The sequence below is a fragment of the Salinibacterium sp. PAMC 21357 genome, assembly GCF_000247645.1.
Lineage (GTDB): Bacteria > Actinomycetota > Actinomycetes > Actinomycetales > Microbacteriaceae > Rhodoglobus.
Window position 1 is genome coordinate 345,128 of sequence record NZ_AHWA01000006.1, and the last position, 115,343, is coordinate 460,470.

A 115,343-nucleotide genomic window follows, 5' to 3' on the forward strand; every position below is an offset into this window, starting at 1 on the left:
AAGGCCACGAGAACCAGACCCCAGCCAGCGCCGGTGAGGTGCGAGTCGACCTCGTTGCGAAGCTCGCGACCGAGTCCGCGGGCTGCGCGCAGCATCCAGAAGATCATCCACGTGACGAATGCGGTGGCGATTATCGAAAGGATGCCGCCGATGAGTTCTTGAGCTTGAAACGAGAGTCCGTAGGTTCCGAAAGTGAGACTCGCGCCGAGTGCGAGCGAAATCGCGATGGCGAGCCCAATACCGAGCCAGATGCGAGGCAAGACATCGCGCCGATCAATCTTGCGAACATAGGCGATCAAGATGCCAACTACGAGGGCAGCTTCAAGGCCCTCACGAAGACCGATCAAAAAGTTGGCGAGCACTGGACTCTCTCGTAGAACCGAAAATGGGCAAGAACTGGAAAATGGGCAGGTTGGTAAGCCTAACCTAAGCAACTGTAAATGGGCTACCTGTGGTTATTCTGTCTACTGCAGAACAAATTGGGGAGGAACGGCCATGAAAGATCGCGCGCAGCGAGTGCTGATCATCGCGGCATACCCAGAAGATGAGGCCGCCGTCTTCGGTGCCACCATCGCCTCTCTCGTTCAGCGGGGCACCGAACTCATCGTGCTCACGTGCAGCAACTCGCCGAAGAACGACGAAGCGCACGCCGCCGTCCGCGACATCCTCGGAATCACCGCCCACCACGTTCTGCGTGAAGACGACGGCGCGCAGTTCACGACGCGCACGGCGCGCGACCTCGCGGCCGATCTTGTCGCTGCCATTACCTCTCTCAAGCCGGATGTCGTTGTCAGCTATGCCTCGAACGCCAGCGGCAGCAATTACGAGCAGCAAGCGCGGCTCGTGAGTGAGGCAACTGCTCATGCCACTGAGCTTGCGGGTATTCCCTTCTATACGACATCGTCGACACCGGTAGATCGGGGAGTTGCTGTCACCTCACCCACCGCAACGGCGTTCAAACGTCAGGCGATGGAAATTTACAGCACGCTACCTCCCGTGGGGGAGAGCGTGGCGACGCCGGTTGAGTATTTGCGTCGACTCCGTCGCCGCGAATTAGTAATCGGAGAACGCAATCGTTTCGAACGTATAGTGCTCGCCATCGTTGCGACCGCTGTTGGTGCGCTTGTCGGACTCGTATTGACCGCGGTGCACCAATCGGCAATCACCCTGTGGGGGGTGCGGGTGCCGTGGGGAATCATCGCGGCTGTCGCTCTCACGACCGCTCTCATTCTGGGCTTGCGGCTCATTTACGACACGAGAGTAGCGCCGGGATTTGCCTCGCTCGGCGTGCTCGCGATGTCAGCCCTATTGGCTACCGCGATGCCAGGGGGAACAATATTGATTCCCGGAAACGTATCGGGATACGTGTGGACTTTCGCCCCCGTGCTGATCATCTTGGTGGTCGTCGGCTGGCCACGGGTGAATCGTCAGGCTTCGACGTCGAGCCGCGATAACATTGAGTTGAACTCTCCCGTGAAAGGTGCGGATATCTCTTGACGTACATCATCGCCCAGCCGTGTGTCGACCTTAAGGATCGCGCGTGTGTCGACGAATGTCCCGTCGATTGCATTTACGAGGGCGACCGGATGCTCTACATCCAGCCCGATGAGTGCGTCGATTGCGGTGCCTGCGAACCGGTGTGCCCGGTTGAGGCCATTTACTACGAAGACGATACGCCAGACAAATGGGCGGATTACTACAAGGTAAATGTCGAATTCTTCGACCTCCTCGATGACAGTTCGCCCGGTGGGGCAGCGAAGGTTGGCGTGATTCACAAGGACCACCCCCTCGTCGCTGCACTCCCTGAGGGCGGCGGATCCTCCGACTGATGGCTCGCACACCGTTGGCGCTGCCGGACTTTCCGTGGGACGCTCTTGTTCCTTACGGCACCATCGCGCGCACGCATCCCGACGGTTTCGTTGACCTTTCGGTAGGATCGCCGGTTGACCCTACTCCTCAGATCATCCGGGAGACTCTCGCAGCGGCGACGGACGCTCATGCCTACCCCACAACGACAGGCACCGTGCAATTGCGCGAAGCCATCGTTGAGTGGTTTGACCGCCGCCGTGGTGTTCCCGGCCTCACCGTTAACAATGTGCTTCCGACGGTCGGATCAAAAGAGCTGGTAGCGCTGCTGCCATTGTTGCTGGGGCTCGGCAAGGGCGATGTGGTTGTGCATCCCTCCGTTGCTTACCCCACCTATGCCATCGGTGCGGCCCTGGTCGGCGCGACTGCTGTTGCCTCCGACGACCCTGCCGAATGGCCAGAGAATACCGCCCTCGTCTGGCTCAATAGCCCGGGCAACCCTGATGGTCGCGTGGCTGACGTTGATCAGCTTCGGGCTGCCGTTGCGCGTGCCCGCGAGCTTGGTGCGGTAATTGCCTCAGACGAGTGCTACGCCGAACTCAATTGGAATGGCCCCGACCCCACTCCCTCGATTCTTGATCCCGAGGTGATCGGCACCGATCGTTCCTCGGTGCTCGCCGTCTATTCGCTCAGTAAGCAGTCGAACCTTGCCGGTTACCGCGCTGCGTTTGTTGCCGGATGCTCGGCTCTTATCTCTGAGCTGCTGGCGGTGCGCAAGCACGCTGGGCTCATCGTGCCTGGCCCGGTTCAAGAGGCAATGGTGACCGCGCTTCGCGATGAAGCTCATGTAGCTCACCAGCGTGAGCTTTACCGAGCGAGACGAGCAAAGCTGCTTCCGGCGCTCACGCGAGCCGGGTTTTACGTTGATGACAGTGTCGCCGGGCTCTACTTGTGGGCGACCAAGAATGAAGATTCGTGGCAGACGGTGGGAGATCTTGCGCAGTCCGGCATCCTCGTGGTTCCGGGTTCGTTCTATGGCGAAGAGCCGGCTCGTCATGTGCGCATTGCGCTGACGGCAAGTGATTACACAATCGCGGATGCTGTTGCTCGCCTCGAATTGCTGTCTTAAGTGCACTAAATCGCCAAGGCCTTGTCGTTGACCTCTAAACACCGAACGGTTTGCTTGGCTGGTGTGACACTGGCCATTCAACCCTTGTAGGCTGTAGCGGTGAATGAAGCCCCTCAAGACCCAGAGAAGGCCACCCTCCACTTTCCGGGTGGTTCCGCCGAATTCCCGATAATCCGTGGAGTCGATGGTCACAACAGCATCGATATCTCGACCTTCATGAAGCAGACCGGCTACACGGCGCTTGATCAAGGTTTCGTGAACACTGCATCGACACGGAGTGCGATCACGTACATCGATGGCGATCGTGGCATTTTGCGATACCGCGGCTATGCGATCGAAGAGGTGGCAGCCAACTCCACGTACCTCGAGGTAGCGTGGCTGCTCATCTATGGAGAGATTCCTTCGAAGTCGCAGCTTGAGGAGTTCGACGAGAAGATTCGTCGCCACACCTTGCTGCACGAAGACCTCCGCCGCTTCTTTGACGCTCTGCCGCACAGCGCGCATCCGATGTCGGTCTTGTCCAGCGCAGTCTCAGCGCTGTCGACGTATTACGAAGACTCCCATGACGTGCGCGACCCCGAGCAGGTCGAGCTGTCGACTATCCGTCTGCTTGCTAAGTTGCCGGTGATTGCGGCGTATGCCCACAAGAAGTCGCTGGGCCAGGCGTTGCTCTACCCCGACAACTCTCTGAGCTTTGTCGACAACTTCTTGAAGCTCAACTTTGGCAACATGGCCGAAGAATTTGAGGTCAACCCTGTCGTGAGCAAGGCGCTTGATCGCTTGCTCATTTTGCACGAAGACCACGAGCAGAACGCATCCACCTCAACGGTGCGTCTCGTCGGATCGACCGAAGCCAATATTTTCGCGTCGATCTCCGCAGGCATCAACGCTCTCTATGGCCCGCTTCACGGTGGCGCCAATGAGGCTGTTCTCAAGATGCTCGGCGAGATTCAGCAGTCGGGCGAAGGCGTTCAAAAGTTCGTCGAACGCGTGAAGCGCAAAGAAGAAGGCGTTCGCCTGATGGGCTTCGGCCACCGCGTGTACAAGAGCTTTGACCCGCGTGCTCGACTGGTAAAAGAGAGTGCGGATGAGGTTCTCGCTGATCTCGGTGTGAGTGACCCGTTGCTCGACATCGCTCGCGAACTCGAAGAAGTTGCCCTCGCCGACGACTACTTCATCTCTCGCAAGCTCTACCCCAACGTGGACTTCTACACGGGCGTTATCTACAAGGCGATGAACTTCCCGCCGCGAATGTTCACTGTGTTGTTTGCGATCGGTCGACTTCCCGGCTGGATCGCCAACTGGCGCGAAATGAATGAAGACCCCAACACCAAGATTGGTCGCCCGCAGCAGCTGTACACGGGCCCCGAAACACGGAGTTGGCCTCAGCGCTAATCGCTTAGCGCGTGGCAGCCGCAGCGAACGATCGTGTGCGGCTCACTAACGAAGAACGGCCGGCATCCCTCGGGACGCCGGCCGTTCTGTTGTTTTGCGTAGGGGTTGTGCTGGCTACGCGTGCAGCGCGGTGTTGAGCACAACGCCGCTACCGCTGCGGGGAAGCACTTCGACTCCACCGCTCAGGGAATTGCGGCGGAACAGCAGCCCGTTCACTCCGCTGAGTTCCACAGCCTTCACGGTGCGCGGCGTAGCAGAACCATCGATGATCGTTACTTTCGTGCCAGCGGTCACATAAAGCCCGGCTTCGACAACAGAATCGTCACCGATCGCAATGCCGATTCCCGAGTTGGCACCGAGCAACGCGCGAGCACCGATCGAGACGCGTTCGGTTCCGCCACCGCTGAGGGTACCCATGATGGATGCTCCGCCACCGATATCAGCACCGTCACCCACTACGACACCCTGCGAGATGCGGCCCTCGACCATCGAGCTGCCGAGCGTGCCCGCGTTGAAGTTGACGAAGCCCTCGTGCATCACGGTGGTTCCGGGGGAGAGGTAGGCGCCGAGGCGCACTCGGGAGGCGTCGGCGATGCGAACGCGTTCGGGCACGACATAGTCGAGCATCCGAGGGAACTTGTCGATACCGGTAATGGCGATGCCAGCGCGTTGCAGCGAGACGCGAAGCTCGGCGTAGTCGCTGGGGTGCACGGCACCGGCGTTGGTCCAGACCACGATCGGAAGAGCGCCGAACAGGCCGTCGAGGTTGATGCTGTTGGGCTCGACGAGCAGATGGCTGAGCAGGTGCAGGCGCAGGTAGGCGTCTGCGGTGGACTGCGGTGCGGCATCCAGATCGATTTCGACGGTCACGAACTCGGTGGTCACCCGGCGGCGTTCGTCGGCGCCCAGATGCTGCTCGAGATCGGCGGGGGTGTAGTGCGGGTCGGTGCCCTCGGGGATGGATCCTAGGTGCGGGGCGGGGAACCACACGTCGAGTGTTGTTCCGTCGCCGGCGATTGTTGCGAGTCCGTATCCCCATGCTGTGCGCGAAGTCATGCATCAAGGTTACTTACACTGGGTGCATGCCAGTGACCGATCCGACCGTTCCCGTACTCGATTTAAGTGCTTCGAGCATCGACCTCACTCGCCAGTTGTGCGATATCGAGTCGGTCTCCGGCAACGAACAACGCATCGCGGATGCCGTTGAGACGGCGTTGAGCGCGTTCAGTCACCTTGAAGTGATTCGGGATGCGAATGCGGTTATTGCCCGCACAAGTGGGGGCAAAGTCCAGCGTGTGGTGATCGCCGGTCATCTCGACACTGTGCCCGTGAACGCGAATTTGCCAACCACCCTCGAAATGATCGATGGCGAAGAGCACCTGGTTGGCCGGGGCACTGTCGACATGAAGGGCGGCGTTGCCGTTGCGCTCAAGCTCGCGGGCGAACTCGTCGATCCCGCGGTTGATGTCACGTGGATCTTTTACGACCTCGAAGAGGTTGCTGCTGACCTCAACGGTTTGGGGCGAATCGCGCGTAATCGGCCCGACCTCATGGCGGGCGACTTCGCCATCATTGGAGAACCATCCAACTCAACGATCGAGGGCGGCTGCAACGGAACAGCCCGCATCGACATCCAGCTCACCGGCCTGCGAGCACACTCTGCCCGTGCGTGGATGGGGGAGAATGCGATTCACGCGGCAGCGCCCGTCTTGGCGATTCTGGCGGCGTACGAGCCGGAGCAGCGGGAAGTGGACGGACTGGTGTACCGCGAGGGCCTCAATGCCGTCGGCATCTCTGGCGGAGTCGCCGGCAATGTGATCCCGGATGCCGCCACCGTCACCGTGAACTTTCGTTTTGCCCCCGATCGCAGCACAGCGCAAGCGATTGAACACTTGCGCGAAGTTTTTGATGGCTATGAGTTCGAGGTCACCGACCTCGCGTCAGGAGCACGCCCCGGGCTTGATGCTCCTATCGCGCAACAGTTCATGAAGGCAGTCGGCGGTACTCCCGCCCCCAAATATGGCTGGACTGATGTCGCGCGCTTCTCCGAACTGGGAGTGCCCGCAGTCAACTACGGACCGGGCAACCCGCTGCGCGCACACGCTGACGATGAGCGCGTAGCAACCCGCGAGATTGCGGCCTGTGAGCAGGGGCTGAGGGCGTGGCTAACGGCTCGCTAGCCTCCACGGCTCGCCGCGCAACAACGGCGATTCTTGCCCCGGAGCGATGGTGGATGGCCGTCATCGGAATCTTCGTGGCCTCGAGGATTGTCACGACGTCAATTCTGTTGGCGTACGCATCCATTCAAGCCACCAATGCGTGGACGGGCCCGAAGCCTGACTACTTCTCGTTCGCGAAAATTTGGGATGGCCACTGGTACTACATCATCGCGCTCACGGGCTATCCGCGAGAACTGCCGCTCACAGATGCCGGTCACGTCTCCGAGAGTGCCTGGGCCTTTATGCCGGGGTATCCCGGAGTGGTGCGCGCCATCATGACGGTGACGACCCTCGACTACGCCTATGTGGCAGTGATGGTCTCGGTCGGCTTTTCGCTCGGTGCAGCGCTGCTGTTTTATCGGCTCCTGCATCTGGTGCTGCCCTCAACCACAGCCTTGTTCGCTGTCGCGATCTTTTGTTTCGCCCCGCTTTCGCCTATTTTGCAAGTGGCTTATGCGGAGTCGATGGCCCTGTTCTTGCTCATGTTGGCGCTGTATTGGCTTCTGAAACGTCAGTACTGGATGCTGTTGCCCGTCATCGCGGTGTTGTCGCTGACGAGGCCTAGCGGTCTTGCGCTCGCGCTCGCGCTCGGACTGCACGTGGTGTATCGCTGGTGGGTTCGTGACCGTGATGGGTTTCCGCGGCGGGAGGCCATTGCTGCGATCACGGTGACTGCTTTCAGCGTGCTGATGGGGTTCGCCTGGTTGTTGATCGCGGCAATCATGACCGGCTCGTTGACCGCCTACACCGATACCGAGCTGGCGTGGCGGGCACCCTACGTTGGCAATGTCGAACTTGTGCCGTTCACGGCGTGGTTTCAGGGTGCGGGTTTCTGGCAGACCCAGTGGGGTATCCCGCAGTGGCTGTTGTCGGCGCTGTTGGTTGCGGTGGTGTTGGGCTTCTTCGGCTTCTTGCTGAGCCGCCCCGCCCGCCGGCTTGGCGTTGACCTGCGCTTGTGGATGCTGAGTTACGCGCTGTACCTTTTGGCCGTTTTCTTTCCACAATCGAGCACGTTTCGGCTCTTGATGCCGATGTTCCCCCTTGCGGGAGCTCTAGCTCAGCCGAAGTCGCCAACCTATCGAATACTGCTGCTGCTCGCCTGCATTGCGGGGCAGTGGGGGTGGGTGCATATAGCTTGGTGGGTCGACAACTATGACTGGACTCCGCCGTAAACCGACAAGTTCTCCAGAGATGATCCGACAGAGTTTCAGTATCGGGGTTTTATGCGGGATAATGGAAGCAAGTACCAATGAAAGGGGACTAGCTATGGCAGCCATGAAGCCGAGGACCGGTGACGGGCCGATGGAGGCTGTCAAAGAGGGTCGACTCATTATCGTTCGAGTACCTCTCGAAGGCGGCGGTCGTCTCGTTGTTTCTGTAAACGACGACGAAGCAAAAGAACTGCACGACGCACTTGCGGGTGTTGTAGCCGCCGTTTAGGCGGGCTCCATCTTGCTGAGGTGAACTCGCGGAGTGTTCCGCAAACTTTCACCGTGCATCAAGTTTCAACGAAAGCGCCAACCGAATCTCGGGTGGCGCTTTCGTTCGTTAACGCGCTGAGTTCTGCTTGCCCATCCACACGGCAAGGTGTTCTGCCGTTGCGCCCGGGCCAGCGGCGATGCTCTCGGGCGTGCCGACAGCGACCACTTGGCCGCCAACATCGCCTCCACCCGGCCCTAAATCAATAACCCAGTCACTCGCCGTAATGGCGGCCTGATCGTGTTCGACAACGATGACAGTGTTGCCAGCATCCACGAGACGCTGCAACTGATCGAGCAGCAAGCGAATGTCGGCCGGGTGCAGCCCCGAGGTCGGCTCATCGAGCAGGTAGAGAGCGTGACCGCGGTGGGCGCGCTGCAACTCCGTGGCGAGCTTGATTCGTTGAGCTTCGCCACCACTAAGTTCGGTGGCAGGCTGACCGAGCTTGAGATAACCCAACCCCACGTCGCGAAGTGTCTCTAGGCTGCGGGAGGCAGTCGGCACATCAGTGAAAAACTCCGCCGCGGCATCCACGGTCATCGTGAGCACATCAGCGATCGACTTGTCGTGGTAGGTCACTTCGAGAGTTTCGGCGTTGTAGCGTGCGCCATGACAGGTGTGGCACGGGGCGTATGTGCCCGGCAGAAAGAGCAGCTCCACCGAAACGAATCCTTCACCCTGACAGGTCTCGCAGCGTCCACCTGCAACGTTGAACGAGAAGCGGCTGGCGGTGAACCCCCGCGCCGTGGCTTCGTCAGTGGCGGCAAACAACTTGCGCACGACATCGAACATTCCGGTGTAAGTAGCGAGGTTGGAACGCGGAGTGCGACCAATCGGGCGCTGATCGACAAGAACCAATCGATCGAACGATTCGACGCCCGCAACATCGTCAATCGAGATCTGAAGTTCTGTTTCATCGGGATCGTCCGGAGTCGTGCCGAGGTGCCGACGCACGACCTGCGCCAGTACCTGGGTAACGAGCGTTGACTTGCCTGACCCCGAGACGCCGGTGACTGCCGTCATCACTCCGAGAGGGAAATCGACGGAGACGTCGCGGAGGTTGTGCAGGGACGCTCCGGTGAGCCGCAGCCACGACTGAGGAGAGCGGAGCTCCCGCACGGGCGCTGCACGTTGAGGAAAGAGGTATTCGCCTGTGATTGATTCAGGAACCGCTTTCAGACCATCAACGGGACCCGAATACACGAGTTGCCCGCCTCCTTCGCCAGCGCCGGGGCCGATATCGATCACCCAATCTGCGCGACGGATGACATCAAGATCGTGCTCGACAACAAAAAGGGAATTGCCCGACGCTTTCAGACGGTCAAGAACATCGAGCAGGGGTTGAGCATCGGCCGGATGCAGCCCCGCGGAGGGTTCATCCAACACGTAAATAACGCCAAAGAGGCCGGAACGCAATTGGGTCGCGATACGTAAGCGTTGCGATTCGCCCGGGGAGAGCGTGGTGGAATTTCGGCCAAGACTCAGATACCCAAGCCCCAAATCGAGAAGCACATCGACGCGGGCGATCACGTCGTTTCCAATGCGACTAGCAACCTCGTTGCTCTCCGCTGGGTCGATGCCTTCCTGAAGTTCCACACTGTCGGGAGTAGTCGGGGTATCGATTCCGCGCCGTAAGCGAGTAGCCAATTCTGCGAACGGTACCGCGTTCATTTCGGCGATAGTGAGACCGGCGAAGGTCACGGAACCGGCGCCAGGCTGGAGTCCGCTGCCGTGGCAGTCTGGGCAATCCATGCTCTGCACGAAGCGCATGGCGCGCTCGCGCATCCGTTCGCTCTGAGACTGCGAAAGCACATTCATGATGTGCTTGCGGGCGCTCCAAAACTTGCCGTAATAGCCGAAGTCAATACGATCGCGCTCCGGTTTCACCAAGACCGATGGCTGCTCCTCGGTGTACAACAACCAGTCGCGATCAGCCTGACTCAATTGCTTCCACGGCTTCTCGATATCGATGCCGAGGCCGGTAACGATGCTGCGCAGGTTCGCGCCTTGCCACGCGCCGGGCCACGCAGCAATTGCGCCATCGCGGATACTCAAGGAGGTATCGGGGACCAAGAGAGCCTCGGTGACATCGTGCACTACGCCAAGACCGTGACACCGTGGGCAGGCGCCCGCAGCAGTGTTCGGCGAAAAAGCTTCGGCCGAGAGATGACCGACCCCCGGCGGATAAGTACCGGCACGGGAATACAACATGCGAAGCAAATTCGACAGCGTGGTAATCGTGCCCACTGTCGAGCGGGAGCTGGGGGAACCTCGGCGCTGTTGTAATGCAACGGCGGGAGGCAATCCGCTGATTTCGCCAACGTCGGGAGCACCAACCTGATTAAGGAGCCGACGGGCATACGGCGCTACCGATTCGAAATACCGTCGTTGAGCTTCTGCATAGAGCGTGCCAAAGGCCAGCGACGACTTTCCGGAACCCGAAACCCCGGTGAACACCACCAAGCTGTCACGGGGGATGTCCACATCGATGTTCTTGAGGTTGTGCTCGCGAGCACCCCGAACCTGTACCCAGCCTTGCGAATCGTTTAGTGTCATTGGTTTAACACTACGTACCGACTCTGAGAGCTAGCTAGTCACTGAGTTTCGTAAGTTGCAACAACCCGTCACCGACCGGGATGAGCGAACTGATGACTGCGTCGGATTGAGAAATCTCTTTGAGCAACGAGCGAAAATTGGACACCGTGGAATCCCGCTGCGCTGGATCAGCGACCCGATCGCGCCAGAGCGCATGAGCGACAGCAACGACCCCGCCGGGGCGAACCAACCGCAGACCATGCTCGACATATTCAATTACCGAGTGCGGATCGGCATCAATGAAGACCAAGTCGTAGCTTGATTCGTTCATGCGCGGCAGAACTTCAGCAGCTTTTCCGCCGATTTGACGAACACGGTTAGCGGGAATGTTCGCGTCATTGAAAACAGCGCGGGCAACCTGCTGGTGATCGAGCTCAGAGTCAATTGTGGTGAGGAGCGCCGTTGGGCTGCCGGCGAGCATCCACAATCCACTGATGCCTACACCCGTGCCGACTTCGATGATGCTCTTGGCGCCCGTTGCTGCAGCTAGCAGAGCAAGTTGCGCACCGACAGCGGGGGAAACAGCTTCAATACCGAGTTCGTTGGAGTGCACGCGAGCGGCCGCAATCTCTGGCGGCTCGACAACGAACTCCTCGGCGTACTTCCAGCTCAGATGTTTGTCTGACACTTTGCTCCTATTCACTGGCTCAACTGTAGACGCAGCAGGTGATGCCGCCGGTAAGCTAGCAGGGTGTCCTTTGGTCTGAGTTTCGACAAGCTGCTCGTCATTGGGCTTATTGCTGTCTTTTTGCTGGGCCCAGAGCGACTGCCGTACTACGCGTCGCAGCTCGCTCGTCTTGTTCGCTCCCTGAGGGACATGGCCAACGGCGCCAAAGATCGCATGCGTGAAGAGATGGGCCCCGACTTTGACGACATCGACTGGAAGAAACTCGACCCTCGTCAATATGACCCGCGCCGCATCATCCGTGACGCTCTGCTCGACGACGACACTCCGGCCGTAACAGTGCGCCCGCCACGGTCGACCGCCTATGCCGAGCGCCAGGCCGCTCTGGCGGAACGCCAGCGCGCGCTCACGGCCGGCGAAAAAGCTCCATTCGACAACGAAGCTACCTAGCTTCTTGCGCGCTGACCGCTAGCTCCTAGCAACTCGTGGAGCGTTGTTGGCATTTGTTCTCTAGCGCCGCCGCAACACCTTCAGCACGCTGAGCAGAGTAACCATGAGGCCAGCCATCACTGCGAACTCGGCACCAGTGCGCGGCAACTGCAGAATTCCATTCGACTGCGAGACGGTGCGCGACTGCACGAAACGCAAGATTCCCTCTGGCCCATTGCGGCGGCCGAGGCCCGAATGCTTCATGCCACCCATGGGGGCATCGACGCTGGAGAAGCTGCCACGGTAGCCCTCATTGATGTTGACGCTGCCCGCGTCGAGCCGATCGGCCAAGCGACGAGCGTGAGCGATCGATCCGCCGAAGATGGAGGCATTCAGCCCGAATTCGGTGTCGTTGGCGCGATCAATGGCTTCAGCATCGGTCGCCACTGTCGCAATGGCGACGACAGGGCCGAACGTTTCTTCGGCGTAACACTTCATGGAGTTAGTGACGTTAGTGAGCACAGTCGGCGCGAAGAAGTACGGGCCGAGATCTGGCCGGGCTACTCCGCCAGCGAGCACCGTAGCGCCTTTCTCGACGGCGTCGTCGACATGGGCCTGAACTCTCGCGAGCTGGGCTTCAGACGTCAGCGAGCCGACGTCGCCGGTGTAATCGAGCGCCGCGGTCTGGGTGAGAGCACCGACTCGAGCGGCGAACTCCCGCGTGAACTCTTCAGCGATTGACTCATGAACGTAGATGCGTTCGATAGAGACGCACAACTGGCCCATTGAGGCGAAGCAGGCGTAGACGGCATCCACTGCGGCCTTCGCTGGGTCAGCGTCGCCCAGCACGATGAGAGGGTTCTTGCCACCGAGTTCGAGCGAGGCGCCAATGAGGCGACCGGCGGCCCGTTCACCGACGCTAGTGCCGGTAGGGGTTGAGCCCGTGAAGCAGATGTAATCGCAACTGTCGACGACGGCATTGCCGATAACGCTGCCGGGGCCAGTGACGATGGGCCAGACCTCGGCCGGAACTCCCGCATCGATGTAGGCCTCGCGGGTGGCGAGCATTGCCAACGCCCCTTGATTGTCGATCTTCTGAATCACGGCGCTTCCGGCCGCCAGCGCTGGCACGACATCCATGGTGCCCAAGGCGATCGGGTAGTTCCACGGGGTGACGACGCCAATGAGTTGTTTAGGGCTATAGCTGACGCGAGTGGTCATGAGCAGGGGGATGCCGGCCCGGCGGCGCTTGGTCGCGAGAACCCGTTGCGCCGAAAGAGCGTAGTAGCGAGTGACCGATGCGGCCTGAAAGACTTCTTCGAAGGCTTGCCCGCGGGTTTTGCCCGATTCGGTTTGCAGCAGGTCGAGCAGCTCTTCGCGGCGCTCTAGCAGCAAGTCGTGGGCACGCAGCAGTACGCGGCGGCGATGGGCGAAACCAGCAGCTTTCCACGCGTGCTGGGCACGGCGGGCGGATGCTGCCGCATCCTGAACATCGTCAGCAGAGCTCACGGGCAACTTGTGCAGGGGGAGCCCGGTGAACGGTGCGATCACTGTGGCGGTGTCTGAGGTGCTGTTGCTCAATTGAGCGACGAGGGCATCACGACGGCGGGTTCCGACAAGTGCAGCAATAGTGTGTGGCGACATGCCACAACACTACGACCGGGCACCACAACTTCGGCTGTGCAAAGCGCTAGGCTCACGAAGATGACCACCGCAGCGCCGCGAGCTCTTACCCGAGGCTCCATCGCCACCTATGCCATTGGTTCGCTTGGCACCGGCGGTTTTGGTGCCCTGCCCGGCCTTGTGTTGGTGTACTACCTGACGGATACCCTCGGAATCGCGGCGCTCGCCGCGGGAATTCTGGTGACCGCCGCCAAGGTGTGGGACGTGATCATCGACCCCGTGATCGGTGCCCGCAGCGACCGCAGCTTGGCCCATCGGGGAACGCGACGACCGGCGATGCTCGTCGGTGCAATCCTGCTGCCGATTCTGTTTGTGGTGACATTCGCCGTGCCGGCCGGAATCGGCCCGCTCGCTTCGGGCATCTGGGTGTTCATCGCTTTCGTCGCGACGGCGACGGCGTTCAGCCTGTTCCAAGTGCCGTACATCGCGTTGCCCGCTGAACTCACCAGAAGCTATGACGAACGAACTCGCCTGCTTGCCGTGCGAGTGGTTGTGCTGACGGTCGCGATTTTGCTGTTCGGCGCCGGGGCACCCGAAATTCGTGATGCTTTTGCGGATGAACGGCTCGGGTACCTCGTTATGGCGGTTTCGGCCGCTGTACTCATGGGCGTCTCGCTCGTAATCTCCTCATTCTCGGCACCGACGGGCTCGATCGCAGTGGCCAAGTCAGTCTCGATTGTCGAAACGTATCGGGTGGGCGTAGCCGCGCTCAAACGCAGCCAGCCTTTCCGCGCCTTGCTCGTGACGTTTCTGTTGCAAGGTCTCGCCACAGGCGTCATGCTCGCCGGCGCTCAGTACGTTGCGACCTGGGTGCTCGGCACGGGCGTCGCCATCCTTTTCGTTTCTCTCATCGGGCCGGCGCTACTCTTCGCGCCAGTCTGGGCCGCGATTTCCCGTCGCATTGGCAAAGAGCGCGCTTTCGTGTGGGCCTCTGCTTGCTATGGCATCGGTGCCCTGCTGATCGTGCCGCAATTGTGGGCCCCCGGAGCCTGGATCTACGCTCCCGTGGCGCTCGCCGGAGCAGGGTACGCCGGAATGCAAGCGTTGCCGATGTCGATGCTTCCCGACGTGATCTCTCACGACTCCCGCCGCCACAAGATCGCCTCGGCCGGCACCTTCGGTGGAGTCTGGACCGCGGGCGAAACCACCGGCATGGCACTCGGTGCCACTGTGCTGACGACAGTGCTCGCGGTATCCGGCTATCTCGAATCGGTCGCCAACCAGACAGTGACGCAGCCTGATTCGGCAATCGCCGGAATAATCATCAGCTTCAGCATTGTTCCCGCTGTGATCATCGGCCTCTCGCTGCTGACCTTCAGGCGCTACCCGCTTCGCCGCCATGACATAGACGAAGCTGACAATGACACTCACCAGTCGAACGGCCCAACCACCGTTCAGAATGATCAGGAGACCCGATGAATTTTGACCACGAACCCGCCGACATCCTTGAGCGGCTCCATGGACTGCGCGAAGCGGATGCTCCCACTCACGGCGGGCGTGTGCTGTCGTATGTTTACGACTCCGGGCTAGCCGAACTCGACGAACTCGCCGCGCAAGCCATCCGTGCTGTTCAGCCCGTCAATGGGCTTGACCCGACCACGTTTACGTCGGTCGCCGTCATGGAACGTGAAGTACTGAGTTTCGCCCGTGACCTGCTCGGTGGTGACGAGGATGTCGTCGGTACCGTCACAACGGGTGGCACCGAGAGCTGTCTGCTGGCCGTCAAAACGGCACGCGATGTGTGGCGTGGTGCCGGCGCTTCGGCTCGCGCGGGCACGCCGCGATTGCTGGCGCCCGTGACGGTGCACGCTGCTTTTCAGAAAGCGGCACACTACTTTGGTCTCGAACTGGATCTCGTGCCGGTCGGGCCGGGCGGCGAGGTTGCTGCTAGCGATCTCATTGCGCGCATGGGGGACGATGTTGCTCTCGTGGTGGTGTCGGCTCCGAGCTATGCGCACGCCGCGATGGATCCCGTGGTCGAGGTTGCGGCGGCGGCAGCGGAACGCGGAATCGCGTGTCACGTTGATGCCTGCATCGGTGGCTGGGTTCTTCCTTTCTGGGAAGGCGTCGAGCCCTGGAACTTCACGGTGACGGGGGTAACGAGCATCAGCGCCGACCTGCACAAGTTCGGGTACTCGCCCAAGGGGGCGTCGGTGATTCTGCAGCGCGGTCGGGACCGTCAGCGTGCGCAGTATTTCGCGACGACCCGCTGGCCGGGCTACCCGATCGTGAACCCCACGATCCTTGGTTCGAAGTCGGCCGGGCCTCTGGCTGCCGCCTGGGCGATCATTCAGGCGTTGGGCACGAGTGGGCTTGCCGAGCTCTCCGAGTCGTGTGCGCGGTCCACTCAAGCTCTGCGCGACGTGATTGGCGAGATTGAGGGCCTGCGCGTTGTCGGCAACCCGGTCGGACCGTTGTTGGCCATCGCCTCCGATGAGTCCGTTGCCGCTGATCGCCGCGTCGACCCGCACCACTGGGCCGACCAGACTTGCGAACACGGCTTCTTGCTGCAATTGCAGCCGTCCTTGGTGCAGAGTGATGGAACGATGCTGCCTGCCACTACTCACCTCACCGTGACGCCCGTCACCGCAAACGTGCTCGAAGAGCTGAGCATTGCGCTGAGGGCAGCGGCTGACGAGGTTCGTGGTGTTCCCCCGGTTTCTGCCGAAGCGGTGCTCGCGACGTTGCCTGCTGAGGCGATTGCTGCGCTCGGCAACCCGGATGCTGCCCCTCTCGATTCTGCGACCGCATCGGGCCTACTCGGCGCGCTGGGTATCGGTGCCGGCGATCAGGGGCTACCCGACCGGATGGCGCCGCTATTGGCACTCATCGCTGCGATGCCAGCGCCGCTTACCGAACGCTTACTCATCGAGCTGCTCGCGCGCCTTATCGAGCCGACGGATTAGGACGCTACTGGGCGGTCGCTGGCCGTGTCAGCCAGACGTCGTGGTCGTCGTGGTCATAGGGAGTGAAACCGTGGCGTTGATACAGGCGCAGCGCGGCGCTTCCCTGAAGCACCATCAGGCGAAACGGGCGTCGGTCAGGTCGCGCCAATACTTCGGCGAGCACCCGAGTGCCGATTCCCTGCCCCTGCAGAGCGGCGGGCAGGTAAAAGTGTTCGATCCAGCGGGCATCCGGTTCATGGCGAACGCTGATAGAACCGACGTCCTTGCCGGCCACCTGAATGATCTGGGTGTTTTCGGGGGCGAAAGCGTCGCTCATCCACGTGCGTACTCGAACCGGATCGAAGAGTCCGTGGCGCTCGAGGTCAGCCCGAAGTTCAACCGTGCGCAGGTCTAGCAACCAGTCGAGATCCTGAGCTGTGCTGGCGCGTAACGAATATTCCACTTCGTGATTCTAAGGCGGGCGGATGCGCGGCGGCGCTAGACCGTGTGCTCGCGCTCGAAGCGGGTTGCTTCGTCGACGAGGGCTTTGACGATTGCCCGCACGGATGGCCGTTCGGCTCGGTCGGGTCGCAGCAATGCGGAAATCAATCGCGACGAAGGCACGCCCTTGAGAGGGCGGGTGATGAGACCGTTTTCGCGGTCACGGGTCGTGAAGCGCGGCAGAATCGCGATGCCATGGCCGGCCGCAACGACCGCTTCAACGATGCTGTTGTCTGTGAGGCGTTGGGCGACCTTCGCTGGGGCACCGTTAGCCGCTTCGATCCGTCGCAGGATGCGGTCAAATGGCAGACCGGATGGCACACCAATCCACGTTTCGTCGAGAAGGTCAGCGGGGGTGAGCGCCGACTTTCGGCCGAGCGGATGATCTTCGGGGAGCGCGACATCCAGTGACTCCCGCATGAGGGGAACAACCGCGAGCCCCCGTTCGGTCCAGGCGGGGAGAACGTGAGGGGAGTCTGAGACAACGACGTCGTAGTCTGCGGTGAGGTTGGCGACATCTTCGAGCACAGAGTCTTGGTCATTGCAGCTGAGGGTCAGCCCTGGTTGTCGATTGACGGCGCTGAAGAGCCCGGGCAGCAGCATTTCGCCGCCGGTGGGAAAAATGGTCATCGTAACGTCACCGCGAGGGGATTCGCGAAAGTCATTCCACAGCGCTTCGGCCTTTTCGATTGCGGTAGCCACATCAGCGGCGGTGAGGGCGAGCGCGCGGCCAGCAGACGTCAACACAATGCCCCGGCCAACGCGTTCGGTGAGGGGGATTCCTGCCTCGCGTTCGAGAATTTTGAGCTGCTGAGAGACGGCGGATGGGGTGCGCATCGTTGCCTTGGCTACTGCGGTAATGCTGCCGCGGTCAGAAAGCTCACGAAGCAACTCCAAGCGCCGAATATCCATGTAGTTATCCTACAAGGTTAGATAAGGAAGATCATCTTGTTCTAAATGGTTGAACGCGGCGAGACTATAGACATGAACTTCGAACTGATCATCATTGGGGCCCTGTCCGCAATCGGCATCATCGCCACCGTGCGTGCCGTAGCAACCGACGGATACCGTCGCATCCCCACCCGTCGCTACCACCAGATGCCGTAGCCAACCGCCAGCCGGTTTACGCAACACCACAGCAACTACTGCTGTGGTGTTTTTGCGTTAACGGCTGTCAGTGCGTTCCTGTGAGATGGTGGACGAATGAGCGATCGTCCCTTGTCGTTGAGCGCTGTGAAACGTGTGCAGGAGTCGATGATCGGCTGGCTGACAACTCTCCGCCCCGACGGCTCGCCGCACACCACGCCCGTCTGGTTCGTTTATTACTCTGGTCGCATTTGCGTTGCGAGTGGAGCGCGCAACGCAAAAGTCGGAAATATCAGGCATGATCCGCGGGTCAGTGTGGCTATCGAGGGCACTTCTGATGCGCCCATGGTCGCGCAAGGTACAGCGAATCTTGCAGCAGTGGCCGATGTATCCCTTGATGTCATAGATTCTTTTAGTCGAAAGTACAGCGGATGGGATGTTCGCGATTCATCGATGGATGGCGACCGTGTAGTCATCAGCATCGATATTTCTCGCTGGTTGTTGGCGGGATAACAAAAAGATGCAATAAATCGACGCGTCTTGCTCGCTGGACCAGCTGATGGATGAGGCCCTGCTGGTGGATTCAGCGCGCGCTAAGAATCTAAGTGGCTTTCGTCGTCCCACACGAGGATGTCGCCGGGCTGGCACTCCAGAACCCGGCAAATCGAATCCAGCGTGGAAAACCGCACGGCCCGGGCGCGACCATTCTTGAGTACCGCGACATTGGCGGGAGTAATCCCAATGGCCTCGGCAAATTCACCGACCGACATCCCTCGCTCGACAAGCAAACGGTCGATGAGGATGCGGATGGCCACTAGACAACCTCATCAAGCTCAGTGCGCATGAGCGCTGTTCGTCGCAGAAGTGACTTCAGTACGAGGAGAACGAAGAAGAGCGTGATCCCCACCAACACGCTCGCGATAATCATGATCGCCAACAGTGGCGGCCCTGGAATGAATGCCAGCGTTGCCCCCGTCGTAGTGGTGGCGGTGAGAACGCTGATCGAAAGCACGTTGACCAATCGCTGGGCGGCGGGGTTGAAGATGCGGTCTCGTCGAATGAAGCGGACCAGTACGGCTGTCGAAACGAGAATTACCTCGACGCAAAGGCCGACCGCCAAGGCGATTGTGAGTAGGGGAACTCGAAGACCTCGGAACTCTGGGTACTCCGTTGCCATTGACTCCGAGAATGGAATCAGTGCAGCGCAACTAACAAACACCAGCGCTGCGAGAAGCCCGAGCGCTACCCAAGTTGCTGTTGCTGCGACCAGCGACGGCTGTTGATGGGAAGTTTTCATATATCGATAATCGATGTTTATCTATCGAAAGTCAATATTTTTATCGCTTATCGAGCGCTGAGCCCCAGCTTGCGGCCAGCAACACTGCGCTTGTGCGACCGGAGAGTGGCGGCGAGAGCGTGAATGGCCTGGGCCGCCGGATCCTCGGGAGCCGCAATCACCACGGGAACCCCGAGATCGCCGCCCTCACGCAGGGCGATACTGAGCGGGATCGACGCCAACACCGAGACCGGTTCATCTGGCGTAGAAAGCTTGGCTGCGGCATCCGCCCCACCGCCCGAGCCAAAGATCTCGAGCACGCTGCCATCGGGCTGGGGGAGCCCGGCCATGTTTTCGATGACGCCGATCACGCGCTGACCGGTTTGGCGGGCGACGAGACCGCTGCGTTCCGCAACATCGGCCGCCGCGGACTGCGGGGTTGTGACGACAACGACATCGGAGTGTGGCAGTAACTGACCAAGCGAGATCGCAACATCGCCCGTGCCCGGCGGCAAGTCGAGCAGAAGCACATCAAGATCGCCAAAGAACACATCGGTCAAGAACTGCTGAATGGTGCGGTGCAGCATCGGCCCGCGCCACGACACAGCAGTATTCTCCTCGACAAACATGCCGATCGAAATAACCTTCACGTCATAGGCAATGGGCGGCATGATCATCTCGCCAACCTGAGTAGGTTTCGCCCCCTGCAAGCCAAGCAACCCCGGAATCGAGAAGCCGAACACATCAGCATCAATCACGCCAACCCGCAGACCGCTCTGGGCCAGCGAGACGGCCAAGTTGGCGGTAAGTGTTGATTTGCCGACGCCACCCTTGCCGCTCGTAACCGCGACAATCTGGGTCAACGAATCAGGCCCAAACTGCATCGTCTTGGGTCGCCCCTTGCGCAGTTTGTCGGTGAGAGCATCGCGTTGGGCACGCGACATAATCGCAACGTTTACCGTGACTGCAGTGATTCCGGGCACCCGCTCGGTCGCCTCGCGCACATCACGCTCGATTGAGGTGGCGGCCGGGCATCCGACAATCGTCAAAGTGAGGCCAACGGATGCTGCCCCGGCACCATCGACAACCACCCCAGAGATCATGTCGAGTTCCGTGACCGGGCGACGAATCTCGGGATCGATCACGGTCACCAGCGACGCCAGCACGGCAGCCTCTAGCGGAGTGGGCGCACGCGACTCATCGGCTACCGAAGCCGTCTCGAGCTCATCAGTCATGAAGACGCCGAGGTTTCATCGTCGGCCTCTGGGTCTTTCTCAAGCTCTTCGAGCAAGGCGCGAAGCTCCGCTCGGATGAAATCTTTGCTGGCCAGATCGGTCATCGCCAAGCGCAATGCAACAACTTCGCGAGCAAGGTATTCGGTGTCATTGAGGTTGCGTTCAGCACGCTGACGGTCCTGCTCAATTTGCACGCGGTCGCGGTCATCCTGACGGTTCTGCGCGAGCAGGATCATAGGTGCCGCGTAAGAAGCCTGCAGTGACAAAATCAGGGTGAGCAGCGTGAAGTTAGTAGAGCGCGGGTCAAACTGGGCGTCGAGGGGCGCGCTGGTGTTGTAAATAAGCCACACACCAACGAATGCCGAGAGTCCGACCAAAAACCACGGCGTGCCCATGCCGCGCGCAAAAGCTTCAGAGTAGCGGCCCATGCGGTCGCGACTCTGAAACATGCCAAAACCGCTGCGAAGACCTTTGGGAGTATCAAGACGCAGATCGTTGCGCTGTGATCGCTTAGCTGATGCCACGTGGTGACCTCCCTGCACGAATTTCTTTCTGCTGAACGATGGTTAGTGGTCGAGTCGAAGTGTCGTCAAAACTTGCCGACTCGTCGGTTGTACTTCGCCAATCATCGGGAAGAAGATGATCGAGCACGTCATCAATGGTCACCACCCCGAGCAGTCGGTGATTATCGTCAACTACCGGAACCGAAACGAGGTCGTAGCTGGCGAGGATGCGCGAAACTTCTGCCGCCGTTGTTGACGACCGTACCGGCTCGAGAGACTGGTCGATCAAAGCCCCGAGTCGTTCGTTTGGCGGGTAGCGCAGCATCCGCTGAAAATGCACCATCCCCAGAAGGCGACCGGTCGGTGGCTCATACGGCGGCAGGGTCACGCAAATAGCGGCCCCCAGTGCTGGTGCAAGGTCGTGACGACGGATGAGGGCAAGACCCTCAGCAACCGTTGCGTCAGCAGACACAATGATTGGCTCTGTCGTCATGAGCCCACCGGCAGTGTCGGAGTCATAACTGAGAAGAAAACGAACGTCTTCGGCCTCTTCTGGCTCCATGAGGTCAAGAAGAGTCTCGCCGCGCTCGGCGGTGAGATGGGCGATCAGGTCGGCTGCGTCATCCGGCTGCATCTGATCGAGCACGTCGGCAGCACGATCGTCGTCGAGCTTGTTGAGCAGATCAACCTGCTCTTTTTCGGGCATCTCTTCAAGCACGTCAGCGAGACGATCGTCAGAGAGCTCCTCGGCGACTTCCATCATGCGCTGTTCGGGGAGCTCAAGCATGGCGTTAGCGAGGTCAGCCGGTAGCAGATCAGAGAAGCTGGCAACGAGTTGAGTAGCGGACTGCGCTTCGCCCTTGTGGACGTTGTGCTTGATCTCATCCCACGCCGCGAAATCGGTCGGGCCCTTAGCGAAGAGAGGCGCACCGGCGGCTTTGGGGCGGCGCAAGAAGAGCTGATTTATCTCCCACTCGCCAATGTCGATCTCTTCGATCGCAACATCTTCGATCTGGGCTTCGCCGGAGCCATCACTCATACCAACGCGACGCCCCAGCAGCTCTGCCATGACTCGAATCTCACCACCGCGCTGCTCAAAGCGGCGCAAATTGAGGAGACCCGTGGTGATGATCTGGCCAGAGCCGATGCTCGTGACGCGACCAATGGAAAGAAAAACGTGACGCTTGCCGGGTACTTCAGCAACCATTCCGACAACGCGCGGGCTCGCATCAGCGCGCTCCACGACAAGCACATCGCGAACCTTGCCGACGCGGTCTCCATTGGGATCGAAGACCGAGCAGCCCACCAATCGGGCGACGAATACTCTTGAGTTGCTCACAACTAAAACCATACCCTTGCATGGGACAATGAACTGATGAGCAACTTCACTGGATTCTCCCGCCGTGCACGTCAACAATCGAGCGTGCCGCGCGGAGACGTGCTCGGCAGCTACGACAGCTATACCGACGCGCAGTCCGTAATTAACCAGCTCGCTAAAGCCGAATTCGATATTAAGAACATCGCCATAGTCGGCCGCGATCTCACGACAGTCGAAGTCGTTACGGCCCGACTGAGTTACGGCCGTGCTGCACTGGGGGGAGCAATCACCGGTGCCTGGCTCGGGTTGTTCTTCGGCCTCATCACCACGATCCTCGCGCCCGTCACGCCGCAACAGGTGGGAATCTTCTTTGCCGCTGTGCTGACCGGTGCAGGCATCGGAATGATCTTCGGCGTCGTCAACTACTCCATGATGCGCAAACGTCGTGACTATGCTGCGACGTCACAGCTCATAGCCGACCGCTACGAGATCATCATCTCGCCCGAACGCACCGCCAAAGCGCACAGCATCCTGGGAACAGCCGCTGCCGGGATGCGCGGGGTTCACGATGCGCCGCCAGTGCCCAGCGCGCCCGACGCATCGGACGCGCTTGGCAGCAAAGACTCTGACGACGCGGCGAAATAGCCCGTAATAGCTACGAGCGTGCGATCCACGCCTCGACAGCATCCGCCGTTCGGGGAATGTTCACCGACAGATTTTCGGCACCATCGTCAGTGACAAGGATGTCGTCTTCGATACGCACGCCGATACCGCGGTACTCCTCGGGAACGGTGATGTCGTCCGGCTGAAAGTACAGGCCGGGCTCAATTGTGAAGACCATGCCGGGCTCAAGCACGCCGTCAAGGTACATGTCGCGCCGAGCTGCCGCACAGTCGTGCACGTCAATGCCGAGGTGATGGCTGGTGCCGTGAACCATGTAGCGGCGGTGGTACTGGTTGTCCGGAAGTAGTGACTCTTCGGCGGAAACTGGCAGCACGCCCCACTCCGCCGTCTTCTCAGCGATCACGCGCATCGCTTCAGCGTGAACATCGCGGAACTTGATTCCGGGGCGCACAATCGCAAAAGCAGCATCCGCCGCTTCGAGCACCGCGTCATACACCCGACGCTGAATCTCAGTGAAGGTGCCGCTAATGGGCAATGTGCGCGTGATATCAGCGGTGTAATAGCTATCGAGCTCAATGCCCGCATCAATCAGGATGAGGTCGCCCGGGTTCACGGGGCCATCATTGCGGGTCCAGTGCAACACACACGCGTGAGGGCCAGAGGCGGCAATCGTGTCGTACCCGACAGTGTTGCCCTCGGCGCGAGCGCGACGGTTGAAGGTTCCCTCGACAAGGCGCTCGCCGCGGGCGTGCTCCACAATATTGGGAAGATCAGCAATGACATCGTTGAAGCCCAACTGAGTGGCATCAACGGCTGAACGCATCTCGGAAACCTCGAACGCATCCTTCACGAGACGCAACTCGCTGAGGTCGCGGCTGAGGTCTTTGTCGCCATCGTTCTCCAGGGACTCAGAATCGGCGGACAACAGGCGGCGACCATCAACCTGATCAGTGACATCGCGGTCACCATCACGAACGATAAACGTGTTGCCATCAACCAAGTCGAGAACCGCCTCGAAGTCGACGAGCGGGCGAGTCTCGAGTCCGAGATCGGTAGCCACATTGCTCAGTGAGGGGCGCGGACCTGTCCAGAATTCTCCGGCATCCGGGTTCGCATAAAACTCGCTCGTGTCCCGGCCAGCCGCAGGGCGGAAATAGAGGGTTGCCGTGTGGCCAGAAGCCGACGGCTCCATCACGAGCACACTGCCGGCAACAGCATCCGAACCCCACCCCGTGAGGTGAGCGAAGGTGGAGTGCGCGCGGAACGGGTAGTCGGTGTCGTTGGAACGCACCTTGGCGGCACCAGCGGGAACAATCAATCGCTTGCCGGTATGCAGCTGCGAGAGTCGTGCACGGCGGTCAGCAGCAAACGCTGCCTGATCACGCGGTACAACGTCGACGTCAACCCGCTCAGCCCATCCGGATGAGATGTAATCGGAGAAACCCGAAGACTGGGGAGTTGTTGAGCGATTTGTGGTCGCCCGGGGCGCGGGGGTAGCTGAATCTGCCATACCTCTAGTGTCGCCCCTAGAGGGGCAAAAGGCACTATTGGTTAGGTGAGAGAGTGGCCAGAATGGGGCGGTGGTCGCTGCCATTTCCATCGTGCGATTCGATAACTCGCATGCCAGTGACGGTCCAGTCGTTCGATGCCATCACATGGTCAATGGGGGCGCTCAACAGTGCCGGCAATTGTGTTGGCCAGGTTCCGAGAGCCGCATTGTCGGTCACGGAGGCGGCATCGAAGCAGCTGCCGAGAGCGAAATCGACGCCGTCGGTGAGCGAGGCGTAATGATCGAGAGTCGAGTTGAAGTCACCAGCCAAGATGACATTGCTCGCCCGACATTGTTCGGCAAGCCAATCGAGGTCACTGCGCCAGTTGGCCATCTCACCCTGAATCGGTGCGACAGCGTGCACGGCAACGAACGTGGGGCCGTCGCCATCCTGCGGCACCGCGATCAAGCTCGGCAGAGTCGACGTGGTACGGGTCGACTCATCAACATCGTATTCACCCAGATCGACGCTAATCAGAATGGTGGTTGAGCGGGACTTCGACACCTGGTCATAGGCGAGCGTGTGCACCCACATAGGGCGACCGCTCGCCGCCATCAAGGTGGCGACCTCAATGCCCATCTCGCGGGTGGTCTCGGGAAGAGTCACAACATCCGCATCATTGACGAGTGCCAAATCGGCAATGGTCGGAGCTCCTGGCGCATCGCCAAGAGTGTTCCAGGAGAGCACTGTGATGTCGCCCTCAGCTTTGGTTTCGAAACCGGGGCTACCGAAACCACGCGTGGCCAAAACTGCAAGAGTGAGCGCGCAAAAGACAAGAGCAATAACGGCAAGGGATGCTGTGAAACGGTGCAAGCGCGCCGACAGCAACGAAATCAAGGTCAGGCCAAGCACCGCCACAAAGGCCACAGCAGCCGCAAGGCCGCGCAACGACACAATCTGAGCGATTCCGGCCGTTTGCTCAAGAGAAAACAACTGTGGCCAAGCCGCGACGATAAGGACGGCGGCGATAGCGACAATAAAGATCGCTGCAAGGATGCGTTGGAACATAGCGCCCTGAGCCTAGAGCAATAGGCTTGCAGAATGCGCAACACACCGATCGACCTGCACACTCACAGTGCGGTGTCCGATGGCACCGAAACTCCCACCCTGCTGATTCGGTCTGCCAAACGAGCGGGGCTCGGCACTGTCGCGCTCACCGACCATGACTCAACCGCTGGGTGGCAAGAGGCGATCTCAGCGGCCAAAGTTTCTGGAATCAATGTGATTCCCGGCATGGAACTCAGCACAAACTATGGCCCAGCGAGCGTGCATGTGTTGGCCTACCTGTTTGATCCCCTGAACCGCACGATCGTCAGCGAGACTGCACGCATTCGGGATGGCCGACTGCGACGTGCCGAACGAATCGTCGAGAAGATTTCGCAAGATTATGACCTGACTTGGGATGACGTGCTCGCGGAATCCTCTGACGGTACGACCCTTGGTCGCCCGCACATCGCTGATGCACTCGTGCGCAAAGGTCACGTTGCCAACCGCAGCGCAGCGTTTGAGAGCATCCTGCACTGGCAGGGCGGCTATTACGAGAAATATTACGCCCCGAGCCCGCTCGAGGGAGTGAAGATGATCGTTGCCGCCGGGGGAGTGCCCGTGCTCGCGCATCCGGCCGCCCACGGAAAATACCGCCAACTCACCGGATCAGTGATCAAGTCACTCGCCGATGAAGGACTATTCGGGCTCGAAGTAAACCACCGCGACAACTCACCTGAGGGCCGCGAATTTTTGCTCGAACTCTGCGCCAAGTACGGCCTAGAAGCCACCGGCGCGAGCGATTATCACGGGATGGGCAAACCCAACCGCTTAGCCGAGAACACCACCGAGCCAGAAGTGCTCGAGAAGATCATTGCGCGAGCGACCGGTTCGAAACCATTCATCGTTGATGCCCCGCTGTAACGCCAAACCACACACCACAACCGCATAGCCGCATAACCGCACAGCCGACCGCGGCACCGAGAGATGCCAACGCCGCCAGTCACCCCATCGAGTAGGAGCCAGCATGACCACCAATGCCGAACAATGGGATGCCATCACCCCCGAACTTTTGCGCAGTCGCGGAAGTAATAAGTGGACCGCCCCTGAAGGTGACCTGCTGTGTGCCGGCGTTGCCGAAATGGACTTTGGTACCGCGCCCGCGGTGCTCGAAGAGTGGGCGTCGATCGCTCAACGACTCGAATTCGGGTACCCCGCTGAATCAGTCGCGCGGGAGATGAGCGCTGCGACGGCGAAATGGCACAACGAGCAGTACGGCTGGGCCGTTGACGCTGCAGATATTTTCCCGCTTGCAGACGTGCTCAAAGGGCTCGAGTTGGCGATCGTCGAATTCAGCAAACCTGGCGCAGCCGTCATCGTTCCCACTCCCGCTTACATGCCGTTCCTGATGTTGCCTAAGGCGTTTGGTCGCGACGTCATCGAGTCGCCCATGCTGCGCGGTGACGACGGCAGCTTCTCGCTCGACCTCGACGACATTGCTCGGCACTTCGCTGCGGGTGCCAACGTCTTTGTTCTCGCCAATCCCGGCAACCCCACCGGCAAGGTCTTCACGCGCGATGAGCTGTCGGCGCTCGCCGATGTTGCTGACGCTCATGGCGCCCGCATATTCAGCGATGAAATTCACGCCCCCCTCACACTTTTCGGAACCAAGCACGTGCCGTTGGCGAGTGTGTCGGATGCCGGAGCACGCGTCGCGGTCACCGCAACGAGTCCTTCGAAGGCGTTCAATCTGCCCGGGCTCAAGTGCGCTCAGATAATCCTCAGTAACGACGCCGACCGCACACTGTGGGAGACGATCGGCTGGATGGCGTCTCACGGTGCCAGCACCCCCGGAATGCGTCTCAACACCGCTGCCTACCTCGGTGGCGAGCCGTGGTTGGGCGAAGTGCGGGAGTACATCGAAGGCAACATCGAGTATGCGCGGGCGGCGCTCGCCGAACTGTTGCCAGAGGCACGCATGGCGCCGATGCAGGGAACCTACCTTGCGTGGGTTGACTTGCGCGCGTACTCGGATGAGCCAGAGCTCGCTGAGATGTTGGCGGAGAAGGCGGGCATCCGGGTCAATGGCGGTGTCGGTTATGGCGCTGTCGGTGCGGGCCACATCCGCATGAACCTGGCGACTTCGCGCCCCATTCTCAAGCGGATCATTGCGCAGCTCGCCTCCGCAATGACGACATAATTAGTACGGGTCAGCCGGTGTCGTTGAGCCAGGCGCTGAGTCCTCGGCACTGTTCGGGCGAGTCGGCCTTGGCGCACGCTCTGGGAACAGCGGACGTGGGACACTAATCGCATGAGCGTTGTCGAGAACTCAAAGCTGACCATTGTTGGAGCGGGCAGCGTAGGGGCCAGCGCCGCCTATGCCGCCCTGATCCGAGGGTCGGCTCGCCAGATTGCGCTCTACGACATCGCGACCAAGAAAGTGGATGCCGAAGTACTCGACCTCGCCCACGGCACCCAGTTCACGGGGTCGAGTCAGATTATGGGCGGAAGCGACATCTCCGTCGTGAAGGGCTCGCACGTTGTGGTGATCACGGCTGGCGCGAAGCAGAACCCTGGCCAGTCCCGCATCGAACTTGCTGATGTCAACGCCCGCATGATCCGTTCGATGATGCCGCAGCTCATGGAGGTCGCCCCCAACGCGATCTTTGTCATCGTGACGAATCCCTGCGACGTTCTCACGGTGCTCGCGCACGAGGAGTCGGGGCTTCCGCCCGAGCGTATTTTTGCGTCCGGCACCGTGCTCGACACCTCGCGACTGCGGTGGAAGCTTGCCGAGCGAGCCGGAGTATCGCCATCCAGTGTTCATGCGTCGATCATTGGCGAACACGGTGACTCAGAGTTTCCGCTGTGGTCACGCGCCACAATCGGTGGCGTTCCGATTCTGGAATGGCAACGCGACGGCCACCCCCGCATGACGGAAACCGAGCTCGACGACATCGCCGACGGCGTCCGAAACGCCGCCTATAAGGTCATCGAGGGCAAAGGCGCGACGAACTATGCGATCGGGTTGTCAACGGCCCACATCGTGGAAGCGATCCTCGGCGACAAGCACTCTGTCATGCCCGTTGCTCCCGTGCTCACTGACTTCCAAGGGCTCAGTGGCGTCGCACTTTCCGTGCCCTGCATCGTGAGTGCTTCGGGCGCAACCCCCATAAAGGAAACAACTTTTAGCGAAAAAGAGCTACGCCTGCTCACAGAATCTGCCGCAACGCTCCGCAGCGTAGCTGACTCGCTACGACCTTAAGCGGTCGTGGGTAACGAGATGGCCCCGAGCGGCTCGTGACGTGACGTGCTGAGTCTCTTCGACGCTGGCATCGACGATCGCCCGGCAATCCTCGATCGCTTCACGGAGCAGCGCTTCTAGTCGCTGGTTTGCTCCGGGGGTGCAGGCTTGGGCGATTCCCAGCACCGCGGTGCAGATGATGGATTCCGTTATTCGCTTGACGGCACGAGGGCGAGGCTCATTGTGATGCTCAGCGCTGAAATCTCGTGCCCACTGTTCGGCTGCTGGGGCTTGAGCCAGCGCTGACGCTACCGCGTCGGCCACAGTGGTGTCGGCACAAGGGTCGAGGGTGGCGAGTTGCGACTGTGTCGCGATGATGCCCACTGCAAGTGCCCGCTGACGGCCCTCGCTGACGATCGGCAGCGCCGCGGCAGCTGCGCGCAGTGCGATGCGGAGGTCCACGCGCTGATCGTCGCTGGTCATTCCGATCACGGCTGGGATGAGCTCTGCCAGCTGCGACCGGTCATCGTCTGAGGTGCAGTCATTGACGAGGCGCGCTAAGAGGGCGAGCGACGGATGGGTGCACGACGGATGATCGCTCCACTTTTCTCCGGCAAGGTACGACGCGAACTCCATAAAGCATCCGCCTTTTCGCGGGGTTCGGTGGCGCCCCGTGGAGAGAACAGGCATGAAGTCTGGGGGAAAGTCCTTCCGTTGCGCTGGCATTGATCTCCTCCTTGGCTACCGTGCGCTGAGGAACATTTTTTCTATTGTGCGCCTGTTTAGCCGATAAAACCAGTGCCTTCTCCATCAATAACTGGCCCCGATCGCCGCCGTCGATCGTTACATTTTCCTGAGTCACAACACGGCGCACTGTGTAAAATCAGCAAATGGTTGAGTCCAACGAAACCTCATCCGACACGACCCCCACACAAGGACCGTTGCCCGGTGGGATGACGACATTCCTGCAGATTCTCGTCAACACTGCAGTAGCAAATATCACGACAAGTTACTTGTGGTTCGCTCTGACATTCTGGGTGTATCTCGAGACGAGATCGGTGCTCGCGACCGGCATTATCGGCGGCGCCTACATGTTGTTGGTCGCAGCGTTCTCGATGGTCTTCGGAACCATCGTTGATCGACACCGTAAACACGTCGTCATGCTCTTTGCCGGCTTGGTCACCCTCGTGGCGTTCGGCATCGCCGGCACTATTTACGCGCTGTTCCCGGAGTCCATATTGCTCGACCTCGGTGGACCAATGTATTGGATCTTTGCCGGCATCATCCTCTTCGGTGCCGTCATCGAAAACATGCGCAACATTGCGCTCTCGACAACCGTGACTTTGCTGGTGCCCCAAGAGCGCCACGCCAACGCCAATGGCCTGGTCGGCACGGTTCAGGGGCTCTCATTTTTGGTAACGAGCGTCTTCAGCGGACTCTCGATTGGCCTGCTCGGGATGGGCTGGACTCTCGTTATTGCGATTGTGCTGTCTGCCGCCGCACTCATCCATCTCACGGTCTTGCGCATTCCGGAACAGAAACCGGAACCCGAAGAGGGCGGGCGCTCACCGCTCGTCGACCTGCGGGGGAGTATCACCGCAGTCCGTGCCGCTACCGGACTCTTTGCGCTATCATCTTCTCGACATTCAACAACCTCATCGGCGGTGTGTACATCGCACTAATGGACCCCTATGGGCTTGAGCTGTTTCCTGTAGAAGTCTGGGGAATCGTGCTCGGCGTATCGTCGAGCGGCTTCATCATTGGGGGACTACTGGTCGCCAAATTCGGGCTCGGCCGCAACCCCATCCGAACCATGCTGTTTCTGGTCGGACTAATGGGAGTTCTCGGAGCCATGTTCACGATCCGGGACTGGTGGTGGCTGTATGCCGGCGGAATCCTGCTCTACATGACCCTCGTGCCAGCGGTAGAAGCGGCGGAGCAAACCGTCATCCAGAAGATCGTGCCGTACCGCACGCAAGGCCGAGTGTTCGGATTCGCGCAAGCCTTCGAAGCGGCGGCGGCCCCGATCACGGCATTCGCTATTGCCCCCATTGCCCAATTTCTCATCATCCCCTACATGGACTCTCAGAACGGGCAGGATGCGTTTCGCTGGCTGCTCGGCGACGGTGCGGCACGCGGCATCGCGCTCGTCTTTCTCATCGCGGGATTGCTCATGGTCGTCGTGGCTATCGTGGCGTTCTCGACAAAGTCGTATCGGTTCCTCTCACAGCAATACGCCGGAACCACGGCGTCTGTTCCCGCGGCTGAGCCTGCGGAAAACAGCTGAGCGTTCGCACCAACGAAGAAAGCCCCGCACAAAGCGGGGCTTTCTTATGAAACTTTCAGATCGGGCGAACTAGACGCTCGGGGGTGCAGTTGGCGCACCGTCTCCGCCACGACGACGACGAGTGCGCTTGCGACGTGCCGGTGCGCCACCATCGTGGGTTCCGCCGCCCTCGGGGCGAACCTTGTCGTCAGACGAGCGTGCGCTGGCAACCGACCCACCGTCACCCTGCGAACCTGATTCGGATCCGGCGGAGCGTGTGCGATTGCGCGGAGGACGCGAAGATCCATCGCCGGAGCGCTGGGAGTCGCGGCCACGGCCGCCGCCCTGTGAGCTCGAACCGGAGCCTGAACGACCGGCTGAACCCGACCCGCTCGAGGCAGCCGTGCGAACGACAGGAGCGTGTGAACCAGGCAGACGACCCTTGGTTCCCTCCGGAATGTCGAGATCGGAGAAGAGGTGCGGGCTCGACGAGTACGTCTCGGTCGGCTCGGGGATGCCCATTTCGAGCGCCTTGTTGATGTGCGTCCACTTGAGCATGTCTGCCCAGTCCACGAACGTGACAGCAACACCGGTCTTGCCAGCGCGACCGGTTCGGCCTGCGCGGTGCAGGTAGGTGTCGTGGTCGTCGGGGATGGTGTGGTTGATCACGTGCGTAACGTCGTTGACGTCGATGCCTCGTGCCGCAACATCCGTCGCGATAAGAATGTCTTTCTTGCCCGCCTTGAACGCGGCCATGGCACGCTCACGCTGCTCTTGGTTGAGGTCACCGTGCACTGCGGCAGCGTTGAAGCCGCGGTCGTTCAACTCTTCAACAAGCTTGGCAGCAGCACGCTTGGTGCGCGTGAAGACAACAGTCTTGCCGCGACCCTCAGCCTGCAGGATGCGTGCGATGACCTCGTCTTTGTCGAGGTTGTGCGCGCGGTAAACGACGTGCTTGATGTTCTTCTGCGTCAGGCCCTCGTCGGGGTCGGTCGCGCGGATGTGGATGGGCTTGTTCATGAAGCGACGAGCGAGAGCCACAATCGGGCCGGGCATCGTTGCCGAGAACAGCATCGTGTGGCGAGTAGGAGGCGTCTGCGCGAACAGCTTCTCGATGTCGGAGAGGAAGCCGAGGTCGAGCATCTTGTCAGCCTCATCCAGAACCATCACCTTGATGTCCTTGAGCGAGAGCATGCGCTGGCTGGCCAAGTCGAGCAAGCGACCGGGCGTACCGACGATGACTTGAGCGCCAGCCTTAATCTGTTCGACCTGACCTTCGTACGCCTTGCCGCCGTAAATGGCGGCAACCTTGGTCGAGCGATTGGATGCCGCGAGCACGAGGTCTTCGGCGACCTGAACGCAGAGTTCGCGAGTAGGCACCACGATGAGGGCCTTCACGCCGGGCTCAGGATCGGTGCCCAGTGACTGCAGCACGGGAAGCCCGAAGCCGAGAGTCTTACCGGTACCGGTTTTAGCCTGACCGATGATGTCCTGGCCTGCGAGGCCCATAGGAATGGTTTGAGTTTGAATCGGGAACGGTTCGATGATGCCCTTGGTAGCAAGTGCATCGACCATGTCCTGATCGATATTGAGTTCTGAAAAAGTCACGTATGAAGCCCGTCTAGGTGCGAAGCGCCCTTTTTGACCTGGGGCGCGGGACCCCCTCCAGATTCGGGGGGATGCCCGAAGTTTAGCGGGTTGTGCTGGGGTGAGGCCGTGAATTGAGGCGGCGAGGCGAGTTGTAGAGAGCGCGAACTGCACAAACACGCCCTAAGCTGGCTCCGTGGTTAAGTGGTTTTCGCGCAAGCCAGGTCGCATCGAATTGCCTCGCCTTCGGTCACGATCTGACGCTTTGGCGACGGAGAAAGTAGCACTCGCCGAGTTCGCGCCCGACATTCTCGACTTTTTGGGCCGCGCCGCTTACGTGCAGCTCATGATCTTTGAGAACCTCTCGCGCGTTATTACCAACGCCCCAACCACGGCTGCCAAGACCGCAATCGGTCAAGCAGCCGAGTTGTCTCTGGGCAAGCATCGCGCTCTCGTCGCAGAGATTACGAAAGCTGGCGGCTCGCCGGCCGAAATAATGGACCCGTTTACTGAAGCCTTTGACGAATTTGAACGTATTGCTCGTGGCTCTGACTGGTACGAAGCGCTGATTACGGCCTACCTCAGCGCCGGATTCTTTGACGACTTCTACGCAAGACTCGCTAAAGGGCTCCCCGACGAATCTCATGCTCGCTTAGCCACGATCCTCTCCGGAGAATCCGGCGAGAAAGTGCTTGGCGAATTTCTCCAAGAGGCGATTGACGCCAACCCGCGACTCGATTCGCGACTTGCTATGTGGGGTCGTCGTCTGATGGGCGACATGATGCTCGTGGCGCGCTCGGCACTCGTCTTCCCCGATCACACCCGCTCAACAGAGGCACAGGTTGAGCCGGTATTCACCGAGCTAATCGCTGCCCACACGCGTCGCATGGACGCGCTCGGGCTCACCGCCTAATTAGCGGGCCAGAACCCCGCACTAAAAACGGGCGAGTCCACCAGTGAACGAATTTAGCTGCGGGCGAGCTCAACGAATGCACGGGCATCCGCAGCTTCACGGTGACGCGGCAGCAGTAGCGCTGTAGCGAGAGCGGCGCCGCCACCAGCAACAAGACTGGCAACCCAGATCCAGGTGCCATCGAAAGTGAGGCCGGCCCAGAGCAGAGCGACCCACACTGTTGCCGTTACCGCAGCACCGACAGCAGGCAAAAGTGCGCTGCCGTACATGCCGCGTGATGGCAACATGTAGCGCAAGATTGCGGCGATCGAAGCGGCGATGACCGTGACGAAAAGCAGTTCCACGTTAGGCCACGAATCCGACGCGGCGAGACTCTTCTTCACCGAGTCGACATAGGCGACAGCCGCGATCGGAACGATGTAAAGCTTGCCCTTGGCGTCGCGCAGGGTCACAAATTTGGCATCCGAGTTCAATGCTTCGGCGATGATCGATTCGACCTCGCTCGACGACTGTGCCGACTCGAAGTTGATTTCACGGGGGCTGTTGTTGATACCGATGCTTATGTCCACACGCCAAGATTACGACACAACCAGCAGCGGTGAATGTCCGTTCTCTGTCAGCGCATCCAGATAACGTTGATTCATGGTCACCTTGCCCCCGGGGCGCGCGGATATCTCGGCTCCCGAGCCGCACACTCTCGACGCTTCCCAACGCGCCGTCGTCTCGCTCAACGATGGCGTCAGCGCGATCGTGGTCGGTGCACCGGGCTCCGGCAAAACTGAAACTCTTGTCGAAGTAGTTGCCGAGCGAGTGCACGATCGCGGCTGGTCACCCGAGCAAATTGTGGTGCTATCGGCGACCCGCCAGAGTGCAACCGCTTTGCGTGATCGTCTGGCGGTCCGCCTCGATGTGCCGACCCTGGGGCCGATGGCGCGCACCGCCAACTCTCTCGCCTTCGAAGTGATTCGCGAGGCTGCCGCGGTGGCCGGCGATGGTGCACCCACGCTGCTCACCGGCGCCGAACAAGACCAGATCATCGCGGAGCTCCTGGCAGGCGAGATCGCGGACGGCGGTGGCGCACCCTGGCCGCCCCACCTCGATACCGAGGTTCGCCGCCTGCGCGGGTTCCGCACTGAGTTGCGCGATCTCATGATGCGCTGTGTCGAATTTGGAGTTACACCCCACGAACTCGCGCAGTTGGGCGAACGCACTGACCGGCCGGAATGGGTGGCGGCATCCGCCTTCATCTCGGTGTACGACGCAGTGAAGGCCAGCTACCGTGATCGACACTTCGATGCCAGCGAGTTGTTAGCTGAGGCTGCCGCGCTCATCGCAGAGGGGCACTACGCCGCAATTGATCGTTTGCGTTTGGTCATCGTGGATGACGCCCACGAACTCACTGAAGCCACAATTTCATTGCTGCGCGCGCTTGCCAGTCGCGGCATTACGATTATCGGGTTCGGCGACCCTGACCTCACAACAGGATCCTTCCGGGGCGCACAACCTGCGGTGCTCGCAGCGTGGGCCGGGAGGCTTCAGCTCGACAACTGCCAGACACTTTTTCTCTCGTCGGTGCATCGGCACAGCGCTGCGCTTCGGCACACCATCACAGAGTTGACTCAGCGCATCGGAGTTTCGGGGCTGCTCGAGCAGCGCAAGTCGCCAGCGGTCGCAACGGCGCCGTCGAGCATCCACAGTTATCAATTGGCGAGTCCCGCCGAAGAGGTTGCCTTCATCGCCCGTCACTTGCGCGAGAAGCACGTGCTTGAGTCAGTTCCGTGGTCGCGCATGGCCGTTATCGTGCGTACCGGCTCGTTGATTCCGTCGCTAGCACGCCAGCTGCGCACGCTCGAAGTGGTGACGAGCGTGTCGAGCGCCCGCAGTGCGGTGCGTGACGAGTTCAGCGTAAACGGGTTGATCGTATTGCTGGAGCTTGCGCTGGGTCGGCGAACGCTGGACGCGGCATCAGCGGTAGAGCTACTGAGTAGTTCCGTCGGTGGTTTTGATCCGGTCTCTCTGCGGCGGTTGAAAGCAGCGCTGCGTCATGAGGCGCTCGGCGCCGAAATTTTTGACCCCGCCGATGAACTTATTGCGCAGGCCCTCTCCGCGCCAGCAGGCTTCACGACCATCGAAACTCGGGTGGCCCGACAGGCTGCAGCGGTGGCCAAGAATCTGCGCGAAACGGCGGCGGCCGCTGATGCCGGTGACACTATCGAAGAACTGTTGTGGGGCACTTGGCAGCGCAGTGGGCTCGCGGATCGGTGGTTTACCCAAGCCCTCGGCTCTGGGGTGGTCGCCGAAGAAGCCAACCGGCACCTTGATGCTGTCGTTGCTTTGTTCTCGGCCGCGAAGCGTTTTGTGGAGCGCCGTCCGGATGCCCCGGCTAACGTTTTTCTCAATGACTGGCTCTCGGCCGATGTCGCAGAAGACACGCTTGCCGCACGCTCGATTGTTGACTCGGTGACCGTCGGAACGCCGGCATCCGTCATCGGCCAGGAGTTCGATGTTGTTGTCATCGCGGGGATGCAAGAAAACGTGTGGCCCAACCTGCGCGTGCGGGGTTCACTTTTGGGGGCACACGATCTGCCTCGCGTCTTGGCGGGGGAGAAGCTCGCGGTAGCCGACCGCCGCCGTGAGGTTTTGCATGACGAACTGCGCATGTTTACGCAGGCGGTATCGCGGGCAACAAGCGAAGTGATTGTCACCGCGGTCGAGGGCGACGACAACATGCCGTCTCCATTCTTGACGCTGATTCCTACCCCGGATGAGCCGATGCGGGCTCGACCACCGCTCAGCTTGAGGGGGCTCGTTGGTGTGCTGCGTCGTGAATTGACGACGACCACTAACCCGGCCGCCGCCGCGGCATCGCTCGCTCGCCTCGCACAGGAGGGTGTGCCCGGTGCCGATCCCAGTGCTTGGTACGGGCTGCGCGAGCCGAGCACGCTTGCGCCATTGGTCGATCTGAGCGATCCAGAAGCCGAAGTTCGCATTTCGCCGTCGCGCATGGAATCGTTCGAGAGCTGCCCACTTCATTGGGCCATCGACCAGTTGGGCGGATCGACCTCCAACGTTGCATCAAACCTGGGCACGCTCATTCACGAGGTTGCAGAAACGGCCACAGATTTCAGTGCAGATGCCCTCTACCGTGAGGTCGAAGAACGGTGGAGTGAAATGAGTTTCGAAGCCTCGTGGCAGTCAGAAGCCGAAAAGCTGCGAGCTCGCAAACTGACCGAACACTTGGCTACCTATTTGCGCGACTTCGAAGCAGACGGGGGAAAGCTCATCAGCAACGAGATGCAGTTCAAGCTGCCACTCGAGCAAGCGCTGCTCAGTGGAAAAATCGACCGCGTCGAAATGTATGGCGGAACAACCGCAGTGATCGTTGACCTCAAGACGGGCAAGAGCGAACCATCCACCGATAGCGCTGTGGCCGATCATCCACAACTCGCGGCGTACCAACTGGCATTCGCCGCGGGAGCCATCGAAGGCGTACCTGACGGGCTCGTCAACGGCGGCGCCAAGCTCGTCGTGCTCTCGCCGTCTGCCAAAACGCGTGACTACGTCGACCCGAAACAGGCCCCGATGACCGAGGAGCAACTCGAAGCCTTTCGACAAAGAGTGATAGACGACGCCACAGGTATGGCGTCAAACGTGTTCGTGGCTCGAGTGAGCAGCCACTGCACCGATCCGTGGAGCTTCGGCAATTGCCGCATTCACGTTGTACCGGCGGTGAGTGCACGATGATCTCCTCCGTCGATCTCGCCGGCCTCCTAGGCATTCACGCGCCGACAGCGCAGCAGCAAGTCGTCATCGAAGCACCCCTGTCTCCCGCCCTCGTAGTTGCTGGTGCCGGGAGCGGAAAAACTGACACGATGGCCAGCCGCGTGGTGTGGCTCGTGGCCAACAATCTCGCCACCCCTGACCAAATTTTGGGCCTCACCTTCACACGCAAGGCTGCCGGTTCGCTCAGCAAACGCGTCAGCGAGCGCATCGCGATCTTGCGTGAGGTGCAAAGCCGGCACCCAGAACGATTTGAGGCCACCCCCGAGACCTCGTCGATCGAGTTTGATCAACCCACCATCTCGACCTACAACTCGTTCGCCAGCGCGCTCTTCACCGAGAACGCTCTCCTCATCGGTCGCGAGCCAGAATCGACTCTGCTTAACGATCCGTCATCGTGGCAGTTGGCGCGCAAACTCGTAGTCGCAAGCACCGATGAACGCCTCATTGGGCTCGAAAAGTCAATCAATGCCCTCACCGAGGCAGTGCTGAATCTCAGTCACGCCCTGAGCGACAACGTGGCAAACGCCGACGATGTCGCCGCCTACGCCGAGCGTTTCACCCAACTCTCCGAACTGCCGTTCTCCGACAGCGCCCGCAAAAAGACCCCCTACGTTTCTGTCGTTGAAGCGGTGAACGAGGTCGGTTCACTCGCACCATTGCTCGCTCTTGCTGTGCAGTACGCGCAGCAAAAACGTCAGCAGGGTTTGCTCGAATTCAGTGACCAAGTTGCTCTTGCCCTCGAAGTGAGCGAACGCTCGGCCGACGTTGTTGAGCACTACCAAGATCGCTACCGCGTCGTGCTCCTCGACGAATATCAAGACACCAGCGTTGTGCAAACGCGCTACTTGCCCGGCTATTTAGCAATCATTCGGTGATGGCCGTTGGCGACCCCCATCAATCAATTTATGGATGGCGTGGGGCCAGCGCCGCCAACCTGGCTCGCTTCAGCCGCGACTTCACCGACAACGCCGATGCTCAATACTTTGCGCTCTCAACGAGTTGGCGCAACGCCACGAGCGTGCTCGATGCCGCAAACGTCATCGTCGAGCCGCTGAGCGCGCGCTCGCCCGTGCGGGTGGAATCACTGGATGCACGCCCGGCAGCCCCCGAAGGCACCATCGACTCCCACTATTTTGAGCACATTGACGACGAAGCTCGAGGCGTCGCCAAATGGTTTGCGCGAGCACTCGCGCCGCAGGCGTGGAATCACTACGACCCAGACCCCGAGGCTGCCGCACCTTCGCCGCCGACTGCCGCCATCCTGTTCCGCCGCCGTAGCGACATGGATCGGTTCGCCGCGGCGCTCGGTGCCGAAGACGTTCCGTACCACGTGCTAGGAATCGGCGGGCTCCTGTCCACCCCTGAAATTGTTGACCTCGTGAGCGCGCTCACCGTAATCCACGATCCCACGGCGGGGTCGGAGCTGATCCGCCTGCTGGCGGGCGCGCGCTGGTCGATAGGAACAAGCGATCTGCAGGCGCTCGCCGGACTGTCTCGCTGGCTGCTGAGCCGATCAGTGACACAACAAGAGCTGAGCGCAGAAATCCAACAGCACATGCGGGCGTCTGTTGCGGTGGACGATTCGGCATCCATTGTGGATGCTCTCGACTTTGTCGGCGAAGCACCAGCCACCCATTCGCAACTTCAGGGCTTTAGCGATGAAGGGGTCGCGCGGCTCAAAGCAGCGGCTAAACAGCTAGCATTTTTCCGGTCGCGGGCCGGGCTTGACCTTGGCGATCTCGTGCGGCTTCTTGAACAAGAACTCTTGCTCGATATTGAGGTTGTCGCCAGTCGCCCGCAAGCCCACGGAATGGCGAACCTCTACGCCTTCCATGACGAACTGGCCGGTTTTCTGGCCAGTGACGATCAGGCCAACCTGGGCAGCTTTCTATCCTGGCTTCGACGTGCAGTTCAGCAAGACATGATGGGCCCGCGCAGTGATGATGCAGAAGCGGGCACCGTGCAGTTGCTCACCATTCATGCCTCGAAGGGCTTGGAATGGGATCTCGTTGCCCTCCCGCGCCTGTCCGCCGGAGAAGTGCCAGCGACATCGCGAGAAGGAAAAGGGTGGATCGGTTTCGGCAAGCTGCCGTTCGCGTTCCGCGGAGACGCCGCGGAACTCCCCGAACTCGCGTGGGAGAGCGCGAGTTATCAGTCCGAGTTTGACGCTTCGCTCAAAGGATTCAAGGCGGCCCTTGCTGAGCGTCACCAGGCAGAAGAGCGTCGCCTTGGCTACGTTGCCATCACTCGTGCCCGCGATAATTTGCTGCTCACCGGATCGTTTTGGTCGAGTCGAAGCAAACCCCAAGCACCCAGCATCTTCTTGCAAGAGCTTGACGAGCGCGGTTTGATTCCTGAGTTGCCCACCGAACCGGAGAACGACGAAAACCCCACCTTTACCGATATCGTCGATCCGCTTTGGCCCTTTGATCCGCTCGGCAACCGCCGCACGAGCGTTGAGACTGCCGCCCAACTAGTGCGCACGGCCGACCCCGGAGCCGAAGGCCTGTGGTCTCACGAAATTGACCTGCTCGTGGCCGAGCGCAACCGGGCCGCCAGCGAAGCCCAACGCACACCACTGCCGCAACGAATTCCGGCCTCCCGGTTCAAGGACTACATTGCCGACCCCGAAGCTGTCGCCCTGTCGTTACGCCGACCGATGCCCGAAAAGCCCTACCGCGCAACGCGATTGGGAACGCAATTTCACGAATGGGTGGAAGCCCGTTTTGGCACTTCAGCATCCGCCGAAACGCTTGATGCTGTGTCGCTCGAGATCGATGGCGTCGATACCGATGGCGTTGCGGATGCCGAAAAGCTTGCCGAGCTGCAGGCCACATTCGAACGCTCAGCGTGGGCAACGCGAAAGCCGGTCGACGTAGAGATCGAGATTCACGTTCCCTTTGACGACCGTGTGGTGATTTGCAAGATCGATGCCGTGTATTCCGATGGAGACCGCTACGAGATTGTCGACTGGAAAACGGGCCGCGCCCCACAGGATGCCGTCGATCTTGAAGCTAAGCAGTTGCAGCTGGCGCTCTACCGTTTGGCGTATGCGCAGTGGAAAAATATCACCCCCGACAAGATCGATGCCGCGTTCTACTTTGTCGCCGAAGACACGGTGATTCGCCCCGAACACATCTTTAGCGAAAGCGAATTGCGCGAGGCCTGGGGCCGGTCGGTGGGAACAGCTCCGAGTTTTAGTGGCGGCACCGGCACCAGAACCAGCACTAACAGCGGCACCGGCAGCGTAAGCGAGCAGGTCAGTTAGAGCAGCGCGGGTCGGCTCAAAATTGCGGTGCTGAGCGCGTCGATGGGGTCCCGGGCTGCGAGCGGGTTGTCGAGTAGAACGAAGTCGACGTCGCCGAGCTCCGGCAACTCAAGAGTGGCAGGGAGCTGGGCGAGGTCGGCCGGAATAAGCGACTGCGGAAATACCGCGATGCCAATTCCGGCACGCACGGCGGCGAGAGCACCATTCACTTCTTTCACGTTGCAGGTAATTCGCCACGTGCGTCCGTTCGCCTCGAGGGCGCGCATTGCATAGGTGCGGCCCAAGCTGGGTGCTTGGTACACGATCAAGGGAACGGGCGCGCCTGGCTCTAGCGCGGTGCTTTTGTGGCCCATCCACACCATCCGGTCGCGGCGCACAAGACGCCCACCTTCCATGCCAGCGTCTTGCTTGACGAAGATCAGATCGAGTTGGCCGGCATGCAGGCGGCGCACGAGTGCTCCACTCTGACTGACCGTGAGCTCAAGATTGATTTGGGGGTATAACTGTCGAAAGTTGCGCAGAATGCCCGGCAGCTCGTTGAGTGCAAGATCATCGGCCGAGCCGAATCGCAACCGCCCCCGCATCGCGGAGCCCGTGAAGTACTTCATTGCCTGATCTTGTTCGGCCAAAATAGCGCGCGCAAAGCCGAGCATCGCTTCGCCGTTGTCGGTGAGTGATACGGCGCGAGTATCCCGCACGACGAGAATGCGGCCAGCGGCGGCCTCAAGTTTGCGAATGTGTTGGCTGATGGTCGGTTGGCTCAGCGTCAGCGTTCGGGCGGCGTCCGTAAAACTGAGAGTGTCGGCGAGAGCGACGAAAGATTTCAACAGCACCGGGTCGAACACAATCACCTCATTACGAAACGTAATCGAATTTATAGGCTCGATTATGCACTGGAATGACAGCGGAGACAATACGGTTATCTCTGTGGCTATGACATCTGAGACCTCTCCGGCAACTGTGCCTATCTCGGCTGTAATGTCTCGCCCCCTCTGGCGCGACACGTTTAGTTCGCTACGGCTGCACAACTACCGGCTCTATGTGATCGCTCAGTTCATTGCCTACACTGCCGCGTGGGTTCAACGTATTGCTGTCGACTGGCTAGTTCTGGAACTCACCGGCAACGTTGCGTTGGTGGGGCTCACCATCGCCATCCAGTTCACTCCCACCATCATTCTTGGCGCCTACGCTGGCGTCATTGCCGACCGTTTCGATAAGCGGGCCACACTCATGGTCGCTCAGTCGATCATCGGGGCGCTCAGTCTTGCTCTCGCCATCGTCACGATTATGGGAGTGGCGCAGCTCTGGCTTGTCTACCTGCTGGTCTTGCTCATGGGCATCATCCAAGTCTTCGACAACCCCGCGCGTGCTGTCTTTGTCAACGAACTCGTCGGGCCGCGCCACTTGCGCAACGCCATCAGCCTCAACGCCTCGATCTTTCATTCCGGAGCCTTCTTGGGGCCAGCACTGAGTGGTGCCCTCATCGTGGCCGCGGGTTCAGGGTGGGCCATTGGAATCAATGCCGTGGCGGTCGTCATCGGTGTCATCATCCTCGCGTCGATGCGCAAGAACGAGCTGTTGATCGCCCCACGCGCTCCAGAATCCAAGGGACAAATTCGCGAAGCGATGCGGTACATCCGCAACAAGCCCACACTATTTTGGACAATGGTGATGGTCTTCGTTGTTGCCGTCTTTGGAATGCCGATGCCGACACTTCTCGCGGCGATGGCCAACACCGTGTACGGAACCGGCGCCAGTGGTTACGGTCTCTACAATTCGTTGGCCGCGATTGGAGCACTGCTCGGAGCCCTCGCTTCAGCGCGCCGAGCAAGTCTGCGTCTGCGCACGATCATCTTTGGCGCGGTGCTCTACGGCTTGATGATGATGCTCGCCGGCATTGTGCCGATCTACGGGCTATTCCTGGGCGTACTCATCGGTATCGGACTCAGCCGCCTGCTGCTGATGACCGCCGCCGAAACGATGGTGCAGTTGTCATCGAACCTGGTGATTCGTGGTCGCGTGATGGCGTTCTGGGTGATGGTAATTCTCGGGGGCCAGGCCATCGGTGGCCCTTTGATGGGCACTATCGCCGAGCTGCTGGGTGCCAAGGTGGCATTCATCATCGCGGGCGGAGTGCCAGCCGCCGTCGCGATTGCAATTTCCGTCGTCTTGGCGCGATCAGGACGACTCACCGTTAAGGTGGCTCCGCGCCGCAAAGGACACTGGGTCGCGATTGTGCCGCGGCACCAGTCACGAGCCATTACCGAGCCGATCACCATCATCGATGCGGATGCCGCGCAAGCGCCAGTTCCGCGCAACAAATTGCGCAGGTTGCGGTCGACTCTCACACGCTCGGCGCGTGCCCGACGCACCGATCACGACGACTAGTGGCGACCGCACTCGCGAGGATCAGACGAACCCGCGTTAGATCCGCCCGCACTCTTCGCGGCAGTTAGACCGCGTGGTTGTTTTTGCGCAGCATGGCTTCGACCTCGTCGACCGCCATCGTGGGCATCGTGTTGGTGCTGATCGGGTTCATGACATCGTCACGGATATCGTCGAGCAGCGTCGTCAGCATTTCGACCGCATCGTCCACTACTTCGGTGCTGCGCACCTCGGTGCCGTGCAGCAACCACTTGGCGACGGAGAGCTCGGCATAGAACGTTGCGCGCTGCTTGAGTTGACGGTCGCCAGCTCCGCGGGCATCCGCGTACGCTCCAAAGGCTGAATCGATGATGGCGTCATTGCGGGGGCCGAGAAGCCACTGCAGATCTGTCGCCGGGTCGCCAACTTTGACGTCCTGCCACCCCAGTACACCGGTGACGACGTTATCGGCGGTCAAGAATGAGTCAGATACTAACGAGCCGTTGATGACGGTCGGTTGAAACTGCCAGAGTTTGGAGTCTTCAGTTGCTCCACGCCAGCGCTCGAGAAGCGCGGCGGGAACCAGCTTGGTGGATGCAGCCCTGTCGATGATCGAGATGCAGGCACGCAGGCTTTCGCCGGCGGTCTGCACGGGGAGCCCGGCATCCGCCACAAAGCTGGTGGGCAGGCTGTGGATCGCGGCAATGGCGCTACCGATCGATGCCGAGAGCGAGCCCGAGCCGGTGGTGTACGAACGCATCGGAATTTTGCTGCCGTAAACGAATTCATAAACGATGCCGCGCGTCTGACCAACCGGAACTTGACCGGCGTAGCTGGTGACGGCGAACGGCAGTCGGGTGCGCACGCCGGCGCTCAGCGCGCGCAGTGCTACGAGGTCTGCTGATTGCACGTTTTCTGCAGATGCGTTGCGGGGCACTCGAATAATCCAGTGCTTTCCGTCGCGCCCAGTGACGAGCGCGGAGTCGAAGTCGTTGCCGTTGCCGGTGCCGAACGGAGCGGCTGCGGCAACGTCGAGTCCCTCGACAGCAGAGGTCGCCAGCGCGGCTAGAGTGAGATGTGATCTGGCCATACCATTCAGGGTAGGTCGGTCTGGCGTGCATTTGCCGCACGCCACGCAGTTGGGACGGGGTCGATACATGTCACAGGCTTTTCTTTCGCGGCTGCCGCTGTCGCGATATGAGATAGATCGTGACCATCTTGCTCGAGAAGATCCTCGTCTTCTTGATCGGTTGTGGCGCGATTCCGCGACTCGAGTGTTGCCGATCTTTGCCGGTTCCGCATTGCTGGCAGCCGATGGTTCTTTGGCGCTGTTGCACCCGGATGCCATCGAACGTGGCCACACGAGCGTCTACCTCGGGCGTTCAATGTCGACGACGAGCCCCGAGCCCGTTGGCACTCCCATCGTCACCGTTGAGCTTGACGATGCCGGGCATTTTGCTGAAGCGAACTGGGGAAATCTGCGCAGCATTGCGACTCAGCTGAGTGATCGGGATGCTGGCCTCTTCACTGAGGCCTTGGCAATTCTCAACTGGCATTCCTCCCACCTCTTTTCCCCACGCACTGGCGAGCCGACCGTTGTCGAGAAGGCGGGCTGGGTTCGTCGAGATGTCGCCTCCAAGCTTGAAGTGTTTCCGCGTACCGACCCAGCGATCATTGTCGGAGTCACCGACCAAAACGATCGACTGCTGTTGGGCTCGAACGCACTGTGGGAATCCAACCGCTACTCGCTACTGGCGGGGTTCGTCGAACCGGGCGAGTCACTGGAGTCGGCCGTTCAGCGCGAAATTCTGGAAGAGTCCGGCGTTCCGGTAGTCGATCCCGTCTATCTTGGCAGCCAGCCGTGGCCCTTTCCGGCATCGCTCATGCTCGGATTCACCGCATCCGTCGCCCCCGGCTTCACCGGTTTGGGCACTCCCGATGGAACAGAAATTCTCGACCTGCGGTGGTTTAGCCGTGACGAACTCGCGGCCTCTCTGCATGAGATTCGTCTGCCAGGGCACTCGTCGATTGCCCGGGCGATTATCGAGCACTGGTACGGACAACCGATTGACGAACAACCGTGACGCTGGAGGCAAACGCCCTGCTCGACGCCCTCGATGAGGGCCAACGCCAGGCCGCCGAAGCATTACTCGGGCCGGTGTGCCTGCTGGCGGGTGCCGGAACGGGTAAGACGCGGGCGATTACTCACCGCATCGCCTACGGTGTAGCAACGGGCGTCTACCCGCCCAGCCGGGTGATGGCATTGACCTTCACCAATCGCGCCGCGGGCGAACTGCGCGGTCGACTGCGCACTCTCGGCGCAGAAGGAGTGGCCGCTCGAACCTTCCACGCTTCAGCGCTCTCTCAATTGAACGCATTCTGGCCGCAAACCATCGGCGGAACAATGCCGAGGCTGCTTGAGGGCAAAGCGCGCATGATTGCGCACGCCGCCGACACCGTAAAGCTCAAACTCGACACAGCGACGCTGCGGGATGTCGCGGCAGAGATTGAATGGCGCAAAACCTCCCGCATGTCGATCGAACAGTATGCGGATGCCGGCAGAACGGTGCCTGCTGCCCTCACTATCGATCGAATGGTGGCGTTGCAGACGGCGTATGAGGCAACTAAAGATGCCCGCCGCCAGATCGATTTCGAAGATGTGTTGTTGGCCGCCGCCGGAATGATTGAGGCTGAGCCGCGAATCGCGCAACAGGTGCGAGAGCAGTACCGCTTTTTTGTCGTTGATGAATATCAGGACGTCTCACCGCTTCAGCACGAGCTCTTGCGCTTATGGGTGGGGGAGCGGGACGACCTTTGTGTTGTCGGCGACGTCAGCCAGACCATTTACTCCTTCGCCGGCGCGAGCCCCGATTTCTTGTTGCGATTCGCTTCTCATCATGAGAACGCTGTTGTGTTGCGGCTGGAACGCAATTACCGCTCTACGCCAGAGATCGTGCACACCGCCAACAAGTTGATGGCCAATCAGCCCGGGGCGCTGACGTTGCAATCGGCAACGACCGAGCACTCCGCAATTCCCGCGGTTACCGCCTTTGACGACGACCAGTCCGAAGCTGCTGCGGTTGCCGAGGCAATCGCCGGTCAAATTGCGGCCGGAACAAGCCCGGAAGAGATCGCCGTGCTGTATCGCATCAACGCGCAGTCACAATCGATCGAAGCGGCACTGGCTGCTGCCGGAGTTCCCTTTTTGGTGCGCGGTGCTACGAGGTTCTTTGACCAGCGTGAGGTCAAGGAGGCAATCATGTTGCTGCGGGGAGCATCCATCACCACGGCCACCGAGCCCCTCTTCAAATCGGTCAGCGACGTGTTGCGGTCTATCGGATGGTCCCAAGAGCCTCCACAGAGCGCTGGTGCCGTTCGCGACCGCTGGGAATCCCTGAACGTGATCATGCGGTTGGCGGAGGTCGCCCCAGAAGAGATGACGCTTCGTGAGTTTGTGGCTGATCTTGTTGACCGTCAGAGCAGCAATAACGAGCCATTGCGGTCGGCGGTGAACCTCGCCACGTTGCATTCGGCCAAGGGCTTGGAATGGGACTGCGTGCATATCGTCGGGCTCAACGAAGGCCTATTGCCCATCAGCTACGCGCGCACGCCGGAAGCAATTGATGAAGAACGGCGATTGTTGTACGTCGGCATCACGCGTGCTCGACGCTCACTCGGGCTGTCGTGGTCGGCTAGCGCGCAAACAGGCCGGGGTGGGCGTCGTGCCCCCAGTCGCTTCCTGGACGATGTGCGCGATCGGACGCAACACTCGCAATAGCGGCCACTTGCTGGCAACCACACTCGGGATGCCGAAAGCGCAGACTTTCATCACGGCGACCAGTGGAGTGATCGATGCGCACCGACGACGTTGCATCGGCCGGAGTCTGATCGAAGACCGTGTAGCCAACGCGCCCCAAGCGGTGAAGTGCCATACGACTGGCCTCAGCGGCGGCCTCGGCGATCAAGACAGGGGATTCCGCAAGCGAGGTGCGGCCCATGAGCTGGGTCGCGATTGCTGGCCACGCTGCATCGGCATCGCGGCGGTGCAACTCGACGCAGAGTAGGCAGCCAGTAATTCCGGGAGTCACGACCGGGCCAATTTCGGCAGCGGAATCTGAGATCACTACCGGCATGTGGGGAACATCGCGGCGTAACCAGTGAGAGTGCACCGACGGGGCGATCACAAAATGTCCGACCAGAATCGCAAGATCGGGGTCGGGGTTCGCCAGCTCATCCGCGTGTTCAGCGACGCTAACGCTCACGCCACTTGCTGCGAGAACGCGGGCGATTGATTCGACGAGGGAACCGGCGCCGAGCACGGCAACGTGCGCGGTTGGTGCCTGTGGTGGTGTTGCAATGAGTACTCGAGCGAGCGCATCGAGCAGGTCATGACATTCGTCAGGATGCGACCGTGCCAGCATTTCGATTCCGCTGCGGCTGATGCCAGCAACGAGCCCAGCAAGAATTTTCTCTTGGACAGCGGTGACGTGGGGTAGCACAACGGCGGGCGGGTCGATGCCAAACTGGGCGCTTGTGGGGGAGCGCCACACCAAGGGTAGTCGGGGGTCTACGCGCAAGATCATGTGCCAATTCTGCACACTGTCCGATTGGTCAGTGCGAAGATTCCACAGGCCTCAAAAAGACCGCGCCACCTCCAGCGTGCGTGAGCGACCTAGGAGTTGTCGTCTTCGTGCGGGCGGTCACCCGATTCGTCGTTCAAGAGCGCGTCAATAGCCTGATCAACGTCATCAGGCGTGCTGCCGCCATCGCGAAGACGAGCCACGAGCGCTGCCGGGTCGTCGATATCGGCACCAGTAGGCATCAAATCGGGGTGCGACCACAGCGCATCACGCTGTTCTGCGCCCAGCTCATCGGTCACGTGTTGCCACATTGCTGCAGCCTCTCGGAGTCGCCGTGGTCGAAGCTCGAGACCAACGAGAGTGGCGAAAGCAGACTCCGCCGGCCCGCCCGAGGCCCGGCGGCGGCGAACTGTCTCGGCAATCGCGCCGCGTGCTGGCAGCCGTGTTGTCGCTGCCGCAGTAACTACGTCTACCCAGCCCTCAACAAGAGCAAGCACCGTCTCGAGGCGTTCGAGCGCGTGCTTCTGCTCTTCACTCTTCGGCGGAATAAGCGAGCCATTAGTCATGGCGTCGCGCAACTCTTCGGGGTTGCTGGGGTCAAAGCCGTTGGCAAGTTCAGCGATCGCATCTGAATCGATGTGGATGTCGTGGGCATAAGCAGTGATCGAGGTGAGCAACTGCAGGCGCAGCCACCGCGCGTGCCGGAATAGCCGGGCGTGCGCGAGCTCGCGCACGGCCAAGTAGAGGTGAATTTCTTCGTCAGGGATGTCGAGACCATTGCCAAACGCAAAGACGCTCTGGGGGATCAGCGCGGCTTGCTGCTCATCGAGCAGCGGAATGCCGATGTCGCCACCAGAGACAACCTCGCTAGAGAGCTGACCGACAACCTGGCCAAGCTGCATCGCGAACAGGGTGCCGCCGATGTTGCGCATGACCTTGCTCGCACCGCTGAGCATCTCGTCCATCTCTTCTGGGGCGTTCTGCTTGAGCACATCAGTGAGTGAGTTGGCGATTGAATTGGCTACCGGTTCTGCGAGCTGAGTCCAGATCGGCATCGTGATGGTTACCCACTCGCTGCGGCTGAGCAGCTTGGGCTCGACAGTCAATTCAGAGACGTCGGTGACTTCGTTGAGCCACAGAGAAGCAACGTGAAGGGCCTGCTCGAGTTTGGAGCGTTCAGCGGGCAAAGAGACGACCGTAGTTTGAGACGCAAGATTTTTGGCTTGCTCAAGGGCAATGTCCCAGTTGATGCCATCACCGCTCTTGCCGAGGGCATTCTGGAGTTGACTCAGCAGTTGTTGGATCATCGCCGGATCGTTGGGCAGCCCTGCGGCGGCAGCCAATTTCGAGGGGTCGATCTCTCCATCGCCGGAGAGGAACTCGCGCATCATGTCGCGGAACTCGTCTTCGGAATTATTGTCAGCGTTGTCAGCCATGGATTAACGCTAGCCGCTCGATGCCGTGCGCGGCTGAGTTTTGACCTAGGCTAGTAACTCTTACCGTGCGCCTGTGGCGAACACCGCTTCGACCCCGTAAGGATCTAGGTGGCCCTGTTTACTGATAATCGTCCCGAACCTTCATCGCGCCGCGCCCGAAGTGGCTGGCTGGGATGGCTGATTCTTAGTGTTGCCCTCGTTGGCACACTGCTGGCAACTCTTGTTCCCTCGCCGTACATCATCGAGCAACCGGGGCCTGTCTACGACACCCTGGGTGACGTCGAGATCGCCGGAGAGCTCGTTCCGCTCATCCAGATTCCGGTAGAAACTACCTTCCCCACTGAGGGTGCGCTCGACATGCTCACCGTGAACGTGCGGGGAAACCGTGAGTCACCACTGAGCTGGTTCGAGGTTGGTGCCGCGTTCTTCGACCGCAGTCGTGCGATTGTTCCGGTCGACGCCATTTACCCGATTGGTGTGACGGCCGAAGAGTCGGCTGAAGCTGGCCAGATTCAGATGAACAGCTCGCAGCAAGAAGCTATTGCTGCTGCGCTCTCTGACCTCGACTACGAATTTGATGCCACGCTCACCGTGGCCGAGACATCAGACGGCGGACCATCGGATGGCGTGCTGCTCGCCGGTGACATCATCCGTACCGTAAATGGCGAGGCCTTCGCTGACGTTGCTGGCCTTCGCGATGCGATCGCCGCCAATGGCACAAATGCCCCCGCCGCGATCGTTTTCGACCGTGACGGTGAAGAAATGACCGTTGAGATCACCCCAACCATGACCGAGGGCGATGACGCTATTGCCGTCGTGGGGATCGTAGTCGGCAGTGCGTACAACTTCCCGGTTGATGTAAAGATTCAGCTCGAAAATGTGGGCGGCCCCAGCGCCGGAATGATGTTTGCTCTCGGAATTATCGACAAGCTGACGCCCGGTGCCATCAACGGCGGCGAAGAAATTGCCGGAACCGGAACGATCACAGCAAGCGGCGATGTCGGACCTATCGGCGGCATCCAGCAGAAGATGTACGGTGCCCGCAATGCCGGAGCCAGTTTCTTCTTTGCCCCGATCGAGAATTGCGATGAGGTTACGGGAAATATTCCTAAGGGCCTCACCGTCTACGCAATCGACGACCTCAACGACGCTCTTGTCGCTCTCGCCAGCATTCGTGCCGGGTTGAGCGGCAACGGGCTGCCGTCGTGCGATGCCAGTTGAGCACAACGGGTTGAGCGTCGCCCGATTGACGCTGAGAGCGATCATCCGCCCACAGCGCATAAAAGACCTTTAAGCTACCGCTAGGCCCCCAATTTCAGGAGCAAAGTACTGTGTCGAGCCAAACCAAATCAGCCCCACCGAGCAAGACGAGGTCTGCGTTTACGATTACGGCGATAATTCTCGCCGTCATTGTCATCGCGTTCTTCTTGTTCTCTAATCTTTATGCCGACGTGCTCTGGTTTGACCAGGCCGGCTATCTCAATGTGCTCACCACTCAGTGGATAGCCAACGCCGTGATGTTCCTCATCGGGTTCGTTGCCATGGCAATTCCGGTGGGTGCCAGCCTGTTTATCGCGTTCCGCGCCCGCCCGATCTACGCCAAGCTCAACGCGCAGCTTGAGGGCTACCAGCAGGTTGTGGAGCCTCTCCGCAAGCTGGCCATGGTCGGTATCCCCGTTCTTCTGGGTATCTTCGGTGGTGTCTCGGCAGCCGGCAGCTGGCCCGTAGCGTTGCAGTGGCTCAACCGCAGCTCGTTCAACGAAGTGGACCCACAGTTCGGGCTCGACATCGGGTTCTTCTTTTATGAATTGCCCATGTACCACGGCATCGTGGGGTTCGCCTCTGCTGTACTGCTGGTCTCCTTCGTGGGCGCCATCGCCACGAGTTACCTCTACGGTGCGCTCAGCGTTCACGGGCGTGAAGTGCGTATCTCGCGTTCCGCTCGCGTGCAGCTGGCCGTTACTGCTGGGCTCTTCTTTGCGCTGCAGGCAGTAAGCATTTGGCTCGACCAGTACACGACGCTGTACTCGTCAAGCCAGGGCTTCTTGCAGACCGGTGCGAGCTACACCGAGGTCAATGCCACCATCCCCGGTCGCGCCATCTTGGCGGGCATCGCAGCGATCGTTGCCATCCTCTTCATCGTTACGGCCATCATCGGTCGCTGGCGTCTTCCCATGATCGGTACCGCTCTTCTGCTCGTCAGTGGTCTGGTCGTCGGAAACCTTTACCCCTGGGTCGTTCAGCGCTTCCAGGTAGACCCCAACGCGCGCACCTACGAGGCCGAATACATCGACCGAAGTATTGCGGCAACCCGAGACGCCTACGGTGTCGCGGATGTTGAAGAGATTCCATACAGCGCGACAACGGATGCTGAGTCTGGTGCGCTTCGTGAAGACGCAACAACAACTGCGAACATTCGAATTCTCGACCCGGCAATTGCCCCGCAGGCTTTCGCACAGCTTGAGCAGTTCAAGCAGTACTACCAGTTCGATAGCCACCTCGACGTTGACCGTTATGACATCGAGGGCGAAACCCAAGACACCGTCATTGCGGTTCGTGAGTTGAACCAATCTGGTCTCGGCGATTCGCAGTCCTGGTACAACAACGCGGTCGTCTACACCCACGGTTACGGCATTGTTGCTGCATTCGGTAATCAGCGTGCCGCCGACGGTCAGCCGGTGTTCTTGCAGTCGGGAATCCCGAGCACGGGCGAACTGGGCGACTTCGAACCTCGCGTCTACTTTGGTGAGAAGTCGCCGGAGTACTCCATCGTTGGTGGCCCAGAGGGTGCCGATGACATTGAGCTCGACTTCCCATCGGGTGGTGAAGACAGCAACCAGAACGCGACAACCACGTTCGACGGCAACGGCGGACCGGTGCTCGACAACATCTTCAAGAAGCTTGTCTACGCGATCAAGTTCCAGTCGGAGCAAATCTTCCTCTCGTCAGCGGTAACGGATGAGTCGCAGATTCTCTACGACCGGGAGCCTCTTGACCGCGTTGCGAAGGTAGCGCCGTACCTCACGGTTGATAGTGACGTTTATCCGGCTGTAGTTGACGGCCGCATCGTCTGGATCGTTGACGGCTACACCACGGGTGCTAACTATCCGTACTCGCAGGTTGAGCAGCTCTCCAGCGCGATTGCTGACACTTACACGCCGGCGCCGCAGTTTGCGCTCGACAACATCAACTACATCCGCAACTCGGTCAAGGCAACAGTTGATGCCTATGACGGTTCGGTGAAGCTGTATGCGTGGGACGACGAAGATCCTGTCCTGCAGACCTGGAACAAGATCTTCCCGAACACGTTGCTCCCGCAGAGCGACATGAGCGTTGAACTGCTCGATCACGTGCGCTACCCCTCTGACCTGTTCAAGGTGCAGCGCGAGATTTTGGGTTCGTTCCACATCACCAACGCTGGCTCGTTCTATTCGAGTGATGACCAGTGGGTCAGCCCAGAAGACCCGGTTTCGACAACCGGATCGCTTCAGCCGCCGTACTACCTCACCATGCAGGTACCTGGCACTACCGATCCCGCATTCACGATCTACTCGACCTTCATTCCGAAGGGAACAGCAGACGCCAGTCGAAGCGTTCTCACCGGATATCTGACGGCGAACTCTGACGCTGGTCCTGACTATGGCAAGCTCACTCTGTTGAATCTGCCCAAGAAGGACACAGTGCCCGGCCCCGGTCAGGTGCAGAACAGTTTCAATACCGACACTATTGTGGCGAATCAGCTAGCTCTGCTGCAGCGCGGTGAGACTGAGGTCAGGCTCGGTAACCTGCTGACTCTTCCTGTTGGTGGAGGTCTGCTCTACGTGCAGCCGGTCTATGTGCAGTCGACGAGTGGAACGCAGTATCCGCTGTTGCGCAAGGTGCTCGTATCGTTCGGTGATGAGATTGCGTTCGAGGACACCCTCGACCAGGCACTCGACTCGCTGTTCGGGGGAGACTCTGGTGCTGAGGCTGGCGACGGCGAAGTTCCGGTAGAGCCAGACGTTCCGGTTGACCCGGATGCTCCTGTCGACCCGGATGCTCCTGTCGAGACGGTCACGCCCGGCGAGAACCCGGAGCTTGACACCGCCCTTGCGGAGTACAAGGCAGCATTTGCCGACCGTCAAGCGGCCTATGCCGAGAACGATCTAGTGGCTGCTGCAGAAGCGGATGACCGCATGGTCGCGGCCATTCTCAAGGCAATCGCCGCCACCGAATAACCGTTTCGACTCAGCGGGCCCGCAGCACACTGTGAGCCCGCTGAGTTCGGTTTTCGCCGCCCTAAGCCTGTGTTAGGCTATAGATACGCCGCGGGGTGGAGCAGTTCGGTAGCTCGCTGGGCTCATAACCCAGAGGTCGCAGGTTCAAATCCTGTCCCCGCAACCACGTAATGTCGAAAGACAAATGTCGCAAGGCATCAAGATAGCCCGGATCTACGAAATGTAGATCCGGGCTATTTTTGTTGGTCTCGATGCATCTACGCAGAGTGGTCCACGGTCCATTGCCGCTGCGAGGAATGCTTGGTAACGTCACCGGGTATACGAGGTCGTCTACTTGGGTTGGGAGCTGAGCTACATTCCTGCTTACGAATATTCTTGTGCTGAACATGGCCATTTCGATAAACGAGCTCCCATGGGTGACATCCCCCAGACTGCATCGTGTCCGGACTGTTTCGGGGACGCGCCCCGTGTTTTCAGCTCCCCGCTTCTGAACCTTGGCGATTCTGGGGCCCGAAGGCTTATTGATGCCACCACAGCGACGGCCGACGCACCGCGCGTAGTGGGTTCACCACCTTCGGGGTCTCGTCGACCTCAACGCGTCACTTACGACCCTCGAGCGCAGAAACTACCGCGCGCCTAGAGAACTAGTACAGGAAGCGAGATCCAGATGAGTGCTGTCGGTTTGCTTTACGTTGGTGCGGTCCTATTTATTAACGGACTGGCACTGATGGGAATAGTCAAAGGAACGGGAGCTACTCCGCTCAATTGGTTCGTTGGATTCTTGCAAGTTCTCACCCCCACCTATCTCATCTTCACGGCCGGCGGCGACGCAGAAGTAATCTTCTCGGCGAGCGGGTTGTACCTCTTCGGCTTTACCTACCTGTACGTCGCAATGGGAAACACCTGGGGCCATGACCCGACGGGGCTGGGCTACTTTTCCCTCTTTGTCGCGATCATGGCGGTTGCCTACGCTGTGGCAAACCTCGTTTGGTTTGGCGACTACGCGTTCTTTGTGATCTGGCTCGAGTGGGCTGTGTTGTGGTTTCTGTTCTACCTCGTGCTCGGCAGGGGGATGAGCTCACTCACCTGGATTACCGGCGCCGTGGCCGCGGTGCAGGGCTGGATTACCGCCGCGATCCCGGCCTTCCTCTTGCTCACGGGAATTTGGCAACAGCTGGATGGCTTCATCGTGGCAGTCGCCCTGGCTGTCGTCTTTGTCGTTGCCATGGTGATCCTGCGGAGCAGGCAGCCAGCCCCAGTAAAGGAGGCGGCCCACTCGAACTCCTGAGCCATCCCGCGGTCATTCCGCGAGACCACATTCACGGTACATAAGAAAATCGCTTCACCTTCGAAAGGAATAACATGTCTGAGAATCTTTTTCCCTTAGATTCTGGAAAGCCCTTCACCGACCAGAAATTGGTCGGCCACAACCGATGGCATGGTGACATCCCGGCAGCCGTCACGGTCAAACCGGGGCAGATATTTCGAGCTGATTGCCGTGAATGGTTTGACGGGGCAATCGTGAACGATGACTCTGCGGAGGACATCGCCAATGCGCCGCTCGAGAGCGTCCATGTGCTGAGCGGACCATTCGCTATAGAAGGCGCCGAGCCCGGCGACCTACTGATCGTCGACATCCTCGACATTGGGCCGATCCCGAACGAGTCAGGTCCGCTTGCCGGTCAAGGCTGGGGGTACACCGGAATCTTCGCCAAGAACAACGGTGGAAGCTTCCTTGTTGATCAGTTTCCCGATGCCTACAAGGCAATTTGGGACTTCGAGGGTGGCTACGCGACCTCCCGTCACGTGCCGGAAGTTCGCTACCGCGGCATCACGCACCCCGGACTAATGGGAGTGGCGCCATCCACAGATTTGCTGGCAACCTGGAACTCTCGCGAGGCCGCCCTCATTGCGACCGACCCGCAGCGGGTTCCGCCACTCGCTCTTCCGCCGGAACCGCGTTCCGCAATTCTTGGTTCGCTTACGGGCGATGAGTTCGACCGGGTGAGCAATGAAGCCGCTCGTACAGCACCGCCGCGCGAGAACGGTGGAAACCAAGACATCAAGAACTTCACCAAAGGCACTCGCGTGTTCTACCCGGTCTTCGTAAAGGGCGCCAACCTCTCCTTTGGCGACCTGCACTTCAGCCAGGGCGATGGTGAGATCACGTTCTGCGGTGGTATCGAGATGGGCGGCTATCTGGAGCTCAAGGTCGACATCATCAAGGGTGGAATGGAAAAGTATGGGGTGTCGGAAAACGCGATCTTCCAGCCGGGAATCGAAGGCCCCCAATACAGCGAGTGGTTGGCGTTCAGCGGTACATCAGTCACCTTGGATGGTGAGCAGAAGTATCTCGACTCAGACCTTTCGTACCAGCGTGCTTGTCTACATGCGATCGACTATCTAACGAAGTTCGGCTACAGCCCGGAACAGGCCTACCTGCTTCTGGGATCCGCGCCCATTGAAGGTCGACTTTCTGGCGTTGTCGACATCCCGAACTCCTGCGCAACGGTCTACTTGCCGACCGCGATGTTCGACTTCGATATTCGCCCGTCGAAAGGTGGGCTGCATAAGATCAACTCCGGAATCGGCGCCCCGATGGTGCCTAATGGCTAGCTAACTCGATTCAACGACAGGGCGGACGCCACCAGCACAAGCTGGATGGTGCTCCGCCCTTGTTGTTTTACTCGTCGGGGAAGGGCTGGATGCGATCTCCGGTGTAGACCACCATGGAGTTGCCGCGGAGAAACCCGACGAGGGTCATGCCAAGCTCTGCTGCCAATTCGACCGCGAGCGAGGACGGTGCCGAAACGGCCGCGAGCACGGGAATCCCCGCCATCTGCGCTTTTTGAGTCAATTCAAAACTTGCCCGGCCAGAGACCATCAATACGGTGCCCCGCAGGGGGAGCAGGCCTTCCTTCGCCGCCCAGCCCACAACTTTGTCTACCGCATTGTGCCGACCGACATCCTCACGAAGAACGAGCAACCGGCCGGTGCTGCCATCAAAGAGTCCAGCGGCATGTAGTCCACCCGTCTTATCGAAAACGGCTTGCTCGGCGCGAAGTTTCTCCGGGAACGTGACCAATAGCTCTGGAGTGATGGTGATGGGGTCATCGGCCACCTCATAGGCGGACTGCGTGCGAACCATGTCAATGCTCGCTTTTCCGCAAACACCGCACGAGCTGGTGGTGTAAAAGTTTCGCTCGAGACTGGGATCGGGCGCAGGCACTCCTGGCGCGAGCGTGACATCCAGAACGTTGTAGGTGTTTTCATCGGCGACGGTGGCGTCGGCGCAATACCGTGCGGCCGCGAACTGATCACCTCGACTGATGACGCCCTCGGAAACGAGGAAGCCTGCTGCCAAGTCAAAGTCGTTGCCGGGGGTCCGCATGGTGACGGCTAAAGCGCGACCACCGACCCGAATCTCCAACGGTTCTTCGACAGCGAGAAAATCTTCTTTGATACTGGCGGGAGTGCCGACTGTAAGCCGAGTAACTCTGCGTCGAACCGTGATCCTGCTCATGGATTTAGGTTGTCAGGCCGCGCAGTCAACCGCAAGCGCCGCTGCAGCGATCCGTCGTCAGAGCCCACGCGATCAGCCGCTAGCGCACTCGAGTACGCAACTAGGTGCCCTAATAGTGACGTAGTGGGGCAGGATGGAAGAATGCGACGCTCAGCACCTCGAAAAGACATCGATGAGAACGACCTCACAGTTTCTTCGCCGAAGAAGTCTGCTGCGGGGCTTGAAGCTGTGGTTGTCGCGCTCGAGCGGGGAGTTGCCCAAGCGGGGGTTTCGCGAACGGTGAAGGCGCTGCTCACCCTCAACCAAGTCGACGGAACCGATTGCCCGGGTTGCGCCTGGCCAGAAACCATCACGGGAAAACGTAAGACCGCTGAATTTTGCGAGAACGGCGCCAAAGCAGTCGCCGAAGAAAACACCAAACGCACTGTAACTCCAGAATTCTGGGCCACCCACTCAATCGCTGAGCTTGCCGACAAAACCGAGTACTGGCTGGGCAATCAAGGGCGAATCACTGAGCCGGTAGTCATCCGCCCCGGCGAGACCCACTATTCGGCGATTTCGTGGACCGAAGCATTCGAGCTTGTCGGTGAACGGATTCGCGCGACCTCGCCAGACCGTTGCGTGTTCTACACCTCCGGGCGCACAGCGAATGAGACAGCGTTCCTCTACCAACTGTTTGTGCGCTCGCTCGGCACCAACAACTTGCCCGACTGCTCGAACATGTGCCACGAGTCATCCGGTGCAGCACTGAACTCAACGATTGGAACGGGAAAAGGCACCGTATCGCTCGAAGATATCGAAGCGGCCGAGCTAATCTTTGTCGTTGGCCAAAACCCCGGCACGAATCATCCGCGAATGTTGTCAGCGCTCAAGGAGTGCAAAGACAACGGCGGCACGATCGTGGCCGTGAACCCGCTGCCCGAGGCCGGACTTATGCGATTCAAAGATCCGCAGACCGTTGGCGGTTTGATCGGAGACGGCACCGCTCTGGCCGATCACTTTATGCAGATTAAAGTCGGCGGAGATCTTGCACTCTTTCAGGCACTCGGGCACCTACTGCTCGAGGCAGAAGCCGCCAATCCCGGTACCGTTCTTGACGAGGCCTTCATCGCCGAAGTCACCGACGGTATCGATGCCTACCGCGCTGCGCGCGCGACTCTCGACTGGGATGAGACGGCGAAAGCTACCGGCCTGACACGGGAACAAATCACCGAGGTCGCCGGGTTGCTCGCGGGATCGAAGGCAACGATTTTCTGCTGGGCTCTCGGCATTACCCAGCAGCCACACTCTGTCGACACGATCCGGGAGATCATCAACCTGCTGCTGTTGCAGGGAAACTTCGGCAAGCCAGGGGCGGGTGCTTGCCCCGTGCGCGGACACTCCAATGTGCAGGGCGATCGCACGATGGGTGTCTGGGAGCAGCCATTCGGCTGGATGCTCGATGGCCTCGAATCTGAGTTCGGAATCAACGCGCCAACCGAGCACGGCTACGATTCCGTGGAGACGGTCAACGCGTTCGCCGCCGGTGACATCGATGTGTTCGTGTCTATGGGAGGGAACTTTGCCCTCGCTAGTCCCGATACCGAGATCATCGAAGAGAGCATGAAGCGGGCAGGGTTGACCGTTCACGTTTCTACCAAGCCGAACCGCTCGCATGTAGTTCATGGACAAACATCGCTGATCTTGCCGACACTCGGGCGCACCGACATCGACGACAAGCATCCGGGCGGTCGACAGATTCTTTCCGTCGAGGATTCCATGTCGGTCGTGCGGTCCACTCAGGGGCGCCTGAAGCCGGTGTCAGACCACCTGCTTGCCGAGCCAGTGATCATTGCGCGCATGGCCGTCGCGACGCTGGGGGAGGACCACGCGGTCGATTGGAAGGCGATGGCGGATGACTATGACGTCATCCGTGACCATATTTCGCGCCTGATTCCCGGTTTCGAGGACTTCAACCGGCGCGTGCGCGACCGCAATGGTTTCGTTCTGCCGAGCGCGCCGCGTGACCGCCGAGCCTTCGTTACTGACATCGGGCGCGGCAAGTTCACCGTCAGCCCGCTCGAATATCTCACTCCACCACCCGGACATTTCACCCTGCAAACCATGCGCAGCCACGACCAGTACAACACCACGTCATACGGTGTTGATGACCGTTATCGCGGCATCAAGAACGGCCGCAGAGTCATCCTGATTCATCCCGACGACATCGCTGAAGCGGGCTTAGTCGATCGACAGCTAGTGGATGTCATCAGCACGTTCGCGGGAGCGGAACGCCGGGCCGATCGATTCCGATTGGTGGCATACCCCAGCGCGCGAGGCTGTGTTGCCGCGTACTTCCCCGAAGCGAATGCGTTAATGCACCGCGAACTATTGGCGCGCGAATCGAATACCCCCGGCTATAAGGCGATGGCGGTACGGTTCGAGGCACGCGACGAGGATGACCTAGAGAACTAGCGAGCTCGCTACCGGGAAGGCGCCGGAAGTCAGGTGCCCCGCTGTGGTGATATCAGTTGGACGGGCTCGTAGCCGCGGTGGAGGGATCAGACGCTGGCGTGCTCTCGGGGTCGGGAACAGGCTCGAGAAAGTCGAAAAGCTGCGGTAGCCGGCTGCCGCGCAAGGAGCTGGAGGCCGCAAGCCCGATGAGCACGCCGAGGGCGATAGCGATCATCGTTCCGATGGTAGTGACGAGGGTGGTGCCCGCTCCCGCGGAGCCCCCGAGGGCCTCAGTGACCCCGACAAGACCCAGACCGCCAGGGACAAGCAGCCAGAACGCGGGCAAGAAACTCACGATGGCCGGGGGCCCGCTGCGATGCCGGGCAACAAGTACTGCTACCGGGGTCATTGCGATCGCACCGATGAGGGCCGAGAGTACGCCGCCGAACAAGACGTCACCAATAACTTGGGCGCCGTAAGCAACATAAAGCACCAGCACAATCCAGGGAATAGAAGCCGGCCGCGCGCACTGATAGACGGTGATACCCAACCCGAAGACGGCGACGGCAATCCAGGGAGCAAATGGTCCGAGAGGTTCGCTGGCCACATTGAGATCGATAGTCGGAACTCCCACAAGCGCACCCGCAGACACAATGCCCACGGCGAGCAGTAGGAGTCGCATGGCGCCGGCGGCAGCGCGCGCTGAGCCTGACATTATGTGCCCCGTTGCCAACTCGATCACGGCAGTCGTCAAGAGACCACCCGGCAGCAAGATAACCAGTGGAGCCACCAACGAGGGCAGCACCCCGGAATCTGCCGACGCTCGGGCTACCAGGAGCACAATTAGTGATGAGCCGAGCGCGGCACCGACAATGACGAGCGCACTGTACCCAGAGGGAATGCGTTCGCCGAGCAACAGCAAAGTCCCGACGCCAGCGCCGAGCACGGCCGCTAACGCGACCCCCAACCACGAGGAGCCTAAGAGAACAGCGATTGCCGCTGAAGTGAGCGCATAAGCGAGCACCCGTTGGGTGGAGGAAAAAGGCATTGACAGCTCACTCACTTTGGCAAGCTGACGATTCACCCACGCACTCGAGCCAGAGCGAACCCGCCCTACTTTCACGACGCGGTCAATCACGTCGACGTGATGGAGTAGATACGACTGCCTTCCGGCAGACACCGCTCGGGTTTGGGTGGCGCCGTCATCATCCACCGAGACGAACAGAGCCGTGGGGAACACCACCACTTCAGCCGAAGGGAAACCATTCGCTGTGGCCACATCCTGCACGGCAGAACGAACCATGCTTACCGGGTAGCCGCTGTCGATCATCGCTTCGCCCACCTGCGCCAACGAATCGAGCACCACGCCAGCGGGAGTTGCGTGATCGCGTAACGGCATTGCCGGTGTGGGCACAGCCGTTGTCCTGGTGCGACGCCGAAGCACGAGCCAGAGCACCAGAAGACTGGCCGCAAGCACCGCAACGGCAATCACGAGCGAGGTGAGCGAACGTTCGACGTAGCGAAACTTGGTGGCGTAGCGGGAAGAGGGATTACTTCGCTGTCGTCCTCAACGAGCGGTTTTCGACCGGAGTGGGAGTGGCGCTCGGCGTCGGAGTGATCGTCTGACTGGGGATCGGGTCGGGAGAAGCCGGTGATGTCGGCGTGACCGTCGGGAGTGGAGCGGGAGTGGACGTCGCGGTCGGAGTTGGTGAGGTCGGCGCTGCGGTCTCGATGGGATCCGGGTCATCAATCGCCGTCACCGAAGTGGTGGTGGTAGCTCTCGCTGCCGGGGCCTCCGTCGCGCCAATAGTGTGCGGCTCAGCGAACGCGGGGGCAGAGATCCCGAATAGGCCTGCGGCGCAGCTGATGACGACGAGCAATCGAATGCTCAGGCCGCGCACCGCTTTCGTCATACTCGAGTGTCCCCTATCTCGAGTGAAGCGCGCACTCGCCATGCTGCACGCGAGAGTCAGGGCTTAAGGGTCTCGATTACGGGGAGTGGTCTTGCTGCCGAGGGAGCGTGTCTTAGTCGCGGAGGGCGTTCCCGGAGTGAGGTTGTGCGGTGGAGGGAAATGCGCCGGCGGCAGAGAGACGATCGAGTTTGAGCAGGATGAGCGCGCCGACGATCAGCACGGGGCCAATGAGGCGCGCGAGCTGGCCAAGAGAATCGACGGCCGCGGCGAGCGCCCCCACGAACTGCTGGGTCATCGGGAAGTCGATTGACTGTATAGCGAGGTAGAGCGCCGGAAGGAGAAAGTTGAACACGAGGAAGCTGATAAGCGTAAGGACGACTCCGGTCCAGAAAGCAACCTTGGGGCGAAGCAGCTGGTCGATCATCGGGGCTCCTGTATTTCGTGGGCGTAACAGTTTCAGGCTATCCCGTTGAGACTCTGGGGCATAGCAAAGTTGAATAATCCTAATGCCGGAGACGGGGGTTAGATTTGACCTATGACTCCGTTACAAGCGCGCATCATCTACGACTTGAACACCCAGCCCACAATCGACCCTGCCGAGCAGGTTCGCATGCGCATCGACTTCCTGAAGGAATACCTCAAGGCGTCGCACGCCAAGGGGCTCGTGTTGGGAATCAGCGGCGGGCAAGATTCTTCCCTCGCCGGTCGTCTCTGCCAGCTCGCAGTCGCGGAGCTGCGCGCCGAGGGTGCCGAGGCGCAGTTTGTGGCCGTCCGACTCCCGCACGGGGTGCAGCACGACGAGGACGATGCGCAATTGGCGCTCGACTTTATTGAGGCTGATCGCGAAGTGACCTTCAACATCCAGCGGGCCGTCGACGGCATTGCCGCGGAATTTGCGGATGCTCTGGGCGAGCCGATTACGGATTTTAACAAGGGCAACGTGAAAGCTCGCGAGCGCATGGTGGCGCAGTATGCGATTGCTGGGCAGCTCGGCTACCTGGTGGTCGGAACAGACCACGCGGCCGAAGCAGTCACCGGCTTCTTCACCAAGTTCGGTGATGGTGGTGCTGACGTGTTGCCGCTCACCGCGCTCACCAAGCGTCAGGGCAAGCAATTGCTTGTTGAACTCGGCGCTCCAGAGCGGCTGTATGAGAAAGTACCGACGGCTGACCTGCTCGACCACACGCCCGGCCAGGCCGACGAAACTAATCTCGGCGTGACGTACGAGCGCATCGATGACTACCTCGAGGGCCGCGACGTGCCTGCCGAGGTCGCGGTCGAGATCGAGACCAAGTACCTCAATTCTCGCCACAAGCGCACTGTGCCGGTGTCGATGTACGACGAGTGGTGGACCGAATAGCGGGAGCTTTTTCCGCACCCTCTAACTACACTGGATTTCATGGGGAAATCTCACAACGCTGCTGTGGCCGCTTCAGCTGGCACGGCTTTCGGTGTCCGGGTCGATTCTCTAGCCGTTCAGATCGATGACGTGCCGCTCCTGGAGTCGGTGTCGTTCGACATTCTGTCGGGCACCGCAGCAGCGATCACAGGTGCTAACGGTGCGGGCAAGACCACGCTGCTGCGGGTGCTCGCTGGTCTGATGCCGCCGACAGCGGGAAGCGCGCACGTCGGTGATCTGCCGGTGGATGAGCGAAGCCCGGCTTTTCGACGAATGGTGGCGGGTCATATCGGCCACACGTCGTTCGCTCGCGATCTAACGCTTGACGAGCAACTAACGATGGTCGGCGTCTCTTGGGGCGCGGAGGTGCCTACCGCTCGCGAGCGAGCTACTGCGCTGCTCGATGACTTCGGTCTCACTCGCCTGCGAACGCGCTTCGCCCACGAACTCTCATCAGGTCAAGCACAAATGTTCTCCTTGGCTCTCGCAATCGCACGGCCGTTCGACGTGCTGATGCTCGACGAGCCAGAACAGCGACTCGATAAGGAACGCCGAACCCAGGTCGCCCGCATCTTGAGAGGCCTCGTCGCTGAGGGCACGACGCTGCTCTTTGCTTCGCACAACGCGAAATTAATCGATGCTGTGAGCGACCGCACTGTTGCTTTGACACGCTCATAATGGCATCCAATTCCACGCTTCGGCGCTTGCGACGACTGCGCCGCGACCGGCAGGCACAGAGCGAGAGTGACCTCACGTACGTGATCTATGTGAGCGTGATGCTTCTGCTGATTGTCGGCGTACCCATTATTCGGACGGCAGTGCTTGGCTTGGCAACCCCCGACGTGTTGGCCTTGGTGGCCGGCCCAGCCGCACCGGCGGTACTTGCCGCGATTACTGGGTTGTTGTTTGCTGCGCTTGTCGTGCTCGGACGGACTCGAGGGCCAGCGCTGATGGATCCGTTCCGCAGTGTCGTCGTTGCAAGCAACCACTTGCCTCGTCGTCACACGCTGCGGCGACCGTTCCTTGTTTCGGCCTCTCAACTTGTGGTGGCACTCGCGGCGGTCGCGTTGATCCTTGCTTCTGCCCTCGCGGTGGCGGGCGCAGCGACGGCACTCTCCGTCATCGCGTTCGTGGCGGCGACCGTGCTGATCGGCATCTTTGCCTCGATCGCGTGGCTGCTGGGGCAGAGCGTGTCGACTCAGGCTTCACAACGAGTAGCTGCGGTGCTCGCAGTGGTGTCACTCGGCACGGCGGTGATTCCGGGCGGACTGGTCGCAACGCCGTGGGGCTGGATTGCGCTGCTCTATCCGAGCTCCGCGTTCGTGGCATGGCCTGCGCTTGGCGCGTTGGCCGCACTGGTGATCCTCGCCGCGTTCGCTATCCCGCGACTCTTGGATAGCATCCGCGGTCCTGAATTGACCGCTCAGGCGCAGCGCTGGAGCAGCGCTGCCACGTTCAGCGCGACCGCCGATCTAGCGGGAGCATTCGCGGAGTTTCGGAGTCTTCCGACCGTGGGGCGTCGTTGGAGAGCGGTGCAGAATGTACCGACGCCAGTAGTGATGTTCGTGCGCGACCTTGTTGGCTCGCTGCGTTCTCCCGAACGGCCCATCGTGGCGGCGCTGTCGTTGCTCGTCGCGGGGTTCCTGCTCGCAAGTACAAGCTCCGTGCCCGCGACGGTTGCGTGGGCACCGGCCCTACTCGGCGGAATTTTTGCGTTTCTCGCGCTTGGCGTGTGGAGCGACGGATTTCGCCACGCCTCCGATACCGCGGTCGGGGTGCCCCTTTACGGTTTCGGCGTAGTGAAAGAGTTCGCACTGCACGCAACGCTGCCAGCGGTGGGGGTGATCGTTTTCGTGGGCTCGGGAGCGCTAGCCGCGAGCGTTGCCGGTGCGTCGCTCCTGAGCGCCGCTGTGGCGGTCGCATTCGCGCTGTTTGTCATCACCGTTCGAATGATGAATGCCACGAAGGGTCAGATGCCGCTAGAACTCCTCGCCCCTATCCCTACCGCGGCAGGAGACCTCTCCGGCATGCTGATCGTGCTCTGGCAGGCTGACGCGTTGCTGCTCATCAGCGTAGCGAGCATCGTGTTGGCCTCGACTTGGCTCAGCGCACCGCTGCTCTTGGCAACGCTTCCCGTTGCCAGCACAATCGTGCTGTGGCTGGCGAGTCGAAACATTGCTGCCGCCCGCTGACAGACCGTGCCGTGCCCCGATTAGCTCGCTGAAATACGCGTCACATCCACCATCCATGCGTAGTTGAAGGCGCGCTCGCGCCAGGCGTCGTAGCGGCCGGAGACTCCGCCGTGGCCCGCCGCCATCTCGGTCTTGAGCAGTGCATCCGCCCCCACCTCGCGCAGCCGGGCAACCCATTTGGCTGGCTCGACGTAGAGCACGCGGGTGTCGTTGAGCGAGGTCACGGCGAGAATCGGCGGGTAGTGGGTGTCGTGCACATTCTCGAGCGGGGAGTACGACTTCATGTAGTAGTAGACCTCCTCATTGTGCAGGGGGTCACCCCACTCATCCCACTCGATAACAGTCAGCGGCAGCGAGGGGTCAAGGATCGAGGTGAGCGGGTCGACGAAGGGAACGACCGCGAGGATGCCCGAGAACAGTTGCGGGGCCAAGTTGGCGACGGCGCCCATGAGGAGGCCGCCAGCGCTTCCACCCTCAGCAACGAGTCGATCGCTGGAGGTCACGTCGTTGTCGATCAGGTGATGGGCGCACGCGACAAAGTCAGTGAAGGTGTTGCGCTTGTGAAGCTTTTTGCCGCCTTCGTACCAGGTGCGACCGAGTTCGCCACCACCGCGAACGTGGGCGACCGCGAAGACAATGCCGCGGTCGAGCAGGCTCAGGCGCCCGACAGCGAAGCCGGGATCGATGCTGATCTCGTAGGAGCCGTAGCCGTAAAGCACCGTCGGCGCCGGGGTACCTGGCACCACGAGATCATTGCGGTACACGAGGGAGATCGGAACGCGAGTACCGTCGGAGGCGGTGGCCCATTCCCGACGCTGGGTGTACAGCGCAGGCTCAAAGTGGCCAAGCACCGGCTGCTGTTTGCGCACGACCAGCTCATTGTCATCCACTAGATAGTCGTAGACGATCGTCGGCGTCACGAAACTGCCATAGCTGAGGCGGATGCTCGGCTGGTTCCACTCGGGGTTGGAGCTGAGGCCCACGGTGAAGAGTTCGTCGTCGAATTTCAGTTCGTGGGGAGTGTCTTCGTAGCGCCCGCCATGCTTCGGAACGATCGCAACCGCCACGCGGGTGAGACCCTCGCGGCGGTACTCGATCGCCACAAAATCCTTGAAGGCATCGACGCCCTCGAGGCGCACGGCTTCGTTGTGGGGGAGAATCACGCGGCGCTCGCCGAGAGGATCGGCCGCAGCAACACTCACGAGCTCGAAGTTGATCGCGTCCTTGTTGTGCACGATCAGCAGGCGATCCTGGGTGCCGACGATCACATGCTCAACGTCATACTCGACGCCCACCTCGCGCGGCCAGACAACCTCGAACTCACCGGTCGGATCGCTCGTGTCGAGCAAGCGCGTCTCGCTCGTCAGACGCGAACCCGCCTCGATCGCCAAATACTTGCCACTGCGTGAGCGACCAACGCCCACCCAGAAGCTCTCGTCGGGCTCATGAAAAACCTGCACGGCGGATGCCGCAGCGGTGCCCAGCTCGTAGCGCCAGACGGTATCGGGGCGCCACGCATCATCCACGGTCGTATAGAAGACGTGCTTGCCCGTGGCATCCAGGAGCGCGCCGCCCGCGGTGCCCGGAATTTCGTCGGCAAGGTCATCGGCGGCGCTGAAGCGGATGACGGCAGCGGCGGCATCTGCGGTGTCGCTCGAACTCGCCGCATCGCCGAGCTGGCGCACCCGCAGCGTGTACCGCTCATCGCCCTCGATGTCCACGCCATAGAGCAACAGCGTTCCATCGTCGCTGAGCGAGAATGAGCCCAAGCTGAAGAAGTCATGGCCCTCGGCTTCGACGTTGTCGTCGAGCAAGATCTGCTCGCCGGGAAGGGTCGTGGGTGCGGCGGCGGCCACGGCCACGGCAGCCGCGTCGGTGCGGTCCGCAGTAGCCTCAGCGTCACCAGCAACGGGCTCCACAATCGTCGGGGGAGTCCAGTCATCCTCTCCAGTGATCGGTGCGCGGCAGTGAATCGGATACTGCTTGCCCTCTTCGGTACGGCTGAAGTACCACCACTGGCCGCGACGAACCGGAACGCTCAGATCGGTTTCTTGCGTACGGCCCTTAATCTCTTCGAAGATCTGCTCTTGCAGCACGCTGAGGTGGCTCGTGCGGGCCGAGGTGTAGGCATTCTCGGCATGGAGGTGCGCGAGGGTATCGGGGCTCTCTTTGTCGCGCATCCACTCGTAATTGTCGACGTAGTGGTCGCCATGCTGGAGGCGTTCCGTGGGAACCTTTGCGGCTTCAGGTGGGGTGAGCATGACTTCAGCGTATGCCCGAACCCTGCACAGCAGAAGTGAGGCATCGCGATGAGATCGCCAATTCCTATAGCATCGTGAAGCAACCTCAACGATGGGAATTTCGGATGGCGAACGTTCAGCTCACGCCGAAGCGATCCGTCGCTGATCGCGGCGCGGTCAGCGCGAGGTCGAGCATCCGTTTTTTGGCGGTGGCGCTCATGGCAGTGCTCGTCACGACAGGCTTGAGCGCGTGCTTCCGACAAGCAAACGCGGCAACCCTTTGGCTCGGTGTGCAGAGCAGCGTCGAATCAGTCGAAACCGATCGGTACTTGAACGGCTTCACTTACAGCACACATCTCAAGGCAGTGATTAAGGAATCTGCGACCGATGAAGAGATTCAGAAGCTCATCGGGGATGCCTCAGAGTACGTGCTAAAGAATGGCCCCGACGGAAACTTTTCGATTTGGCTTTCGTACCGCGGCCTCAAACTAAGTCCTCGTGCGAACGATCCCGACTCTACTGTTGTGATCGACCGATGGAATGTTCTCAGAGTGGATCCGCGCATCCACGGTGGCACAATCTCGAACTCCCGCCCGTACGTAGTGGTTGATCGCACTGACCTTGCCGCTCTCGCACTCGAGAACTCTAGTGTCGACGATTCGCTGCGGGTGGTGGCCTACAGTGACGACAAGCATTCTTCCTTCACGCTCACAAGCTGCGGTGTGGACGAGACCCGCGCGGCATTCGCGCAGAGTGTTCTTGACGACGATGCAGTCATCGAAGCCACTATCGACTTCTGCTCCGAGGCAACCCTCGCAACGTCATCGCCCGAGGAGATGGTGGCGCTAGCGACTCGGGTGCGCCAACTGGCAACGCAGGCGGGTGAAGAGCAGCTTGCCATCGAAATCGAATCCGCCGCTGACGACACAGGTTTTGTTGACTCAAGCCTTCCGCTTGCTCAGTTTAACGATCCGATGCAAAGGCTTCTCACCCGCGTCTCCGAGCAGCCTTCGACGCTCGCCTCGCTTCACCTCAATGCCGACGGTGTCTTGCGAATCGGGGTCACCGGCGATTCTGCTCTGCAGGCGACTATCGCTTTAGTTCTGGCTGACCCCGATCTGGCTGCGGCCAGCAAGGTGGCATACGACGGACTGGTGCACGGCACGAAAGTGTATTTGGAGGCACGCACGCTTGACGAGGCCGAGCGAAGCCTTGAGCTTGCGGAGAAACTCGTCACGGTATCTGGCGTGGCTTCCGTTGCCCTAACGCCCTCCGGAATTAAGGCCAACATGACCGACGACGATCTCACTGAGGCCAACGGTCGCGCCGCGATCGACATCATTCTTGCGAGCGGTCAGTGGAACGGTCAATGGATCTCCATCGGCAACGGTCTCTACGGCTACGAAGCATTCACGGTCGCCGACAGAGTGCCCGTTGCGGCCGAAAGTGACCTGGTGAAGAGCCTCGGCACCTACTGGTTGGCCAGTGTTCCCACCAGCTAACGGTGCACAAGAGATCGGGCGAGTGCTACTCGAGAAAGCCGCGCAGTAGGAGCGCGGTGCCTGCGAGGTGCTCACTCATGGCTTGAGCGGCAGCATCCGGTCGCCCGGTCAGAATCGCGATCGCGATTTGTTCGTGCTGAGTATTGGAGTGCGCGATGTTGGGGCCGAGCGAGGGGATGCTGTCGAGCAACTCGTTGACGCGCATCCGCACATCAGCAATCAGCGGAGTGAGGGATGCCGAACCGGCGAGCTCACCCACCATGAGGTGAAAGCGTGAGTCGAGGCGCCGGTATTCCTCATCGCTCGCGTCGTTGGCGTTGCTCAAGCTTTGCCAGAGGAGTTCTCGTTCGCTGGGAGTGAGGGCACGACCCGCAGCGGCGCGTGCTCCGCCAACCTCAAGAATCTCGCGCAGGGTGAGAGTGTCTTCGATGAGTTCAGGAGTCAGTGGTCGCGACGGTGCCACTGAGCCGCCGGAAGGGGTTCCCGGAATGTGCGTCGGCAAAACGTCGCTGACGAAAGTGCCGCCGTAACGACCTCGGCGAGACACCAAATACCCGGCATCGCTGAGCGATGCGATGGCATCGCGAACGGTGTCCCTACTGACCGAGAGCATCGTGGCGAGTTCACGCTCGGCGGGCAAGCGTTCGCCGGGAGCGACGAGTCCCAGACGAACCGTCTGGAGGAGGCGCTGAACGGTCTCCTCGAAGGAGTTGCCCCCGCGCACCGGGCGCAGCAGCAACTCTCCGTGGAGACCGGCCGGCTCATCCATTACAGAGGCGTCGTGTAGGCCGAGCTGATGCCGCCATCGACGATGAAGGTCGACGCGGTGATGAACGAGGAGTCATCGCTGGCGAGGAAGGCAACCGCAGCGGCGAGCTCATCCGCTTCGGCAAAACGGCCCATCGGAATATGAACGAGGCGACGAGCGGCACGTTCAGGGTCTTTCGCAAAGAGCTCCTGAAGAAGCGGGGTGCTCGTGGGGCCGGGGCAGAGTGCATTGACTCGAATTCCCTCCCGGGCGAACTGCACGCCCAACTCACGGCTCATCGCCAACACGCCGCCTTTGGAAGCGGTGTACGAAATCTGGCTGGTCGCTGATCCCATGATAGCGACGAAGGAAGCCGTGTTGATGATCGAGCCCTTGCCCTGCTTGACCATGTGGCGAAGGGCGGCGCGGCAGCAGAGGTAGACCGACTTGAGGTTGACGTCTTGAACTTTTTCCCACGCGGGCAGCTCAGTGGTGACGATCGAGTCATCCTCGGGCGGCGAGATGCCGGCGTTGTTGAAGGCAATATCGACCGAGCCGTAGGTGCTGGCGGTGGTGTCGAAGAGTTCGTTTACCTGCGCTTCATCTGTCACGTTGACCTTGATGAAGTGGCCGCCGACAAGTTCGGCGGCGGCGAGACCGGTTGTTTCGTCCATGTCGGCGATGACGACGGTGGCGCCTTCAGCGGCGAACCGTCGCGCGGTGGCGAGGCCAATTCCGCTCGCGCCGCCAGTGATGACGGCGACTTTGCCGGCGAGACGTTGGGTGAGGTCGATCGGGGTGATGCTCATTCGATGCTCCTTGAGTGAAAAGGGTGGGGTTGTCAGTCGACGGCGATGAAAACGTTCTTGGTTTCGGTGAAGTTCAGCGGGGCATCGGGGCCAAGTTCGCGGCCGAGACCCGATTGCTTGAAACCGCCGAAGGGAGTGGAGTACCGCACCGACGAGTGCGAATTGACCGAGAGGTTGCCCGCCTCGATGGCGCGAGACACCCGAATAGCCCGGCTGCCATCGCGCGTCCAGATAGAGCCAGAGAGCCCGTACTCGGAGTCGTTGGCTAGCTGCACCGCATCCTTCTCATCATCGAACGGGAGTACGGTCACGACGGGCCCGAAGATCTCATCGGTCACGCAGCGGTCTTGGCGCGATTCGGGAGTGAGCACAGTGGGGGCGAACCAATAGCCCGGGCCATCCGGCGCCGTACCGCGGAACGCCACGGGAGCGTCGGCAGGCACATAGGACTGCACCGAAGCCAAGTGCTTCGCCGAAACGAGCGGCCCCATTTCTGTTGCTTCGTCAGCGGGGTCTCCCACCTTCACCCCCGCGACGGCGGGTTCAAGAAGCTCCATGAAGCGGTCGTAGGCGCTGCGTTCAACGAGGATGCGGCTGCGGGCGCAGCAGTCCTGGCCGGCATTCTCGAAGACTCCGTACGGTGCTGCAGCAGCCGCCTTTTCGAGGTCAGCATCGGCAAACACAACGTTGGCGCTTTTGCCACCGAGCTCCAAAGTAACCCGCTTCACTTGAGCCGCGCATCCGGCCATAATCTGCTTGCCGACCGCAGTTGACCCGGTGAACACCACCTTGCGCACCGTGGGGTTGGTCACGAAGCGCTCGCCGACAACAGAACCTTTGCCCGGCAGAACCTGAAAGAGCCCCTCGGGCAAGCCCGCTTCGAGCGCGAGTTCGCCGAGACGGATGCTCGTGAGCGGGGTCCACTCGGCGGGCTTCAGCACCACAGCGTTGCCCGCCGCCAGTGCTGGGGCGAATCCCCACGCCGCGATCGTCATCGGAAAGTTCCACGGCGTGATGACGCCCACAACGCCCAGTGGCTCATGAAAAGTGACGTTAATGCCGCCCGCGACCGGAATTTGCTGGCCGAACATCCGCTCCGGGGCAGCAGCGTAATAGTTGAGAACGTCGCGAACATGACCGGCTTCCCACCGGGCCTGGGAGATCGGATGACCGGAGTTGCTGACCTCGAGCGCAGCAAGATTTTCGAGGTCGCCGTCGACCGTCTGAGCAAAGCGGCGCAGCATCAGCGATTTGTCGGCGGGAGAGACGCGCGCCCAGGCTTTCTGGGCGACGGCGGCACGGGCGATTGCCTCATCGGTGGCTTCGATATCGAGAAGGTCGACAGTGCCGATCTCGGTCTCGTTGGTGGGATTGATGACGGTATAAGTGCTCACGCGAGAGCCTTTCGGTGGTTACGGGCTGCTTCGACGAGCCCTTCGAATAGTCGAATATCTTCGGGCGCTGCCTCGGGATGCCATTGCACGGCAACCGCGAAAGTGGCCGATGGCAGTTCGACGGCTTCGATCACGCCGTCGCTGGTGCGCGCCGTGACGACGAGCCCATCAGCGAGGCGGTCGATGGCTTGGTGGTGGTACACCGGAACGGTGAGGGGATCGGACCCATTACCGAGCATGTCGTTGATGAGCAGATCACCCTCGAGCTCGACAGGAAGATGGTTGAAGATTCCCCCACCGGCTTGATAGTTGGTGTGGCCAACGATGTCTGGCAGATGCTGGTGCAGGGTGCCGCCCAACCCAACGTTGAGCACTTGGGCTCCCCGACAAATGCCGAGAAATGGCAGGTCGGCATCCAGAGCTTGAGTGAGCAATTCTGCTTCCCACGCATCGCGGTCGAGCCGAGGCTCATCGGTGGTGGGGTGCGGTTCTTGGCCGTACCGCGCCGGGTTGAAATCCTTGCCGCCGGTGATGATCAGGCCGTCGAGACCGTGCAGCACCCGTTGAGCAATTTCTGGGCTGACGGGTTGGGGCGGAAGCAGCACCGCAATGCCGCCCGCTCGCGTGACAGCCTCGAAGTACGACTTCGGTAAGAATGCTGCCTGAACGTCCCAGACCCCGGTCTGGGACTGCTCGAGGTAGGTGGTCAGGCCGATAATGGGTCGATCAGAGACGCTCAAAACCGCGCACCTTTTCCCAGTCCGTTACTGCAGAGTCATACGCGGCGATTTCAATGGCGGCGTAGTTGAGGTAGTGGTCGACGACTTCATCGCCAAAGGCTTCGCGGGCAAAGCTGGACGCCGCAAAGAGCTCGGCCGATTCGCGCAGGGTTGCTGGCACGCGCGCGACATCGCTCGTGTAGGCGTTGCCCTCAAAAGCATCATCAAGCTCAAGCTCGTTGTCGATTCCGTACAGGCCCGCCGCGATGAGGGCGCTGACCGCCAAGTACTGATTGACATCGCCGCCGGGCACGCGGTTCTCGACCCGCATCCCGAGGCCCTGCCCCACTACGCGCAGCGCGCACGTGCGATTATCGAGGCCCCAAGCAAGCGCGGTGGGAGCAAAGCTGCCGGGAACGTAGCGCTTGTATGAATTGATGTTGGGGGCCGAGAAGAGGGTGAGTTCTCGCATCATCGCGAGCTGGCCCGCGATGAAGTGGCGGAACATTTTTGACATGCCGTGTTCGGCATCCTTGTCGGCGAAGACTGCGGTGCCATCAGTTCCCCGCAGGCTGATGTGGATGTGGCAGCTGCTGCCTTCTTTCTCGTTGTACTTAGCCATGAAGGTGAGGCTCTTGCCGTGCGCATCGGCGATTTCTTTCGCGCCGTTCTTATAGATGGAGTGGTTATCGCAGGTGTCGAGCGCTGAGGCGTAACGGAAGCCGATCTCTTGCTGGCCAGGGTTGCACTCGCCCTTAACGCCCTCGCAGTACATGCCGGCGCCATCCATTCCATTGCGGATGTCGCGGAGCAGGGGTTCCATGCGGGTGGACGCCAGCACGTTGTAGTCGATGTTGTAATCGGTAGCGGCAGAAAGCTCGCGATAGCCCTTCTTCCACGCCTCCCGATAGCTGTCGTCAAAGACAATGAATTCGAGTTCGGTGGCAACAAAGGTATCGAGGCCACGCTCTGCGAGCCGCTCGAGTTGGGCCTTCAGAATCTGACGCGGCGACGGCGCCACAGGCGTTTCGTCATGCCAGAGAAGGTCGGCGGTCACGAGAGCCGTCGCGATCAGCCAGGGCGCGCGGCGAAGCGTACCGAGGTCGGGCACCATGACCATGTCGCCGTACCCTCGCGACCAGCTCGACATGGCGTAGCCGTCGACCGTGTTCATATCGACGTCGACAGCGAGAAGATAGTTGCAGCATTCCGCTCCGTGAGCGGCGGCATCCTCGAGAAAGAGTCGTGCCGAAAGACGCTTGCCCACCAGTCGCCCCTGCATGTCAGTGAATGCGACGAGGACCGTGTCGATCGCGCCGGACGCGACGTCTTCGGTCAGTTCAGCCAACGTGAGGTTTCCGGAGTGGGCGGTCATAAACTTCTCCTCATTGAGCGAGTCAAATGGTGCACTTTCCAACCATTAGAACACACATAACGCGAGGATGGCGGCAAAATTATCGCGCTAACACGAGATATTTCTGTTGATTATGGGTAGTCAACAACCATTGATCGCCGTATAGTCATCGCAAGGATTCTCACAGAGTTGTGTGCCCGACCCGTCGTTGCACCAACCAGAGCGCAAAGGAAACAGGATGTCCAAAGACACACTGAACGTCTCCGGGGTGAAATACACCACGGCTGCTGCGGGGTATTTCGAGAAACGAACCCTCAAACGCACTGCGGGAATCTGGGGCCTCTGGGGCCTCGCCGTCGCCGCCGTTATCTCGGGAGACTTCTCTGGCTGGAACTTCGGCATCGGGTTCGCCGGATTCGGGGGAATGCTGATCGCCTTCGCACTTCTCATTTTCATGTACTACGGCATGATCTTCAGCATCGGTGAGATGGCATCCGCAATGCCGCACACCGGTGGCGCCTACTCCTTTGCCCGAGCAGCGATGGGCCCCTGGGGCGGCTTCGTTACGGGTCTCGCGGAGACCATCGAATACGTCGCCACCACGGCGGTCATCGTGTACTTCTCCGCCGGCTACGCCGACTTCATTACGAGTGAGCTATTGGGCTTCTCGCTACCGGCCCCAGTGTGGTGGCTCATCCTGTACATCGTGTTCATCGGGCTCAACTCGGCCGGCGCCGCAATCTCGTTCAAGTTCGCGATCATCGTGGCAATCGTCTCGATCACCATCCTTCTGGTGTTCTCGGTGATGGCAGCATTCTCCGGTCTCTTCAGCTGGGACAACCTGTTCAACATTGCTCCCGACCCTGGCCAATCGTCGTTCCTTCCTCATGGCATTGTTCCCATACTCTTCGCGCTTCCCTATGCGATGTGGTTCTTCTTGGGAATCGAAGAGTTGCCGCTCGCTTCAGAAGAAGCGCACAACCCGGTTCGCGACATCCCCAAGGCCGGATTGATCGCCCGCACGACACTGATCATCACGGGTCTTCTGGTGCTCTTCCTCAACACGGGAATCGTGGGTGCTTCGGAGATCTCCACGTCGGGGGAGCCGCTGCTCGATGGATTCCGTGCCATCGTCGGCGATCAGGCTGCCGCCGCTCTCGCGCTGTTCGCCCTCATTGGGCTCTTCGCCTCGCTGCAGGGAATCATGTTCGCCTATGGCCGCAACATGTATTCGCTGTCTCGCGCAGGCTACTACCCGAAATTCTTGTCGCTCACCGGTAAGCGTCAGACGCCTGCCGTTGCGCTGCTCGTGGGTGCCGTCATCGGGTACGTGGCGCTGGTTCTTGTTGATTCCCTCGGTGGCGCCGACGGCGTAGCGGGCGCCATTGTGCTGAACATTGCGGTGTGGGGGGCCGTCATCGCCTACGTGCTGCAGATGATCTCGTTCCTGATTCTGCGCAAGAAATACCCGAACGCAAACCGCCCCTACCGCAGCCCCTGGGGTGTGCCCGGAGCGATTATCGGCGGCGTACTATCGTTGGCGATTTTCTTCGGCTTCTTCATCAACGAGCCCGCCCGCCCGGCAATCGGCGCCATCGCTGTGGTCTACATCGTGATGCTCGCGATCTTCGGCCTCTACGGTCGCAAGCGCCTCGTGCTGTCGCCCGAGGAAGAGTACGCGATTTCAGGTGGCCTCCACGGGGATCCACAAAAGGACGGCTACGGCGGGGCGGTAGAAGACGAACTGCTCGCAACCGACGGCCGCGACGAACCGGGCCGCTAGCGCGTTCACGGCAGTTCAGGGGTTCCCACCGACCGCACTCCGCGGGCGGTGGGAACACTGCGTTAATCCCGTCACGATCCCCAGCGAGTGCGATCATGGAGCTACCTCAATGATCGGAGCCTCGGATGCCTCACCCCCTCGTCACCGCGAACGAACTAGACGCGCTGCTCACCGCCGCCGCAAGCGGGAAAGCGCCGGTTCGCGTGCTCGATGTGCGCTGGAGCCTGGGTGGCCCCGCCGGCCTCCCTCTTTATCACGAGGGCCACATTCCGAGTGCCGTGTATGTCGATCTCGACACCGAGCTGGCTCGTCATGGTGAGCCAGACGAGGGGCGGCATCCACTGCCCGCCGTCGAGGATTTTCAGGCCGCCGTGCGTCGCTGGGGAATCAACGAGGGCGACACCGTTGTCGTCTACGACGACGGGAACAGCCTCGCCGCGTGCCGCGCCTGGTGGCTGCTGCGCTACATGGGCGTCGCAAACGTTCAGGTGCTCGACGGGGCGCTTTCCGCCTGGAGGGCGGCCGGGCATCCGCTCGCTATCGGCGCCGACGACATGACCGCAATCGAGCCAGGCACGGTAATTATCAGTGCTGGCAATGAGCCCGTCTTGAGTGCGGATGACGCTGCCGCGCTCGCCGAAACCGGCGTGCTACTGGATGCGCGGGCGGGCGAGCGCTACCGCGGTGAGGTCGAGCCCATTGATCCGCGAGCCGGTCACATCCCCGGGGCCATCAGCGCGCCGACCTCGGGCAACCTCAGGGAGTCGGGGGAGTTCTTAGAGGCTGATGTCTTGCGCGACCGCTACGAAGCGCTCGGGGTGAGCGTCGATCGTGCGGTCGGCGTATATTGCGGTTCGGGAGTAACCGCCGCGCACGATGCGCTCGCGCTCACCGTCGCGGGCTTTCGCCCAGCACTCTTCCCCGGCTCGTGGTCGGCGTGGTCGAATCAGCCGGAGCGTTCGGTCGCCACCGGCGCGACTCCTTAGCCGTGGCATCCGCTCGAAACCACTAGCTAGGGGCTTTCTCTCCGCTTAACCACGAAGGGCCCCATTAACCACGAAGGGCCCCAACACCACCACAGTGTTGAGGCCCTTCGCTAGGAGAGGGATACGCGGGTCGCTAGGAGATAACGTCCTGAAGCAGTTCTTCGTTGAGGTCCTTGCGCACGAGCGACACAACGTAGCCGATCACGAAGGCGATGAACGGCGACAGCACGAGGAACCAGCCGAAGGCGTTGAGTCCGAAGGCAGTGACGGTCGGGTCGACATCGGCAGCGAGGGTGAGGTCACCGGCGAGCAGGCCGAAGCGTGACATCAGCAGGTACTCGGCGAGAACGAGACCAATGAAGGCCAGGATCGGCGCAATCATGGTGACGAAGATGTTCTCGGTTCCCTTGTTCTGCAGGAAGAAGCGGATGATCGCAACGCAGACGAGCGCTTCGATCAGCACGATCGCCACGACAGCCAGTCCACTGAACCAGAAGAACATGTTGCCGATGGGGTCGAGCTGGAATACTGCGAACAGCACGATGACAACACCGCTAATGATCGACACGATGATGGATGCGCGACCGGGGGCTCCGCGACCATTCACGGTTCCCACCGAGCTCGCCAGCACGCCACCGCGGCCAAGAGCGAAGAGGTAGCGGCTTGCCGCGTTCTGGAACGCGAGGAGCCCGGCGAACATGCTTGTGAGCACGAGGATGCTCATGAGCGTGGCAAGCCACGGTCCGACGTATTCGCTGGCGAGAGTGAAAAGTACCGCGGCTGGGTCTTCGAGACCGGCTGAGCGTTCGAGTGTCTGGTCGATCACGTTCGAGGCGCCCATGCCGGTGACGAGGGCGAAAGCGGTGAAGGCGAACAGCACGGTGATGAGGCCAACAGCGAGGTAGGTAGCGCGCGGTACGGCGCGCTTGGGGTTGATGCTTTCTTCGCCGTAGATGGCGGTTGCTTCGAAACCGATGAAGGATGCAAATGCAAACGCGAAGGCGATTCCAGCAGAACCGGCAAGGCCACCGGCGAGGATCAGGTCAGGGGAGAACGAAGCGCCCCAGTTGAGGCCTTCGGGGCCACCGTCGGCGAGGATCGCGACGGCCGCGATCACAAGAACGATGAGTTCGGCGATCATCAGCACACCGAGCACCTTGGCGCCGATGTCGACGCGCAACAGCGAGAGTGCGGTGACCGCGATCCAGGCGAGCAGAGTCCATGCCCACCAGGGGAGAAGACCAACCTGTACGGCCATAAGGCCACCGAAGAAGCCATAAATGGCGAGTTGGATGGTGAGGTAGGCAAGAACCGAAACGAACGAGGAGGCGATTCCAGCGTTACGCCCGAGGCCGCGGCCGACGTAGGCGAAGAACGCGCCGGTGTTGGTGACACGTTGGCTCATTGCGGCGTAGCCGACGCTGAACAGGAGAAGCACGATACCGGCGAACAAGTACGCGCCGGGGGCTGCTGCACCGTTACCGAGAACGATCGCCACGGGCACGGCGCCGGTCATTCCGAGAAGCGGCGCTGCTGCAGCCACGACAAAGAAGACGATTCCGATTACGCCGAGTCGCCCTTTGCGCAGGGTCCGATCGGAGCTTTCTTGGGTTTTTTGTTCATGCGCCATGGTGAAACTCCTCATTGAGTTCTGGTTCAATTCGTCCGTATCCGAACGAGTTGAGTTCCACAATGGCGAAGACAGGGTGTTCTAGTCAAGCGATTTCGGAAATTCATTCGGATACGAACCGTTTTGGGCTACACTCTGGCGCATGACCGAACTCAATGGATTCCTTCCTCCGCTCACTCCGCAAGGGTCAAGTTCGCTCGTGCCGAAGATGCCCTGGTACTACTCGGGAACGCTACTCACTGTCGAGTACTTGACCGATCCAGCCAACGTACGCGCGATCCTTCCTGACGATATTGACCTCGCTCCCGAACAACCTGGCGCCGTTGCCATTGTGTGGGCCGACTGGCAGTCCTGCAGCACCGGCGGCCTCGAACTGCTCGACCCCGTGCGTGCGCAGTACCTCGAAGCGTTTATGGTGGTGCGCTGCTCGCACAAGGGCATCGTTTACAGCCGCTGTGTCGCAATCTGGGTCAACAAAGACTTCGCCATCGGCCGTGGCTGGTTCCAGGGCTACCCGAAGAAGCTCGGCAACATTGCCGTTACGCGAGTCTTCAACACGGGCAAGGCCACCCCCAAGCTCGAGAACGGTGGCCAGTTCGGCGCATCCATCGCGGCCTACGACCACCGCCTCGCCTCGGCCGTTGTCACGCTGCGCGAGCCCGCTGAGAGCAACGGCTTCGTCAATGGCCACAAGATGCTGCACAGTCGCTTCATGCCCTCCATCAGCAAGGATGCCGGAATGTCGCTCGATCAGCTCATCACCATGGGCGGCACCGATGTTGAGATTGGCGAGACCTGGAAGGGCGATGCTGAGCTTCACCTCGAAGATTCGCAGTGGGATGAGCTGCACTCGATCCTGCCCGTGCAAGAGATTCTCGGCGGCTACTATCGCGAAATCGGTGTCACCTTCAACGGTGGCGAACTCGTAGAAGACCGCTCGCAAGCGATCTAAGTTCCCGAATCACACAGAAAAGCCCCGCCGAGAACTTCGGCGGGGCTTTTCTGCGCACTGACGGCTTCGCGACCCCATCGCCGAGTGGATTATTCCAGCGAGGCCTTTCGTCGTCTGAGAAGCTGTTCGCATGACGGCTGAGCGCCTGCGGGCAGTGTTGGTGACGGGGATGTCCGGCGTGGGTAAATCGACCGTGTTGGCTGCACTCAGTCAGCGTGGGATCGACACTGTCGATACCGACGAGGGAAACTGGATCGAGGATGTGGACGGTGAGCCCTTGTGGCGCATCCCACGCGTGACAGCGCTGCTCGACACGCAGCGCGATCGACCATTGGTTGTGCAGGGCACGGTGGCAAACCAGGGCCAGCTTTATCACCGCTTCGACGCCGTTGTTTTGCTCACCGCACCGCGGGCCGTAATCCTCGAGCGACTCCGAACCCGTACATCGAATGACTATGGAAAATCTCCTGCCGAGCGTTCTAAAGTCGAGCAGGAAATTCGCGACGTCGAACCCTTATTGCGAGCGCGAGCGACCCACGTGATTGACGCGTCGGCCGCGTTGGTGGATGTCGTCGCGGCTGTCGAACTGATCCTCCACGGAGATGACGACGTGTCAGCCGTCTATGCCAAGCACTGAATGAGATAACGCGATGCTGGTCACGAAACGTGTGTGCCCCTGGCCGCTGACATTTTGTTTACAGTCAACGCCAGAGGCATCCACGATCCTGCGCGGCTTAGTAGTCGGCGAAGTACTCGTCGATCTCCCACTGGCTCACGTCGCGGGTCGTCTTGTCTGAGACGGCATCTTCGTAGCGCATCACTTCGTCACGCTTGAGCACGGTGAAGACGTCGATGACGGTGCTGCCCATGGTGTCGCGCATTACGGTATCGGCGTCGAGGGCGTCGAGCGCGGCAGTGAGGGTCATGGGCAAGATGTCAGCCGATTCGTCTTCGTAGGCCCAGCCTTCGACTGCTGCGGGGGCAGTCAGCTTGCGCTTGATCCCGTCGAGACCAGCAGCCAGAGTGGATGCGATGAGCAGGTACGGGTTCGCCGCCGGGTCGCCGAGGCGAACCTCCAGTCGCGTGCCCGCGCCGCGCTCAGGCGGTACTCGCAGCATTGCGCTGCGGTTGTCGTGGCCCCAGTTGGCGCGGTAGGGAGCCAGAGTGTCTGGGCCGAGGCGCTTGTAGGCGTTCACGGTGGGGTTCGAGAGTGCTGCGAGTGAACCGGCGTGGGCGAGAATTCCGCCGATCATGTGGTTGGCGGTCTCTGAGAGCCCAGCACCACCATCCGACATGATGTTGTTTCCGTCTTTGTCGACCACGGAGAAGTGCAGGTGGAACCCGCTGCCGCCTTCGTCATCCCACGGCTTGCCCACGAAGAGGGCGTGCTTGCCCGTGCGGGCGACGATGTCGCGCACGGCGGTCTTGAACAGGAAGGTGCGGTCAGCGGCATCCAGTGCTTCGCTGTGCCACAGATTGATTTCGTATTGCGAGGGGCTGAATTCGTGGTTGCCGGCGAAGACACCGATGTCCATGCCGTCGAGCATGCGCATGAGGTTCAAGAATTGTCCGCCGGGGTCGACGTGTTCGCCGGTCGTGTAGACGCGGCCAGTGCGGCTGAGGCTGCGGCTCCAGCCGTTTTCTTCGTCGTAGTTGGCGATGTAGAACTCAAGTTCAGGCCCGACTGTTGGCGTGAGGCCGAGGGCAGCGTATTCGGCGATGACGTTCTGAAGCACCGAGCGGGGCGCAATTTCGCTGACGCTGTGGTCGGGATTGAAAGCATCACCGATTACGAGCGCAACGCCGGGCTCCCACGGCATCATCGTGAGCGTGTTGGGGTCGATCTGGGTGAGCAGGTCGGGGAGGCCGGATGACATGATGTCGTTGCCATCGAGCACTCCGCCGCCAGTCGTGGTGACCCACACGCCCTGGCAGAACAGGGGAGACTTGGTGCGGTGCAGTTGGCTGACGAGAAGATCCTTGGAGCGTGTGATCCCCAGTACGTCGGGAAAAATCAGGCGCAGAACATCGATCCCTTTGGCCTGCAAGTCTGCTTGAAGTGCTGTTATGTCGAGAGTCATTCTTCCTCCGGAAATAAATCGTTCGGCACTGAACGATTAGTGCGATACTAGGCCACACAGCGGTGTAGCTGTCCACTCCTCGCGAGAATTTACCTGAAAGGTATACAGATGAGAGCGCTTCTGGTGCAACATGATCACGTCACAGCCAGCGGCCCTGTCGGAGATCGACTGCGAGAACTGGGTTGTGAGATCGACGAGATCATGGTCGTTACCAAAGAAAACTTTGAGAACCCCAATGTGGATTTCGAGTTTCCGGATGCCTCGCAGTACGACCTCGTGATTCCGATGGGTGCCCCGTGGGGTGCGTGGGATGACGCGTGCATCGGCCGCTGGTTGGTTCCCGAACTGAAGTGGGTTCGCGCAATCATCGAGGCCGACATCCCGGTACTCGGTATTTGTTTTGGCGGCCAGCTGATTGCCCGCGCTCTTGGCGGCACTGTGGCGCGCGGTCAGAGAGCTGAAATCGGCTGGACGGCGATTCACAGCGACGACACCTCGCTAGTGTCGAATGGCCCTTGGTTCCAGTTTCACTACGACCAGTGGACGATGCCCGAGGGCGCCGTCGAGATTGCCCGCAACCCTGTTGCGCCGCAAGCGTTCACTTACGGTCGCAGCCTCGCCGTGCAATTTCACCCCGAGCTCAACGCCGCGATTCTCGAGGGTTGGCTCGACCAGGGTGGCATTGACGAAGTGATCGCCGATGGTCAGAACGCGGAGCTCATGCTCGCGCAAACACGGGCGGAAGAGGGCGTCGCGGGCCAGCGGACTGCGGCACTCGTGGATGCCTTCCTCGACCGGATCGCCAAGCTCGGCTAACGTGTTGTCGCCTATCGAGCACGACTCGAGAGTAGGCCTATTGCGCCTTCACGACGGTGAGCAGGATTGCAGAATCTTCGAGCGCATCCAGAGCATGAACCGTGGTCGGGATGGGGAGCAGGTCGCCAGGTTTGCCCTCCCACGATTCGTCGGCTGTGCGCAATGTGACGTGACCCACGAGCACCTGCAGGGTGGCTTCACCGGGGCTGGAGTGCTCAGCGAGGCCTTCACCGGCGCGCAGGGCCATCAAGGTTTGCCGCAATTGTGCGTCACGGCCGCCACACACAGTAACGGCACTTCGGCCGTTGTTAGACGCGAGAGCGCTCGCTAATTCTGTTGCCGCCAACTCGGTCAAAGAAACTGTCGTAGTCATCTGGTCACACCTTTCGTGCATTGGTCGGCCACACTGCGCCGTGAGGTAAAGCTACCGCAGGGGGCATCCACCGCGCGAAAAAGTGGCCACGCCCACGACAAGTGGTGGCGTTGAGGCACACTCAAGTAATCTTCAGAAAGCGTCTCACGAGGTTCGTGACGCGGGGGAGTGAAAAATATGGCGTCGACAGCTGATATGAGTGCACTCGACGTGCCGCTCGACGACGGAGAAATCCTGAACTTCGTTGAGAACCTTGACCACAGCTCGCTCCAGCCTGAAGGCACTCCAGAGCAACGTTTGCGTCTCAGTCGCTTTGCTGCAGCGAATGGCTTCGAGTTCGCTGCCCACGAGGGTGCTGTTGGCTACCCCGGCATGATTTTTGGTTTGGGATTCGATCGCGCCGTGTCGCAGCATCTTGTTCGCAGTGGTGAGCAATTTCTTGATATTGGCAACTACGAGTACACCGCCCGCGTGGGCGCAGATGCAGTCCGCTACCGGTACGGGTTCGTCGCCATCCATCTTGAGCGCAGAATGCCGCACTTGGTGCTTGATTCCAACACAAACAACTTTTTGGGGGCCTCGCAGTTGCCGGTCGGCTTTGCGAGCAAGCAACGGATTTCGCTCGAGGGAAACTTCGACGAATATTTCGCGATGTATTGCCCCAAGGGGTATGAGCCAGATGCGTTGTATGTCTTCACTCCTGACCTGATGGCGCTCATGATTGACGAAGCTGTCATCGCCGATGCCGAAGTTGTCGACGACTGGATGTTCCTCTACCGTTTCGGCGGTTTTGACCTGTCAGACCCTGCCACCATGGCGATGCTTTTTCGCATTATCGACACAGTCGGTGCAAAAATGTTGACCCGCACCGATAGGTATTCAGACTCACGGCTCGACCCCGCGGTACCGCTTGAGGGAGAGCCTGTCGGGTTGCCTGGCGCGTCACGAATGGCCGCCAATCGGGTCACCCCCGCGGGCGCTCGGCTGCAGCGGGGAATGGCCCCAGTGCTTAAGCTCGCCGTGTGGCTGATCATCGGATTACCGGTGACCTACTTCATCGTAGTGACTGTGGTGGCATTTCTGAGATACGACGGTTGATCCACTGGCGGAGGCTTTTAGTAGTGTCGCTTCAGCCGTCTGAAGGCGCCCGATTGGTCTATCCGGTCTCGCACTCGTGGAAGTTTGCCGCGGCTGCTGCCGCCGTTCTGGTGAGCGTTCCGATCGCGGTGGTGGGGTGAATGGTGGCAGCTTCTGTCGCTTTACTGATTCAGCCACTCCTCTGAGCGCTGAGATCGCTCAGCGCAGCGTTTCGAGCGCCGCCATTACCTTCTCTGTTTCAGTGTCAGGGTTGACGAAGGCGAGCCTTAGCACGCTCTGGCCGCGCCATTTCGTTGGTACGCACAGGATGACGCCGTCGTGAGCGACTTGCTTTGACCACGCGGAATACTGTTCGGCCGTCCAGCCGGTGCGCACAAACAGCAGCACCGACAGTTCGGGCTCGCGCACGAGTTCGAGGTAGTCGGTCGCGTCGATGGCCTGGGCAACCGCCCGCGCGGTCGTCACGGACGCTTCGACCGCATCCCGATACTTGTCGGTGCCGTGGGTCGCGAGGCTAAACCACAAGGGGAGCCCGCGCACGCGCCGGGAGAGGTGCAGCGCGAGCTCGCTGGGGTTCGATTCGTTGCGGTCAATGGCATCCAGATAGCTGGCGTGTTGAGAGTGCACGGCCCGGGCAAGCTGGGGTTCGCGATAGATCAGCGCGCAGCAGTCATAAGGGGCGAAGAGCCATTTATGCGGGTCGACGATAAAGCTGTCGGCCCGTTCAATGCCGTTGAAGATATGGCGGATGCTCGGGGCGGCGAGCCCCGCACCACCGTAGGCGCCGTCAACGTGCATCCAAACGCCGAACTCTTCGCAGACATCGGCAATGTCGGCAAGGTCGTCGACGAGGCCCTCATTGGTGGTTCCCGCGGATGCCACCACGGCAAACACGTTCGGCGACTGTTCGAGAACGGCCCGCAGGGCCGCCCCGGTCATGTGCCCGCGGACATCGATGGGCACATCGACCCGGTCGACGTCGAGCGCTTTCGCGGCCGAGTTTATCGAGGAGTGGGCGTTAGAGGTATAGGCCAGTTGCCAGCCGCCGGCGGGGCGACCGCCGCGACGCGTCTTGGCAGTTTCGCGGGCCGTCATGAGCGCCGAGAGGTTGCCTGAGGTGCCACCGGAGACGAACGTGCCACCGGCGGTGTCGGGCCAATCGAGCAGGCCGATGATCCACTGCAAGGCTTGGTTCTCGGCGAAGATAGCGCCAGCACCAGACTCCCAGAGGCCACCGAAAATATTGGCGGCACTGGTGACGAGGTCGAAGGCCACTGCCGCCCGGGTGGGCGCTGCAGCGATATAGGCGAGGTTCAGCGGGTCGTCTTGAGCGCGCGTTGCAGGCTCAAGAATTTCGTCGAAGATGCGGAGCGCTTCTGCGCCACCGATTCCCTCCGGACGGATCGCTTCGCCGACCGCTGCCGCCAGATCGGCCGCCGGCCGCGCTGTCGAGAAAGGATCCGTCTCGCGGACCATTCTCTTGGAAGTCCAGTCGATGGCGAGCTGAACTACTTCAGTCTCGTCCCCCCATACGGCGTGGGGTCTACCTTGTGGCCGAACCTCGCTCATGCAACTACCTCGCTCATGTGCCTACTTCGCTAATTCGACGCGTACCGGAAGTCTCTTGATTCCGTTGACGAAATTGCTGCGCAGACGATCTGGTTCGCCCAGCTTTGTCATTCCCGTGATGCGGGGCAACAGGTTCTCGAACATAATACGGATCTCAAGGCGGGCCAAGGAGTTTCCGAGACACATGTGCGGGCCACCACGACCGAACGCCATATGCTCGTTCGGATTACGCGTGACATCCATCGTGTACGGGTTCTCAAAGATCTCGGGGTCACGGTTGCCGGCGGCGAACCACGTGACAACTTTCTGGCCCTCCTTGATGGCCTGACCGTTGATCTCGGTGTCCTTGGTCGCAGTGCGACGGAAGTGATAAACCGGGCTCGCCATGCGCAAGAACTCTTCAACAGCCCACGGGATGAGCTCGGGCTTTTCTTGCAGCAGCTCAAGCTGGTCGGGGTTGTCCATGAGGTAATTCATGGAATGGGTGATCGTGTGGCGGGTGGTCTCGTTGCCAGCAACGACGAGCAGCAGGAAGTAGCTGTTGAAGTCGCGCTCGCTGAGCGCCTGGCCGTCCATCGGCGTCTGGTTGACGAGCCGCGACACGAGGTCAGTGCCGTCTTTGCCGCGACGTTGGTTGGCGAGGTCGTTGCCGTATTCGAAGACTTCCCGAGCAGCGGGGGATCGGAACGGCAGCAGGCGAAACTCTTCGCTCTCGGCGGAGCTTGCGAGAACATCAGCGTGTTCCGGATCGTCGTTTCCGATCATCCGGTTGCCCCAGTCGATCAGCTTGTAGATGTCGGTGTCGGGCACATCAAGCATCTTGGCGAGCACTCGGATGGGGAAGTCGGCGGCGACTTGATCGACGAATTCGAACTCTTTGTTGGCGAAGGCGGCGTCGAGAGTGCTGGCGGTGAGGCCGCGCAAGAAGGTCTCGTAGCCGGCGACGGCGCGGGGAGTGAATTCGCCCTGCATGAGGCGACGGAGTGCCCGATGACGCACGCCATCCGTTTCGAGCATCGACTTGCGAGCCTCGATTTGATCCGCATCGAGTTCTTCGAGGTTGACCGTGCCGCGCTCGCTCGAGAATGTTTCGGTGTCTCGGAGCACGGAAACGATGTCGTGGTAGCGGGTGAGCGACCAGAAGCCGTGGTTGGGGGCTGGCTCTTCCGACCAGTGCACCGGGGCATCAGTTCTAAGCTTGTCGAACACGTGCCAGGGTGTGCCGTTCTCGAACAGATCTAGGTCTGCCAGGGTGACGTTCGCCATTGAAGTCAACTCAATCCTCCGTGGGTTGTTTGGATACAAACAATATGCCACACCAGCACGCTTCTGCGAACGATGCGGTTAAAAACTTTCTGAACGTCAAGGGTTGGATAGAGTAACCGCAGCTAAACGCGAGCAAGGGGACCCTCCGTGGCCGGACCACACACACTGACTGAAACTGAACGCCAAGTGCAAGATAAGGTCGGCGGCTTACCGCTCGACTACTCCGCAATGGCGGTTGCATCGAATCTTTTCCGCGCCGCAAATGCCGTTCGTAATCATTTCGAGCGCACCGTGCTTTCCGAACACAACCTCTCGTGGACGGCATTTGTGGTGCTCTGGGTTACCTGGATCTGGGAACCCATTGAAACGCGCCAAATTGCGCTCGAGGGCGGATTCTCGAAGGCAACACTCACCGGCGTACTCTCCACGCTCGAGCGCCGTGGCTGGCTTCTTCGTGAACGAAGCGCCACCGATGGGCGCCTCGTTGTCGTGAATCTCACCGATCGCGGCCGCGAACTGATGGTGGAACTGTTTCCCGCGTTCAACCTTCAAGAGCAAGCGGTTACCGGGCCGGTCGATCCCTCGAAACGCGAAGAGCTGGCAGAGATGCTGCGCGTCATCACGGCGGGCGTCGAGCCGAAGAGCTAGCGTTCATTCGCACTTTTTGGTGGTCGGATGCCCGGAACTCTTGTTTGGGCTCGAATCACTCGCTAAGGTAAGTCATTAGCATCCGAATGACTTAACGGCGAGCGATTCGAGACGGGAACACTATGACCAACGTTCAAGTAGCCGGAGTGACCGTCGACACACGGCACTTCATCAACGGAGAGCGTGTCGGCTCTGAAGACACCTTCACCAACGTGTCGCCGATTGACGCCAGCGCACTCGGAGAAATCTCCCGTGGAGGTCAACGCGAAGTCGACATGGCTGTCGCCGCAGCCCGGGCAGCATTCCCTGGCTGGGCCGCCACCAGCCCCCAAGACCGTGCAGCAATCATGCACAAAATCGCCGACCTCGTCGAAGAGCGCGTCAGCGACCTCGCCAACGTTGAAACCATGGACAACGGCGCGCTGCTGCGCAGCCACCTGCGCGGCGTGATGCCGCGCGTGGCCCACAACTTCCGCTTCTTCGCGGACTACCTCGTGAACGACCTCGGGCATCCGGACTTCGAAACTCGTGGCCATAACAACCACGTCTCGTGGGATCCCTCGGGAGTCGCCGCGCTCATCACGCCCTGGAACGCACCCCTCATGCTTGCCACGTGGAAGATCGCCCCGGCGCTCGCCGCGGGTGACACCGTGGTGCTGAAGCCGGCCGAATGGACACCGCTCACGGCATCCCTCTTCGCCGACATCACCGCTGAAGCAGGCCTTCCCGCCGGCGTCTTCAACGTTGTTCAAGGGTATGGAAAAGAAGCGGGTGCCTCGCTCGTCGCGCACCCCGACCTCAGCCGCATCTCATTCACCGGTTCGGTGCCGACCGCCAAGTCGATCGCCCGCGCCGCCGCTGACAACCTCACGCCCTGCAGCTTCGAGCTCGGCGGCAAGAGTCCGTGCATCGTCATGGAAGACGCCGACCTCGAGCTCGCCGCAACTCTCGCGGTTGAGCAGTACGACAACGCCGGTCAAGTGTGCCTCTCCGGTACGCGCATCCTCGTTCACGAAAATATTGCGGATGCCTTTGCCGAAGCGTTCGAGGCCAAAGTTGCGACCCTGCGCCAGGGCGACCCGCGCGACATCGAGACCGACATTGGGCCGCAGGTTCATCGGGTGCACTTTGAGCGCATCAAGGGATTCGTCGATCGCGCCAAGGAGGGCGGAGCAGACATCCTCTTCGGTGGCGGTCCGAACGCTGAGCTCGGCGGTCTCTACTTCGCACCGACCCTGGTCAAGAACCCGGAAGTCGGCAGCGAAATTGTGACGCAGGAGGTCTTCGGGCCGGTGCTGACGATGCAGACCTTCACGACGGATGACGAACTCGTCGCTATGGCGAACGGCACCGAATTCGGTCTGGCCGCCATTCTCGTTTCGGGCAACCGCGAGCACGCCGACGTTATTGCCAAGCAGCTCGTTGCCGGCACGATTTGGGTCAACTGCTTCTTCGTGCGCGACTTGCGGGCCCCCTTCGGCGGCTCCAAGAAGTCGGGGGTCGGCCGTGAGGGCGGCACGTGGTCGTTTGATTTCTACGCAGATGTTAAGAACACGGTGGTTTCACCGAACGGATGGAAGGAATAGTCATGGGAGAAGTTGTTGGCGCTGGGCTGATCGCCCACGTACCTACGATCATGTTGCCCCAAGAGATCCGTATGGAACTCAATGAGGGCAAAGATTCAACGCTCGTTGACGGCCTCGAACGACTCCGCAAGGACTACTTCGAGAACGACGATTACGACACTGTTGTCGTGCTCGACAGCCACTGGGCGACGACGGTTGAATTCGTCGTTACCGCACACGAGCGTCGTCACGGCAAGTTCACGTCAGAAGAGCTGCCGCGCGGCATGAGCGGTGTTCCCTATGACTTCATTGGCGACCCCGAGCTCGCGAAGCTGATGGGGGAGCAGGCCGAGAAGAACGGCACCTGGATCACTCCGATCGACGACGAGTACCTGCCGATCATGTACGCCACGATCAACCTGTGGGAGTACCTCGGCAAGGGGTTGCCAGACAAGAAGTGGGTGAGCGTCTCGATCTGTCAGACCGCCACTGATGAAGACTTCCTGCGTGCGGGGCGTGCGATTGGTGAAGCGATCGCCAAGAGCGACCGCCGCGTCATCCTGCTGGCATCGGGTGCTCTTTCACACACGTTCTACAAGCTGCGCGATTTGCGTAAGCACGAGATGGCCGATCCGGCCCACATTTTCTCGGATGCTGCCCGCGAGGCAGATTACGAACGTCTCGACTGGTTCAAGGCCGGCGACCACGCGCAAGTGCTGGAAACCATGCCCGCGTTCCAGAAGGTTCGCCCCGAGGCCATGTTTGGTCACTGGCTCATGACCGCTGGCGCGATCGGTGAAGAAGCCTGCACCGCGCCCGGCATGATGTACAGCGACTATGAAAACTCCATCGGCACCGGTCAGGTGCACGTGTGGTTCCCGAAGCCAGAAGGTGGCTTCCCAGCAGCAAAGGATGTGGTTCTCTCTCGTGACTGAACTCCGCAGAATACTTCTTGATGGATACCCGACGCAGGTAACCCGCCATGGCGATACCCTCGTCGCTGGCGATGGCCGCGAGGTGGGCGTCGACGATGCAATCCATTTGCCACCGACCGGGCCGAGCAAGATCATTGCCGTGCACTTGAACTATGCGAGTCGCACCGAAGAGTTCATGACGAAGCTGCCGTCGGCTCCGACGTACTTTCAGAAGCCGGTCACTGCCCTCAACGCTCACAAGGGTGATGTTGTGCGCCCCGAAGGCTGCAAGTGGTTGAATTTCGAGGGTGAGATCGTCATCGTTATCGGCCGCACGTGTCGCAACGTGTCGCCCGAACAGGCCAGCGACTACATCGCGGGCTACTCGATCGGTAACGACTACGGTTTGCACGATTTCCGGGACACGGATGCCGGTTCTATGCTGCGTGTCAAGGGCAGCGACACGCTCGCCCCGGTCGGTCCCGGTCTCGTCACAGACTGGGATTTCCGTGGCAAGCAGTTGCGCACCATCGTGAACGGTGAGGTCAAGCAAGACGACAACACCGACAACATGGAGTGGGACATGAACTACCTCGTGGCCGATATCGCGCGCACAATCACGCTGAGCCCCGGCGACATGCTGTTCTCGGGAACGCCTGCGTTCTCGCGTCCGGTTCAGCCTGGTGACGTCGTTGAGGTCGAAGTTGAAGGCCTGGGCAAGCTCACGAACCGTATCGTTACGGGCCCGACTGCGATCCGCACCGACGTGGGTGCACAGCCGACCCAGAGTGAAGAGGTAATGTCGACGGCAATGGGTGGCGATTGGGAGTTCCGAGGCATTCGAACTCCGTCCAAGGATCTCTACCCGTCGAGAGTTGAGGAAAAACGATGATCAAAATCGAAGTCGACATGAACCAGTGCCAGCACTATGGTCAGTGCGTGTTTGAGGCACCCGACAACTTCAAGCTCAACGATGACGACAAACTTGAGTATGTGGCGGAAGCGCCTGACTCGGAGCGCGACAACATTGAAGCCGCTGTAGATGTGTGCCCGATGCAGGCAATTCGAATCGTCGAATAGTGTCTGAGGCTAACCCCGCCGCACCGGTCGTTATTGTCGGTGCGGCGATGGGTGGGCTGCGCGCGGCGGAGTCCCTTCGTCGTTCGGGCTACACCGGTGCTATCCGGGTGGTTGGCGACGAACTTCATGCGCCGTATAACCGTCCGCCGCTGTCAAAAGAGGTGTTGGCCACTGACGTCACTCACGAGGCTGTCGCGTTTCCTTCGCGTGCCGAGATGGGCGATGTTGAGTGGATGCTGGGGGTGCGGGCATCCGCGGTCGATCTTGATGCTCGAACCCTGACCACTGACGACGGAAACGTGCAGCAGTGGCGTGCCCTGGTCATTGCAACGGGTCTGCGTGCTCGTCGCTTGGACTTTGCTCCGATCGCTGGCCGCCATGTTGTTCGTTCGCTGGATGACGCGATGGCACTGCGTGCTGAGCTCACGCCGGGCGCGCGCGTGGTAGTTGTCGGTTCGGGCTTTTTAGGCTGCGAACTGAGCGCGACCGCTCGCAAGTTGGGCTGTGCAGTCACGATCGTGACGCCGAGTGCTGAGCCAATGATGCGGCCGCTTGGTGATCTGGTGGCGAAAGAGATGCGGCGCCGTCTCACCGAGGAGGGTGTAGAGATTTTCTCCGGCGTAAACGTTGCGGCAATCAACGGCGAGGCTTCGGTTGAGTCTGTCGAGCTGAGCGATGGCACCGTTGTGCCCGCCGATGTTGTGATCGAGTCTGTTGGTTCTGATTGCAACACCGAATGGCTCGAGAGCACAGACCTCGATCTGAGCGATGGTGTGCTCGCCGACAACGCGATGCGTGCGGTCTCGACGTCAGGTCTCGCTCGTGACGATGTCTACGTGGTTGGCGATATTGCGCGCTTCCCGAATCCCATGTTCGATGACGTTCCGCGTCGTATTGAGCACTGGAATATCCCGACTGACACGGGTAAACGTGCTGGTGCCGTGCTGGCCGCGCACCTTGCTGATGACGGAACCTTCGCTGAGGTAGTCGCGAAGCCATTCGCTCCGATGCCGTCGTTCTGGTCAAACCAGTTCGAGATCAAGCTGCAGGCTTATGGACTGTTGGGTTTGGTGTCGGATGACGACATCCGTATCCTCGAGGGAGACCTCACCGAGCAGGCTGCCGTTGGCTACTATCGCGACGGTCGCCTTGTCGGCGTTCTTGGAGTTGGCATGAAGGCCGCGCTGCTGCCGTATCGCAAGCAAATCGCGGATGGCGGGTCGTAGGCTGGGGTTATGACTTCCGCTTCGAGTATCGCTGTTGCCCAGTTTGCTTCCGGTGCCGATCGCGAGCAGAACATTGCCACGATCACGGAGCTTGCTGAGCGCGCGGCATCCCGGGGTGCCAGCTTTGTGGTTTTCCCGGAATACTCGTCCTATTTCACCCCGACGATGGGCGACGATTGGTTGGCGGCAGCGGAGCCTCTCGACGGGCCATTCGTTCAGGCGCTAACGTCATTGGCGCAACGCCTGCGCATTCATGTCGCTGCCGGAATGTTGGAGTCGAGTGACGAAATCGGTCGCTTCTCAAACACCCTCGTGGCCATTGCGCCAACCGGCGCTGTGGTTGCGACCTACCGCAAACAGCACCTCTACGATGCCTTCGGTCAGCGCGAATCTGATTGGGTTATCCCCGGCTCGATTGGGGAGCCAGAGACTTTTGCCTGGGAAGGCTTCACCGTCGGGTTGCAAACTTGCTACGACATCCGTTTTCCTGAGGTGTCTCGCCGTCTGGTGGATGCTGGAGCCAACCTCATTGTTGTGCCGGCCGAGTGGGTGCGTGGCCCGCTGAAGGAGTACCACTGGCGCACTCTGCTCACGGCACGCGCCATCGAGAACACTGTCTTTCTCGCGGCCGCTGATCACGCTCCGCCGATTGGTGTCGGCAACAGTATGGTCGTAGACCCCATGGGCGTGGAGCTTGTGACGATTGGCGAAAGCACGGATGTTGCTGTCGCTCACATCGAGCTGGCTCGCCTTGACGAGGTGCGGGCGATCAATCCCGCGCTCGAGTTGCGGCGCTACGAAGTGCGACCGCGCGACGAGCGCTAACTGCAGAGGAGTGGTGCTGAACTGATTCGCCTGCGACTGGCGTCAGCTTTAGGACGCTAGCGGTGGGCGAACTCGCTCGCTGGTGCCGCGTGCGAGAGCCGTGCTGGCGTTGCTGTTGTCGGTTCTGCTGCTGTTATCGGCGTGGTGAAGTTCGGGTTCGCGGATTTCGGCCCACACTGCATCGAGGGAGAGTCCGATTGCATCGGCGATGGCGGCGATGGTGGGGAAGGCAGGGGTCGCGATTCGGCCGGTTTCGATCTTGCGCAAGGTTTCTGGGGAGATACCCGCCTCGAGTGCTGTGTGCAGCATTGAGCGTTCGCCGCGTCCACGTCGAAGGAGCGCGCCGAGGCGTTTTCCGCGTTCGACTTCTGTGGGGTTGAGGGGCAGGCGTACCATGCCATGATCCTATACCGGGATAATATGGCCGGTATAGTTATTGGGATAGCGGTATGCGATCGCAGTATGTGACGGCAGTGTGCGAGGGGCGCGAATGATTGAAATATTGAATCCCAGCGAGTTGAGCCAAGCACGAGAGTCGGGTGGTCTGGTCGCGCATATTTTGCAGACAGTAAAGAGCCGCGCCATTGTGGGCACGAACCTGTTGGATATCGACCGGTGGGCGCAGTCGATGATTCTCGAGGCGGGGGCGACATCCTGTTATGTCGACTATGCGCCGTCGTTCGGACGTGGCCCCTTTGGTCACTACATTTGCACCTCGGTCAATGACGCTGTGCTTCATGGTTTACCCCACGATTACACGCTCGCTGACGGGGACCTTCTTACCCTTGATCTTGCGGTGATCCTCGGTGGCGTCGCGGCGGACTCGGCGATTAGTTTCGTTGTGGGGGCGACGCAGCCGGTGGAGAGCCTCGCGATGATCGCGGCCACGCAGCGTGCTTTGAGCGCGGGAATCGCCGCTGCCGGGCCCGGCGCGCGAATCGGCGACATTTCGCACGCTATCGGATCGGTGCTGAGCGCTGCCGGGTATCCGATCAATATGGAGTTCGGTGGCCACGGCATCGGTTCTACGATGCACCAAGATCCGCATGTGGCGAACGATGGTCGCCCGGGCCGCGGGTACACGTTGCGCCCGGGGCTGTTGCTTGCTCTTGAGCCCTGGGTGATGGCCGATACGTCTGAACTCGTCACGGATGCGGATGGCTGGACTTTGCGCAGTGCGACCGGTTGCCGCACCGCTCACAGCGAGCACACGATTGCGATTACGGATGACGGCGCTGAAATCCTTACCGTCGTTCCTTAGTGGCGCAGCTTCACTTCCGATAGTTGCGCGGCGGCGGCCGATCGAGCAGAGCCACCCCTAGCTTCGCCGTGCAGACGGTGAGACACACCAGCGTGTCGTCTCACCGCCAGCGCAGTTACTTCTTGTCGATCTGGATGCTCGTGAAGCGTCGAGTTTGCTCGGCGATGGCTACCTCGGTGGGAAGTCGCTCGATCGACGAAGCACCGAAGAACCCCTGCACCCCGGTGGTGCGATCAAGAACGTACTTGGCATCATCGGGTTCGGCGATGGGCCCGCCATGGCACAGCACGATGATGTCGGGGCTCACCGCGTGCGCAGCGTCGGCGATTGCCTGCACCCGAGTCACGGCTTCGTCGAGAGTCAACGTAGTTTTGGCGCCAATAGTGCCGCTCGACGTGAGGCCCATGTGCGCGACAAGTACGTCAGCGCCGGCTTCGGTCATCGCGACCGCTTGTTCTTCGTCAAAGACATAGGGCGTCGTCAGAAGATCACGTTCGTGGGCGAGACGAATCATCTCAACCTCGAGCGCAAATCCCATGCCCGTTTCTTCGAGGTTCTGGCGGAACACTCCGTCGTAGAGACCCACCGTGGGAAAGTTTTGCACTCCGGTGAAACCCATACGCTTCAAGTCGTCCAGAAAGACGTCCATTTTTCTGAACGGGTCGGTGCCACACACACCAGCCTGCACTGGAGTGTTCTCGACGATCGGCAGAACTTCGGCGGCCATTTCAACGACGATGGCATTCGCGTCGCCGTAGGGCAGGAGCCCGGCCAATGAGCCGCGTCCGGCCATCCGATACCGTCCCGAGTTGTAAATGATGATCAGGTCGATGCCGCCCTTTTCGGCGGCTTTGGCGGAGAGCCCGGTACCAGCGCCGCCCCCGATAATGGCGCGGCCTTCTGCAGAGGCTGCCCGGAAACGTTCGAGTGCTTCAGCTTTGTCAATCATTAACTTTCTCCTGTTGTTGTGTGGTGATAAGGCGGTGGAGTGCATGAGCGGCGAGCGCGCCGAAACCCGCGTCGTTGATCGCTTGGTCGACCTCATGAACGGGAACCGTTGACCCCGTTAGTCCCTCCCGCAGCGCCGAAATGAGAGCGCCCTCAGCGGCGTCATCATCGAAAGGGCCTCCGGCGACGGAGAGTCCCGAAACGCCGCGCAACGGAATAAACACCTCGGTAGGGGCATCCACGTCTCGAAGCTTTGAGGCGATTGTTTCTCCGATTGTGCGCGCCTCTTCTGGGGTGGTGCGCATGAGCGTAACGGTCGGGTTATGCACGACGAACGTACGATCAGCGAACTGTGGGGGAACTGTGGCCTTGGGGCCAAAGTTCACCATATCGGTGGCGCCAGTGCTCACAACTTGGGGGATCCCAGCCTTTCCCGCTGCGGTGAGGCGATCGGGGCCTGCGGTGAGCACTCCACCAACGATCTCGTCAGTGATTTCCGTCGTCGTCAGATCGAGCACCCCGGCCAGGTGACCTGACTCGGCAAGCTTTTCCATCGACCGTCCGCCGGAGCCCGTGGCATGAAAGACGAGAACTTCATAGCCAAGATCGATCAGCGTGGCGCGGGCTTCGTTGGCGGCAGGGGTAGTGAGCCCAAACATCGTCATGCCGATGAGTGGCCTGTCATTGCCCTCGGCGGCTTTCAGAACGGCGGCACGGCCTTCAGCCATTCCGGCTGCTGCGCGAGCGGCATTGCCGAAGATCACGCGGGAGAGCCGATTGAGGCCAGCGACATCAACGACGGAATACATCATTGTTGAGTCGACTTCGCCGACATACGCCGACACATCGCCCGCTGCCATTGTCGAGACCAGCACCTTCGGGAAACCGATCGGCAGTGCTTGCATTGCTGCCGCAGCCACCGAGGAGCCGCCAGATCCACCAAGGGCGAGAATCGCGTCAATGCGGCCAGCCGCCGCTAGCGCGGGTACCACTATCGCGGCACCTTTCGCCATCGTGCTGACCATCGCGCCGCGATCTCGTACCCGGCGCAATTCTTCTAGGTCTCCGCCGCCGGCGGCGGCAATTTCTTCTGCAGTAACTTCGGGATCAGCAATGCCACCCTCGAACCCGCCGACGTCGATCATGAGGGTAGAAACGCCCGCATTTTCCACGGCAGCCCTCACAAATTCGTACTCCTCGGCCTTGGTATCAAAAGTGCCTAATATGCCTACAGTTGCCATTAAATCGCTCCTTTGCGTCTATTGGTCGCCCGTACACTCTCGTACCACTCCGCGGCGGTCATTGGGCCATTCGCACACCTTTGGCCCTATCGATGATTTCATCATGACTACAGTTATCAACATCATGGTGGGCAATGCTGCAGAAACTCAGAGTAGAAGGGTCCCTGCCCAAGAACTCGCGCGACTCATCACTGGCTGGGCAAGCACCGATGACACCCAGCGGGTCGGGTTGGCCGATTCCCTGGCCGACGCGATTCGAGAAACTATCGTCTCCGGCGCACTCTCCGATGGTGCCAAGCTTCCCGCCCAACGACCGCTCGCGATCGAGCTAGGAGTGTCGAGAGGCACCGTTGCGGCAGCATTCGACATCCTTGTCGCGCAAGAGTATTGCGTCGCTGCGACCGGGTCCGGAACGCGTGTTCGTCGGCGCAACCATGGGCACGCGGGATGGACCAGTTATAGTCGCGTCAGCACCACCACCTCGCACACGCCTGCTCTCGACCTGCGCAGTTCCGCCCTCACGGGCCTCGACCTGGTTGCGGAGGCGTGGGGAGAGTTCGACCGTGATTCTCTCGGCAGCCTCCTGCGCACCGATGGCTATTTCCCTTCGGGCCTGACCGTTTTGCGGGAAGCAATTGCCACACGACTCAGCGTGGATGGCACTCCGACCGCTCCCGAGCAGATCCTTGTTACTGCTGGCGCGCAGCAGGCTTTGTGGCTTGTTGCCCACGTTCTCACGGGCCCCGGTGACAAAGTTCTTTTAGAAGATCCCAGCTATCGAGGCGCACTCGAAGCATTTGCGGATGCCGGTGCTCGCCTCATCGGCGTGCCAATGGAAAACGGAGCGGTTAACCCTCACGCGCTTGCGGGTTTGATGCGCCATCGTCCTCGGTTGTTGTACTGCCAGACCGGAATTCACAATCCGACAGGGTCAGGGATGTCGGTCGGCCACCGGCAGGAACTCGCGGCGCAACTGACGTCACTGGGGCTTCTCGCTGTTGAAGATTGCTGTTCTGCCGATCTCACTCTGGACGGTCCGACAGCAGCACCGGGGCTTGCCGCTCTGATGGATCCGGATGACATCATCTCGATCGGCACGCTGTCGAAGCTTTTCTGGGGCGGTCTAAGAATCGGGTGGATTCGCACGGGGGAGCGCATGATTCGGCGCCTCACCACGGCGAAGAAAGCATTAGACCTTTCCTGTCCTGTTCCAGAACAGTTGCTGGCGACGGCTCTCATTGAGCGGGTCCCCGAAGCGAGGCGCCTGCGTCGAGCCCAGCTTCAGCTGAGTTATTCAGAATTGTCGGAGTTTCTGACCATCAATTTTCCTCAGTGGCGCTGGGAGCGCCCGCGTGGTGGTTCGGGGCTGTGGATTGATATCGGCTCCGACGCGAACGCTTTTGCGGCTCGCGCCGCCGCTCACGGGGTGACGTTTACGATCGGGTCTACGTTTTCGCCCCACGACCGCTTCGGCTCTTTCATTCGGCTACCGCTGGGGCGAGATTCGGGCTCAGTTGAGGCCGCGCTGTCGTTGCTGACGCCGAAATAGAGGCTCACCGGTCCATTAGGTGAAGAGTGGCCTATAGCGTGCCGAACTCTCCCAACAGACTGGGAACAGATCGAACCCGATCGGTATCCACTGTCCTCAAGGAGATATGCAACGATGCTTTCCTCTCGAACTTCCATTGCCCCGACTCAGGTCGCGGGGTGCCGCGCATGAAGAACTATCTTGGTGTAGCGCTGACGGTCGGTATTCTTGCTGGTCTTTGGGCGCAGTTCAGTCCCGTGCTCGGCCTTGTGACCTGGGTCGGTTTTGTGGCGTGGGCGGCCTATTTCGCTTCCGGGGGAACGGCCCGTGGGCTCGGCAGCACGCTAGTAACCACCGCCAGCGGTGCCGCCTATGGTTGGCTTGTTGTGACGGTTACCCCCGCGATTCCGGCGGCCGGAGCGGTAGCGGTCGGTGTCGGAATCATCGCGGCGCTGATGTGTCTGCAAGCAGGCTGGGCGGTGCTGGGTTTCATTCCCGGAGCTTTCCTCGGCGCCTCGTCGTTCTTCGGCAACCCTGAAGGAATCTGGTCGACCCTCTTAGCTCTTGTTGTGGGTGCGTGCCTCGGTTGGCTGTCTGACGTAACGGGCAAACTGGTGCAGAGCAAAATTGGCACGTCGGCAGCGACCGTCGAGCCTGCTACGCCAGTGGAAACAGCAGCTCGCTAGGAGCTGGCGCGATCGGCTTCTCGCCGTCGTAACACCACACGCGTCGATCGATCACACACTGGTGATCGATCGACGCGTGTTTGTCGTTGTGTTCTGCGCTGGCTAGTGGCGCAGTTTCATGCCCGCGAGCTGGGCGGCGGCCCGATCGAGCACATCAGTCTTCTTGCAGTAGGCGAAGCGGATGAGAGTGTTGTAGTCGCCGTGGTTCTGGGGGTGCACGAAGGCGGTGACAGGGATTCCGACGACACCGGCGAGGTCGGGCAGGGTGCGGCAAAATTCGGCAGCATCCGTGACTCCGAGGGGTGCGGCATCCGCAATGATGAAGTAGCCAGCTTGGGGAGTGCTGACGTCGAATCCTGCGCTGCGAAGGCCAGCGCTGAGGGTGTCGCGTTTGCGGGCGAGGCCGTTGGCGAGTCCGGTGAAGTATTCATCGGGAAGGCCTAGACCCACAGCGATTGCTGGTTGGAATGGTGCACCGTTGACATAGGTCAGGTACTGCTTGACCGCCATAACGGCTTGCAGGATGGGTTGGGGGCCGGTGATCCAGCCAATTTTCCAGCCCGTAGTGTTGAACGTTTTACCGCCGCTGGAGATGCTGATGGTGCGGTCGAACGCCCCGGGCAGACTCGCGATCGGAATGTGTTCGTGGCCGAAAGTGATGTGTTCGTAGACTTCGTCGGTCACGATGAGCGCGTCGTACTTATGGGCGAGCTCGACGATAAGTTCGAGGGTTGCCCGGTCGAGAACAGCACCCGTGGGGTTGTGCGGACTATTGAGAATAATCAGACGGGTGTTTCCGCTGAAGGCAGCGCGGATGTCGTCATGGTCGGGCTGAAAGTCAGGGGAGCGCAGCGGCACGGTCACGTGTGTCGCGCGCGCGTAGTTGATCATGGCGCCGTAGGCATCGTAGAACGGCTCGAGAGTGATCACTTCGTCGCCTTCGCTGGTGAGCGCGAGGATCGTAGCGGCGAGGGCTTCGGTGGCTCCGGCGGTGGCGAGCACTTCGGTATCGGGGTCAATATCGATGCCGTAGAAGCGTTGCTGGTGTTCGGCGATCGCGTTGCGCAGCACCGGGAGCCCGTTGCCAGGAGGGTACTGGTTGACGCCGTCGCTAATAGCTTTGCGCGCGGCATCCAACACTTCGATAGGGCCGTCTTCATCGGGGAAGCCTTGGCCCAGATTGATGGCGCCGGTCGCCACGGCAAGCGCAGACATTTCGGCGAAAATTGTTTGGCTCAGCTGCCCATCGGCGCCGAGCAGCATGGCGCCATTGGCGGCGCGTTCCCAAGATCCTGTAACAGTCATCGTTCCGCAAGCCTAACCATTAGTAGCCCGCGATTCGCCTTCTGACTGTGGAAAGTCTGGCGCCCCGATCACGAGAAATGCTTAGCGTCTTCCTATGCGGCTACCGAACCTTGTACGCGGGTCGGTGGGCATGCTCCTCTTAGCTTCGCTGAGCGGATGCACGCCCACCGACGCTCCGGCCCCACCCGAGCCGATCTCCACCTTCGTTGCGCCCTACGCCACCGACGAGGAAGCCCTCGCGGCGGCCGAAGTGGCGTATGCGGAGTACGTTCGGGTGTCCTCAGAAATACTGAACGAAGGTGGGGTTAATCCTGAGCGACTGGCCGAGGTCGTGACCGGCGAGTTCCTCGAATCGTCGATCGAGGGCTTGAAGGAATTCCACGACGCAGGCAGGACGCAATCTGGAGCTTCAAAAATCGGAGCCTCGGAATTGCAGAGGTACTCACCGACAGGTGGTCCGCGGGAGATCGTCACAATCTATGTTTGTCGCAACATTTCAGAAGTTGGCGTATTCGATTCATCCGGTATATCGATCGTCGCTCCTGAACGCGCTGATTCATCAACCATGCAAGTCACCTTTGACTACGTAGAGGCGGGCGAAGCGCTGCTCGTGTCAGACCAACTGTTGTGGGGCGACGGCGAGTGCTAATAAGAACCAGATTCAGTGCCGCGCTAGCAGCGGGGATGCTCGTCGCCCTATCTCCGGTCACCGTCTCCTTTGCGTCGAACTCGAACGACAAGTGCAGCGAAATGGAATACGCGCAAGGTCTCTGCGCAACGGCCGGCGTCACAGGCGACTCCGTAGAAATCGGAGCAACAACCGAGGTGCCCGGGTCGGGTGGCCCGGGGGTGGGTTCGGGCCCCGGCGACAACGGGGCTAACGCTGTCGGCGTGGTGAATCGCGCCAAGTCTCCGGTGACCCTGATCTGTGGTGTCGGGCTTCCGAAGGGGTGCAAGGTGGTGGGTAATCCGCCAACCAAGCCCGTTGACGATACGGGCCCCGTCAGCATCAGCGATATCGCTACATTTCGCCCAGAGCTGCCCACCGCGGGGATGCAACCCAACCAGTGGATGATCGTCGGGCTCGACACCAATTTCTATGCCAACGCATCGACGCACATCGTCGATGGCACACTCTTCGGGGGCCCAGCCCAAGTTCGATTCACCCCGATCGCCTACAGCTGGGACTACGGCGACGGCACATCCGCAGAACTCAGCGCAGCCGGCACCACCTGGGCAAAACAGAAGATTACCGAATTCGATGCCACCCCCACCAGCCACATTTACCAATCAGCCGGCAACTACACAATCACCCTCGCCGTCACCTACGCCGCCGAATTCCGGGTAGCCGACAATAGCTGGCAAAACGTCGTCGGAACCCTCACCATCATCGCCCCACCACGCACAGCAACCGCCGGCCACGCCAGCACAGTGCTCGTAGACAAAGACTGCAATGTCAACCCCACCGGCATCGGCTGTTAGAGCAACCAGACTCAGCCGTCCGCACACTCGGCCCGAGGCAACTCAGGCGCCAGCGACCGTCGATTCGCGCACAATGAGCTCAATCGGAATCGGCACAAACCGTTCCGCCGTCTCGCCAGCGATCATCCGCAACAACGTCTGCGCCATCACCGCACCCTTAGCATCCGTATTCAAATCGACCGATGTTAAAGGTGGCTGCGCGCTCGTCGAAAAGAAATTATTATCGATCGTCGCCACCGCGATATCCCCAGGAATCGTGACACCACGTTCATTCAAAACGCCCACCGCACCATGCGCCATCTGGGCCGTTGCGGCCACCAGCCCATCAATCGGATCACCCCGATCGAGAATTCGCTCCATAGCGGCAGCACCGCCAGCAGGAGTCAAATCACCCTCCTCGAACGGACCCTCCTCAATACCAGCGAGCACAAGCGTCGAACGCCACCCTTCCGTGCGGTCAAGACCCGCCGACATGCCCAGCGGTGCGCCGATCATCCCAATCCGAGTACGACCGCAATCCACCAAATGCTGGGTAGCAAGAACTGCTGAATCAACATTGTCGACATCGACAACAGAAAACGGCCCGTCGTCTGAGCTCAAAGGGCGAACGCCAAACACCACCGGCAGGGTGCGAGAAAGCGAAACGTAGTCGGCGTCGCGGGTGTAATGCGACAAAATTAGAGCACCATCAACATTGCCGCCCTCAAGAAACCGGCGAGTTTTCGCTGGATCATCATCCGACTCGATCAGCAACGTCAGCGTGTAATCCGTAGTAGCCATATGCAGTGCCGCCCCCTGAATCACCGCCGCAAAATAGGGGTCAGCAAAGAACTTCGATGTCTGCTGGGGGATGACCATCGCAATTGATTGAGTCGTGCGTTTGGCAAGATTGCGCGCCGTGCGATTCGGCACATAGTTCAGCTCGCTAATCGCACTAGTGACGGCAGCGATCGCTTCCTCCGTCACCTGCGAGGAACCATTGATAACCCGCGACGCAGTGGAACGCGAGACCTTCGCGCGCTGCGCGACCGCCAGCAACGTTGGCGGTGCCACGGCGGGAACATCCGTGTCGTTCGTCATCATTGCCTTTCGTGGGCGGCGGTGACGTCAATCGTAGCGTCGAGAACCACGCAGCCCAGTGGCGGCGCACCCTGCAAACTACTGAGGAATACGGTGCTCGGCGATCAGCGACTTCACCCAGAGGCCGCTGTCCTTCACGATGCGCTCTTGGGTGTCGTAGTTGACATACACAATGCCGAACCGCTTGCTGTAACCGTAGCCCCACTCAAAGTTGTCGAGCAACGACCACACCAGATACCCACGCAAGTCCACACCGCGCTCGATCGCTCGGTGCGCAGCGGTGAAATGGCGACGTAAATAGTCGACGCGCTCGGCGTCGTGCACCGCGCCATCCACCACAGTGTCTTCAAATGCGGCACCGTTCTCGGTGATGACCAACGGCAATTTGGGGAACTGTTCGCTGAGGGAAACCAGCAACTCCTCGAGACCATCGGGCGCAATGTTCCACCCCATTGACGTATAGGGGCCCGCTTGTTTCAGAAACTCAACGTGACCGCTGCCAGGCCAGGGCGAACCGCCAACATCCTTGTGGCCGTCAGCGTTCTCTTTCGGTGACGCGCCATCCCACATCCGCACCGTGGCCGTCGAATAATAGTTGACGCCCAGAAAGTCGATGTCCTGGTGGATGATCTGCAGATCGCCCGGCAACACGAAGCTCCAGTCGGTGATCTCCGCAGTGTCGTCCAGCAAATCTGCCGGGTACTCGCCGCGCAACATCGGGCCAGTGAATGCCCGGTTGGCGAGAGCATCGATCCGACGCTTAGCCTCGGGAGAGGTCGCGTCGTCACCCCGCAGCACATGAAAGTTCAGCGTGACCGAATACTGAGCGTCGGTTGTCACCGTTTTACGTAGCTCCTGCAACGCCAAGCCGTGGGCCAACTGCAAGTGGTGAACCGACTGCAACGCCGCGAGCGGTTCCGTGCGACCGGGAGCATGTGCTCCTGAGCCGTAGCCGAGGTAGGCACTGCACCACGGCTCGTTGAGGGTGGTCCAACAATCCACACGATCGCCCAGATATTCGCCAACGATTGCCGCATATTCAGCAAACCGGTATGCCGTCTCCCGAGAAGTCCACCCGCCAAGATCCTCTAACGCTTGCGGAAGATCCCAGTGATACAGGGTGGCGATGGGGCGGATGCCGCGGGCGATGAGACCATCGACGAGTCGCCCATAGAACTCGAGACCGGCCTGGTTTGCCTCGCCAGAGCCGAGCGGTTGGATGCGCGGCCACGCGATCGAGAAACGATACGCCTCGAGACCGAGTGAGGCCATGAGATCGAGGTCGCTCTCGAGCCGGTGGTAGTGGTCATCGGCAATCGCGCCGGTGTCGCCGTTGACGATGTTGCCCGGGGTAGCGCTAAAGGTGTCCCAAATCGAGGGGCCGCGGCCATCCTCGTCGACGGCGCCTTCGATTTGATATGACGCAGTTGCCGATCCGATCAGGAAGTTGGAGGGGAATTCGAGACCAGAGTCGCGGTACGTGGGGGTGCCCATGTTCAAGGAGATCCTTAGATTATTTGGTTGCGGAAAAGTGTAAGCGACGAGGGAGGATCGTGGCAGTTAGCCTTTAACCGCGCCCTGCATAATGCCGGCAATAAGTTGTTTACCGGCGACGATAAAGAGAATGAGCAGGGGAACGACAGACAGCACGGCTCCGGTGAGAACCAGCGAGTTGTCTGGCGTTTGGCCACCGCTAGCGCTGAGCGCGGCGAGAGCGGTTTGCACGCTGGGGTTTGTGGGGCCCAGCACGAGCAGGGGCCACAAGAAGTCGGTCCAGGCTGCCATGAAGCTGAAGAGGCCGAGCACAGCCATTGCCGGTTTCGCTGCGGGAATTGCAACGTTCCAGAAGGTGCCCCACATGTTTGCCCCGTCCATCCGGGCCGCCTCGATGAGTTCGTCGGGGATGACGTCGACGAGATATTGGCGCATGAAGAACACCCCAAAAGCGGTGACCATTCCGGGCACAATGACGGCCTGCAAGGTGCCGATCCAGTGCCATTGCGCCATCAGCATGAAGAGCGGGATGATGCCGAGCTGAGTCGGAATCGCCATCGTCGCGATCACTCCCACGAGCAAGCCATTGCGGCCGCGAAAGCGAAGCTTGGCAAACGAATAACCGGCAAGCGTCGAGAAGAAGACGACGGATGCCGCAATCGCGGTCGAGATGATGATGCTATTGATGAGGGCTTGAAAGAACGGCACGGTCGCAAACACTTCGGAGGCGTTCGCAAGAAAGTTGCCGCCGGGAACGACTGCCGGGGGCACGAGGTTGGTGTCGGACGACTGGCGGCTGCCGATCACGAACGACCACCACAGAGGGAAGGCTGAGCCTGCGAAGAAGGCGGCGAGTAGTGCGTAGGTGAACACTCCGGGGCGTTCGTAGGTGGCGCGGCGGCGTGCGCGGCGTTCGGCGAACCGTTCAGGGGTTGCGGGGCGCAGTCGTTCAGTCAGGGCGCTCACTTGCGGCCTCCGTTGTAAGTCGTCGTGACGTAGGGCCGTTGTTTGGAGACTTTCACGGGCTTGACGTCGTTGGTGCGGATGGCACGGGTGATCGCGTAGTTGATGAGCCCCGCCAGAATGATGATGATGAACAGAATCCATGCGGTAGCCGCAGCCCGACCGAAGTCTCGGCGCGGGAACGCGAGCTCATAGAGGTAGAGCACGATCGTCTGAAACTGGCGACTTCCCCCGCCGTTGGTGCGTCCGTCGAACAGCTTGGGTTCGGTGAAGATTTGCAGGCCACCGATAGTGGCGGTGATGACGACGAAGATGAGGGTGGGGCGAATCATAGGAATGGTGATTGACCAGAAGCGGCGAATCTTGTTGGCACCGTCGAGGGCAGCCGACTCGTAGACATCCCGCGGAATAGCTTGCATGGCTGCGAGCAGGATGAGGGCGTTGTAGCCGGTCCAGCGCCAGTTGACCATGCTCGCGATCGCAATGTGTGAAGGAAGCACATCGAATGCCCAGCGAATGGGGTCGAGCCCAAAGAGATCGAGGAGTCCAGCAACGGGGCCGGTGTACTGGTTGAAGATCTGCGCGAAGATCACGGCAACGGCGACGGGAGCCACGATGTAGGGCAGCAGGATGCTCATACGCCAGAAAGTTTTGCCGCGCAGAGTCTGGTCGAGCAGAGCGGCAATGACGGTGGCGAACACGAGCTGGGGGAGTGCCGATAGGAGAAAGATGCTGACCGTATTGCCGAAGGCATTCCAGAAGAAGGGGTCAGACAGCACCGACTGGTAGTTCGCTAGTCCGACGAAGTCGCCCTGCCCTTTCAGTAGGTGCCAATCGTAGAGCGACACGTTCAACGTGTACACGATCGGGAAGATACCAATGAGAGCGAAGAGGATGAAGAACGGCGCGATGTAGAGAAACGGCGACACCTTGTAGTCGAAGTTCGACAGCTTCTGCCGGAAGGTGAGGGCAGAACGGGACTTCGCTGTGTCCCGTTGCGTGGGTGTTGTGCTGGTCGTGCTCGTGCTGGACATCGATCGGCCAATCCGCGTGAGGGGCGTGAGGGTAGCGACGGGCGGCCAGGGACGCATGAGTCCTAGGCCGCCCGTCGGTTATTCGGGGCTGAGCGAGCTCGCGCTAGCCGACCATCTGATTGAGCAACTCCATTGCTTCATCCCAGGCAGTGTCACCATCGGTGATTTCGCCTTGGCCAATGCGGTCAAAGACCGGACCGAAGACGTTGTCCTGGATGTTGGAGTCCTCGGGTCCCTTCACTTGAGCGATGACACCCTCTGAACGAGCACTGAAGATCTCACCGACGGGGGCGTTGTTGAAGAACGCGTTAGTGGAGTCTGCAACGAGAGCTTGACCCTCAACAGTGCTCGGGAACGGTCCGGCAACTTCGAATGCCGCTGCCTGCTGTTCGGGTGCAGCGAGCCAGAGCGCGAGAGCTGCTGCCTCTTCTTTGTGCTCGGATGACTCGGCGACACCGAGGAAGGCGCCGCCCCAGTTGGCTGCTCCGCCGGGGAGTACATCGGCGAAGTCCCAACCGCTGTCGGTGGTGCCTTCGTCGTAGTAGCCCTGCACAATGCCGAGCATCCAACTCGGGCACATGTAGGTGGCGAAGTCGCCAGCCTTAGCCTGTGGCCCGACATCCCATCCCGGAAGGCCAGCACCGAGACCGGCAGTCTCGGCGTCGACGATCATGGCGAGTTGGTTCTTGAGAGCGGAGTTGCCCTCGATGTTCAATGTTTCGCCATCGGCTTTGTAGTAGCCCTCAGCCTGTTGGTTCACGAATGAATTCCAGAAGAATCGGGGGCTGTGGTAGAACGCTTTTCCGCTGGCTTCGACGTATTCATTGCCCACTTCGAAGAAGCGATCCCAACTGGCATCTTCGCCACCGAAGTACTCGGCAACTTCGCTACGTTCGCTCGGCAGGCCCGCTGTCTCAAAGAGGTCGCCGCGGTAGCAGATGCCCTGGGGGCCGATGTCGAGACCGGCTCCGATAACGCGGCCGTCGGCGTCCGTTCCCTGCTCGTACTTCCAGTCGAGCCAATCGCTCTTGACATCTTCGATGCCGTAGTCGCGCAGGTCGACGAATGATCCGCTGACTTCCTGAATCGTGCTGAGCCAGCCTTCCTCGATCGCGACGACGTCGCTGAGTCCGGTGCCGGCGGCGATCTTGGCGTACGCGTCGTCGCGGGCAGCTCCACCGCCCTCGAGGTTGGTGGCCTCGATGACAATGTTCGGGTTTTCTTCCATGTACTTCTCGTAGTTGGCATCGACACCCATGGTGCCGAACGTCGTTACCGACAGAGTGATCTTTCCGTCGTCGGAGCCGCCACCGGATGCGCTGCATCCGGTGAGGGCCATCGCAAAGATTGCGGCACCTGCGATCGTGGCTGTTGTTGCGCGTCGTGAATTCACGGCACTCCTTTGTGGGCGTGTATCAGGGGAGAAGCGCTTATCGTCACTCTTCATGGAAGCGCTCCCATGGACTTTCGACAAGACTAGAGAGGGCCTCATCTCCTGTCAAGAGATTTCATGGAAGCGATCCCATGAAATCGAAATTGGGGAACTTTCGAGACTTCCGTACTGTTGAAATCTCGCTCGTGGACCCGACCCGACATCGCGTCACCGAGGCGGGAGTCATCATGACTGCACGGCCGTAACGGCTCAGCGTCGTAGACGCCGACCAACTCGCGGCGGTCACGCAGCCCTCGTACAGCGTGCCCAAATAGAATGCACAGGTTCGCGATGGAAGCTTGCATCGCCGAAAGGAGCACAACATGACTGAGGTCCCCGAAGAACCGACCCCCGCAACAACACCCGGCGAAAACAACACCCCCACAACTCCCAGCAGTGACGCAACGCCCGCTAGCGAGGCAACGCCGGCAAGCGAACCGACGGTGACTGAAGCGTCAATGAGCGAACCGACGCTAAGCGAGCCCACTGTGGTCAACGAAGCGGCTCAGGTGGCGACGATTTCAGCTGCCGCCCCCGGTGCCAGTTTTGGGCCGGCCGCAACTGACGGTTTCGCGGCTCCTGCTCCGAAACCTGAGAAGAAAAAGTCAGGCATGACGCTCGGCCTCGTCGCCGGATTCGCCATCGTTGCGCTCCTCGGCGGCGCATCCGGAGCAGGCGTAGCGCTGTGGGCAGTGGGCAACCAAGCCACTTCGGCGGTTAGCTCAACGACAAGCCCCGCCTCGATCACTGTGAACGATCCGGGAAATGCGACGCTTGTCACCTCAGTCGTTGCGAAAGCGGCCCCCGCAATCGTCACCATTAACGTGAGCGGCCAGAATGCGGGCGGTAGCGGATCCGGTGTGATCATCAGCGCTGACGGCAACGTCATCACGAACGCCCACGTCGTTACTCTTGACGGCCAAGTTGCCGATCCCAAAGTGACTGTCACGACGAGTGATGGCCGTCTGCTCTCGGCAACCGTGGTCGGTTTCGACCCCATTTCTGACATCGCCGTAATCAATATCGATGATGTCAGTGACATGCCCTTCGTCGAAATCGCCGACTCCAGTGCCCTCAACGTTGGCGATGGAACAGTCGCCATCGGTGCTCCTCTCGGCCTTTCTGGCACCGTTACGAGCGGAATCGTCAGTGCGCTGAACCGAAGCATCACGATCGCATCCTCGGCATTGCCTGAAGACCCAGAAGCAAGTACAGAAGCGCCCGATGACAGCCAATCACCTGACCTCTGGAACTTCGACCTCTTTGGGGAAAACGGTCAAGATAGCGGTCAGAGCTCAGCAAACCAGGCCTCGGTCGCGCTTTCGGTAATCCAGACGGATGCTGCGATCAACCCGGGCAACTCGGGCGGTGCGCTGCTGAATTCTGACGGTGAGCTCATCGGAATCAACGTCGCCATCGCGTCATCCGGCGGTAACGCAGGCAGCATCGGAGTTGGGTTCGCAATTCCTTCGAACTTTGCCAGCCGCATTGCTAACGAGATTCTCGAGAATGGAACCGCCACCCACGGTCTCCTCGGTGCTGCCGTCGCAGACGTTACTGACGACCCAGCGCAGAGTGAAGCCGAAGTCGTCGGTGCGAGCATCGTCGACGTCTCAGCAGGCGGAGCAGCAGCGGATGCTGGGCTCAAGGTTGGCGATATCGTCACGAGCTTCAATGGTCTTCCCATCACCAACAAGACTGACCTCACCGCTCAGGTGCGTGCGCACTCGGCCGGCGAGGAAACCACACTCAGCTACGTGCGTAACGGCAAGGCCTCCACGGTCGACGTCACGTTAGGGTCGCTGAACTAACAACAACCACACTGCGGCGCGCACGGGCATTTCAGCCTGTGCGCGCCGCATACGTGTGTAAGCCTCGCAGTTCTCGCCCCACACGATAAGCTCAACCGACAACCCGGTCCGACGCATTGGAACACATGGCAGAGAAGGTTCACGCCCTCACGGGTGTCTCGTACGTGATGCCCGTGCTCAACGAGGTTGAGCACATCGAGGCAGCCGTCGACAGCCTCACAGCGCAAGACTACGAAGGCCCATTCGAAATCGTGCTCGCCCTGGGCCCGAGTGTCGATGGCACCAATGCTGTCATCGACGAGATGGCACGGCGTGATCCCCGCATCCGTCATATCCCCAACGAGCTTGGCTCGACGCCTGGCGGTTTGAACGCTGCGATACGGGCCTCAACCCACCCCATCGTGGTGCGTGTTGACGCGCACTCCGTGCTGCCAACTGACTACACCCGCATCGCTGTCGAAACCCTTGAACGCACCGGCGCCGATAACGTCGGCGGCATCATGAAAGCCCAAGGGCGCACCCCGTTCGAGCGAGCCGTTGCGCACGCTTACGGATCGCCAGAGGGCCTTGGCGGCACCCAGCACCACACCGGTGGCAAAGCTGGCCCCGCCGACACCGCTTACCTGGGCGTTTTTCAACGCGACCGACTTGTGGCTGTCGGCCTCTTTGATGAAGACATTAAGCGCGGCCAAGACTGGGAACTGAACCGCCGGCTCCGGGCCAGCGGTGGCACGGTGTGGTTCACTCCAGAACTTCAAGTCGTTTACCGCCCGCGGTCAAGCCTGCGCAAGCTGGTCCGACAATTCGTCGCGACCGGAATCTGGCGTGGAGAATTGGCGCGCCGCTTTGGAACAGCAAACTCGCTGCGCTATTTCGTGCCGCCGCTCGCGGTTCTCGGCACAGTGCTCGGCCTTATGCTTGGCATCGTCGGCAGCGTCACGAGCGCCAGCTGGTTGAGCCTCGCCTACATCGCCCCAGTGATCTACGGCCTCTTCGTTCTCGCCGCCTCGGGCATTGCGGCAGCAAAAGACGGGCTACGATCAGGTCTCTGGTATCTGATCGTGTTGCCGTGCATCCACTTCGGTTGGGGCACAGGTTTCATACTGGGATTCCTCAAACTCACCAAAAATATCACTGCGCAAACGGGAAGGTAACCGCGTGTCTACCCACACACCAGCAGACCCCTCAGCCCGTCCGCAGAGCATCGCGCAATTGCGTGAAGTAACGCAGCCACCAGAGGTACGACTACGCGCTAACGCCGAACACTGGACGGCGTCGCTCTACCTACGCGACATTTCCCCTTACGTCACGTGGATGCTGCTGAAGACATCGATCAGCGCCAATGGGGTCACCGGCCTCATGATTCTCACGGGCTGGCTCACTGCCGCAGCACTCCTCATTCCCGGATTCACGGGCGCTGCGCTCGCCCTTGTTCTCGGCCAAATGCAGATGCTCGTCGACTGCAGCGATGGCGAAGTCGCCCGCTGGCGCAACACGCGTTCGCCGGCCGGGGTGTTCTTGGACAAGGTGGGGCACTACACAACAGAGGCGCTTATCCCCATCGCTCTCGGCATCCGGGCAGCAGGATGGCCCCTCGATTTTCCCGCTGATTTTGCCTGGACTACCGCCGGTTTTGCTCTCGCCCTACTCATCGTGCTGAATAAGGCCCTCAACGACATGGTGCACGTTGCGCGTGCCAATGCTGGTCTCGAGAAACTCAGCGACCGCAAGAGCGAGGCAGAACCGAGCCACAGCACGGTGGCGAAACTGCGTCGCTTCGCTCGTTTTGTGCCCTTCCACCGCCTATATCACTCGGTCGAACTCACGATGATCGCCTTTGCGACCGCGATCGTTGCGCTCTTTGTGCCCGCGTTGGCCGCTGAGCGCACCGTGCTTCTCATCTTGATTCCGCTGGCAGCACTCGCGTTGGCCGGTCACTTCGTTGCGATCATGGCTTCCAAGCGCGTTCGCTCATGATTCATCGCGTCGGCGTTGTCTCTCTCAGTCAGGGAAAGCGTCCTGCTGACCTGGCCCGCGGTCTCGCTTCGCTTGAGGTGCAGCGCGGGGTCGAGCTCGACATCATCGTTGTCGGCAACGGCTGGGAGCCCACAGGCCTTCCGGATGGCGTGCGCGGCCTCCACCTGACCGACAACCTCGGCATTCCCGCTGGCCGCAATCGTGGGGTTGAGCACGTCGAGGGCGACTGGATCTTCTTTCTCGATGACGATGCCAGCATTCCCTCTCCGACCTTCCTCAGCGATGCGATTGCCAAGTTTGAGACCGACCCTGCGATTGGCCTTCTGCAGCCCCGCGTGGAGGATGCTGAGGGCAAAGAGAACCCTCGGCGGTGGATTCCGCGCATCCGCAAGGGTGACCCGCGGCATGCCAGTGACGTCTTCTCGGTCTGGGAGGGCGCGGTGCTCATGCCCCGCCCGCTGTTCGACGAGATTGGCGGCTGGGGAGACCCGTACTTCTATGCTCACGAAGGCATAGAGCTGGCGTGGCGCGTGTGGGCTGCCGGCAAACGCACCTGGTATGCCGGAGATCTCGTGGCCAACCACCCGGCTATTGACCCGGCGCGGCACAGCTACTATTACCGACTCAACGCGCGCAATCGTATTTGGTTGGCGAAGCGTAATCTGCCGGTACTGCTCGTACCGATCTACGTTGCAAGCTGGACCGCGATACAGATTTTGCGTTCGGCTCGCAACCCTGTCGGCATGCGTGCTTGGTGGGGCGGCTGGTTCGCCGGCTGGCGCGAGAACCCGGGGGGCCGTCGCAGCATGAGCTGGGCGACCGTGGGACGGATGGCGCGTGCCGGTCGACCACCCGTCATCTAGCTTCACTAGAGCGGGTTAACTGACTCAACGGCAGCCTCCACGTTTCCGTGATGAGGCCGCCGCTGAGGCTATGAGCTAGTTAGTATCGCGGCTTGCGAGTGGGGCGATCTTCGTAACGGCTTCCGCTGTCGCGAGTGCCGCTGTCGCGAGTACCACCGTCGCGGCTTCCACTGTCACGACCAGCGCTCTCTCGCGGGGCAGAATCGCGGTTGTTGTAACCACGCGATTCTTCGCGTTCGCGGTTGGCGCGGGCGCCGCCCTCGAAGGAACGATCGCGGCTGGGGGACTTGCCGTCAGCGCCGCGTGCTCCGCCGCCATTCGCTTTGCGGTCGGGGCTGATCTCGATCAGCTTGCCGCTGATGCGGGTATCGCGCAGTCGCTCAAGCACGTCTTTCGACATGTCTGCGGGCAACTCGACGAGCGAGAAGTCGGGACGAATCTGGATGTGGCCAAAGTCGTCACGGCTGAGCCCGCCCTCGTTGGCGAGGGCTCCCACAATCTGGCGAGGCTCAACGCGCTGGCGCTTGCCAACCTCGATGCGGTAGGCCGTCATCGGCTTAGTGGAACGGGGGCGTCGCTCGGGGCGATCGCCACGCTCGCCGCCACGATCTCCGCCGCGTTCGGGGCGATCGTTGCGCGAGTTGCGCTCGTCCCGCTCGCTGAAACGCTGGGCACGTTCTTCCTCGGCCGACAGCAGCAGGGGAGTGTCACCCTGAGCGACAACGGCTAGTGCCGCGGCAACATCAGTCTCAGGAATATCGTGGTGCTCAACGTAGTGGGCGATGATGTCCCGGAACGCCGAAATGCGCGGCTGCTGGTTGAGCGCCTCAGTGATGGCGTCATCAAAGCGAGTGAGTCGCGTGGAGTTGACGTCTTCGACCGAGGGCAGCTGCATCTGAGTGAGCGGCTGGCGCGTGGCCTTCTCGATGGCGGTCAGCAGGCGACGCTCGCGAGGAGTGACAAAGCTGATCGCCGAACCGCTGCGACCGGCACGACCGGTGCGACCGATGCGGTGCACGTACGACTCGGTGTCAACGGGGATGTCGAAGTTGACGACGTGGCTGATGCGGTCAACGTCGAGTCCACGAGCTGCAACGTCGGTTGCTACGAGGATGTCGAGCTTGCCTGACTTGAGTTGGTTGACGGTGCGCTCGCGCTGGGCTTGAGCTACGTCACCACTGATGGCTGCTGCCGAGTAACCGCGCGCGCGCAGCTTCTCAGCTAAGTTTTCGGTTTCGCTCTTGGTGCGAACGAAGACGATCATTCCTTCGAAGTTTTCGACTTCGAGGATGCGGGTGAGCGCGTCGACCTTCTGCGGGTACGAGACAACGAGGTAACGCTGGCTGGTGTTTGCCGAGGTGGTGGTCTGCGACTTGACCGTGATCTCTTCGGCATTGTTCAGGTACTTCTTGGAGATGCGGCGAATTTGGGCCGGCATCGTCGCGGAGAAGAGTGCGACCTGTTTGTCGTCGGGGGTGTCGGCGAGGATCGTCTCGACATCTTCGGCGAAGCCCATCTTGAGCATTTCGTCGGCCTCGTCAAGTACGAGGTACTTGAGTTCGGAGAGGTCAAGGGTGCCCTTGGCGAGGTGGTCCATGATGCGGCCGGGGGTACCGACAACAACGTGAACGCCACGGCGCAGTGCGGACAGCTGAACGCCGTAGGCCTGACCACCATAAACGGGGAGTACGTGCACCCCACGCATGTGGGTGGCGTACTTCTCGAAAGCTTCACACACCTGCAACGCGAGTTCGCGGGTGGGGGAGAGCACGAGAGCCTGAGGCTTGCTCTGGGATACGTCGAGGCGAGACAGGATGGGCAGCGCGAACGCTGCCGTCTTACCTGTTCCGGTCTGGGCGAGGCCGACTACGTCGCGCCCCTCCAGAAGAGTAGGAATGGTGGCTGCTTGGATAGCCGAAGGCGTCTCATAGCCAATGTCACGGACCGCTTTCAAAACCGCATCGCTGAGCGCGAGGTCGGAGAAAGTGATCGCGGTCTCGGTGGAGTCAGACGGTGCGGTTGAATCAGAATCGGTCATTCTATCAATCGTACCTTCTAAACCTGCGAAAACCTGCGGATTACCGTAGCCTGCCCCCAGCAACTGCCCAGATGACGTAAACGTTAGGGCGAGTACTATCGAAACTACGGCCCAATCGCACCCCAGTGCTCCGCTACCGCAGCACTGCGACAGCTCCCCAGCATGAGCATCGGCTCGGTAACGGTGTAGTGAAAAGTGCGTTGCACCGGCCCTCGACTGATTTGATTGAGACCATGGCTCTACGGAAAGATTTCACGACCGCACGCAAGGTGGTGCGCACAATGTTGCGTTCGCGCCGCAATCGGCGTCGCGTCGCGAATCTCGTGGGTGAGCATCCGCTGCCGACGCCCGGAGCAGTCAGCATTGTTGTGTACTTCGCTGATACCAAGGTCAACCTTTATCAAATCCGTCAGTGGTATGCGCCGCTTGCGGAGTTGTCGAAGCGTTTTCCGGTGAGCATCATCGCTCGCTCGCCGAGCACGGTGCTTGCGCTCTGGGATGAAGCTCCGGTGCCGACGGTGTATTTGCGGCGCGTTTCTGAACTTGAACAGTTTGTTTCTGAGCAACCGCTCAAGATCGTTTTTTACGTCAACCAGAACGCCAAGAATTTTCAGATGTTCCGTTATGGGCGCATGTGGCACGTTTTCATCAACCATGGTGAGAGCGACAAAATGTACATGACGACAAACCAGTTCAAGGCCTACGATTTCAGTTTCGTCGCTGGCGCTGCTGCTCTCGATCGTTTGAGCACAAACTGTGGGATTTCGATTTGGAGAAGAAAGCAATCCCGATTGGTCGCCCACAGGCCGACCACTTTGCCGGTGAACTGCCTTACACGCCAGATGCCCGCACGGTCATCCTGTATGCGCCGACGTGGGAGGGCGACAGGGAAGCGGCGGCCTATGGCTCGATCGCTACCCACGGTGTCGCTCTAGCTAAGGCCGTGCTCGCCAGCGACAAGCACCGTCTCATTTATCGGCCGCACCCACGCAGTGGAGTTGCCGATGATGAATACAAGAATGCCAACGTAGCGATCATCGCTGCGATTGCCGAAGCGAACGAAACTGATCCTTCGGTGCAGCACATTTACGATGACGGCAAAGAGCTGGGTTGGCAGTTGGTGGCGGCGGATGTCGCGATCACTGACGTTTCAGCGATGGTCTATGACCGGCTTGCCACCGGTAAGCCCCTCATCATTGCTCGTCCGGTATCGCCTCTCGCTGATATCGACGAGGCAGGATATTTAGGAGCTTGTGAGTGGCTATACGCCGATCGGGCTGGCGATATTTTGGCGATTGCCGAACGTGTCCAGTTCGACGAGTCGGCCCGCGAAAGCTTGGGCTACTGGGCCGAGCGTCATTTTGGCGATACCTCGCCGGGTTCAGCGACGATTCGCTTTCACGACGCCGTTGAATCGCTGGTCGCGCTGTGGCATCGTCACGCTCAGCTTCACATCGGCGATCGGCAAGCTACCGAAGTTGACCCTTTCGAGGATGATGACGAAGAAGAGTCACCCGCAACGGAATAGGTGAACTACGGACTCTCGGGGTTTTCGGTCGCTGTCAGCTCGTCAATATCGACGTGAGCGTCAAGGTCGGCGAAGCTCTCAAGTTCGACCCAGCCGCGACGTTTACGCAGGGTGGGCAGCTGGGGCCGCAGCTTTCGCTTGCCACCGTCGTGCGGCGCCGCGAGTGCTCGATTGGCTTTGGGGGCTTTCGGAGCCTTAGGGCCTTTGGGCGCTTTGGGGGCCCTGGGCAGCACAACTACAGGTTCTAGCCATAGCGGCAAAGTGGTGGGTGCCGGGCCGAAACCTTGGCGCGCGGTACGAATGATTTGACGCCCCAGAAGGTGGTTGCCACCGCCACCAATGACGGCACCGATTCCAAAGGGCACAAGACGGCCCACGATGTTGGTCCCTTGGGCTGCGGCAAACTTCTTTACAAAGGTGTGTTTGATGCGGTCGGCGAGGGGGCCCATCATGGCAGTCGGCATGCCCTTAGCCAGCGTCTCGCCCCAATACGCGGAACGAACAACGCCAGAGCCGGTTGCTTGGGCAGCCAACTGTTTTACGAGATCGCTGCCAGCGCTGCCGAGCACCATGGTCATGACGAGTGCCCGGGCGCGGTCGGGGTCTTCAACGACAATTCCGTGAACTTCGGTAATCGACTGGGCGAAGAGCGCA

At 60.5% G+C, this 115,343-nt stretch carries 103 protein-coding genes, 1 tRNA gene and 2 pseudogenes (2 of these 106 running past the window's edge); 58 read left to right on the forward strand and 48 right to left on the reverse strand.

Features of this window, described 5'->3' with window-relative positions; all coding sequences use genetic code 11:
- Window positions 1-362: the 5' portion of an iron uptake transporter permease EfeU gene (gene efeU / locus ON14_RS14230; protein ID WP_010206131.1), read on the reverse strand. The gene continues 496 nt to the left of window position 1, outside the view; the window shows 362 of its 858 coding nt (coding positions 1-362); it begins with the start codon at window positions 360-362; its stop codon lies off the left edge, out of view.
- A gap of 133 nt (window positions 363-495) precedes the next feature.
- Between efeU and ON14_RS14235 the strand changes: the two genes are divergently transcribed.
- The 4 genes from ON14_RS14235 (at window position 496) to ON14_RS14250 (ending at window position 4,330) form a co-directional block, all read left to right on the forward strand.
- Window positions 496-1,497, forward strand: coding sequence for a PIG-L family deacetylase (locus ON14_RS14235; RefSeq protein ID WP_010206132.1), 1,002 nt, complete (start codon window positions 496-498; stop codon window positions 1,495-1,497).
- Window positions 1,494-1,829, forward strand: coding sequence for a ferredoxin (gene fdxA, locus ON14_RS14240; protein ID WP_010206133.1), 336 nt, complete (start codon window positions 1,494-1,496; stop codon window positions 1,827-1,829). Before ON14_RS14235 ends, fdxA begins: the two co-directional genes overlap by 4 nt.
- Window positions 1,829-2,935: a succinyldiaminopimelate transaminase gene (dapC, locus tag ON14_RS14245; RefSeq protein WP_010206134.1), complete on the forward strand. Its 1,107-nt coding sequence runs from the start codon at window positions 1,829-1,831 to the stop codon at window positions 2,933-2,935. The genes fdxA and dapC overlap by 1 nt, the downstream gene beginning before the upstream one ends.
- A 99-nt stretch (window positions 2,936-3,034) precedes the next feature.
- Complete coding sequence (locus ON14_RS14250; protein ID WP_010206135.1) at window positions 3,035-4,330, forward strand: citrate synthase; 1,296 nt, start codon at window positions 3,035-3,037, stop codon at window positions 4,328-4,330.
- A 114-nt stretch (window positions 4,331-4,444) separates the two neighbouring features.
- On the opposite strand, the gene dapD is transcribed toward ON14_RS14250, so the two are convergent.
- A complete protein-coding gene (dapD, locus tag ON14_RS14255) occupies window positions 4,445-5,386 on the reverse strand; it encodes a 2,3,4,5-tetrahydropyridine-2,6-dicarboxylate N-succinyltransferase (protein WP_010206136.1) in 942 nt (313 codons plus the stop codon).
- Window positions 5,387-5,412: 26 nt separating this feature from the next.
- Here dapD and dapE point away from each other — a divergent pair, with 26 nt between their 5' ends.
- The 3 genes from dapE (at window position 5,413) to ON14_RS15575 (ending at window position 7,989) form a co-directional block, all read left to right on the forward strand.
- On the forward strand, window positions 5,413-6,510 hold the full coding sequence (gene dapE / locus ON14_RS14260; protein ID WP_026037760.1) for a succinyl-diaminopimelate desuccinylase: 1,098 nt from the start codon (window positions 5,413-5,415) through the stop codon (window positions 6,508-6,510).
- The gene (locus tag ON14_RS14265; RefSeq protein WP_010206140.1) at window positions 6,492-7,721 is read left to right on the forward strand and encodes a membrane protein; all 1,230 of its coding nucleotides are present in this window, start codon (window positions 6,492-6,494) and stop codon (window positions 7,719-7,721) included. The genes dapE and ON14_RS14265 overlap by 19 nt, the downstream gene beginning before the upstream one ends.
- 94 nt (window positions 7,722-7,815) lie before the next feature.
- Window positions 7,816-7,989: a DUF3117 domain-containing protein gene (locus tag ON14_RS15575; protein WP_010206141.1), complete on the forward strand. Its 174-nt coding sequence runs from the start codon at window positions 7,816-7,818 to the stop codon at window positions 7,987-7,989.
- Between the two features lie 108 nt (window positions 7,990-8,097).
- Here the strand turns inward: ON14_RS15575 and uvrA are convergent, their stop codons facing one another.
- Together uvrA and ON14_RS14275 are read right to left on the reverse strand one after the other, a co-directional pair.
- Window positions 8,098-10,584: an excinuclease ABC subunit UvrA gene (gene uvrA, locus ON14_RS14270; protein ID WP_010206142.1), complete on the reverse strand. Its 2,487-nt coding sequence runs from the start codon at window positions 10,582-10,584 to the stop codon at window positions 8,098-8,100.
- 34 nt (window positions 10,585-10,618) lie between these two features.
- On the reverse strand, window positions 10,619-11,251 hold the full coding sequence (locus tag ON14_RS14275) for an O-methyltransferase (protein ID WP_010206145.1): 633 nt from the start codon (window positions 11,249-11,251) through the stop codon (window positions 10,619-10,621).
- A 63-nt stretch (window positions 11,252-11,314) separates the two neighbouring features.
- Between ON14_RS14275 and ON14_RS14280 the strand changes: the two genes are divergently transcribed.
- On the forward strand, window positions 11,315-11,698 hold the full coding sequence (locus tag ON14_RS14280) for a sec-independent translocase (protein WP_010206146.1): 384 nt from the start codon (window positions 11,315-11,317) through the stop codon (window positions 11,696-11,698).
- 60 nt (window positions 11,699-11,758) lie between these two features.
- Here ON14_RS14280 and ON14_RS14285 read toward each other — a convergent pair whose 3' ends face one another.
- Complete coding sequence (locus ON14_RS14285; RefSeq protein WP_010206147.1) at window positions 11,759-13,321, reverse strand: succinic semialdehyde dehydrogenase; 1,563 nt, start codon at window positions 13,319-13,321, stop codon at window positions 11,759-11,761.
- Window positions 13,322-13,381: 60 nt separating this feature from the next.
- Here ON14_RS14285 and ON14_RS14290 point away from each other — a divergent pair, with 60 nt between their 5' ends.
- A complete protein-coding gene (locus ON14_RS14290; protein WP_010206148.1) occupies window positions 13,382-14,779 on the forward strand; it encodes an MFS transporter in 1,398 nt (465 codons plus the stop codon).
- Entirely contained in the window at window positions 14,776-16,266 is a 1,491-nt protein-coding gene (locus tag ON14_RS14295) for a pyridoxal phosphate-dependent decarboxylase family protein (RefSeq protein ID WP_010206156.1), read from the forward strand. Before ON14_RS14290 ends, ON14_RS14295 begins: the two co-directional genes overlap by 4 nt.
- Before the next feature lie 4 nt (window positions 16,267-16,270).
- On the opposite strand, the gene ON14_RS14300 is transcribed toward ON14_RS14295, so the two are convergent.
- Entirely contained in the window at window positions 16,271-16,708 is a 438-nt protein-coding gene (locus tag ON14_RS14300) for a GNAT family N-acetyltransferase (protein ID WP_010206158.1), read from the reverse strand.
- A 35-nt stretch (window positions 16,709-16,743) separates the two neighbouring features.
- Window positions 16,744-17,658: a LysR family transcriptional regulator gene (locus ON14_RS14305; protein ID WP_010206159.1), complete on the reverse strand. Its 915-nt coding sequence runs from the start codon at window positions 17,656-17,658 to the stop codon at window positions 16,744-16,746.
- A gap of 72 nt (window positions 17,659-17,730) precedes the next feature.
- Here ON14_RS14305 and ON14_RS16330 point away from each other — a divergent pair, with 72 nt between their 5' ends.
- Both ON14_RS16330 and ON14_RS14310 read left to right on the forward strand, forming a co-directional pair.
- Window positions 17,731-17,853 carry a hypothetical protein gene (locus tag ON14_RS16330; RefSeq protein ID WP_255559947.1) on the forward strand — a complete coding sequence of 41 codons (123 nt, stop codon included), beginning with the start codon at window positions 17,731-17,733 and terminating at the stop codon, window positions 17,851-17,853.
- Window positions 17,854-17,949: 96 nt separating this feature from the next.
- Window positions 17,950-18,345 (forward strand): pyridoxamine 5'-phosphate oxidase family protein, encoded by a 396-nt coding sequence (locus ON14_RS14310; RefSeq protein WP_010206161.1) that lies wholly within the window; start codon window positions 17,950-17,952, stop codon window positions 18,343-18,345.
- An 80-nt stretch (window positions 18,346-18,425) separates the two neighbouring features.
- Here the strand turns inward: ON14_RS14310 and ON14_RS14315 are convergent, their stop codons facing one another.
- Genes ON14_RS14315 through ON14_RS14335 form a run of 5 tightly spaced genes read right to left on the reverse strand, consistent with a single transcriptional unit; the run spans window position 18,426 to window position 22,185 of the window.
- Window positions 18,426-18,647 (reverse strand): helix-turn-helix domain-containing protein, encoded by a 222-nt coding sequence (locus ON14_RS14315; RefSeq protein WP_010206162.1) that lies wholly within the window; start codon window positions 18,645-18,647, stop codon window positions 18,426-18,428.
- Window positions 18,647-19,129 carry a DUF2975 domain-containing protein gene (locus ON14_RS14320; RefSeq protein WP_010206164.1) on the reverse strand — a complete coding sequence of 161 codons (483 nt, stop codon included), beginning with the start codon at window positions 19,127-19,129 and terminating at the stop codon, window positions 18,647-18,649. Before ON14_RS14320 ends, ON14_RS14315 begins: the two co-directional genes overlap by 1 nt.
- 47 nt (window positions 19,130-19,176) lie before the next feature.
- On the reverse strand, window positions 19,177-20,343 hold the full coding sequence (locus ON14_RS14325) for a P-loop NTPase (protein ID WP_010206166.1): 1,167 nt from the start codon (window positions 20,341-20,343) through the stop codon (window positions 19,177-19,179).
- Window positions 20,340-20,867 carry a DUF1003 domain-containing protein gene (locus ON14_RS14330; protein WP_010206171.1) on the reverse strand — a complete coding sequence of 176 codons (528 nt, stop codon included), beginning with the start codon at window positions 20,865-20,867 and terminating at the stop codon, window positions 20,340-20,342. Before ON14_RS14330 ends, ON14_RS14325 begins: the two co-directional genes overlap by 4 nt.
- On the reverse strand, window positions 20,854-22,185 hold the full coding sequence (locus tag ON14_RS14335) for a magnesium transporter MgtE N-terminal domain-containing protein (protein WP_026037762.1): 1,332 nt from the start codon (window positions 22,183-22,185) through the stop codon (window positions 20,854-20,856). The genes ON14_RS14330 and ON14_RS14335 overlap by 14 nt, the downstream gene beginning before the upstream one ends.
- Window positions 22,186-22,221: 36 nt before the next feature.
- On the opposite strand from ON14_RS14335, the gene ON14_RS14340 reads away from it, so the two are divergent.
- Window positions 22,222-22,809 carry a general stress protein gene (locus ON14_RS14340; protein ID WP_010206173.1) on the forward strand — a complete coding sequence of 196 codons (588 nt, stop codon included), beginning with the start codon at window positions 22,222-22,224 and terminating at the stop codon, window positions 22,807-22,809.
- Window positions 22,810-22,819: 10 nt separating this feature from the next.
- Here ON14_RS14340 and ON14_RS14345 read toward each other — a convergent pair whose 3' ends face one another.
- The gene (locus ON14_RS14345) at window positions 22,820-24,298 is read right to left on the reverse strand and encodes an aminopeptidase P family protein (protein WP_010206174.1); all 1,479 of its coding nucleotides are present in this window, start codon (window positions 24,296-24,298) and stop codon (window positions 22,820-22,822) included.
- Window positions 24,299-24,332: 34 nt separating this feature from the next.
- The gene (locus ON14_RS14350) at window positions 24,333-25,346 is read right to left on the reverse strand and encodes an endonuclease/exonuclease/phosphatase family protein (RefSeq protein WP_010206176.1); all 1,014 of its coding nucleotides are present in this window, start codon (window positions 25,344-25,346) and stop codon (window positions 24,333-24,335) included.
- Between the two features lie 33 nt (window positions 25,347-25,379).
- On the opposite strand from ON14_RS14350, the gene ON14_RS14355 reads away from it, so the two are divergent.
- From ON14_RS14355 to ON14_RS14365, 3 genes are all read left to right on the forward strand, one after another.
- Window positions 25,380-26,246 (forward strand): PHP domain-containing protein, encoded by an 867-nt coding sequence (locus ON14_RS14355; protein WP_010206177.1) that lies wholly within the window; start codon window positions 25,380-25,382, stop codon window positions 26,244-26,246.
- Window positions 26,247-26,349: 103 nt separating this feature from the next.
- A complete protein-coding gene (locus ON14_RS14360) occupies window positions 26,350-27,522 on the forward strand; it encodes a MalY/PatB family protein (RefSeq protein ID WP_010206178.1) in 1,173 nt (390 codons plus the stop codon).
- A 111-nt stretch (window positions 27,523-27,633) separates the two neighbouring features.
- Window positions 27,634-28,587: an L-lactate dehydrogenase gene (locus ON14_RS14365; protein ID WP_010206180.1), complete on the forward strand. Its 954-nt coding sequence runs from the start codon at window positions 27,634-27,636 to the stop codon at window positions 28,585-28,587.
- Here the strand turns inward: ON14_RS14365 and ON14_RS14370 are convergent.
- The gene (locus ON14_RS14370) at window positions 28,576-29,292 is read right to left on the reverse strand and encodes a hypothetical protein (protein ID WP_039742949.1); all 717 of its coding nucleotides are present in this window, start codon (window positions 29,290-29,292) and stop codon (window positions 28,576-28,578) included. The genes ON14_RS14365 and ON14_RS14370 overlap by 12 nt on opposite strands.
- Window positions 29,293-29,519: 227 nt before the next feature.
- Between ON14_RS14370 and ON14_RS14375 the strand changes: the two are divergent.
- Window positions 29,520-30,853: pseudogene (locus tag ON14_RS14375) on the forward strand (MFS transporter).
- A 69-nt stretch (window positions 30,854-30,922) separates the two neighbouring features.
- Here the strand turns inward: ON14_RS14375 and ON14_RS14380 are convergent.
- Window positions 30,923-32,440, reverse strand: a complete 1,518-nt coding sequence (locus ON14_RS14380) for a DEAD/DEAH box helicase (protein WP_010206183.1) — start codon at window positions 32,438-32,440, stop codon at window positions 30,923-30,925.
- A gap of 175 nt (window positions 32,441-32,615) precedes the next feature.
- Between ON14_RS14380 and ON14_RS14385 the strand changes: the two genes are divergently transcribed.
- Window positions 32,616-33,332, forward strand: coding sequence for a ferritin-like fold-containing protein (locus ON14_RS14385; protein ID WP_010206184.1), 717 nt, complete (start codon window positions 32,616-32,618; stop codon window positions 33,330-33,332).
- Window positions 33,333-33,385: 53 nt separating this feature from the next.
- Here ON14_RS14385 and ON14_RS16245 read toward each other — a convergent pair whose 3' ends face one another.
- Window positions 33,386-33,901, reverse strand: a complete 516-nt coding sequence (locus ON14_RS16245) for a DUF3107 domain-containing protein (RefSeq protein ID WP_010206185.1) — start codon at window positions 33,899-33,901, stop codon at window positions 33,386-33,388.
- 73 nt (window positions 33,902-33,974) lie between these two features.
- Between ON14_RS16245 and ON14_RS14400 the strand changes: the two genes are divergently transcribed.
- The 3 genes and pseudogenes from ON14_RS14400 (at window position 33,975) to ON14_RS16445 (ending at window position 40,383) form a co-directional block, all read left to right on the forward strand.
- On the forward strand, window positions 33,975-37,076 hold the full coding sequence (locus ON14_RS14400) for an ATP-dependent helicase (protein ID WP_010206186.1): 3,102 nt from the start codon (window positions 33,975-33,977) through the stop codon (window positions 37,074-37,076).
- Window positions 37,073-39,330, forward strand: a pseudogene (locus ON14_RS16440) (ATP-dependent helicase); the annotation flags it as partial. The gene ON14_RS14400 and the pseudogene ON14_RS16440, both read left to right, overlap by 4 nt.
- A gap of 444 nt (window positions 39,331-39,774) precedes the next feature.
- On the forward strand, window positions 39,775-40,383 hold the full coding sequence (locus ON14_RS16445; RefSeq protein WP_237719750.1) for a PD-(D/E)XK nuclease family protein: 609 nt from the start codon (window positions 39,775-39,777) through the stop codon (window positions 40,381-40,383).
- On the opposite strand, the gene ON14_RS14410 is transcribed toward ON14_RS16445, so the two are convergent.
- Complete coding sequence (locus ON14_RS14410; RefSeq protein ID WP_010206187.1) at window positions 40,380-41,228, reverse strand: LysR substrate-binding domain-containing protein; 849 nt, start codon at window positions 41,226-41,228, stop codon at window positions 40,380-40,382. The genes ON14_RS16445 and ON14_RS14410 overlap by 4 nt on opposite strands.
- Before the next feature lie 88 nt (window positions 41,229-41,316).
- Between ON14_RS14410 and ON14_RS14415 the strand changes: the two genes are divergently transcribed.
- The gene (locus tag ON14_RS14415; RefSeq protein ID WP_202800982.1) at window positions 41,317-42,771 is read left to right on the forward strand and encodes an MFS transporter; all 1,455 of its coding nucleotides are present in this window, start codon (window positions 41,317-41,319) and stop codon (window positions 42,769-42,771) included.
- Window positions 42,772-42,835: 64 nt separating this feature from the next.
- Here ON14_RS14415 and ON14_RS14420 read toward each other — a convergent pair whose 3' ends face one another.
- Entirely contained in the window at window positions 42,836-43,837 is a 1,002-nt protein-coding gene (locus tag ON14_RS14420; RefSeq protein WP_010206189.1) for a phosphotransferase, read from the reverse strand.
- Between the two features lie 67 nt (window positions 43,838-43,904).
- On the opposite strand from ON14_RS14420, the gene nudC reads away from it, so the two are divergent.
- The gene (gene nudC / locus ON14_RS14425; protein ID WP_010206191.1) at window positions 43,905-44,831 is read left to right on the forward strand and encodes an NAD(+) diphosphatase; all 927 of its coding nucleotides are present in this window, start codon (window positions 43,905-43,907) and stop codon (window positions 44,829-44,831) included.
- Window positions 44,828-46,525 (forward strand): ATP-dependent helicase, encoded by a 1,698-nt coding sequence (locus ON14_RS14430; RefSeq protein WP_010206192.1) that lies wholly within the window; start codon window positions 44,828-44,830, stop codon window positions 46,523-46,525. The genes nudC and ON14_RS14430 overlap by 4 nt, the downstream gene beginning before the upstream one ends.
- On the opposite strand, the gene ON14_RS14435 is transcribed toward ON14_RS14430, so the two are convergent.
- Together ON14_RS14435 and ON14_RS14440 are read right to left on the reverse strand one after the other, a co-directional pair.
- Window positions 46,440-47,330, reverse strand: coding sequence for a hypothetical protein (locus tag ON14_RS14435; protein ID WP_010206193.1), 891 nt, complete (start codon window positions 47,328-47,330; stop codon window positions 46,440-46,442). The genes ON14_RS14430 and ON14_RS14435 overlap by 86 nt on opposite strands.
- An 89-nt stretch (window positions 47,331-47,419) precedes the next feature.
- Window positions 47,420-48,763: a zinc-dependent metalloprotease gene (locus ON14_RS14440; protein ID WP_010206196.1), complete on the reverse strand. Its 1,344-nt coding sequence runs from the start codon at window positions 48,761-48,763 to the stop codon at window positions 47,420-47,422.
- 108 nt (window positions 48,764-48,871) lie between these two features.
- On the opposite strand from ON14_RS14440, the gene ON14_RS14445 reads away from it, so the two are divergent.
- From ON14_RS14445 to fmdA, 6 genes are all read left to right on the forward strand, one after another.
- On the forward strand, window positions 48,872-49,984 hold the full coding sequence (locus ON14_RS14445; protein ID WP_010206201.1) for a YlbL family protein: 1,113 nt from the start codon (window positions 48,872-48,874) through the stop codon (window positions 49,982-49,984).
- Between the two features lie 110 nt (window positions 49,985-50,094).
- Entirely contained in the window at window positions 50,095-52,980 is a 2,886-nt protein-coding gene (locus tag ON14_RS14450) for a UPF0182 family membrane protein (protein WP_010206202.1), read from the forward strand.
- A gap of 89 nt (window positions 52,981-53,069) precedes the next feature.
- Window positions 53,070-53,146 (forward strand) — tRNA-Met (locus tag ON14_RS14455).
- Window positions 53,147-53,314: 168 nt separating this feature from the next.
- Entirely contained in the window at window positions 53,315-53,620 is a 306-nt protein-coding gene (locus ON14_RS16555) for an FmdB family zinc ribbon protein (protein ID WP_010206203.1), read from the forward strand.
- A 27-nt stretch (window positions 53,621-53,647) separates the two neighbouring features.
- Window positions 53,648-54,268: an AmiS/UreI family transporter gene (locus ON14_RS14460; RefSeq protein ID WP_010206204.1), complete on the forward strand. Its 621-nt coding sequence runs from the start codon at window positions 53,648-53,650 to the stop codon at window positions 54,266-54,268.
- A 74-nt stretch (window positions 54,269-54,342) separates the two neighbouring features.
- On the forward strand, window positions 54,343-55,596 hold the full coding sequence (gene fmdA, locus ON14_RS14465) for a formamidase (RefSeq protein WP_010206205.1): 1,254 nt from the start codon (window positions 54,343-54,345) through the stop codon (window positions 55,594-55,596).
- Between the two features lie 67 nt (window positions 55,597-55,663).
- Here fmdA and fdhD read toward each other — a convergent pair whose 3' ends face one another.
- Window positions 55,664-56,503 carry a formate dehydrogenase accessory sulfurtransferase FdhD gene (gene fdhD / locus ON14_RS14470; RefSeq protein ID WP_010206206.1) on the reverse strand — a complete coding sequence of 280 codons (840 nt, stop codon included), beginning with the start codon at window positions 56,501-56,503 and terminating at the stop codon, window positions 55,664-55,666.
- Window positions 56,504-56,644: 141 nt separating this feature from the next.
- On the opposite strand from fdhD, the gene ON14_RS14475 reads away from it, so the two are divergent.
- The gene (locus tag ON14_RS14475; protein ID WP_010206207.1) at window positions 56,645-58,957 is read left to right on the forward strand and encodes an FdhF/YdeP family oxidoreductase; all 2,313 of its coding nucleotides are present in this window, start codon (window positions 56,645-56,647) and stop codon (window positions 58,955-58,957) included.
- Between the two features lie 52 nt (window positions 58,958-59,009).
- Here ON14_RS14475 and ON14_RS14480 read toward each other — a convergent pair whose 3' ends face one another.
- From ON14_RS14480 to ON14_RS14490, 3 genes are all read right to left on the reverse strand, one after another.
- Complete coding sequence (locus ON14_RS14480) at window positions 59,010-60,428, reverse strand: threonine/serine ThrE exporter family protein (RefSeq protein WP_010206208.1); 1,419 nt, start codon at window positions 60,426-60,428, stop codon at window positions 59,010-59,012.
- A 58-nt stretch (window positions 60,429-60,486) separates the two neighbouring features.
- Entirely contained in the window at window positions 60,487-60,849 is a 363-nt protein-coding gene (locus ON14_RS16345; RefSeq protein WP_010206214.1) for a hypothetical protein, read from the reverse strand.
- A 112-nt stretch (window positions 60,850-60,961) separates the two neighbouring features.
- Window positions 60,962-61,273: a hypothetical protein gene (locus tag ON14_RS14490; protein ID WP_010206219.1), complete on the reverse strand. Its 312-nt coding sequence runs from the start codon at window positions 61,271-61,273 to the stop codon at window positions 60,962-60,964.
- A 111-nt stretch (window positions 61,274-61,384) separates the two neighbouring features.
- On the opposite strand from ON14_RS14490, the gene nadE reads away from it, so the two are divergent.
- From nadE to ON14_RS14505, 3 genes are read left to right on the forward strand one after another with little or no spacing between them, the layout of a single operon-like run.
- Window positions 61,385-62,209, forward strand: a complete 825-nt coding sequence (nadE, locus tag ON14_RS14495; RefSeq protein WP_010206220.1) for an ammonia-dependent NAD(+) synthetase — start codon at window positions 61,385-61,387, stop codon at window positions 62,207-62,209.
- A gap of 39 nt (window positions 62,210-62,248) precedes the next feature.
- A complete protein-coding gene (locus ON14_RS14500) occupies window positions 62,249-62,926 on the forward strand; it encodes an ABC transporter ATP-binding protein (protein WP_141630083.1) in 678 nt (225 codons plus the stop codon).
- The gene (locus ON14_RS14505) at window positions 62,926-64,440 is read left to right on the forward strand and encodes a hypothetical protein (protein WP_010206222.1); all 1,515 of its coding nucleotides are present in this window, start codon (window positions 62,926-62,928) and stop codon (window positions 64,438-64,440) included. Before ON14_RS14500 ends, ON14_RS14505 begins: the two co-directional genes overlap by 1 nt.
- A 20-nt stretch (window positions 64,441-64,460) precedes the next feature.
- Here ON14_RS14505 and ON14_RS14510 read toward each other — a convergent pair whose 3' ends face one another.
- Window positions 64,461-66,701: a S9 family peptidase gene (locus ON14_RS14510; protein ID WP_010206224.1), complete on the reverse strand. Its 2,241-nt coding sequence runs from the start codon at window positions 66,699-66,701 to the stop codon at window positions 64,461-64,463.
- Window positions 66,702-66,805: 104 nt separating this feature from the next.
- On the opposite strand from ON14_RS14510, the gene ON14_RS14515 reads away from it, so the two are divergent.
- On the forward strand, window positions 66,806-68,182 hold the full coding sequence (locus tag ON14_RS14515; protein WP_010206226.1) for a hypothetical protein: 1,377 nt from the start codon (window positions 66,806-66,808) through the stop codon (window positions 68,180-68,182).
- Between the two features lie 25 nt (window positions 68,183-68,207).
- On the opposite strand, the gene ON14_RS14520 is transcribed toward ON14_RS14515, so the two are convergent.
- Genes ON14_RS14520 through ON14_RS14540 form a run of 5 tightly spaced genes read right to left on the reverse strand, consistent with a single transcriptional unit; the run spans window position 68,208 to window position 73,227 of the window.
- Window positions 68,208-68,951 (reverse strand): FadR/GntR family transcriptional regulator, encoded by a 744-nt coding sequence (locus ON14_RS14520; RefSeq protein ID WP_010206227.1) that lies wholly within the window; start codon window positions 68,949-68,951, stop codon window positions 68,208-68,210.
- On the reverse strand, window positions 68,951-69,739 hold the full coding sequence (locus tag ON14_RS14525) for a 3-oxoacyl-ACP reductase (protein ID WP_010206229.1): 789 nt from the start codon (window positions 69,737-69,739) through the stop codon (window positions 68,951-68,953). The genes ON14_RS14520 and ON14_RS14525 overlap by 1 nt, the downstream gene beginning before the upstream one ends.
- Before the next feature lie 32 nt (window positions 69,740-69,771).
- Window positions 69,772-71,133, reverse strand: a complete 1,362-nt coding sequence (locus ON14_RS14530; protein ID WP_010206230.1) for an aldehyde dehydrogenase family protein — start codon at window positions 71,131-71,133, stop codon at window positions 69,772-69,774.
- Window positions 71,130-71,873, reverse strand: coding sequence for a gamma-glutamyl-gamma-aminobutyrate hydrolase family protein (locus ON14_RS14535; RefSeq protein ID WP_010206231.1), 744 nt, complete (start codon window positions 71,871-71,873; stop codon window positions 71,130-71,132). Before ON14_RS14535 ends, ON14_RS14530 begins: the two co-directional genes overlap by 4 nt.
- A complete protein-coding gene (locus ON14_RS14540; protein ID WP_010206232.1) occupies window positions 71,860-73,227 on the reverse strand; it encodes a glutamine synthetase family protein in 1,368 nt (455 codons plus the stop codon). Before ON14_RS14540 ends, ON14_RS14535 begins: the two co-directional genes overlap by 14 nt.
- A gap of 217 nt (window positions 73,228-73,444) precedes the next feature.
- Here ON14_RS14540 and ON14_RS14545 point away from each other — a divergent pair, with 217 nt between their 5' ends.
- Window positions 73,445-74,989, forward strand: coding sequence for an amino acid permease (locus tag ON14_RS14545; RefSeq protein WP_010206233.1), 1,545 nt, complete (start codon window positions 73,445-73,447; stop codon window positions 74,987-74,989).
- A gap of 125 nt (window positions 74,990-75,114) precedes the next feature.
- The gene (locus ON14_RS14550) at window positions 75,115-75,975 is read left to right on the forward strand and encodes a sulfurtransferase (RefSeq protein ID WP_010206234.1); all 861 of its coding nucleotides are present in this window, start codon (window positions 75,115-75,117) and stop codon (window positions 75,973-75,975) included.
- 133 nt (window positions 75,976-76,108) lie between these two features.
- Here ON14_RS14550 and ON14_RS14555 read toward each other — a convergent pair whose 3' ends face one another.
- Window positions 76,109-77,605, reverse strand: coding sequence for an APC family permease (locus ON14_RS14555; protein ID WP_010206235.1), 1,497 nt, complete (start codon window positions 77,603-77,605; stop codon window positions 76,109-76,111).
- 142 nt (window positions 77,606-77,747) lie between these two features.
- Between ON14_RS14555 and ON14_RS14560 the strand changes: the two genes are divergently transcribed.
- Both ON14_RS14560 and ON14_RS14565 read left to right on the forward strand, forming a co-directional pair.
- On the forward strand, window positions 77,748-78,557 hold the full coding sequence (locus ON14_RS14560; RefSeq protein ID WP_010206236.1) for an acetoacetate decarboxylase family protein: 810 nt from the start codon (window positions 77,748-77,750) through the stop codon (window positions 78,555-78,557).
- Between the two features lie 130 nt (window positions 78,558-78,687).
- Window positions 78,688-79,194 (forward strand): AAA family ATPase, encoded by a 507-nt coding sequence (locus ON14_RS14565; protein WP_010206237.1) that lies wholly within the window; start codon window positions 78,688-78,690, stop codon window positions 79,192-79,194.
- Window positions 79,195-79,291: 97 nt separating this feature from the next.
- Here the strand turns inward: ON14_RS14565 and ON14_RS14570 are convergent, their stop codons facing one another.
- On the reverse strand, window positions 79,292-80,638 hold the full coding sequence (locus tag ON14_RS14570) for a glutamine synthetase family protein (protein WP_010206238.1): 1,347 nt from the start codon (window positions 80,636-80,638) through the stop codon (window positions 79,292-79,294).
- 108 nt (window positions 80,639-80,746) lie between these two features.
- On the opposite strand from ON14_RS14570, the gene ON14_RS14575 reads away from it, so the two are divergent.
- Window positions 80,747-81,454, forward strand: a complete 708-nt coding sequence (locus tag ON14_RS14575) for a type 1 glutamine amidotransferase (protein ID WP_010206239.1) — start codon at window positions 80,747-80,749, stop codon at window positions 81,452-81,454.
- Window positions 81,455-81,491: 37 nt separating this feature from the next.
- On the opposite strand, the gene ON14_RS14580 is transcribed toward ON14_RS14575, so the two are convergent.
- Window positions 81,492-81,827, reverse strand: coding sequence for a cupin domain-containing protein (locus ON14_RS14580; RefSeq protein WP_010206240.1), 336 nt, complete (start codon window positions 81,825-81,827; stop codon window positions 81,492-81,494).
- A gap of 195 nt (window positions 81,828-82,022) precedes the next feature.
- Here ON14_RS14580 and ON14_RS14585 point away from each other — a divergent pair, with 195 nt between their 5' ends.
- Window positions 82,023-82,925: a hypothetical protein gene (locus ON14_RS14585; RefSeq protein ID WP_158000100.1), complete on the forward strand. Its 903-nt coding sequence runs from the start codon at window positions 82,023-82,025 to the stop codon at window positions 82,923-82,925.
- Window positions 82,926-83,123: 198 nt separating this feature from the next.
- Here the strand turns inward: ON14_RS14585 and ON14_RS14590 are convergent, their stop codons facing one another.
- Complete coding sequence (locus ON14_RS14590) at window positions 83,124-84,401, reverse strand: pyridoxal phosphate-dependent decarboxylase family protein (RefSeq protein WP_010206242.1); 1,278 nt, start codon at window positions 84,399-84,401, stop codon at window positions 83,124-83,126.
- Between the two features lie 114 nt (window positions 84,402-84,515).
- Entirely contained in the window at window positions 84,516-85,760 is a 1,245-nt protein-coding gene (locus ON14_RS14595; protein WP_010206244.1) for a cytochrome P450, read from the reverse strand.
- Window positions 85,761-85,907: 147 nt separating this feature from the next.
- Here ON14_RS14595 and ON14_RS14600 point away from each other — a divergent pair, with 147 nt between their 5' ends.
- The 7 genes from ON14_RS14600 to ON14_RS14630 all read left to right on the forward strand — a co-directional run bounded on the left by ON14_RS14600 (window position 85,908) and on the right by ON14_RS14630 (window position 92,018).
- Window positions 85,908-86,408, forward strand: coding sequence for a MarR family winged helix-turn-helix transcriptional regulator (locus ON14_RS14600; protein WP_010206245.1), 501 nt, complete (start codon window positions 85,908-85,910; stop codon window positions 86,406-86,408).
- 122 nt (window positions 86,409-86,530) lie between these two features.
- Window positions 86,531-87,994, forward strand: coding sequence for an aldehyde dehydrogenase (locus ON14_RS14605; protein ID WP_010206249.1), 1,464 nt, complete (start codon window positions 86,531-86,533; stop codon window positions 87,992-87,994).
- Window positions 87,995-87,996: 2 nt separating this feature from the next.
- Window positions 87,997-88,908 carry a catecholic dioxygenase gene (locus ON14_RS14610; protein WP_010206250.1) on the forward strand — a complete coding sequence of 304 codons (912 nt, stop codon included), beginning with the start codon at window positions 87,997-87,999 and terminating at the stop codon, window positions 88,906-88,908.
- Window positions 88,901-89,779 carry a fumarylacetoacetate hydrolase family protein gene (locus tag ON14_RS14615; protein ID WP_010206252.1) on the forward strand — a complete coding sequence of 293 codons (879 nt, stop codon included), beginning with the start codon at window positions 88,901-88,903 and terminating at the stop codon, window positions 89,777-89,779. The genes ON14_RS14610 and ON14_RS14615 overlap by 8 nt, the downstream gene beginning before the upstream one ends.
- On the forward strand, window positions 89,776-89,967 hold the full coding sequence (locus ON14_RS14620) for a ferredoxin (RefSeq protein ID WP_009774276.1): 192 nt from the start codon (window positions 89,776-89,778) through the stop codon (window positions 89,965-89,967). The genes ON14_RS14615 and ON14_RS14620 overlap by 4 nt, the downstream gene beginning before the upstream one ends.
- Window positions 89,967-91,193, forward strand: coding sequence for an NAD(P)/FAD-dependent oxidoreductase (locus tag ON14_RS14625; protein ID WP_010206257.1), 1,227 nt, complete (start codon window positions 89,967-89,969; stop codon window positions 91,191-91,193). The genes ON14_RS14620 and ON14_RS14625 overlap by 1 nt, the downstream gene beginning before the upstream one ends.
- A 9-nt stretch (window positions 91,194-91,202) precedes the next feature.
- On the forward strand, window positions 91,203-92,018 hold the full coding sequence (locus tag ON14_RS14630) for a carbon-nitrogen hydrolase family protein (RefSeq protein WP_010206258.1): 816 nt from the start codon (window positions 91,203-91,205) through the stop codon (window positions 92,016-92,018).
- A gap of 48 nt (window positions 92,019-92,066) precedes the next feature.
- Here ON14_RS14630 and ON14_RS14635 read toward each other — a convergent pair whose 3' ends face one another.
- Complete coding sequence (locus ON14_RS14635) at window positions 92,067-92,414, reverse strand: helix-turn-helix domain-containing protein (protein WP_010206260.1); 348 nt, start codon at window positions 92,412-92,414, stop codon at window positions 92,067-92,069.
- A 94-nt stretch (window positions 92,415-92,508) separates the two neighbouring features.
- On the opposite strand from ON14_RS14635, the gene map reads away from it, so the two are divergent.
- Window positions 92,509-93,279 carry a type I methionyl aminopeptidase gene (gene map / locus ON14_RS14640; RefSeq protein ID WP_010206261.1) on the forward strand — a complete coding sequence of 257 codons (771 nt, stop codon included), beginning with the start codon at window positions 92,509-92,511 and terminating at the stop codon, window positions 93,277-93,279.
- A gap of 115 nt (window positions 93,280-93,394) precedes the next feature.
- Here map and ON14_RS14645 read toward each other — a convergent pair whose 3' ends face one another.
- Together ON14_RS14645 and ON14_RS14650 are read right to left on the reverse strand one after the other, a co-directional pair.
- Complete coding sequence (locus tag ON14_RS14645) at window positions 93,395-94,228, reverse strand: phosphoenolpyruvate hydrolase family protein (RefSeq protein ID WP_010206262.1); 834 nt, start codon at window positions 94,226-94,228, stop codon at window positions 93,395-93,397.
- On the reverse strand, window positions 94,221-95,468 hold the full coding sequence (locus tag ON14_RS14650) for a Tm-1-like ATP-binding domain-containing protein (RefSeq protein WP_010206263.1): 1,248 nt from the start codon (window positions 95,466-95,468) through the stop codon (window positions 94,221-94,223). The genes ON14_RS14645 and ON14_RS14650 overlap by 8 nt, the downstream gene beginning before the upstream one ends.
- Before the next feature lie 103 nt (window positions 95,469-95,571).
- Here ON14_RS14650 and yczR point away from each other — a divergent pair, with 103 nt between their 5' ends.
- On the forward strand, window positions 95,572-97,017 hold the full coding sequence (gene yczR / locus ON14_RS14655; protein ID WP_010206265.1) for an aminotransferase-like domain-containing protein: 1,446 nt from the start codon (window positions 95,572-95,574) through the stop codon (window positions 97,015-97,017).
- Window positions 97,018-97,184: 167 nt separating this feature from the next.
- Window positions 97,185-97,682 (forward strand): DUF1097 domain-containing protein, encoded by a 498-nt coding sequence (locus ON14_RS14660; protein WP_010206266.1) that lies wholly within the window; start codon window positions 97,185-97,187, stop codon window positions 97,680-97,682.
- A 102-nt stretch (window positions 97,683-97,784) separates the two neighbouring features.
- Here ON14_RS14660 and ON14_RS14665 read toward each other — a convergent pair whose 3' ends face one another.
- Entirely contained in the window at window positions 97,785-98,987 is a 1,203-nt protein-coding gene (locus ON14_RS14665; RefSeq protein ID WP_010206267.1) for an aminotransferase class I/II-fold pyridoxal phosphate-dependent enzyme, read from the reverse strand.
- Between the two features lie 94 nt (window positions 98,988-99,081).
- On the opposite strand from ON14_RS14665, the gene ON14_RS14670 reads away from it, so the two are divergent.
- Window positions 99,082-99,636, forward strand: a complete 555-nt coding sequence (locus ON14_RS14670; protein WP_010206268.1) for a hypothetical protein — start codon at window positions 99,082-99,084, stop codon at window positions 99,634-99,636.
- Window positions 99,637-99,671: 35 nt separating this feature from the next.
- The gene (locus ON14_RS15955) at window positions 99,672-100,469 is read left to right on the forward strand and encodes a PKD domain-containing protein (protein ID WP_010206269.1); all 798 of its coding nucleotides are present in this window, start codon (window positions 99,672-99,674) and stop codon (window positions 100,467-100,469) included.
- A gap of 42 nt (window positions 100,470-100,511) precedes the next feature.
- Here the strand turns inward: ON14_RS15955 and ON14_RS14680 are convergent, their stop codons facing one another.
- The 5 genes from ON14_RS14680 to ON14_RS14700 form a co-directional block, all read right to left on the reverse strand.
- On the reverse strand, window positions 100,512-101,552 hold the full coding sequence (locus tag ON14_RS14680; protein WP_237719742.1) for a LacI family DNA-binding transcriptional regulator: 1,041 nt from the start codon (window positions 101,550-101,552) through the stop codon (window positions 100,512-100,514).
- A 75-nt stretch (window positions 101,553-101,627) separates the two neighbouring features.
- Window positions 101,628-103,043: a GH1 family beta-glucosidase gene (locus tag ON14_RS14685; RefSeq protein WP_010206271.1), complete on the reverse strand. Its 1,416-nt coding sequence runs from the start codon at window positions 103,041-103,043 to the stop codon at window positions 101,628-101,630.
- Window positions 103,044-103,109: 66 nt separating this feature from the next.
- A complete protein-coding gene (locus ON14_RS14690; protein WP_010206272.1) occupies window positions 103,110-104,009 on the reverse strand; it encodes a carbohydrate ABC transporter permease in 900 nt (299 codons plus the stop codon).
- Window positions 104,006-105,040, reverse strand: coding sequence for a carbohydrate ABC transporter permease (locus ON14_RS14695; protein WP_010206273.1), 1,035 nt, complete (start codon window positions 105,038-105,040; stop codon window positions 104,006-104,008). The genes ON14_RS14690 and ON14_RS14695 overlap by 4 nt, the downstream gene beginning before the upstream one ends.
- Window positions 105,041-105,143: 103 nt before the next feature.
- Complete coding sequence (locus ON14_RS14700) at window positions 105,144-106,433, reverse strand: ABC transporter substrate-binding protein (protein WP_010206275.1); 1,290 nt, start codon at window positions 106,431-106,433, stop codon at window positions 105,144-105,146.
- Window positions 106,434-106,795: 362 nt separating this feature from the next.
- On the opposite strand from ON14_RS14700, the gene ON14_RS14705 reads away from it, so the two are divergent.
- The 4 genes from ON14_RS14705 to ON14_RS14720 all read left to right on the forward strand — a co-directional run bounded on the left by ON14_RS14705 (window position 106,796) and on the right by ON14_RS14720 (window position 111,123).
- Complete coding sequence (locus tag ON14_RS14705) at window positions 106,796-108,283, forward strand: S1C family serine protease (protein WP_010206277.1); 1,488 nt, start codon at window positions 106,796-106,798, stop codon at window positions 108,281-108,283.
- A gap of 125 nt (window positions 108,284-108,408) precedes the next feature.
- The gene (locus ON14_RS14710; RefSeq protein WP_010206279.1) at window positions 108,409-109,437 is read left to right on the forward strand and encodes a glycosyltransferase family 2 protein; all 1,029 of its coding nucleotides are present in this window, start codon (window positions 108,409-108,411) and stop codon (window positions 109,435-109,437) included.
- A gap of 4 nt (window positions 109,438-109,441) precedes the next feature.
- Window positions 109,442-110,260 (forward strand): CDP-alcohol phosphatidyltransferase family protein, encoded by an 819-nt coding sequence (locus ON14_RS14715; RefSeq protein WP_010206281.1) that lies wholly within the window; start codon window positions 109,442-109,444, stop codon window positions 110,258-110,260.
- On the forward strand, window positions 110,257-111,123 hold the full coding sequence (locus ON14_RS14720; protein ID WP_010206282.1) for a glycosyltransferase family 2 protein: 867 nt from the start codon (window positions 110,257-110,259) through the stop codon (window positions 111,121-111,123). The genes ON14_RS14715 and ON14_RS14720 overlap by 4 nt, the downstream gene beginning before the upstream one ends.
- 79 nt (window positions 111,124-111,202) lie before the next feature.
- Here ON14_RS14720 and ON14_RS14725 read toward each other — a convergent pair whose 3' ends face one another.
- On the reverse strand, window positions 111,203-113,161 hold the full coding sequence (locus tag ON14_RS14725) for a DEAD/DEAH box helicase (RefSeq protein WP_010206283.1): 1,959 nt from the start codon (window positions 113,159-113,161) through the stop codon (window positions 111,203-111,205).
- Window positions 113,162-113,400: 239 nt separating this feature from the next.
- A complete protein-coding gene (locus ON14_RS16450) occupies window positions 113,401-113,964 on the reverse strand; it encodes a hypothetical protein (protein ID WP_337459762.1) in 564 nt (187 codons plus the stop codon).
- Between ON14_RS16450 and ON14_RS16455 the strand changes: the two genes are divergently transcribed.
- A complete protein-coding gene (locus tag ON14_RS16455; protein ID WP_337459763.1) occupies window positions 113,931-114,689 on the forward strand; it encodes a CDP-glycerol glycerophosphotransferase family protein in 759 nt (252 codons plus the stop codon). The genes ON14_RS16450 and ON14_RS16455 overlap by 34 nt on opposite strands.
- 5 nt (window positions 114,690-114,694) lie before the next feature.
- On the opposite strand, the gene ON14_RS14735 is transcribed toward ON14_RS16455, so the two are convergent.
- On the reverse strand, window positions 114,695-115,343 hold the 3' portion of the coding sequence (locus tag ON14_RS14735) for a hypothetical protein (protein ID WP_202800975.1). It continues 284 nt past the right edge of the window; only the last 649 of its 933 coding nucleotides appear in the window; its start codon lies beyond the right edge, outside the window — the gene reads right to left on this strand; its stop codon occupies window positions 114,695-114,697.

Coding starts and splice junctions, on each gene's coding strand:
- ON14_RS14235 (WP_010206132.1), top strand. CDS start 496: ATGAAAGATCGCGCGCAGCGAGTGCTGATCATCGCGGCATACCCAGAA.
- dapC (WP_010206134.1), top strand. CDS start 1,829: ATGGCTCGCACACCGTTGGCGCTGCCGGACTTTCCGTGGGACGCTCTT.
- dapD (WP_010206136.1), bottom strand. CDS start 5,386: ATGACTTCGCGCACAGCATGGGGATACGGACTCGCAACAATCGCCGGC.
- dapE (WP_026037760.1), top strand. CDS start 5,413: ATGCCAGTGACCGATCCGACCGTTCCCGTACTCGATTTAAGTGCTTCG.
- ON14_RS15575 (WP_010206141.1), top strand. CDS start 7,816: ATGGCAGCCATGAAGCCGAGGACCGGTGACGGGCCGATGGAGGCTGTC.
- uvrA (WP_010206142.1), bottom strand. CDS start 10,584: ATGACACTAAACGATTCGCAAGGCTGGGTACAGGTTCGGGGTGCTCGC.
- ON14_RS14285 (WP_010206147.1), bottom strand. CDS start 13,321: ATGTCGCCACACACTATTGCTGCACTTGTCGGAACCCGCCGTCGTGAT.
- ON14_RS14290 (WP_010206148.1), top strand. CDS start 13,382: ATGACCACCGCAGCGCCGCGAGCTCTTACCCGAGGCTCCATCGCCACC.
- ON14_RS14295 (WP_010206156.1), top strand. CDS start 14,776: ATGAATTTTGACCACGAACCCGCCGACATCCTTGAGCGGCTCCATGGA.
- ON14_RS14305 (WP_010206159.1), bottom strand. CDS start 17,658: ATGGATATTCGGCGCTTGGAGTTGCTTCGTGAGCTTTCTGACCGCGGC.
- ON14_RS16330 (WP_255559947.1), top strand. CDS start 17,731: ATGAACTTCGAACTGATCATCATTGGGGCCCTGTCCGCAATCGGCATC.
- ON14_RS14310 (WP_010206161.1), top strand. CDS start 17,950: ATGAGCGATCGTCCCTTGTCGTTGAGCGCTGTGAAACGTGTGCAGGAG.
- ON14_RS14320 (WP_010206164.1), bottom strand. CDS start 19,129: ATGAAAACTTCCCATCAACAGCCGTCGCTGGTCGCAGCAACAGCAACT.
- ON14_RS14325 (WP_010206166.1), bottom strand. CDS start 20,343: ATGACTGATGAGCTCGAGACGGCTTCGGTAGCCGATGAGTCGCGTGCG.
- ON14_RS14340 (WP_010206173.1), top strand. CDS start 22,222: ATGAGCAACTTCACTGGATTCTCCCGCCGTGCACGTCAACAATCGAGC.
- ON14_RS14345 (WP_010206174.1), bottom strand. CDS start 24,298: ATGGCAGATTCAGCTACCCCCGCGCCCCGGGCGACCACAAATCGCTCA.
- ON14_RS14350 (WP_010206176.1), bottom strand. CDS start 25,346: ATGTTCCAACGCATCCTTGCAGCGATCTTTATTGTCGCTATCGCCGCC.
- ON14_RS14355 (WP_010206177.1), top strand. CDS start 25,380: ATGCGCAACACACCGATCGACCTGCACACTCACAGTGCGGTGTCCGAT.
- ON14_RS14360 (WP_010206178.1), top strand. CDS start 26,350: ATGACCACCAATGCCGAACAATGGGATGCCATCACCCCCGAACTTTTG.
- ON14_RS14365 (WP_010206180.1), top strand. CDS start 27,634: ATGAGCGTTGTCGAGAACTCAAAGCTGACCATTGTTGGAGCGGGCAGC.
- ON14_RS14370 (WP_039742949.1), bottom strand. CDS start 29,292: ATGCCAGCGCAACGGAAGGACTTTCCCCCAGACTTCATGCCTGTTCTC.
- ON14_RS14400 (WP_010206186.1), top strand. CDS start 33,975: ATGGTCACCTTGCCCCCGGGGCGCGCGGATATCTCGGCTCCCGAGCCG.
- ON14_RS16445 (WP_237719750.1), top strand. CDS start 39,775: ATGCCCGAAAAGCCCTACCGCGCAACGCGATTGGGAACGCAATTTCAC.
- ON14_RS14415 (WP_202800982.1), top strand. CDS start 41,317: ATGACATCTGAGACCTCTCCGGCAACTGTGCCTATCTCGGCTGTAATG.
- ON14_RS14420 (WP_010206189.1), bottom strand. CDS start 43,837: ATGGCCAGATCACATCTCACTCTAGCCGCGCTGGCGACCTCTGCTGTC.
- nudC (WP_010206191.1), top strand. CDS start 43,905: ATGTCACAGGCTTTTCTTTCGCGGCTGCCGCTGTCGCGATATGAGATA.
- ON14_RS14435 (WP_010206193.1), bottom strand. CDS start 47,330: ATGATCTTGCGCGTAGACCCCCGACTACCCTTGGTGTGGCGCTCCCCC.
- ON14_RS14440 (WP_010206196.1), bottom strand. CDS start 48,763: ATGGCTGACAACGCTGACAATAATTCCGAAGACGAGTTCCGCGACATG.
- ON14_RS14460 (WP_010206204.1), top strand. CDS start 53,648: ATGAGTGCTGTCGGTTTGCTTTACGTTGGTGCGGTCCTATTTATTAAC.
- fmdA (WP_010206205.1), top strand. CDS start 54,343: ATGTCTGAGAATCTTTTTCCCTTAGATTCTGGAAAGCCCTTCACCGAC.
- fdhD (WP_010206206.1), bottom strand. CDS start 56,503: ATGAGCAGGATCACGGTTCGACGCAGAGTTACTCGGCTTACAGTCGGC.
- ON14_RS14475 (WP_010206207.1), top strand. CDS start 56,645: ATGCGACGCTCAGCACCTCGAAAAGACATCGATGAGAACGACCTCACA.
- ON14_RS16345 (WP_010206214.1), bottom strand. CDS start 60,849: ATGACGAAAGCGGTGCGCGGCCTGAGCATTCGATTGCTCGTCGTCATC.
- ON14_RS14490 (WP_010206219.1), bottom strand. CDS start 61,273: ATGATCGACCAGCTGCTTCGCCCCAAGGTTGCTTTCTGGACCGGAGTC.
- nadE (WP_010206220.1), top strand. CDS start 61,385: ATGACTCCGTTACAAGCGCGCATCATCTACGACTTGAACACCCAGCCC.
- ON14_RS14500 (WP_141630083.1), top strand. CDS start 62,249: ATGGGGAAATCTCACAACGCTGCTGTGGCCGCTTCAGCTGGCACGGCT.
- ON14_RS14505 (WP_010206222.1), top strand. CDS start 62,926: ATGGCATCCAATTCCACGCTTCGGCGCTTGCGACGACTGCGCCGCGAC.
- ON14_RS14510 (WP_010206224.1), bottom strand. CDS start 66,701: ATGCTCACCCCACCTGAAGCCGCAAAGGTTCCCACGGAACGCCTCCAG.
- ON14_RS14515 (WP_010206226.1), top strand. CDS start 66,806: ATGGCGAACGTTCAGCTCACGCCGAAGCGATCCGTCGCTGATCGCGGC.
- ON14_RS14520 (WP_010206227.1), bottom strand. CDS start 68,951: ATGGATGAGCCGGCCGGTCTCCACGGAGAGTTGCTGCTGCGCCCGGTG.
- ON14_RS14525 (WP_010206229.1), bottom strand. CDS start 69,739: ATGAGCATCACCCCGATCGACCTCACCCAACGTCTCGCCGGCAAAGTC.
- ON14_RS14540 (WP_010206232.1), bottom strand. CDS start 73,227: ATGACCGCCCACTCCGGAAACCTCACGTTGGCTGAACTGACCGAAGAC.
- ON14_RS14545 (WP_010206233.1), top strand. CDS start 73,445: ATGTCCAAAGACACACTGAACGTCTCCGGGGTGAAATACACCACGGCT.
- ON14_RS14550 (WP_010206234.1), top strand. CDS start 75,115: ATGCCTCACCCCCTCGTCACCGCGAACGAACTAGACGCGCTGCTCACC.
- ON14_RS14555 (WP_010206235.1), bottom strand. CDS start 77,605: ATGGCGCATGAACAAAAAACCCAAGAAAGCTCCGATCGGACCCTGCGC.
- ON14_RS14560 (WP_010206236.1), top strand. CDS start 77,748: ATGACCGAACTCAATGGATTCCTTCCTCCGCTCACTCCGCAAGGGTCA.
- ON14_RS14565 (WP_010206237.1), top strand. CDS start 78,688: ATGACGGCTGAGCGCCTGCGGGCAGTGTTGGTGACGGGGATGTCCGGC.
- ON14_RS14570 (WP_010206238.1), bottom strand. CDS start 80,638: ATGACTCTCGACATAACAGCACTTCAAGCAGACTTGCAGGCCAAAGGG.
- ON14_RS14575 (WP_010206239.1), top strand. CDS start 80,747: ATGAGAGCGCTTCTGGTGCAACATGATCACGTCACAGCCAGCGGCCCT.
- ON14_RS14580 (WP_010206240.1), bottom strand. CDS start 81,827: ATGACTACGACAGTTTCTTTGACCGAGTTGGCGGCAACAGAATTAGCG.
- ON14_RS14585 (WP_158000100.1), top strand. CDS start 82,023: ATGAGTGCACTCGACGTGCCGCTCGACGACGGAGAAATCCTGAACTTC.
- ON14_RS14590 (WP_010206242.1), bottom strand. CDS start 84,401: ATGGTCCGCGAGACGGATCCTTTCTCGACAGCGCGGCCGGCGGCCGAT.
- ON14_RS14595 (WP_010206244.1), bottom strand. CDS start 85,760: ATGGCGAACGTCACCCTGGCAGACCTAGATCTGTTCGAGAACGGCACA.
- ON14_RS14605 (WP_010206249.1), top strand. CDS start 86,531: ATGACCAACGTTCAAGTAGCCGGAGTGACCGTCGACACACGGCACTTC.
- ON14_RS14610 (WP_010206250.1), top strand. CDS start 87,997: ATGGGAGAAGTTGTTGGCGCTGGGCTGATCGCCCACGTACCTACGATC.
- ON14_RS14620 (WP_009774276.1), top strand. CDS start 89,776: ATGATCAAAATCGAAGTCGACATGAACCAGTGCCAGCACTATGGTCAG.
- ON14_RS14630 (WP_010206258.1), top strand. CDS start 91,203: ATGACTTCCGCTTCGAGTATCGCTGTTGCCCAGTTTGCTTCCGGTGCC.
- ON14_RS14635 (WP_010206260.1), bottom strand. CDS start 92,414: ATGGTACGCCTGCCCCTCAACCCCACAGAAGTCGAACGCGGAAAACGC.
- map (WP_010206261.1), top strand. CDS start 92,509: ATGATTGAAATATTGAATCCCAGCGAGTTGAGCCAAGCACGAGAGTCG.
- ON14_RS14645 (WP_010206262.1), bottom strand. CDS start 94,228: ATGATTGACAAAGCTGAAGCACTCGAACGTTTCCGGGCAGCCTCTGCA.
- ON14_RS14650 (WP_010206263.1), bottom strand. CDS start 95,468: ATGGCAACTGTAGGCATATTAGGCACTTTTGATACCAAGGCCGAGGAG.
- yczR (WP_010206265.1), top strand. CDS start 95,572: ATGACTACAGTTATCAACATCATGGTGGGCAATGCTGCAGAAACTCAG.
- ON14_RS14660 (WP_010206266.1), top strand. CDS start 97,185: ATGAAGAACTATCTTGGTGTAGCGCTGACGGTCGGTATTCTTGCTGGT.
- ON14_RS14665 (WP_010206267.1), bottom strand. CDS start 98,987: ATGACTGTTACAGGATCTTGGGAACGCGCCGCCAATGGCGCCATGCTG.
- ON14_RS14670 (WP_010206268.1), top strand. CDS start 99,082: ATGCGGCTACCGAACCTTGTACGCGGGTCGGTGGGCATGCTCCTCTTA.
- ON14_RS15955 (WP_010206269.1), top strand. CDS start 99,672: ATGCTCGTCGCCCTATCTCCGGTCACCGTCTCCTTTGCGTCGAACTCG.
- ON14_RS14680 (WP_237719742.1), bottom strand. CDS start 101,552: ATGATGACGAACGACACGGATGTTCCCGCCGTGGCACCGCCAACGTTG.
- ON14_RS14685 (WP_010206271.1), bottom strand. CDS start 103,043: ATGGGCACCCCCACGTACCGCGACTCTGGTCTCGAATTCCCCTCCAAC.
- ON14_RS14695 (WP_010206273.1), bottom strand. CDS start 105,040: ATGTCCAGCACGAGCACGACCAGCACAACACCCACGCAACGGGACACA.
- ON14_RS14705 (WP_010206277.1), top strand. CDS start 106,796: ATGACTGAGGTCCCCGAAGAACCGACCCCCGCAACAACACCCGGCGAA.
- ON14_RS14710 (WP_010206279.1), top strand. CDS start 108,409: ATGGCAGAGAAGGTTCACGCCCTCACGGGTGTCTCGTACGTGATGCCC.
- ON14_RS14720 (WP_010206282.1), top strand. CDS start 110,257: ATGATTCATCGCGTCGGCGTTGTCTCTCTCAGTCAGGGAAAGCGTCCT.
- ON14_RS14725 (WP_010206283.1), bottom strand. CDS start 113,161: ATGACCGATTCTGATTCAACCGCACCGTCTGACTCCACCGAGACCGCG.